This window comes from Pseudomonas sp. SA233 (assembly GCF_054792385.1).
Genome location: NZ_CP096449.1, coordinates 1372391 through 1487733, shown reverse-complemented (window position 1 = coordinate 1487733; position 115343 = coordinate 1372391). Strand labels below are relative to the sequence as shown.

Below are 115343 nucleotides of genomic sequence, written 5' to 3'. Positions count from 1 at the left end.
GCCGGCCTGACACTGCTGTTTGCCGCCGGCATCCTTGCCGAACGGCTGACCAGCCAACTGGTTGGCAATGTATTCACTCGCGCGACCATTGGTGTGGCCTTGGCCTATCTGGTGGTGCAGACCAACTTCCCGCGCGTGCAGATGTTCTTCCTCATCGAACTACTTGGGTTCATCGCAGGATTGTATCTGGCGCGCATCATTGTAAGTGGTCCAAGAACGGGGTCGGTTGCACTCACACCAGCGCTTTAGTTCATCGTTTCGGCTTCAGGGATAGAGGAAGTCGCCGGAGGTATCCGACGAACGTGCGAAAGATTATCGCACAGCTGCGCCTCGCTACTTGTCAAAGCGAGGTCAATCCTCCCAACCCTAAGCCGAGCACATGCCGATACTGCCTGTTGATCGGCCTGGCTCAGGTGTGATCAGGCAGATCCCCTCACTATGACTGTGGCTATCAGGACTTACAGCTCGAGCGCACCCATTGACGCCATGCTGGCGCCGCTATTTGCGCTATGCGCCTGGGTAACACTGAACCCGTATTTTCTCTGGAATTCATTGCGTCACATGGCAATTGCCGGGATGCTTTCGGGTTGCTTGGCCATCGGTGCCTTCCTGCTCGGCGACCGCCCGCGGCGGCGCGAGGTGCCAGGGTTCATCCTGATCTGCCTTTTCGTGCTCTACATCAGCATGTTGCCCAAGCTCGACGGCAGTACTACGCGCTGGTATTTCGTGCTACCAACCATCTTTGCCCTCGCGGTGTTCTCAGACCAGCGCCGCGGCAAGGTACTGCAATGGTTCGCCTGGTTCTTCGCGGTCAGCCTGATCCCGGGTATCGTCGTGTCCCTGTGCAAGATTGCCGGCCTGACGGTGCATATGGACCGCCTGCCTCTACTAAACCCTGCGATGGCTGAAGCCGGGGGTTTCTACTTGCACGCGCCGGGGGCGCTTCTTCTGTCCGGCAACCACGTGACGCTACCTTGGGGTGGCGAACTCTACCGGCTGTGCGCCATGTACGACGAGCCCGGCATGGTCGGCACAGTTTCGGCATTCCTGCTGGCGGGTAATCGCTTCAGGCTCAAGCCTTTCCCCTTTCTCATCATCTTTGTTGGTGGTGTGCTGTCGTTTTCCCTGGCATTCATAGTCATGGCGACCATCGGCTTCCTATTCCGTCTGATGCAGGCGCGCTCACCGCTGACCCTGCTTCCACTGGCCATCCTCGGGCTGTTCGGCCTGCTGGTATTGGGCATCATCAAGCCTGACGGCCCGGACCGGCAACCAACGACACCCACGCCAGCACGGACACACGCCCTCGCCACGAGCGCTCCGCCCCGACAAGCACTGGTCATCCCGTTGGATAAATACACCACATCATCAGCCAGCTCTGGCGCCCCAGTATCTGCAGCACCAGTTGCAGTGCAACCGCCAGAACCTGACCAACAATTGCGGCAGACCGAGTACATCAACAATCGCTCGTTACCGGAGATGGACAAACTCTTCGCCCGGTACCTGGATGCAGACACCCGTACTCTACTGTTCGGCATGGGGGCCGACTCCAGCGTGGTCAATGGCGGGGTGTCGCAGGTGGTGACACGCATACTTACAGATTTTGGCCTGATCGGTGCCGTGCTGTTCGCGTTGGCCATGATCAGCCTGACCCTGGCCATAACCCACAATGCCAAGCGCCGTTTGTGGGTGCTGCTGTTCTTCGGTCTGTTTGCGTTAAGCATCTACCAGCGCCCGATCGTTTGGATGCCCTATGCATTTACCATGTTCATTTGCAGTTCAACCCTGGCAGGACGCCGCAAATCGGCTAGCGAGGTGCAACCGGCAAGCTGAAACTTATCTTGCCACGGTAAGGCCGACACTGGTGCTTTGAGACACAGCTGGCGACGCGGCCAATTCGGCACCTGAGCTTCTGGCGATAGCCAGCGCAAATAGAGATGCCAGCAAAGTATCATAAGCCGGTGTCAGTAAAACTACCTCAAAGAGGCTCCAAAGCAGTGTAACGGCTGAGGCTATGAACACCGAGCGCCAAAACGTCGAGTTGCTTGCCAGTTGCGAAAACAGCCGCATGACGCAGTAGAGATAAAACAGGTAGACGGCAGTACCGCCCACCCCCAGCAACAGGAGCATGTTCAAGATCGAATTGTGCGGGTCCCATGCCAACCCATTGAATATGTAGAAATATTCGGAGCGTGGCGTACCGATCAGCGGATGGTCGGCAATGTGATACACCGCCGCGTGCCAAAGGCCCGCGCGAATGGACAAGGACTCCGGCAGCCCGTCCTTCAGGAAGAAAGCGGTCAGGAACACAATCAGGCTGCAGGTAATGAACGCAAAGGCGAAAAAACGGGGGTATCGGGTAAGCAGGGTGGTTCTGGTATCGAGTAACCAGATGGCGACAGCGAGCATCAACATCGCATACCCGGTACGGGAAAACGTGAACATGAATGCTCCAACCAGGGCAATGGCACATAGGTACTGCCTGGCATACAAAGCTACCAGAGTACCGACCAGCAAAAAGACGGCCAGGTAGTTGGAGCTTCCCAGAGGCGTCGCAACCAGATTCTTCAAAGTGTAGAAATCGAGCTCTTCCCGATAACCAAGCGCCGCATTCGCCAGCATGATGAACGCAATCAATACACAGCCGAAGAGGATGCAGTTCTGAACCAGCAATTCTTCGACCCTGCATCTACTCAGCACCAGGATGGATACGGCAGAGTAAAAGAAGCAAAAGTAGACGGATATATCATTCTTGATCGGTGGGTACGCACCGAAAAACTGAAACACTACCGGCAGGCAAGCCAGCGCGGGCATCACCGCCTGCCACTTGATCGTTCTGATCTTCAAGCGTAACGCCAGCATCGGCAAGATATATATCGCGAGCGGTAGCGTCACCCTTGCATAGATATTTCCATAAAATATCGCCAAGAAAAATAATGCGAACAGCACATGCTCCTGGGTAACGCCTTTATAACAACGCTCAAGCACCGACATTTCAAACCTGACCGCCATGAATCGTTGAAAGGACAGCTGCGCCTCGTCATCCTGCATCGCCGGGGAGCCAGCACAACTGCGATACCCCCCGGCGAAGCCGACAGGCACGCTCACTCGACCATCGAACCCGTACGCAACAGCCGGGTAAAACGCTGCAACATCACCTGCACTGTGGCCGACCAGGTGTAGTGCTCGATAATGTAGGCCTTGAGTCGCCCGCCCTTGGCCTTGAGCTCGGCAGAATCAGCCAGCATACGCTCAAGGCCTGAAGCGATACCTGCAGCACTGGCCGGGACCACCAGCCCACCCTGTACCTGCTCGACCTGATCGAAACCGCAAGTATCGGTGAGCAAAACCGGTAAACCGACAACCCCTGCTTCCAGGGCAACCAGCGACATGGCCTCCGAACGCGAAGGAATGACCAGCATCATTGCCTGGCGATACACCTGGGTACGCTGTGCTTCGTCAAGAAAACCGATGAAGTGAATGCGCCCGGCCAGGCCCGAGGCATCTACCTGAGCCTGAAGTTCCTGCTGCATGCCAAAGTCCGGACCAGCCATCACCAAGGGGTAACGCTGCGCCGTGGGCGATTCGAGATAGGCCTGAATGAGGAAGTCCGGCCCTTTGACCGGGGCAAGCCGGCCCATGAACAGAATGAAGGGCTCATCCGGCAGTGGCACAGCCCCTGCCCCCCGCGTCGGACCTGGCTCAGCCACGGCATTGCCGATAACCGGAATAGAAGCCGCCGGCATGCCTGCCACCTGAGCAATCAGCCCCTGCTCCAGGTCGGTGATGGCGATAAAGCCTGAAGCCCACTTGATCAGCCACCGGCCCAGTAGCAAGTGGAACACTTTCATGATCGGTCGTGGCGAACCAACTGAGGCAAATTCGCCCGCAGGGCACAGAATATAGGGACGCCGACCAATCACCGCCAGCAGGCCCATGGCGACGCTCAACAGATTCCAGTAGCCCATGATGTGCAATACATCGGCGTTGCGCACCGCGCGCCAAGCCCGCCAGGGGTTTAGCAACGGGATCGGAAAGCGCTGGCCGATGCGGCCAGTGATATAGCTTTTCACTCCCTGCTCGTCAAAATCCTGCTGCCACGAGTTACCGGTCATGGCCACGACTTCGCATGTGCTACCGGCCTTGGCTAGGTGCAGCGCCAGATGCCGAGTGCGCTCCGCTGTACCACCGCCGAGCTTGGCGTCCAGTGAAATATTCACCAGTAACACCCTCATGCCGACGCCCTCAGCAGTACGATGTAGCGCTGCAATTGCTGTTTGAAGTCGGCCGTAGTTGGCTGCTGCCACTCAGCAAGCCGCCGTTCGCTGAAGCGGCGCATCGGGTTGGCATTGCTGATGCGGCGCATACGTAACAGTAAGCCGAGCAAACCTTGCGGCAGGTGTGGCAAGTAGCTGATCGAGGGCCGGCCAAACGCCTGCATGAGGGCGTCCTGCAAATAACCAAAGTTGTTTTCCGGCGCCGCGTCATCCGTTACGAGGACGACTTCCCCTTGGCGCACCTGCGGCACCCGGGCAACGAATGCCAAGGTTTGTGCCACCTTTTCAACACTGACCAGGTGCATGCGGCGAGGCCCGTAAAGCATACGGCGTAATGCCAGCTTCCAGGCAGGCGCGGTGGACACTTCGCGTACGAACGACACGATGTTCAGCCCGCCATCACCAAACACCGCTCCCAGGCGCAGCACCACCACTTCGAAACGAGTAGCCGGTACCGCGCGTGCCAGCGCTTCAGCACCGGCGTGCTCACGCTCGTATGGCGTTCTTGGTTCGAGCCGCGTGGAGGCATCGACCACCGCGTCCGGCGCGGCACCGAACACATCGATACTCGACACGTGCACATAACGCTTGATGCGCGCTTGATCGCACGCAACGAGTACATTGGCGATCGCCTGTTCGAACCAGCCACTGCCATCGGGCCGCAAGAGATTGATCACAGTGCAGCCAGGTACAAGTATGGCTGCAAGGCTCGCGGGGTCATTCACGTCAAAGCGTGCAACATGCACCGTGGCGTTGGTCAACCAGTCGGGCTCGGTACGGTGGATCGCATAGATGACCTCGGTGTCATCCAGCGTGTTACATACATCCAGGAAATGCCGGCCAACGAAGCCGCTTCCCCCAATCACTACCAGCGTGTTCATAGGCCGTTCGCTTCTCCATCAGCCAAGGCGGGGTTTAGTAAGCGCTGATACCTGTCAGCTGGCTAAAAAGGGGCTGCTGCACAGTCCTTCGTCGACAAGCTTCCCACAGAAAACGCGCCATTCTTGAGCTCCGCTCAGTACTGACGCTGGCTTGCCGGCAATGGCCCGCAAGGCGGCCCCGATTAGCGTGATTGACGGGAACTAGCCTTGGACTGGTTACTTGGACCAGACCGTACGGTTAATGTAATCGGTATAGCTATACACGATCCGTACCACCTGCTTGGAGACCGGGCCGCCCAGGTAATCCTGTACCACCGGGATCACCCGCTGGTTACGGTCATGCTGGCTGATCACCACACGCACGGCATCCAGCACTCGGTCCGGGGTAAGGCCGCACATGATCAGGGTGCCTTCATCCATGCCTTCCGGGCGCTCGTGGGCGTTACGGATCGTGACCGCTGGCAAGTTCAGCAGCGAAGCCTCTTCGGTGATGGTGCCGCTGTCCGAGAGCACACACAACGCGCCCATCTGCAGACGGATATAGTCCAGCAGGCCATAAGGCTTGACGAAGCGGATCAGTGGATGCTCCAGGCTTTCGCCCAGGTCCTCGAGGCGCTTACGGGTACGCGGATGGGTGGAGACGATGATCGGGAAGCCATAGGTATCGGCCAGGGCGCGCAGCGAAGCCAGCAGATCGCGCAGATTCTGTGGCGTATCGACGTTTTCTTCACGGTGGGTGCTGACGATGAAGTACTTCCCCTCCTCCAGCCCCTCGCGCTCCAGTACCGTGGAAGCGTCGATACGAGGTCGGTAGTAGTCCAGCACCTCCTGCATGTGCGAACCGGTCTTGATGATGGTTTCCGGTCGGATACCTTCATCCAGCAGGTAGCGCCGGGCATGCTCGGTCAGCACCATATTGATGTCGCTGAGGTGGTCGAGCACCTTGCGGTTCAGCTCTTCCGGCACCCGCTGATCGAAGCAGCGGTTACCCGCCTCCATGTGGAACACAGGGATCTTCCGACGCTTGGCAGCGATCACGGCCAGGCACGTGTTGGTGTCGCCATACAGCAGCAGGGCGTCGGGTTTTTCCAGCTCGAAGATTTCATCGGACTTGGCGATGACTTCGGCGATAGTACCGGCTGCCGTGCTACCCACCGCCCCCAGGAAGTGATCCGGCTTGCGAATGCCCAGGTCATCGAAGAACACCTGGTTGAGCTCGTAATCGTAGTTCTGGCCGGAATGCACCAGTACATGGTTGGCCTGCTCGTCGAGCTCAGCGATGACGCGGCTCATCTTGATCAGTTCGGGCCGGGTGCCGACCAGGGTCATGACCTTAAGCATTGAGTTGTTCCTGGATATAGTCGAGTTTCAGCAGCAGGGCCTTGATGCCGTCGATGTCGAGCCGCTCGGTATTGTGGGAGGTATAGTCATCCAGCTCGGAGATATGCTGCTCGCCTTCAACAAAGTACTTCTTGTAGTTCAGGTCGCGGTTGTCGGCCGGAATGCGGTAGTAACGACCCATGTCGTCGGCCTTGGCCATTTCCTCGCGGGAAATAAGGGATTCGTAGAGCTTTTCGCCATGTCGGGTACCGATCACCTTGATCGGGTTTTCCCGCTTGAACAACTGGCGCAGCGCTTCTGCCAGCTCCTGCACGGTAGAGGCCGGCGCCTTCTGCACGAAAATGTCCCCCTGCTGGGCGTTCTCGAAGGCATGCAGCACCAGATCCACCGAGTCCTCCAGCGACATCAGGAAGCGCGTCATGTTCGGGTCGGTCACTGTCAGTTCGTTGCCGGCCTTGAGCTGATCGACGAACAGCGGAATCACCGACCCCCGCGAGGCCATGACGTTACCGTAACGAGTGGCGCAGATCACCGGGCCCTGCTGAGGAATCATCCGTGACTTGGCCACCATCAGTTTTTCCGCCATTGCCTTGGAAATGCCCATGGCGTTGATCGGGTACACTGCCTTGTCGGTGCTCAGCACTACCACGCGCTGCACTCCGTTGGCGATGGCCGCATTCAGCACGTTTTCGGTACCGATGACATTGGTCTTCACGGCTTCCATCGGATAGAACTCGCAGGACGGCACCTGCTTCAACGCAGCGGCATGGAAGATGTAATCCACCCCGACCATGGCCTCTGCCACGCTTTGATAGTCACGCACATCGCCGATATAAAACTTCACCTTGTCGTTGGACAAGGCAATACGCATGTCTTCCTGCTTTTTCTCGTCGCGGCTGAAAACGCGGATTTCCTTGACGTTGGTATTCAGAAAACGCTTGAGTACCGTATTGCCGAAAGAACCGGTACCACCGGTAATCATCAGAATCTTGTTATCGAACACCTGTGCGCTCCTTGTAAGTCGTTATTGACGCTGCTCGTGCATGAATTGAATGAGTGCAGGCCAGGAAGGTGGTTGGTAGCCCGCATCTGCACGGAAACGAGAAGAGTCCAGTGAACGATCGATCACCAGTTTGTCGTCCGGTACGATATTGATGTCCTTGCCGTAAACCTTCGCCACCTGCCTGAGCAGCTCATACTTGTCGATCGGCTCTGCAGAAACGTGGTAAAGCCCCTTCAGCGCAGGGTTGGGAATGACGTAGTCCAGCATCACCCGGGCCAGTTCGGCGGTCGGCAGCCCCGAGAAAACCGCCTTGGTGAAACCCTTCACACTACCCTGCTGGGACAGGAACCAGTCGACCAGCGATGCATTGCTTTGCAATTCATGACCAATGATGGATGTACGCAGCGTTACGGCATCGTCAAGGTCGTGCAATTCGCCAATGTATTTGGACTTGCCATACAAGTCGGTGCAGTCAGACTCGTCCTGCTCCCGGTACATGCCCTTGGCACCCGAAAATACGCAATCGGTACTGATATGGATCAGGCGCGCGCCAGCCACGCGGCAGAGCATAGCCAGGCGATGCGGGAGCATGGCGTTGATTGGCAGTGCAGTAAGCGGATCCTTGGCATCAGCCAGTTGCTTGATCAGGCCCACGCAATTGATTACCACCTCCGGCTTAGCCTTAGCGAAAGCCGCCATCAGCGCGTCAGCATCAAGTACATCTACACCACACAGGAGATGCTCAGCCTGATCAGGCGTGAAGAACCTGCGCCCGGACGACGAGCGCAGCGTGCCCACCACTCGGTGCTGCGAATTGGCCGAGAAATACCGGAAGACGGCGTTGCCCAGCATGCCCGAGACACCCAGTACCAATATGTTCATTGCGTCGCCTTGTCCTGTTCAATCCGTTGTTCGAACATGCGCACCAGTGCCTTGCACTGGGTCTTCAGTTCGAAGTGTTTCAAGAAGTAAGCCCTTGCCTGTGTGCCCATCTGTTCTCGCTGCGTCTGCGGCGTGGCCAGCATCGACCTTATGCAAGCTGCAAGCCCGGCCGCGTCTTCGGCAGGGCAGGTTATACCGGCAGCAGCGTCGTTGATGACGCGCGCGCCTTCACCATCCAGGCTGCCAATTATCGGCCTGCCCGCTGCCAAGTAGGCCTGCACCTTACTCGGAATGGTACAACTGAAAATCTCGTCTCGCTTGAGTGTAACCAGCAATGCGGCACTGAGTTCGAACAATTCGGCCATCGCCGTACGAGGGTAGGCGCCGGCAATGATCAGGTTGTCCAGGCCCCATTTGCATTTCTGCTCTGCCAGCCAGTCGGCTTTGCTGCCGGTGCCGACCATCACGATAAGGGCTTGCGATTGCTCGGCGTGCAGCACCCGCGCAGCTTCGACGATGGTGGCCAACCCTTGCGCGCTACCCAAATTGCCGGCGAACACTACGCAGAAGTGACTACGCAACACGGCAGTCAATGACTCAGGCAATTTGCAGATTTCGCCGGAATCATCCTGTTGCAGGTAAGAGTTGGGGTAGTAATTGATCTTGTCGGCACGCGCGTAGCGCTTGACCGGGTCAATGAACGCCCGTGACTGTACCAGCAATACATCCACGGCCCAATACAGGCCGCGCACCAGCAAACCGACGATCGACAATAGGAACTTGTTGCGAATGAACCCCGTGGCCGCAAGGCTTTCCGGCCACAAGTCCTGTACCCACAGAAACACAGGGGCACGGTGGGCGCGTTTCATGGCTAGTGCCGGAATTACAGAAATGACAGGCGATGGCGCAAACACGAAGTAGGCATCAAACTGGCCGCGCTTTGCATGGCGTGTGAAGTACCTGACGCCGTTAGCCACGAATGAAAAATAATTGAGGATCAGGTTTTTCGCCCCACCTTTCTTGCGCGGCCGCAGTGGCGCCCGATGAACAGCTATCGTTCCAGCAAAGCAGTCTTCAACCGCATCATGGGCAGTATAACCTGGGAAAACCTCACCACTTGGATAGTTAGGTTTGCCGGTAAAAACTTCAACGTGCACACCCAGCGCACTCAATTCCCGAACGATATCGTTGATGATAAAGTTTTCAGGGAAAAAATACTGGCTGACCACAGCAATTTTCAAAGGTGTTTGCGTCACACTGACTTATCCTTCTGGGCGTGGCGATATCGGCGCTGCATGAAGTGCCCTGAACTCTAATGGAGGCATGCATGATCGTTAACAAGTCGCAAACGCTGACCTGCTGGATACCGACTATGCGCCGCAGTGACTGACCTGCCGCAATCCCTGAAAATTCGGAATATCAGAAGCCAAGCCCCCCACGATCATTGCCCCAATCACGCTCCGATGCTGGCGCATCTTATTGTAGCCACCCGCCCTTAGCCATACTTTGGCCATCATTTATAATATGTAGCTTGCTATCGGTTATCGTTCCAATGCGAAATCACGACCATCAAGCTACTATCCTGAGCGGCTCGCTTCAACCCCGAGTCGGCACCTTGGCTAAGTCAACCGTTTGCTTCGGCAAGTTCCTCAAAACGCTGAAAAAAACCTGCCATCCATCGGATGCACCTACACACACCTTAAGAAGTGCTGCATTTGCAACAAAAAGATTGCCCTCTCTAGATTTGGCTGGCATAGCCCTCATGGGATGAAGACTTTGATCGAACGCCCCTGCTGCTTGGTTTTCTCTTCGATGGCCTTACCCAGAGCCATCTTGGCATTCTTATCACCGTGTACCAGCACCACGCGCCCGGCCCCGCCCCGTTCCGGCGATGCAAAAGCCACGAGCTCTGCCTGGTCGGCATGACCAGAGTAACCCGGCAAGGTTACAACTTTTGCGCGCACCTCATACATCCGCCCATCCAAATCAATCTGCACAAACCCTTCCGCCCCTTCACTCGCCTGTATCACCGCACCCGGCGTGCCCTTGGCCTGGTAACCGACAAACATCACCTCATGTCGCGGATCCCCCAGCATGGCCTTCAGGTAATTGACGATGCGCCCACCCGAGCACATGCCATTGCCGGCAATCACGATCGCCGGCCGCCCGGTGCTCTTCAGGTAATTGACCACCTGCTGGTGGCGGGCGTGGGTGTCCACGCTGATCAGCTGACTGAAACCCAACGGGTCGCGCCCTTCGGCAAGGCGCGCCCGGGCTTCGGCATTCCAGTAGTCGTGCAGCTCCCGGTATACACCGGTAATGCGCTGGGCCAGGGGCGAGTCGAGGATGATGGGCAATTGCGACCAGTCGAGGGGGTCGCCATCAGGGGCCGGGCCGGCCTTGTTCAGCAAGGCCTTGCGATGAAGAATGCTTTCGAGTTCGTACAGCAACTCCTGGGTGCGGCCGAGGCTGAAAGCCGGAATGAGCAGCGTGCCCTGGTCAGCCAGAGCGCGGTCGATGGCCGCTTCCAGTCGCTGCTGACGGTCACCTGCAGGCGGGTGCAGGCGGTCGCCGTAGGTGCTTTCCAGTACCAGTACATCTGCCCGTTCCGGGGGTTGCACTGGGCGCAGCAAGGGGTTGCCACAGGCGCCGAGGTCGCCGGAGAACACGTAGCGGGTGCTGGCTTGCGCGTACTGCACATCGCATTCGACATAGGCTGAACCCAGCAGATGCCCGGCGCGCTGCAGGCGAATGCGACAGGTGAGCCCTGGCTGCTCGACCAGGGTGTGCCACTGCTCGAAAGGCACGGGCTTGATCAGGTCGCGGATGAACTCCAGATACCTCGCCACATGGGCGGGCTCACTGCTGATACTAAGTTTGTAGGCATCTTCCAGCACCAGTGGCAGCAGCCGGGCGGACGGCTCGCTGCACAGGATCGGGCCACGGTAGCCGGCAGCCAGCAATGCCGGAATGCGACCTACATGGTCGAGATGCACATGGGTGATGACTAGGGCCTGGATACCCTGCACGTCGAAGCCCAACGGTGCCGATGCTGCGCCTGGCGCGGCCTCATCGCCCTGCTCCAGGCCGCAGTCGATCAGCAGGCTGCTGGACGGGGCGAGGTGCAGTTGATGGCAGGAGCCAGTGACGCCGCGGGTGCCACCATGATGGGAAAGGACGGGATATTCCATGCTGCGCACACTCGCCTGGGCCGAAAATGAAGTGCGTAATTACTCCATGACGGCCGGCGCAGGCATAGGTGGGACTTTCCCAAACGGATGTAGGAAATACCCTCAGTTACCGCTCAATGCTGCCTGGCGGGCCGAAGCCTTGATCTTGCGCTTGCTGCGCTGCACGCCGTAGGCACCCAGCAGCGGACCGACTGCCAGGCCAATGACCAGGGCGGCCAGAACCAGCACGGCGACCGGCATGGCCGGGGCAGCCCAACCGAACAGGACCAACGAGACGGTTTGCTGGTTCTCCAGCACGAAGAACAGCACCACAGCCGCCAACAGCAGCACGAACACCGCCGCCAGGGCGCGCTTGAGGTTACGCATCAGATTGCTCCTTGTGGAATCAGGTGTGGGCCTCATGCTCTTCTTCATTGACCCGGTCGCGCAACTCTTTGCCGGGCTTGAAGTGCGGCACGAACTTGCCTTCGAGGCTGACCGACTGGCCGGTCTTCGGGTTGCGGCCTACGCGAGGGGCGCGATAGTGCAGCGAGAAGCTGCCAAAACCGCGAATCTCGATGCGATCGCCGGTGGCAAGGCATTGTGACATCTGCTCAAGCATGGTCTTGATGGCAAGCTCCACGTCCTTGGACGAGAGCAGCCCCTGATGGGTGACAATACGTTCGATCAGCTCCGACTTCGTCATATTTTTCCCTTCGTTATCAAGCAGCTAGATCATTGCTTAACCAGTTTGTAGCACGCTGGGAGGAATTTGAACAGGGTGGTTCTTGACTTAATAAAAAAATTCAAGATTGAAGTTTTACTGGAATGGTCTAGCTGGCGGGGGCTGGAGGCGTGCGGCCAGGGGGTTGCGGTGACGCGGAGATCGAGCGCCGCCCGCGCGGCGCATCGCGAGCTGCGCTCGCTCCTACGTTTGTTTCGGCCAGTCGCGCGGGTGGCGCTCGATCTGCCAGACGCCACATAACCCACGACGAACAACACAAACCTGAATCCACGCCCAAAAAAAAGGGCGACCCGAGGGTCGCCCTTTTTTACCGATCAAACAGAACTCAGTTCTGCTTGGCCATTGCTTCGCGCAGCAGCGCAGCCATGGTGGTGTCGGCAGCCGCTTCCGGAGCGTTTTTCAGGCTCTGGATGGCTTCGCGCTCTTCAGCATCGTCCTTCGACTTGATGGACAGGCTGATAACGCGGGACTTGCGGTCAACGCTGATGATCTTGGCTTCGATCTCTTCGCCTTCCTTCAGGACGTTACGCGCGTCTTCAACGCGGTCACGGCTGATTTCGGAAGCTTTCAGAGTAGCTTCGATGTCGTCGGCCAGGGTGACGATGGCGCCTTTGGCGTCAACTTCTTTCACGATGCCCTTGACGATAGCGCCCTTGTCATTGACAGCAACGAAGTTGGAGAACGGATCGTCTTCCAGCTGCTTGATGCCCAGGGAGATGCGCTCGCGCTCTGGGTCGACCGACAGGATGACGGTTTCCAGCTCGTCGCCCTTCTTGAAACGACGTACGGCTTCTTCGCCGGTTTCGTTCCAGGAGATGTCGGACAGGTGAACCAGGCCGTCGATGCCGCCGTCCAGACCAATGAAGATACCGAAGTCGGTGATCGACTTGATGGTACCGGTGATCTTGTCACCCTTGTTGAACTGGCCGGAGAAGTCTTCCCATGGGTTGGACTTGCACTGCTTGATGCCCAGGGAGATACGACGACGCTCTTCGTCGATGTCCAGAACCATGACTTCCACTTCGTCGCCAACCTGAACGACTTTCGACGGGTGGATGTTCTTGTTGGTCCAGTCCATTTCGGAAACGTGTACCAGACCTTCAACGCCTTCTTCCAGCTCAGCGAAGCAGCCGTAGTCGGTCAGGTTGGTAACGCGAGCCTGTACGCGAGTACCTTCTGGGTAACGGGCAGTGATAGCTACCCACGGATCTTCGCCCATCTGCTTCAGACCCAGCGAAACGCGGTTGCGCTCACGGTCGAACTTCAGAACGCGTACGTCGACTTCGTCGCCAACGTTAACGATTTCCGATGGGTGCTTGATGCGCTTCCAGGCCATGTCGGTGATGTGCAGCAGGCCGTCGATACCGCCCAGGTCCACGAAGGCGCCGTAGTCGGTGAGGTTCTTGACGATACCTTTGACCTGTTGGCCTTCCTGCAGGGTTTCCAGCAGGGCTTCGCGCTCGGCGCTGTTCTCGGCTTCCAGCACGCTGCGACGGGAAACGACAACGTTGTTGCGCTTCTGGTCCAGCTTGATGACCTTGAATTCCAGCTCTTTGCCTTCCAGGTGGGTGGTGTCGCGCACAGGGCGGACATCAACCAGGGAGCCCGGCAGGAACGCACGGATGCCGTTAACGTCGACAGTGAAGCCGCCCTTAACCTTACCGTTGATAACGCCCTTGACCACTTCTTCGGCGGCGAAAGCTGCTTCCAGAACAATCCAGCACTCGGCGCGCTTGGCTTTTTCACGGGACAGCTTGGTTTCGCCAAAGCCGTCTTCGACCGCGTCCAGCGCAACGTGAACTTCGTCACCGACCTTGATGGTCAGCTCGCCAGCTTCGTTGTAGAACTGCTCGAGCGGGATGACGCCCTCGGACTTCAGGCCAGCGTGTACGGTAACCCAGTCGCCGTCGATGTCGACAACGATACCGGTGATGATGGCACCCGGCTGAAGATTGAGGGTTTTCAGGCTTTCTTCAAAGAGTTCTGCAAAGCTTTCGCTCATTTTAATTCCTGTAGATTCGGGCGAAACAGACGCCCATAGCCACATTCCAGACAATGTGGGTTTGTTTTAAGTAAAGGAAAGCCTGCAGGACGTTGACTGGTGCCCCTGCCTGCTTTCCTGGCTATCAGAGAAGGTCGCGCAGTGCGATCTCGCTCCTGATACGTTGCAACACCTGCTCGATGGACAACTCGGTAGAGTCCAACTGAATGGCATCGACCGCTGGCTTCAGCGGGGCCACTGCACGTTGGGTGTCGCGCTCATCACGCGCACGAATCTCATCCAGCAGACTCGACAGACTAACATCTTCACCCTTGCCCTTCAACTGCAGGTAGCGGCGACGCGCCCGCTCCTCCGCGCTGGCGGTGAGGAAGACTTTCAACGGCGCGTCCGGGAACACCACGGTGCCCATGTCGCGGCCGTCGGCGATCAGGCCAGGCGCCTCGCGGAATTCGCGCTGACGCACCAACAGCGCATCACGCACGGCCGGCAGCGAAGCAACCATCGAGGCACCGGCACCAACAGTCTCGGTGCGGATGACGTTGCTGACGTCCTCGCCCTCGAGGATGATCTGTTGCAGCTTACCGGGCTCGGCGGCGATGAACTGCACATCCAGATGGGCGGCAAGCTTGGTCAGCAGCTCTTCGTTGGTCAGGTCGACGCCGTGGTTGCTGGCGTTGAACGCCAGCAGACGGTACAGCGCGCCAGAGTCCAGCAACCTCCAGCCCAGTTCGCGGGCCAGCAGCCCGGCGACCGTGCCCTTGCCCGAACCGCTTGGCCCGTCGATGGTGATGACCGGCGCCAGGGCACTCACGACTTGCCCTCTTCGGCCACGCGGATGCCCACTTCGGCACACAGCGCCAGGAAGTTGGGGAACGATGTGGCAACGTTGGCGCAGTCATGGATGCGGATCGGCGCGCTGGCGCGCAGCGAGGCCACACTGAAGGCCATGGCGATACGGTGGTCACCGTGGCCATGCACTTCGCCGCCGCCCAACTGGCCGCCGTCGATGATGATGCCGTCCGGGGTCGGCTCGCACTTGATGCCCAGGGTGATCAGGCCGTCGGCCATGACCTGGATACGGTCGGATTCCTTCACCCGCAGCTCTTCGGCACCACGCAGCACGGTACGCCCTTCGGCGCAGGCAGCAGCGACGAACAGCACCGGGAACTCGTCGATGGCCAGTGGCACCAGCTCTTCAGGGATGTCGATACCCTTCAGCTTGGCACCGCGCACACGCAGGTCGGCCACCGGTTCGCCGCCGACTTCACGCTGGTTTTCCAGGGTGATGTCGCCGCCCATCAGGCGCAGGATGTCGATCACGCCGGTACGGGTCGGGTTGATGCCAACGTGCTCCAGCACCAGCTCGGAGCCTTCGGCGATGGACGCTGCCACCAGGAAGAACGCCGCCGAGGAAATGTCGGCCGGTACTTCGATACGGGTAGCAGTTAGCTTGCCGCCGGACTGCAGCGAGGCCACCGGGCCGTTGCTTTCGACGCTGTAGCCAAAGCCGCGCAGCATGCGCTCGGTATGGTCACGGGTTGGTGCAGGCTCGGTGACGGTGGTCTTGCCTTCGGCGTACAGGCCGGCCAGCAGCAGGCAGGATTTGACCTGGGCACTGGCCATCGGCAGCGTGTAGGTCAGCGCCTTGAGCTTGTGGCCACCACGGATGGTCAGCGGCGGACGGCCTTCAGGGCCAGTTTCGACCACGGCACCCATTTCGCGCAGCGGGTTGGCCACGCGGTTCATCGGGCGCTTGGACAGCGAAGCGTCGCCGGTCATGGTCACGTCGAACGGCTGGCCGGCCAGCAGGCCCGACAGCAGGCGCATCGAGGTACCCGAGTTGCCCACATACAGCGGCCCGGGTGGTGGCTTGAGGCCGTGCAGGCCGACACCGTGAATGGTCACGCGACCGTGGTTCGGGCCTTCGATGACCACACCCATGTCACGGAATGCCTGCAGGGTCGCCAGCGCGTCCTCACCTTCGAGGAAGCCTTCGACCTCGGTGGTGCCTTCGGCCAGCGAGCCGAGCATGATCGAGCGGTGGGAAATCGACTTGTCGCCCGGTACGCGGATTCGCCCGGACAGGCGGCCACCCGGTTGGGCCAGGAAAATCAGATCGTTGGCGTTCATAGCGTCCACATAGGCCCGGCGGGCCAGGATTTTACTGAAATGCTCGCGGGCAACGCGTGCGCGGGTGAATACACCCAGCAGCTGGTGCCCGTCCCCTTCAGCGATCGCGTCGCGCAAGGCGTCGAGATCGCTGCGATATGTATCAAGCGTGCGCAGGACAGCGTCGCGGTTGGCGAGAAAAATGTCGTGCCACATGGTCGGGTCGCTGCCGGCGATTCTCGTGAAATCGCGGAAGCCTCCCGCAGCGTACCGGAAGATCTCGAGGTTTTCATTGCGCTTGGCCAGTGAATCGACCAGGCCGAAGGCCAGCAGATGCGGCAGATGACTGGTGGCGGCAAGCACTTCGTCGTGGCGTTCGACCGACATGTGCTCCACATCGGCATCCAGCGCGCGCCACAGGCGGTCGACCAGGGCCAGGGCGGCCGGGTCGGTTTCGGCCAGCGGCGTGAGGATGACCTTGTGTCGGCGGAACAGGGTGGCGTTGGAGGCCTCTACCCCGCTCTGCTCGGAGCCAGCGATGGGGTGGCCGGGGACGAAGCGCGGCAAGCGCTCCCCAAAGACCGCCCGCGCCTCACGCACGACGTTGCCCTTGGCGCTGCCGACGTCGGTGATGACGGCAGCGCCAAGGTCGAGCTTGGCCAGGCGGGCCAGGACTTTTTCCATGGCCAGGATCGGCACGGCCAACTGGATGACATCGGCACCGACACAGGCGGCGGCAAGGTCTTCTTCGCAGCGATCGACCACGCCCAGGGCCACGGCCTGCTTGCGCGAGGGGGCGTCCAGGTCGACACCGACCACTTCGCGGCACAGGCCGCTTTCACGCAGGCCCTTGGCGAACGAGCCACCGATCAGGCCGAGGCCGACTACGACCAGGCGGTTGATGATTGGCGCGGGTTTGGTTGTTACTGCTTTTACCACTGGTGCGAACCCTGTTCAGAAATCTAGACAGCCTGTGAGGGCCATTGGGGCTGCCTTGCAGCCCATCGCGACACAAGGCCGCTCCTACAGGGGCCAGTACAGTTTCGAGGCCTGCACAATACCTGTAGGAGCGGCCTCGTGTCGCGATGGGCCGCACAGCGGCCCCGGCAATCTTCGATCAAAGCACCGCCTTCGGATACGACCCCAGCACCTTCAGCGCCACAGCCTCCTGGCTGATCTGCTCGAGCACCGCCTTGATCAGCGGGTCGCGGTGGTGGCCGACGAAGTCGATGAAGAACACGTAGGTCCACTTGCCGCTACGCGACGGGCGGGTCTCGATGCGAGTCAGGTCGATGCCGTTCTGGTGGAACGGTACCAGCAGCTCGTGCAAGGCACCCGGCTTGTTGCTCATCGAAACGATGATCGAGGTCTTGTCGTCGCCGGTCGGCGGTACTTCCTGGTTACCGATCATCAGGAAGCGCGTGGAGTTGTCCGGGCGGTCTTCGATCTTCTCGGCCAGGCGAGTCAACCCGTACAGGTTGGCCGCCATGTCGCCGGCGATCGCCGCCGAATTCCACTCGCCCTTGACCCGCTTGGCTGCCTCGGCATTGCTCGACACGGCCACGCGCTCCACGTTCGGGTAGTGCGCGTCCAGCCACTTGCGGCACTGGGCCAGCGACTGGGCGTGGGAGTAGATGCGGGTGATGCTGTCGGTCTTGGTGTTCTCGCCCACCAGCAGGTGGTGGTGAATGCGCAGCTCGACCTCGCCGCAAATCACCATGTCGTGCTCAAGGAAGCTGTCCAGGGTGTGGCTGACCGCGCCTTCGGTGGAGTTTTCCACCGGCACAACGCCGAAGTTGACGGCACCAGCCGCCACTTCGCGGAACACTTCGTCGATGGCCGCCATCGGCCGGCTGATCACCGCGTGGCCGAAGTGCTTCATGGCCGCAGCCTGGGTGAAGGTGCCTTCAGGGCCGAGGTAGGCGATTTTCAGCGGCTCTTCCAGGGCCAGGCACGACGACATGATTTCGCGGAACAGCCGCGCCATCTCTTCGTTGTCCAGCGGACCCTTGTTGCGCTCCATCACGCGCTTGAGCACGGCGGCTTCACGCTCGGGGCGGTAGAACACCGGCTTTTCGCCTTCCGCCAGCGAGGCGGTCTTGACCTTGGCCACTTCCTGGGCGCAACGGGCACGCTCGCTGATCAGCTCGAGGATCTTCTCGTCGAGGCTGTCGATGCGAACGCGCAACGCCTTCAGTTCGTGCTCGGACATCAGCCGTGCTCCTTCTCGAATTCGGCCATGTAGGCCACCAGGGCTTCGACTGCTTCAAGGCCCAGGGCGTTGTAGATGGAGGCGCGCATTCCGCCTACCGAACGGTGGCCCTTGAGGTTGAGCAGGCCACGGGCATCGGCGCCGGCGAGGAAGGCCTTGTCCAGGCGCTCGTCAGCCAGGCGGAACGGCACGTTCATCCACGAACGGGCGTTGTGGCTGATCGGGTTGGTGTAGAACTCGCTGCTGTCGATGAAGCCGTACAGGCGGTCTTTCTTGGCGCGGTTGCGCTGCTCCATGGCATCGATGCCACCCTGCTCTTTCAGCCACTCGAACACCAGGCCCGAGAGGTACCAGGAGTAGGTGGCCGGGGTGTTGTACATCGAGCCGTTGTCGGCCGAGACCTTGTAGTCGAGCATGGTCGGGCAGCTGCTGCGGGCGCGGCCCAGCAGGTCTTCGCGCACGATCACCACCACCAGGCCGCTCGGGCCGATGTTCTTCTGCGCGCCGGCGTAGATCAGGCCGTACTGCGACACATCGATCGGGCGCGAGAGGATGTCGGACGACATGTCGACCACCAGTGGCACGTCACCGGTTTCCGGCACCCAGTCGAACTGCAGGCCACCAATGGTCTCGTTGGACGCATAGTGCACGTAGGCAGCGTTCTTGGTCAGCTTCCACTCGTTCTGGCCCGGGATGGCCAGGTAGTCGTAGGGCTTGGCGCTGGCGGCGACGTTGACGTTGCCGAAGCGACGCGCTTCCTCGATGGCCTTTTTCGACCAGATGCCGGTCTCGATGTAATCGGCAGTGCCGTCTTCCGGCAGCAGGTTCAGCGGGATTTCGGCGAACTGCTGGCTGGCGCCGCCCTGCAGGAACAGCACCTTGTAGTTGGAGGGGACGGACAGCAGGTCACGCAAGTCCTGCTCGGCCTTTTCGGCGATGGCCACGTAATCGTCGCTACGATGGCTCATTTCCATCACCGACAAGCCCTTGCCACGCCAATCCATCATCTCGGCCTGGGCGCGCTGCAGAACAGCATCAGGAAGCGCGGCAGGGCCTGCGCAGAAGTTAAAGGCTCGTTTGCTCACATCCACTCTCGCTCTGCCAAATGGTACAAATTCGTTTCTTGCAGGCCTCGCATCGCTCTTGTAGGAGCAGCCTTGTGCTGCGAATGGGACGCGTAGCGGCCCCGGCTATCCATGCGTTGACGCTGAAATCCCGGGGCCGCTTCGCGTCCCATTCGCAGCACAAGGCTGCTCCTACAAAAAACAGCCTGCCCCTTCAGGGCCTGCCATTGCCTGCTGTAATCAGTCAAACGGGGCGACCTTGGTCGCCCCGTTCGGGTTTTACGCTTGCTTACTCCTGCGGGGCCTCTTCGGCACCAGCAGCTTCTTCGTTGTCTGGCGCTTCAGCCTCGACGCCCTCTTCGTCCGCCTCGATCACATCATCGAGTTCGTCCTCGGAAGGCTCCTGGATACGCTCCAGGCCCACCAGCGTCTCGTCGGTAGCCAGCTTGATCAAGGTCACACCCTGAGTGTTACGACCCAGGCTGGACACCTCGCCAACGCGGGTACGCACCAGCGTGCCCTGGTCGGAGATCAGCATGATCTCCTCGCCTTCCTGCACCTGGATGGCACCGATCAGCAGACCGTTGCGCCCCTTGGTGCCCATGGCGATCACACCCTGGCCACCACGGCCGCGACGCGGGAACTTGGACAGCGGAGTGCGCTTGCCGAAGCCACGCTCGGAGGCGGTGAGGATCTGCGCGCCAGATTCCGGGATCAGCATGGAGATGATCTGCTGGCCCTTGCCCAGCTTCATGCCGCGCACGCCACGGGCGTTACGGCCCATCTCGCGCACCACGCTTTCAGCGAAGCGGATCACCTTGCCGGCGTCGGAGAACATCATGACTTCCTTGGCGCCGTCGGTGATGGCCGCGGCGATCAGGGTGTCACCTTCCTTGAGCTTCAGGGCGATCAGGCCGTTGGAGCGCGGACGGGCGAACTGCACCAGCGGGGTCTTCTTCACAGTACCCGAAGCGGTGGCCATGAAGATGTAGGCGCCGGTCGGCTCGGCCACCCATTCAGGGGTGTCGCCGTCTTCCTCGTCCACTTCCTCGGCCTCGACCACTTCGCCTTCGAGCACGGTGTCTTCCGCGTCCTCCAGCTCTTCGTCGGCGTCAGCGTTCTGCTGCAGGGCCTCGAGGTCGATCTGCAGCATGGCGGTGATGCGCTCACCTTCCTCCAGCGGCAACAGGTTGACCAGCGGGCGGCCGCGAGCGGCGCGGGACGCTTCAGGGATGTCGTAGGTCTTCAGCCAGTACACCTTGCCCTTGCTGGAGAACAGCAGCAAGGTGGCATGGCTGTTGGCAACCAGCAGGTGCTCAACGTAGTCCTCGTCCTTCACCCCAGTAGCCGACTTGCCTTTGCCGCCACGGCGCTGGGCCTGGTAGGCGGACAGCGGCTGGGTCTTGGCGTAGCCGCCGTGGGAGATGGTCACCACGCGCTCTTCTTCCGGGATCATGTCGCCGTAGTTGAGGTCGTGGCGCGCATCGAGGATTTCGGTACGGCGGGCATCGCCATATTCGGCGCGAATGGCTTCCAGCTCTTCGCGGATTACTTCCATCAGGCGCTCGGCGCTGCTGAGGATGCGGATCAGTTCGCCGATCTGCTCGAGGATTTCCTGGTACTCGGCCAGCAGCTTCTCGTGCTCCAGGCCGGTCAGGCGGTGCAGGCGCAGGTCGAGAATGGCCTGGGCCTGTTCCGGCGACAGGTAGTACTTGCCTTCACGCAGGCCGTACTGCTCCGGCAGGTCCTCGGGGCGGCAGGAATCGGCGCCGGCGCGCTCGACCATGACCTGCACGGCACTGGATTCCCAGGCAGTGGAGATCAGGGCTTCCTTGGCCTCGGACGGGGTCGGCGAGGCCTTGATCAGGGCGATGACCGGGTCGATGTTGGACAGCGCCACCGCCTGGCCTTCGAGGATATGGCCGCGTTCGCGGGCCTTGCGCAGCTCGAACACGGTACGGCGGGTTACCACTTCACGGCGGTGACGCACGAACGCTTCGAGCAGGTCCTTGAGGTTGAGCAGACGCGGACGGCCGTCGACCAGGGCCACCACGTTGATACCGAATACGCTCTGCAGCTGGGTTTGCTGGTAGAGGTTGTTGAGCACCACTTCCGGCACCTCGCCGCGACGCAGCTCGATGACGATGCGCATGCCGTCCTTGTCGGACTCGTCGCGCAGCTCGGTGATGCCTTCGATCTTCTTCTCTTTGACCAGCTCGGCGATCTTTTCGATCAGACGAGCCTTGTTCAGCTGGTACGGCAGCTCGGTAACCACGATCTGCTGGCGACCACCGACCTTGTCGATATCTTCGATCTCGGAACGGGCGCGCATGTAGATGCGGCCACGGCCGGTGCGATAGGCCTCGATGATGCCCTGGCGACCATTGATCAGGCCGGCAGTCGGGAAGTCCGGGCCAGGGATGTGCTGCATCAGCTCATCGATGGTGACTTCGGGGTTGTCGATGAGTGCCAGGCAGCCATCGATGACCTCGCCGAGGTTGTGCGGCGGGATGTTGGTCGCCATGCCCACGGCGATACCGCTGGAACCGTTGACCAGCAGGTTGGGAATACGGGTCGGCATGACCGCCGGGATCTGCTCGGTGCCGTCGTAGTTGGGCACCCAGTCGACGGTCTCCTTGTGCAGGTCGGCCAGCAGCTCGTGGGCCAGCTTGGCCATGCGCACTTCGGTGTATCGCATGGCTGCGGCGTTGTCGCCGTCCACCGAACCGAAGTTGCCCTGGCCGTCGACCAGCAGGTAGCGCAGCGAGAACGGCTGGGCCATACGCACGATGGTGTCGTAGACCGCGGTGTCGCCGTGCGGGTGGTACTTACCGATCACGTCACCGACCACACGGGCGGATTTCTTGTACGGCTTGTTCCAGTCGTTGCCCAGTTCGCTCATCGCATAGAGAACGCGACGATGCACGGGCTTCAAGCCGTCACGCGCATCGGGCAGCGCTCGCCCGACAATCACGCTCATCGCGTAGTCGAGGTAAGACTGTCTCAGTTCGTCTTCGATATTGACCGGGAGGATTTCTTTGGCCAGTTCGCCCATGAGAAGCCTGATTCCTTTTTCTGGTGAAACTTCGCAGCTCCATCAAGGGCCGAACGAAGCTCGCCGCCGCAGCGCATAAGGGTGCGACGACTTACGACAAATCAATGAGTTGTGCCATGGATCTGCGCAATGAAGGCCGCCGTGGTGGGCGGTCTTGGAAACTGCCGGATGTTATCACAAAGGCAGGGGCGGTGGGGAGATGTGGCAGGTGGCCTCACACGAGGTTGAATCTGGATTTTTTATAGCCTGTGCCGGCCTCTTCGCGGGTAAACCCGCTCCCACAGGTACACCACCGCCCTCAGGCCTTGTGCTATCCCTGTGGGAGCGGGTTTACCCGCGAAGAGGCCGGCACAGGCACTACGAATATCAGTGCAGCCGCTTGCGGCAGATCAATTGCGCCAGCTTGGCGGCATCCGGCCGCTCGACGATGCCGCGCTCGGTCACGATCACGTCGATCAGGTCGGCGGGGGTCACGTCGAATACCGGGTTGAACACCTCGACATCCGGCGCCACGCGGGTGCCGCCAATGTCCAGCAACTCGTCGGCAGCGCGCTCTTCCAGCGGGATGTCCTCGCCCGTGGCCAGGTTCAGGTCGATGCTGGTGCTCGGCGCCACCACCATGAACCGTACGCCGTGATGCATGGCGCTGACCGCCAGCTGATAGGTGCCGATCTTGCTGGCCACATCGCCGTTGGCGGCGATGCAGTCCGCGCCCACCACCACCCAGGTGATGCCCTTGCTTTTCATCAGGTGGGCCAGCGCCGAGTCGGCGCACAGGGTCACCGGGATGCCTTCGTTGGCCAGTTCCCAGGCAGTCAGGCGCGAACCATGCAGCCAAGGGCGGGTCTCGCCGGCGTATACACGCTCGACCATGCCCTCCAGGTAACCGGCACGGATCACCCCCAGCGCGGTACCGAAACCACCACAGGCCAGAGCACCGGCGTTGCCATAGGTGAGCAGGATCTGGGCGTTGCCCTGGTGGCGACGAATCAGCTCGATACCGTACTGGGCCATGGTCAGGTTGGCCTCGCGATCGCTCTCGTGGATGGCCACCGCTTCGGCCTCCAGTGCCGCCAGCACGTCTTCGTCCGGACGCAGGCGCTGCACGCGCTCACGCATGCGGTTCAGCGCCCAGAACAGGTTGGCGGCGGTAGGGCGCGCTTCAGCCAGGACAAGGAAGTCTTCCTCCAGGTCCATTTCCCAGTCGCCGCCCTCGGCCAGCCGCTCTTCCAGGGCCAGCACCAGGCCATAGGCCGCGGCAATGCCGATGGCCGAGGCGCCGCGCACGGCCATGTCGCGGATCGCCGCTGCAACCTGCGCGACATTGTCGCAGGCCAGCCAGCGCTCTTCCGACGGCAGCAGGCGCTGGTCGAGCAGGTGCAGGACGCCGCCCTGCCAGCGGATCCCGGTCACCTTCTCCGCCGCCAAAAGTCGCTCGCGCATCGCCTCTCCCCGTCGTTCGGATATCAAAAGCCGGCGATTATAGCGACCCTCGGGGCCGAGCGCTCGGGTATACTCCGGCGCAATTTTGCGAAGTTTCAGAGGACTGTTCTAATGAGCAACGTCGACCGCGCCGAAATCGCCAAGTTCGAAGCGCTGGCCCACCGCTGGTGGGACCGCGAAAGCGAGTTCAAGCCGCTGCACGAAATCAACCCGCTACGCGTCAACTGGATCGACGAGCGCGTCAGCCTCGCCGGCAAGAAGGTGCTGGACGTGGGTTGCGGCGGCGGCATCCTCAGCGAGGCGATGGCCCTGCGCGGCGCCACGGTCACCGGCATCGACATGGGCGAGGCGCCACTGGCCGTGGCCCAGCTGCACCAGCTGGAGTCGGGCGTGCAGGTGGAATACCGGCAGATCACCGCCGAAGCCCTGGCCGAGGAAATGCCCGAACAGTTCGACGTGGTCACCTGCCTGGAAATGCTCGAGCACGTGCCCGACCCGTCTTCGGTCATCCGCGCCTGCTACCGCATGGTCAAGCCTGGCGGCCAGGTGTTCTTCTCCACCATCAACCGCAACCCCAAGGCCTACCTGCTGGCCATCGTCGGCGCCGAGTACATCCTGAAGATGCTGCCGCGCGGCACCCACGACTTCAAGAAGTTCATCCGCCCGTCCGAGCTGGGCGCCTGGAGCCGCGTTGCCGGCCTGCAGGTGAAAGACATCATCGGCCTGACCTACAACCCACTGACCAAGCACTACAAGCTCAGCAGCGACGTCGACGTCAACTACATGGTCCAGACCCTGCGCGAGGAATAAACATGAGTTTGCGAGCAGTACTCTTCGACATGGACGGCACCTTGCTCGACACGGCGCCGGACTTCATCGCCATCTGCCAGGCCATGCTCGCCGAGCGCGGCCTGCCGGCCGTCGATGACAAGATGATCCGCGACGTGATCTCCGGCGGTGCCCGCGCGATGGTCGCCGCGACCTTCGCCATCAGCCCGGAGGCCGAGGGCTTCGAAGCCCTGCGCCTGGAGTTCCTCGAGCGCTACCAGCGCGACTGCGCGGTGCACAGCAAGCTGTTCGACGGCATGGCCGAGCTGCTGGCCGACATCGAGAAAGGCAACCTGCTGTGGGGTGTGGTCACCAACAAACCGGTGCGCTTTGCCGAGCCGATCATGCAGCAACTGGGCCTGGCCGAGCGTTCGGCGCTGCTGATCTGCCCGGACCACGTCAAGAACAGCAAGCCCGACCCCGAGCCGCTGATCCTCGCCTGCAAGACCCTTGGCCTGGACCCTGCCAGCGTACTGTTCGTCGGCGACGACCTGCGCGACATCGAGTCTGGCCGCGACGCCGGTACTCGCACGGCGGCAGTGCGCTACGGCTATATTCATCCAGAGGACAACCCCAACAACTGGGGCGCCGATGTGGTGGTGGACCACCCGCTGGAACTGCGCAAGGTGATCGACAGCGCGCTGTGCGGCTGCTGAACCCCGTCTAGACCGCAGCACAGCCCCTGTGGGAGCGGGTTCACCCGCGAATGCGTCAGCGCCGGCGCCAGCGGTGCCTGATCGTACGCATTCGCGGGTAAACCCGCTCCCACAGGGGACGGTGCCGCGCCAACGAACTCGAAGGACCTACCATGTTCGACTACACCGCCCGCCCCGACCTGCTGCAAGGCCGGGTCATCCTGGTTACCGGTGCCGGCCGCGGCATTGGCGCCGCTGCCGCCAAGGCCTACGCTGCGCTGGGCGCTACTGTGCTGCTGCTGGGCAAGACCGAGGCCAATCTCAATGAGGTCTACGACCAGATCGAAGCCGCCGGGCACCCGCAACCCGTGGTGATCCCGTTCAACCTGGAAACCGCCCTGCCCCACCAGTACGACGAACTGGCAGTGATGATCGAAGACCAGTTCGGCCGCCTCGACGGCCTGCTGAACAATGCTTCGATCATCGGCCCGCGTACGCCGCTGGAGCAGCTGTCGGGTGACAACTTCATGCGCGTGATGCACATCAACGTCAATGCCACCTTCATGCTCACCAGCACCCTGCTGCCGCTGCTGAAGCTGTCGGAAGACGCTTCGGTGGTGTTCACCAGCAGCAGCGTCGGGCGCAAGGGCCGGGCCTACTGGGGCGCCTATGGCGTGTCCAAGTTCGCCACCGAGGGCCTGATGCAAACCCTGGCCGATGAACTGGAAGGCGTGGCACCGGTGCGCTCCAACAGCATCAACCCGGGTGCCACGCGCACGGCGATGCGGGCACAGGCCTACCCTAGCGAAAACCCGCAGAACAACCCGCTGCCGGAAGAGATCATGCCGGTGTACCTGTACCTGATGGGGCCGGACAGCAAAGGGGTGAATGGGCAGGCGTTCAACGCCCAGTAAGGCTTGGAATTGCCGGGGCTGCTTTGCAGCCCATCGCGGCACAAGGCCGCTCCTACAGGGGATCGCATACCCATGTAGGAGCGGCCTTGTGCCGCGATGGGCCGCATGGCGGCCCCCGGGCCTACCCCGCTGCCAACACCGGGCGCATGCGCCCTTGCTGGCGCCCTTCCAGCTGCATGCACCGTTCCAGGAACAGGTACATGCAGTCGTAGCTCTTGCAAATCGCCTTGCGCAGTTCATTGCGCAGCCCCAGGGTCGGGTTCTCGCCCGCCAGGGTGCAGATGATCTCCAGCGCCTCCCACGGGTGCGCGTCGTCATACTGGGCATGCATCTTCAGCCACTTCATCGCCCGCTTGCGCTGGTCCTCCGGGAAGCCCAGCGCATAGGTGTCGGTGGAGCACACCACCGCCGACCATTCACCGGTCGCACCTTCGATGGCGTAGTTGGTCGCCGCCATGGAAATGGCCAGGTTCTCGGTGGCGCACACGCGCCAGCACCAGTCGTTCAGGCCGTTCAGTTCAGGCGGCACTTCCTGGGCCTGCAGTTCGTGCAGGTGCACGCCATGCGCCTGGCACCAGTTCACCCAATAGTCGGCGTGGTTAAGCTCGACACGGATGTTGCGCATCAGCCAGCGCCGCGCCATGTCTTCGCCCTGGTGCCGGCCATAGCGGGTCTTGGTCAGGTTGTGGGCCATGTACAGCGAGAACTGCTCCACCACCGGCCAGCCACCAATCAGGTACTGGCGGATGGTCGATTGCTTCAACTGGCCATCGCGCAGGCGCGCGTAGAATTCATGCTCGACTACCCGGCGCTTGCTCTCGCGGCAGTCTTCAATCAGTTGCTGGGCCCATTGGGGGTAGCTGGCGGGATCCATCAAAGGCCCGATACGAACGAATGCGTCAATCACTTTCAGCTCCTTGATCCTTGTGATTTCTAGCTAGCGAAACGTGCCAGGTGCCCGCTGCAACAGAGGCCGGGCGGCGATCCGTTGGCGCTGCAGACTGTCACAGGTGAACACCTGGGGGCGTTCGATGAGGTAGCCCTGGGCATAATCCACGCCAATTTCCTGCAAGGCCTGCTCGATCAAGGGTGTTTCGACGAATTCGGCAATGGTGCGCTTGCCCATTACGTGACCGATGTGGTTGATGACCTCGACCATGGCCCGGTTGACCGGGTCGTCGAGCATGTCCTTGACGAAACTCCCGTCGATCTTCAGGTAATCCACGGGCAAATGCTTGAGATAGGCGAACGACGACATGCCGGCGCAGAAATCATCGAGCGAGAAGCGACAACCCAGCCCCTTCAGCTCGTTGATGAAACGGATGGCGCTGCCAAGGTTGGCTATGGCGCTGGTTTCGGTGATTTCGAAACAGATCATCCGCGGCGGAATGGCGTATTCGACGAACAGGCGTTGCAAGTATTCGAGGAACTTGTCGTCACCGATACTCGACCCCGACAGGTTGATCGCGCAGATCGAAAGCGGCCCCTCGCGCCCTTCGTCCAGGCACTGACGGATGACCAGGAACACATTGCGCACCACCCAGCGGTCCAGCGCGGTCATCAGGCCGTAGCGCTCGGCCGCCGGGATGAAGCTGCTGGGCAGGATGGTACGCCCGCTTTCGTCGTGCAGGCGCAGCAGGATCTCGATATGGCCGGGGCCTTCGAATGTTTTCAGCGGGGCGATTTCCTGGGCGTACAGGCAGAAGCGGTTTTCTTCCAGGGCCACGTGCAAGCGCTGGATCCAGGCCATTTCACCAAAGCGCATGGACAGCTCGCTGTCGTCGGCATGGTACACCTGCACGCGGTTGCGGCCCTTTTCCTTGGCCATGTAGCAAGCCATGTCGGCGGCGCGCAGCGAGGTTTCGAGGGTGCCGGGGGACTGGGCCATGTGCACAAGGCCGACACTGACGGTGGTGACGAACGGCCGCCCTTTCCACACGAAATGCAGGCTCTGCACCAGCTGGCGCAGCTGCTCGGCAATGCGCTCGGCCTGGTCGGGCGGGCAGTTTTCCAGCAACACGCCGAATTCGTCACCACCCAGCCGGGCCAGGGTATCGCCCTCGCGCAGGCCGGACTGCAGCACGGCGCAGATGTGCCGCAGCAGCTCGTCGCCGGCGGCATGCCCGCAGGTATCGTTGACCAGCTTGAACTGGTCGAGGTCCAGGAACATCAGCGAATGCCGCCCGGCCTGGCGCGCCAGGTCATTGAGCGCCTGCTCCAGGCGGTATTCGAACTCGCGGCGGTTGGCCAGGCCGGTCAGGGCGTCATGGGTCGCCTGCCAGGACAGGTTGGCGATGTACTGGCGCTCCTGGGTCATGTCGTGCAGCACCAGCACGATACCGCCGACCTGGCCGTCATTGACGATCGGCGAGCCGACCAGGTTGACCGACACAGTGCTGCCGTCCAGGCGCTGGATCAGCCGGGCATGCTCGGCGCCGCCCTTGAGGCTGCCACTGAGCACCTGCTCGACCAGGCTGCGGCCGTCTTCCTCTGCCTGCTCGTCCACCAGGCTGAACAGCGCCGACAACGGCAGGCCCTGGGCTTGGCCGGCCTGCCAGTGGGTCAGTTGCTCGGCGGCCGGGTTCATGTAGCCGATACTGCCCTCCACATCGGTGGTAATCACCGCATCGCCAATGGCCTGCAGGGTAATCTGCGCCCGCTCCTTTTCTTCTTGCAGGGCGCTGGCAAAGGCTTGGCGCTGGGCCAGCAGCTTGCTGGAGCGGCGCCAGGCAATGGCAATCAGGAACATTGCGGTCAGCAGGTTGGTGATCAGCAGCACCCGCAGCAGCATGCGCGAGCCTTCGCCCAAGGCATCGCTGAACGCCTTGGCGGCCGGGGTTACCCCTTCGTTGATGGTGACGATGCGCGCCTTCCAGTCGCTTACCGTGCGGGCGTCGACCGGGCCAGCGGCGAAGCTGCTGCGCATTTCCACGGCCAGCATATCCAGCTTGCCCAGGTAGTCGTCGCCGATGTCCCAGTAGTCGATGGCCGTCTGCATGTAGCTTACATTGCGAAAGTTACGGTAGAACCAGATGATCCGCTCGACATCGTCGGGGTGGTTACCGCCTTGCAGCACGGCCTGGCGCGCGGCATCCAGGTCGGGGCTGGGCTGGTCCATCACTTCGCGCAGTTGGTGGTCGCCCTGGGGCACGGTGATGGCCTGGCGATAGCGCTGATAGGTGCTGTCGTCGCGGGTCTCGGCGTACAGGTTGAGGTAGTAGATGGCGTCTTTCTGCGCCTTGGACCACAGGCTTTCGCCCGCGACGTAGGCACGCACGGCCGAGAGCGTATAAAGGCTCAGGCTGCCCAAGGCTACCTGGAAGACCACAACGGCGATGAAGGGCCAGGTGATGCCGAGCAACTTTGGCGCTTCTAGAGTGCGATGTCCCTTCATGGAGTCCCTGTCACAGAGCAGATAAGGCGCAAATCAACCCAGACAAAGCACAGCGTAGGCCATTTGCCATCCCGGCGGTTGGGTTTTTTATGCCAGGCTCAACGCCATTTTCGATTACGTCGACGCGCTTTTTGTAGGAGCGGCCTTGTGTCGCGATCGGGCCGCAAAGCGGCCCCAAGATATCAGCGGTAAAGCAAAAATCCAGGGGCCGCTTTGCGGCCCGATCGCGACACAAGGCCGCTCCTACATACACAGCGCGCTTGCTTGTGGGGATCAGCTCTGCTGCAGGTGCCCATACAACTTGGCATACAACCCACCCTCGGCAATCAGCTGCTGGTGGTCGCCATCCTCGGCCACATGCCCGCCGTCGAACACCAGCACCCGGTCGGCCTGTTTCACCGCCGACAGGCGGTGGGCGATGATCAGTGTGGTGCGGCCGCTGAGGAAGCGCGCCAGGGCTTGGTGCAGGTTGTACTCGGTGGCGGCATCCAGGGCCGAGGTGGCTTCGTCGAGGATCACCACCTTGGGTTCGGCCAGCACCATGCGGGCAATGGCCAGGCGCTGGCGCTGGCCACCGGACAAGCGCACGCCGGAGCGCCCCACCACACTGTCCAGGCCCTGCGGCAAGGCGGCGATGGTGGCATCCAGCTGGGCGATGCGCAGTGCCTGCCAGCAGGCCTCGTCGCTGCAGTCACGGCCCATGGTCAGATTGGCGCGCACGGTGTCGTTGAACAACGACGGGTGCTGCAACACCACCGCGACGTTTTCACGCAGGGTTTCCAGGCCGATTTCCTGCAGGCTGGCACCGCCAAAGCGGATGGTGCCGGCCTGGGCGCTGTAAAGCCCCAGCAACAGCTGCACCAGGGTGCTCTTGCCGCCACCGCTGGCGCCGACTATCGCCACCTTCTCGCCCGGGGCGATGGACAGGTCGAGGTGCTCGAGCACCGGCTCGTCGGCATAGGCAAAGCGCAGGTCGCGCACTTCGATGCCCACCGTCTCGCGGCCGGCGAACGGGTCGCTGGCAGCCGGGTACTGCGGCTCGTCGTCGCGTGCCAGCAGTTCGTTTAGGCGGCTCAGCGCACCACCGGCGGCGTAGTAGGCGTATTGCAGGTTGAGCAACTGCTCCACCGGGCCGATCATGAACCACAGGTAGCTGAATACCGCCAGCATCTGGCCGATCGACAGGTCGGAGAACAGCACGGTGAGCATGGCCGCGGCGCGGAAGATATCGATGCCGAACTGGAACAGCAGGCCACTGGCGCGGCCGCTGGCATCGCTCTTCCACTGCGAGTCCACGGCGTAGTCCCGCACTTCGCGGGCGCGCAGACCAAGGCGACCGAGGAAGTAGCCCTGGCGGTTACCGGCGCGGATTTCCTGAATGGCGTCGAGGGTTTCCGCCAGCGCCTGGGTAAAGCGTGCGGTGCTGTCGTTCTCGAGCTTTTTCAGGTGCTTGACGCGCTTGCCCAACTGTACGGTGAAATAGATCACCAGCGGGTTGAACAGCAATATCAGCATGGCCAGCTGCCAGTGCATCCAGATCAGGATGGCCGCCGTGCCGGTAAGGGTCAGCATGGCCACCAGGAAGCGGCTCAGGGTTTCGCCGACGAACTTGTCGAGGGTGTCCAGGTCGGTGACCAGATGGGTGGTTACCGTGCCGCTACCCAGGCTTTCGTATTCCTTCAGCGAGATGCGCTTGAGCCGCTCTATCAGGCGAATGCGCAGGCGATAGACGATGTCCTTGGCCAGGCCGGCGAACAGCTTGGCCTGGATCACGTTGAACGCCAGCGCGGCCAGGCGCAGGCACAGGGTCAGCAGCAACATCAGGCCGATGTAGCCCGCCGCCACCTGCCAGCTGGACGGCAGCAGGTGGTTCATCCACTTCAGCGCGGCATCGCCATGGCCCAGCAGCACTTCGTCCACCAGCAGCGGCAGCAACAGCGGGATGGGCACGCTGCAGCAGGCCGCCAATACGGCGATGAAGTTGGCGGACCAGAGGTTTTTCTTGTGATGCAGGGCCAGGCGGCGGATTTCCGCCCAGCTCAGTCGATCAGCCGCAGTGTGGGGCTTGCCCGGCACCGGGTCGGGTGACCCAGGCACATCAAGCACAGGCGGCCTGCTGCAGCCAGCGGCCGAGCAAGGGTTGCAGGCGCTCCAGCGGCTGATAGCCGTTGGTCAGCAGGGCCAGTTGGCCATTGCGTTCGGCCAGCAAGGTCGGGAAACCGGCGATACCCAGGTCCTGGGCCCAGCTGAAATCGGCTGCAGTGGCGGCGCGGGTGTCGGCACAGGCGAAGGCCTCGGCGAACACGGTGCGGTCGAAGCCTGCCTGTTCGGCCAGGTCGACCAGATGCGGCGCAATGGTGACGTCCACGCCCTGCTCGTAGAACGAACGCTGGATCAGCGCCAGCAGCGGCCAGACGCGCTCGGCGTCCAGCTCGCGGGCGGTGACCAGGGCACGGCAGGCCGGCTCGGTGTCGTAGACGAAACCGTCGGGCATGGCCCCCTCGAAGCGGAACGGCTGGCCAGTGGCGTCGGCCACCGCCTGCCAGTGTTCAAGGATGTACTTGCGGGTAGAGCTGTCCAGGGCACTGCCGCCGGTACGCAGCCCGCCCGGCACCAGGCGGGTAGGCACGCCTGCGTCACGCGCCTGGGCGATCAGGGCCGCTGCCACGGGTGCGAAACCCCAGCACCACGAGCACATCGGGTCCATCACATAGATCAGGCGTGCAGACATGCATCAAGCCTCGGCTTTGTAGTTGTAACCGATCGGGTGCGGCAGGTTGCGGGCCTTGGCCAGCTCGATCTGCTTCTGCCGGTCGATGGCGCTACGCCGGGTCTTCTCGCTCAGGGTGTCCCAGCAGTGCGGGCAGCTGACCCCAGGCGAATAGTGCTCGGACGCGCGCTCCTCTGCGTTGATCGGGTGGCGGCAGGCGTGGCACTGGTCGTACTCGCCTTCGCTCAGGTCATGGCGCACCGTGACGCGGTTGTCGAAGACGAAGCAGTCGCCGTCCCACAGGCTTTCTTCCTGAGGCACTTCCTCGAAGTATTTCAGGATGCCGCCCTTAAGATGATAGACCTCCTCGAAGCCTTCACCGAGCATGTAGCTGGAGGCTTTTTCGCAACGGATACCGCCGGTACAGAACATGGCAACCTTCTTGTGCTTGCTGGGGTCGAAGTTGGCCTTGATGTAGTCGGGGAACTCGCGGAAGGTTTCGGTCTTCGGGTCGATGGCGCCCTTGAAGGTACCGATGGCCACTTCGTAGTCGTTGCGGGTGTCGATCAGCAGCACTTCCGGGTCGCTGATCAGCGCGTTCCAGTCCTTGGGCTCGACGTAGGTGCCGACCGCCTGGTTCGGGTCCACGCCCGGTACGCCGAGGGTTACGATCTCTTTCTTGAGCTTGACCTTGGTGCGGTAGAACGGCTGTTCGTCGCAGTACGATTCCTTGTGGTCGACATCGGCCAAGCGTGGGTCGTTGCGCAGCCAGGCCAGCAGGCCGTCGATGCCTTCGCGGGTGGCCGACACGGTGCCGTTGATGCCCTCGTGGGCCAGCAGCAAGGTGCCCTTGACGTTGTTGTCGAGCATGGTCTTGAGCAGCGGCTCGCGCAGCTCGACGTAGTCTTCCAGGGTGACGAACTTGTACAGCGCCGCGACGACGATGGGTTGGGACATGAAGCAGGATCTCCAGTGGTTGCCCTCGTAAGGGGCGGACCGGGTTTGACAGTGTGACAAAAAAGCGGGGGCGCTTTGCGCCCCATTCGCGGCACAAGGCCGCTCCTACAGGGGAATGCACCAGCCGACGGGCTGCGCTATCCCTGTAGGAGCGGCCTTGTGCCGCGAATGGGCCGCAAAGCGGCCCCCGGATTTTGCAGGATTCTACCAGAACAACAACAAGGTTTCAGTGCCCGCCGCCCGCGCACACCGGCGAGGCCGGTGCAACGCCGACCTTGGCCCACTCTTCGGCGGTGTAGGTGTGGATGGCCAGGGCATGGATCTCGCCCATCAGCTCACCCATGGTGGCGTACACCTTCTGGTGGCGCTTGACGCTGTTCAACCCGGCAAACTGCTCGCTGACGATCACTGCCTTGTAGTGGGTCTCCTGACCACGACTGTGCATGTGGCTTTCATTGAGCACTTGCAGGTGTTGCGGCGCCAGGGCGGCCAGCTGCTGTTCGATACGCTGTTGCATGGTCATCGCGGCGTACTCACTTCTTCGCCGGGGCGGCGGCCTTGCCAGCGTTCGGGTCCAGTTCCTTGGTCATGTCGTCCAGCAGCTTGTTAACCACCGGTACCGCTGGCTCCAGGCTCTGCTGGGTCAGCTGGGCCGACTGCTGGGTGACCTTGGGCATTTCGCGCAGCACTTTCTTGCCCAGCGGCGATTCGTAGAACTTGACCAGGTCCTTGAGCTCCTGCTCGGTGAAGGTCTGGGTGTACAGGTCGACCATCTTCGGCTTCAGCTTGTTCCAGCCGATGGCGTTGTCCAGCGCGGCGTTGGCCTTGGCCTGGTAGCTTTCCAGCACCGGCTGCTTGGTGGCCGGGGCCTTGGTCTGGGCGAAACGCTGGGCGAACATCTGCTGGACCTGCATGTACACCGGGGTGCCCAGCTTGTCGGCGTTGGCCAGGGTCAGGAATTTCTCGGCAGCAGCGTTGTGGCTGGCGGTGGCAGCGAGTACCTGGCCGCTGGCGCAAGCCAGGGCAACGGCGGCACAAAGGACACGGAGACGGGTCATTGCATTTCCTTCAGAAGAGAGGGAGGCGGGTACCTCAGAGTAGAGCATTCTGCGCCGTGGTGGCGATGTGCTCAAGTGGCACGACGAGCGACGGAACCGCTCGGTCGAATCAGGGCCTAAACTGCGATTTCGAACTACAAGGGAGTGAGTACAGAATGAGCCGTATCGAGACAGACAGCCTGGGCCCGGTCGAAGTTCCTGAGGACGCCTACTGGGGTGCGCAGACCCAGCGTTCGCTGATCAACTTCGCCATTGGCAAGGAACGCATGCCCATCGCGGTGCTGCATGCCCTGGCGCTGATCAAGAAGGCCGCGGCACGCGTCAACGACCGCAACGGCGACTTGCCGGCCGACATCGCCCGGCTGATCGAACAGGCCGCCGACGAAGTGCTGGGCGGCGAGCATGACGACCAGTTCCCGCTGGTGGTCTGGCAGACCGGCAGCGGCACCCAGAGCAACATGAACGTCAACGAAGTGATCGCCGGGCGGGCCAATGAACTGGCCGGCAAAGGCCGTGGCGGCAAGGCGCCCGTGCACCCCAACGACCACGTCAATCGCTCGCAGAGCTCCAACGACTGCTTCCCCACCGCCATGCACATCGCTGCGGCGCAGGCGGTGCACGACAAGTTGCTGCCGGCCATCGCCGAGCTGTCCTCGGGGCTGGCCGAGCTGTCGGCACGCCACCACAAGCTGGTAAAGACCGGCCGCACGCATATGATGGACGCCACGCCGATCACCTTCGGCCAGGAGGTCTCGGCCTTCGTCGCGCAGCTCGACTACGCCCAGCGTGCCATCCGCGCCACCCTGCCGGCGGTGTGCGAACTGGCCCAGGGTGGCACTGCCGTGGGTACCGGGCTCAACGCCCCGCATGGTTTTGCCGAAGCCATCGCCGCCGAACTGGCGGCGCTGTCCGGCCTGCCGTTCGTCACCGCGCCGAACAAGTTCGCTGCCCTCGCCGGCCACGAGCCGCTGACCAGCCTGGCCGGCGCCCTGAAGACCCTGGCCGTGGCCCTGATGAAAATCGCCAATGACCTGCGCCTGCTGGGTTCCGGCCCGCGCGCCGGGTTGGCCGAGGTACGCCTGCCGGCCAACGAGCCGGGCAGCTCGATCATGCCAGGCAAGGTCAACCCTACCCAGTGCGAGGCGCTGTCGATGCTGGCCTGTCAGGTGCTGGGCAACGACGCGGCGATCGGCTTTGCCGCCAGCCAGGGGCATTTGCAACTGAACGTGTTCAAGCCGGTGATCATCCACAACCTGCTGCAGTCGATCGAATTGCTGGCTGACGGCTGCCGCAACTTCCAGCAGCACTGCGTGGCGGGCATCGAGCCGGATGCCGAGCAGATGGCGGCGCACCTGGAACGGGGGCTTATGCTGGTGACGGCGTTGAACCCGCATATTGGCTATGACAAGGCAGCGGAAATTGCCAAGAAGGCCTATGGCGAAGGCAAGACCTTGCGCGAGGCGGCACTGGAGTTGAAGTACCTGACCAATGAGCAGTTCGACCAGTGGGTGAGGCCGGAGAACATGCTGGCTCCGGGGGGCAAGGGCTGAGTCGTGCACTGCCTTTACCGGCCCTTTCGCGGGTGAACCCGCTCCCACAGGATTACCACAAGGCTGAATATTGTGGGATCCCTGTGGGAGCGGGTTCACCCGCGAAGAGGCCGGTACAGGCGATCATTGAGCCTGGGCCAACCGCGCCCTGCGGGCCCGCCACCCGGCCACCAGCGAAGGCCCCAGTGCCACCAGCGCCGAGCCTAGCACCACGGTCACCGCCCCCACATAGCCCAGCGCATTGATGTCCTCGGCGTGCACATAATCAGGCCAGACCAAGGCCGCCAGCGCCACCGCGACAAAGGTCACCAGCGGGGTCAGCGCCAGCGTGGCACTCACCCGCGACGCCTCCCAGTGCGCCAGCGCCTCGGCGAACGCGCCATAGGCCACCAGGGTGTTCAGGCAACAGGCCAGCAACAGCCAGCCTTGCACCGGGGACAGCTGCAACGCCTCCAACGGGTGGGCCCAGGGTGTCAGCAGCGCGGCGCAACTGAGGTAGATCACCATCATTACCTGCTGCGAATGCCACACCGTCAGCAACTGCTTCTGGCTGAGCGCATAGAACACCCAGACGCTGGTGGCCAGCAGGATGGTCAGCACGCCGGTGGTATAGGTGCCGAGCGAGGTCAGCAGCTCTTCCAGGCGCTGGTTGAAAAACAGCCCGAACCCCGCCAGCAGGATCAGCAGACCCACGCCCTGCCCCAGGCTGAAGCGCTCGCGAAACACGAACACGCTGGCCACCAGCAACAGCACCGGGCCGATCTGCACGACCAGTTGCGCGGTGCCCGGGCTGAGCAGGTTCAGGCCAATCAGGTACAGCACGTAGTTGCCCATCAGGCCGAGCACGGCCACTACCACCAGGCCTTTGCGCTTGGGCGTCAGCTTGCTGAAGGAAGGCAGCCTGCGCTTGGCGGCCAGCCAGGCGAACAGCAGGCCGCCGGAAACCAGCAGGCGGTACCAGGTGACGGTGACCGGGTCGACCACTTGCAGCACCTGCTTGAGCTTGATCGGCAGGATGCCCCAGAGCAACGCCGTCAAAAGTGCCAGGAAAAGGCCATAGCCCCAGCGGCCGGTAATGGTGTGCATAAAATCCTCGATCGAGCCCGTGGTGGGGGTGGTTGAATTCTACGGGCTTGGAGGGCGGGGACGGTGGTGGGTGCCGGGAAAAGAATTCATCAGGTCATTCTTCTGCGGCATGGCTTGGCAGTTGTGCTGTCTGTTCTGGCCTCTTCGCGGGTAAACCCGCTCCCACAAGGATCACACAAGATTCAGCCCTGTGGTATTTCTGTGGGAGCGGGTTCACCCGCGAAGAGGCCGGCACAGGCAAACAGGAACTTCGATTATTTCTTGTCCCTGGCAAACGCCGCCTCAAGCGCCTGGTTGATGGTGCGCAACACCTTCACCCGCGCCCAGCGCTTGTCGTTGGCCTCCACCAGCGTCCACGGCGCAATTTCGGTGCTGGTGCGGTCGACCATGTCGCCCACCGCCTGGACATAGTCGTCCCACTTGTCGCGGTTGCGCCAGTCATCCTCGGTGATCTTGTAACGCTTGAACGGGATCTGCTCGCGCTCTTCGAAACGCTCCAGCTGGGTTTGCTGGTCGATCGCCAACCAGAACTTGACCACCACCGTGCCGGCATTCACCAGCTGTTCCTCGAAATCGTTGATCTCGCTGTAGGCACGCATCCAGTCCGCCGGGCTGCAGAAGCCTTCCACACGTTCCACCAGCACCCGGCCATACCAGGAACGGTCGAAGATGGTGAACTTGCCACGCGCCGGAATGTGCCGCCAGAACCGCCACAGGTATGGCTGCGCGCGTTCTTCTTCAGTGGGTGCGGCAATGGGCACGATGCGGTACTGGCGCGGGTCCAGCGCGGCGGCCACGCGGCGGATGGCACCGCCCTTGCCGGCAGCGTCGTTGCCTTCGAACACCGCCACAAGGGCATGCCGGCGCATGTGCTTGTGGCGCAGCAGGCCGGCCAGGCGGGCCTGCTCGGTGACCAGTTGCTCCTGGTAGTCGGACTTGTCCAGGCGCAGGGTCATGTCCAGCGCGCCGAGCAGGCTGCGCTGGTCGATGCTGCGGCCCAGCGGGGCGACGTTGCCCCGGTGCTTGCCTTTGGGGTTGTTGTCCAGTGCCGCCTGCAGGCTTTCCAGCAGGATGCGCCCTACCGCCAGGCTGCGGTAGTTCGGGTCGACGCCCTCGATGACATGCCACGGCGCGTAGTCGCGGCTGGTGCGGCGCAGCACGCGCTCACCAAAGCGCACGAAACGGTCATAGGTTTCCGACTGCTGCCAGTCCAGCGGGCTGATCTTCCAGCTGTGCAGCGGGTCGTCCTTGAGCGATTTCAACCGCGCCTTCATCTGCTTCTTGGACAGGTGGAACCAGAACTTGATGATCAGCGCACCTTCGTCGCACAGCATCTCTTCCAGGCGTTCGGCGCCGGTGATGGCCTGGTCGAGCACGGCATCCTTGAACACCCCGTGCACCCGCCCCTGCAGCATCTGGCTGTACCAGTTGCCGAAGAACACGCCCATCCGCCCCTTGGGTGGCAGGGCCCGCCAGTAGCGCCAGGCCGGCGGGCGGGCCAGCTCTTCGTCGGTCTGCTGGTCGAAGGTGAGCACATCGATCATGCGCGGGTCCATCCACTCGTTCAGCAGTTTGACCGTCTCGCCCTTGCCGGCGCCTTCGATACCGTTGATCAGCACGATCACCGGGAAGCGCGCCTGCTGCTTGAGTTCGTACTGGGCTTCGAGCAGGGCCTCGCGCAAAGCGGGTACCTCGGCGTCGTAAGCCTCCTTGTCGATGCTGTGGCCGATTTCTGCGGATTCGAACATGCACTGGCTCCTTCAATGGATAAGCAAGACTAGCGGATTTGAAGGCTTGTGCAGTACCTGTGGGAGCGGGCGTGCCCGCGAAGAGGCCGGCACAGCCTGCGCAAACCTCCCGGATGGCATAAAATCCGCCCATCCGCTGCAACCGAGCCAACCATGTCCACCCTCCTCCAGCACGCCCAGATCGACTGGGACGACCAGGGCCGCCCCCATTCGCGGCAATACGACGACGTCTATTTCGCAGTCAACGAAGGCATCGAAGAAACCAGGCACGTGTTTCTCGGGCAAACCCGTCTGGCCGAGCGCTTTGCCAACCTCGCCCCGCACGCCTGCGTGGTGATCGGCGAAACCGGGTTCGGCACCGGCATGAATTTCTACTGCGCCTGGCAACTGTTCGAGCAGCACGCCCATGCCGAGGCCCGCCTGCATTTCGTCAGCGTCGAAAAATACCCCCTCGGTCGCGACGACCTGGCCCGTGCCATACGCCTGTGGCCGGAACTGGCGGCCTACAGCCAGCCCCTGCTGGAGCAGTACGTGGCAGTGCACCCTGGCTTCCAGCAGTTCACCTTCGACAACGGCCGGGTCACCCTCACCCTGCTGATAGGCGACGTACTGGAGCAGCTGCCGCAACTCGATGCGCAGATCGATGTGTGGTTCCTCGACGGCTTCGCGCCGGCCAAGAACCCCGACATGTGGACCCCGGAGCTGTTCGCGCAACTGGCACGGCTGTCACACCCGGGCACGGTGCTAGGCACCTTCACCACCACCGGCTGGGTACGCCGCAGCCTGGTCGATGCCGGCTTCGCCATGAAGAAGGTGCCGGGCATCGGCAAGAAATGGGAAGTGATGAGCGGCGCCTATGTCGGCCCTGTGCCCAGCCCCGGTGCGCCATGGTATGCGCGCCCGGCTGCCGTTGCGGGGCCGCGTGAAGCGCTGGTGATAGGCGCCGGGCTCGCCGGCAGCACCACCGCCGCCAGCCTGGCACGGCGTGGCTGGCAGGTTACCGTGCTGGAACGCCACGACACGCCGGCTCGGGAAGCTTCGGGTAACCCGCAAGGGGTCCTGTACCTCAAGCTGTCCGCCCATGGCACGGCGTTGTCGCAGATGATCCTCGCCGGTTTCGGCTACACCCGGCGCCAGCTGCAGCGCCTGCAACGTGGCCACGACTGGGATGCCTGCGGCGTGCTGCAACTGGCCTTCGACAGCAAGGAAGCCGAACGCCAGGGCAAACTGGCTGGGGCCTTCGAACATGGCCTGCTGCACTCGCTGGAGCGTGCAGAAGCCGAAGCCATTGCAGGTGTGGCCTTGCCGGCTGGCGGGCTGTTCTATCCCGAAGGTGGCTGGGTGCACCCGCCGGCGCTGTGCCAGCAGCAGTTGCAGCACCCGGGTATTCGCCTGCTGACGCACCAGGAGGTGCTCGAGCTGCGCAAGGTCGACGGGCAGTGGCAAGCCTGGGCTGGCGAACGTTTGCTGGCCAGCGCGCCGGTGGTGGTGCTGGCCGGTGCCGCCGACGTACTGCGCTTCGAACCATGCGCGCAGCTGCCGCTCAAGCGCATCCGCGGGCAGATCACCCGCTTGCCGGCCACCCCCAGCAGCCGCGCGCTGCGCACCGTGGTGTGTGCGGAAGGCTATGTAGCGCCGCCGCGCGGGGACGAACACACCTTGGGCGCGAGCTTCGACTTCCACAGCACAGACCTGGCGCCGACGGTGGCCGAGCACCAGGGCAACCTGGCATTGCTGGACGAGATTTCGGTCGATCTGGCCCAGCGCCTGGGCACCACCGAACTGGACCCCGGGCAATTGCAGGGGCGTGCAGCGTTCCGTTGCACCAGCCCGGATTACCTGCCGATCGTTGGGCCGGTGGCGGATGCGCAGGCGTTCGCCCAGGCCTATGCAGTACTGAGCCGGGATGCGCGGCAGGTGCCGGATGTGGCCTGCCCGTGGCTGGATGGGTTGTACGTGAACAGCGGGCATGGCTCGCGCGGGTTGATCACAGCGCCGTTGAGCGGCGAACTGGTGGCGGCGTGGGTGTGCGGGGAACCGCTGCCGTTGCCACGGGCGGTGGCGGAGGCGTGCCACCCGAATCGGTTTGGGTTGCGTAAATTGATCCGCGGGAAGTGATTGCATCGGGTGCATGCCGTTGAATTGGTTGCGCCTGTGAGATCGAGCGCCGCCCGCGCGGCGCTTCGCAGCACAAGGCTGCTCCTACATCTGTTTCGGGCCAGTCATTCCTGCGATACAAGCACGCGGCCCCTTTGCGCTCACCCCGATATCGTGTCGGACAAACAAGGCGGTCGCGCGCGCATTGGTACAGGCGTTACTGGCCCGAAACAGATGTAGGAGCAGCCTTGTGCTGCGAAGCGCCGCGCGGGCGGCGCTCGATGTCCGCAACACCACAACACCCAAGACAGGCACCTGCCAACGCCACCTCATATAACAGATCGATCTAAAACTCTCACAAACCACATAGGTCAGTTCCTTAAGGTGCCCTAATCCGGGGCACTCCCTCCCCAACGGAAAAACCGGTAAGGACCTATGTGCGGATTAGCAGGAGAGTTGCGTTTTACACCTATCGACCAAGCCCCTCGCCCAGCCGACCTGGCTGCGGTAGAGCGCATAACCCACCACCTGGCGCCCCGCGGCCCGGATGCCTGGGGCTTCCATAGCCAAGGCCCGATCGCCCTCGGCCACCGGCGCCTGAAAATCATGGACCTGTCCGACGGCTCTGCCCAGCCGATGGTGGACAACACCCTGGGCCTGTCGCTGGCCTTCAACGGCGCCATCTACAACTTCCCCGAACTGCGCCAGGAGCTGCAGGCCCTGGGCTATAGCTTCTGGTCCGACGGCGACACCGAGGTGTTGCTGAAGGGCTACCACGCCTGGGGCGCGGCCCTGCTGCCCAAGCTCAATGGCATGTTCGCCCTGGCCATCTGGGAACGCGACAACCAGCGCCTGTTCCTCGCCCGCGACCGCCTGGGTGTAAAGCCCTTGTACCTGTCGCGCAACGGCGAGCGCCTGCGCTTCGCCTCGACCCTGCCAGCGCTGCTCAAGGGTGGTGACATCGACCCGATGCTCGACCCGGTGGCACTCAACCACTACCTGAATTTCCACGCCGTGGTGCCGGCGCCACGTACCCTGCTGGCCAACGTGCAAAAGCTGGAACCCGGTACCTGGATGCGCATCGACCGCCATGGCGAAGTGGAACGCCAGACCTGGTGGCAGCTGCACTACGGCGCCAACCCCGACGAGCGTGAGCTGGACCTGGAAGGCTGGACCACCCGCGTGCTCGACGCCACCCGCGACGCCGTGGCCATTCGCCAACGGGCAGCAGTGGACGTGGGTGTACTGCTGTCTGGCGGGGTCGATTCCAGCCTGCTGGTCGGCCTGCTGCGCGAAGTCGGCGTGGATGACCTGTCGACCTTCTCCATCGGTTTCGAGGATGCCGGTGGCGAACGCGGCGACGAGTTCCAGTACTCCGACCTGATCGCCAAGCACTACGGCACCCGTCACCACCAGCTGCGCATTGCCGAGCACGAAATCATCGACCAGTTGCCAGCCGCCTTCCGCGCCATGAGCGAACCCATGGTCAGCCATGACTGCATCGCCTTTTACCTGCTGTCGCGGGAAGTGGCCAGGCACTGCAAGGGGGTGCAAAGCGGCCAAGGCGCCGACGAGCTGTTCGCCGGCTACCACTGGTACCCGCAGGTGGACGGCGCAGAGGATGCCTTTGCCGCCTACCGCGAAGCCTTCTTCGATCGCAGCCACGCCGAGTACCGCGACACCGTGCAGGCACCCTGGCTGCTGGAAAGCGACGCAGCGGGCGACTTTGTCCGTGAACACTTCGCCCGCCCTGGCGCCCCCGATGCGGTAGACAAGGCGCTGCGCCTGGACAGCACGGTGATGCTGGTCGACGACCCGGTCAAACGGGTCGATAACATGACCATGGCCTGGGGCCTGGAGGCGCGCACGCCATTCCTCGACTACCGGCTGGTGGAGCTTTCGGCACGCATTCCGGCACGCTTCAAGCTGCCCGACGGCGGCAAGCAGGTGCTCAAGCAGGCGGCGCGGCGGGTGATCCCGCACGAGGTGATCGACCGCAAGAAGGGCTACTTCCCGGTGCCGGGCCTGAAGCATCTGGAAGGCGCCACCCTCGGCTGGGTACGTGAACTGCTGACCGACCCCAGCCAGGACCGCGGGCTGTTCAACCCGGCCATGCTCGACCGCCTGCTGAGCAACCCGCACGGCCAGCTGACACCGCTACGCGGCTCCAAGCTGTGGCAGCTGGCGGCGCTGAACCTGTGGCTTAGCGAACAAGGAATCTGACCGATGAAAGCCCATGAAATCGCTTACGGTCAGCGCCTGCTGCGCGGCCAGGCGCCGTCCTACGAGCGCCTGCAGGCGCGCCTTGCCGGCGACGGCAGCCAGCCCCACGACCAGCCGCGCGCCGTACATTGCGGCTGGGGCCGGCTGCTGATCGGCCACACCTACCCCAACCCGGCCGACCTGGCCGCCGACCTGCTGGAAGAACGCCCCGGCGAGCGCGATATCGCCCTGTACGTGGCCGCGCCGCAGCAGCTGCTGGCCCAGGCCCCGCAACAACTGTTCCTCGACCCGTCCGACACCCTGCGCCTGTGGTTCACCGACTACCGCCCGGCGCAGCGAGTGTTCCGTGGCTTTCGTGTGCGCCGGGCGCAGAACCCGGGCGACTGGCAGGCGATAAACACCCTGTACCAGGCGCGCGGCATGTTGCCGGTCGACGCCGAGCTGCTTACGCCACTGCACCTGGGCGGCCCGGCGTACTGGCTGGCCGAGGACGAAGACAGCGGCGCGGTGATCGGCAGCGTCATGGGCCTGAACCACGCCAAGGCGTTCGACGACCCCGAGCACGGCAGCAGCCTCTGGTGCCTGGCGGTAGACCCGCACTGCACCCGCCCTGGCGTGGGCGAGGTGCTGGTGCGCCATCTGATCGAACACTTCATGAGCCGCGGCCTGGCCTACCTGGACCTGTCGGTGCTGCACGACAACCGCCAGGCCAAGCGCCTTTACCAGAAGCTGGGTTTTCGCAACCTGCCGACCTTCGCGGTCAAGCGCAAGAACGGCATCAACGAACAGCTGTTTCTGGGGCCGGGGCCTCAAGCCGACCTCAACCCCTACGCACGCATCATCGTCGACGAGGCGCTGCGCAGGGGCATCGAGGTACAAGTCGACGATGCCGCCGGCGGCCTGTTCACCCTCAGCCTGGGCGGGCGCCGCATTCGCTGCCGTGAGTCGCTCAGTGACCTGACCAGCGCCGTGACCATGACCCTGTGCCAGGACAAGCGCCTGACCCAACATGCCTTGCACAATGCCGGGCTGCAGGTGCCGGCGCAGCAGCTGGCCGGCAATGCCGACGACAACCTGGCGTTTCTCGAAGAGCATGGCGCGGTGGTGGTCAAGCCGGTCGATGGCGAGCAAGGCCAGGGCGTGGCGGTGAACCTCACCTGCATCGACGACATCACCCAAGCCGTGGCGCATGCCCGCCAGTTCGACAGCCGCGTGTTGCTGGAAAGCTTCCATGCCGGGCATGACCTGCGCGTCGTGGTGATCGGCTATGAAGTGGTGGCGGCAGCCATCCGCCACCCAGCGCAAGTGCTGGGCGATGGCAAGCACAGCATCCGCGAGCTGATCGATGCCCAGAGCCGTCGGCGCCAGGCCGCAACCGGTGGCGAAAGCCGCATTCCACTGGACGACGAAACCGAGCGCACCCTGCGCGCGGCGGGCTTTGGCTACGACGACGTGTTGCCCGCCGGCCAGCGCCTGGCCGTGCGACGCACCGCCAACCTGCACACCGGCGGCACCCTGGAAGACGTGACCGAACGCCTGCACCCGGTGCTGGCCGACGCCGCCGTGCGCGCTGCACGGGCGCTGGAGATCCCGGTGGTGGGGCTGGACTTCATGGTGCGTGATGCCGGGCAACCAGAGTACGTGATCATCGAGGCCAACGAGCGTGCCGGCTTGGCCAACCATGAACCGCAACCGACCGCCGAGCGTTTTATCGATCTGCTGTTTCCGCATAGCCGGCCTTTGGCGTAAAGGCTGATGGCCTCTTCGCGGGCTCGCCCGCTCCCACAGGTACGGTGCTGCACTCGGGCTCTGTGGGGGCCCTGTGGGAGCGGGTTTACCCGCGAAGAGGCCGGCACAGGAGTAAAGGAGTCCCCAACCATGTCCGACCGACATCCCGAACCTGATCTCGACTACCTCAAGCGCGTGCTGTTGGAGATGCTCGCCATCCCCAGCCCCACCGGTTTCACCGACACCATTGTGCGCTACGTGGCCGAACGCCTGGACGAACTGGGCATCCCTTTCGAGCTGACCCGCCGCGGCACCATCCGCGCCACACTCAAGGGCCGCCAGACCTCACCCGACCGCGCCGTGTCCGCTCACCTGGACACCATCGGCGCCAGCGTGCGCCAGTTGCAGGACAACGGCCGCCTGGCCCTGGCGCCAGTCGGTTGCTGGTCCAGCCGCTTCGCCGAAGGCAGCCGGGTCAGCGTATTCACCGACACCGGCGTATACCGGGGCAGCGTGCTGCCGCTGATGGCCAGCGGGCATGCCTTCAACACTGCCATCGACCAGATGCCGGTCAGCTGGGAGCACGTTGAGGTACGCCTGGACGCCTACTGCGCCACCCGCGCCGACTGCGAGGCGCTGGGTATAGGCATCGGTGATTTCGTTGCCTTCGACCCGCTGCCCGAATTCACCGAAAGCGGCCACATCAGCGCCCGCCACCTGGACGACAAGGCCGGCGTGGCAGCGCTGCTGGCGGCGCTGAAAGCCGTGGTGGAAAGCGGCCGCCAACCGTTGATCGACTGCCACCCGCTGTTCACCATCACCGAAGAGACCGGCTCGGGAGCGGCTGGCGCCCTGCCCTGGGACGTCAGCGAGTTCGTCGGCATCGACATCGCCCCGGTGGCACCAGGGCAGGCCTCCAGTGAGCATGCGGTGAGCGTGGCCATGCAGGACTCGTCGGGGCCTTACGACTACCACCTGTCCCGGCACCTGCTGAAACTGGCCGGCGACCACGACCTGCCGGTGCGGCGCGATCTGTTCCGCTACTACTTCAGCGATGCCCATTCGGCAGTGACGGCGGGGCACGATATTCGTACCGCGCTGGTAGCCTTTGGTTGCGATGCCACCCATGGCTACGAGCGAACACACATCGACAGCCTGGCGGCGTTGAGCCGCTTGTTGTCGGCGTACCTGCTGAGCCCGCCGGTGTTTGCCAGTGATTCGCAGCCGGCCAATGCGTCGTTGGAGCGCTTCAGCCACCAGCTGGAACATGATGCACAGATGGAGAGCGATACGCGGGTGCCGGCGGTGGATAGCCTGGTTGGCAACAAGGCTTGAGGCCCTGGGGGCTGCGTTGCAGCCCCAAAATCCCGAATGTTTCGCGTAGCATGCCCCCACCAACACCCTAGGCAACGCCCAACATGCTGATCCCCTACGACCAACTGCAAGCCGAAACCCTGACCCGCCTGATCGAGGACTTCGTCACCCGCGACGGTACCGACAACGGCGACGACACCCCGCTGGAAACCCGCGTGCTGCGGGTGCGCCAGGCATTGGCCAAGGGGCAGGCGTTCATCCTGTTCGACCCCGAAAGCCAGCAGTGCCAGTTGCTGGCCAAGCATGATGTGCCCCGCGAGCTGCTCGACTAACAGGTCTGACCTCTTCGCGGGCTCGCCCGCGAAGAGGCCGGCACAGGCAACATCAAACCCTGCGGGCTTTGGCCTGCTGCCCTTCCTTGATGCGCTTGTACACCTCGGCCCGATGCACCGGTACCTGCCGCGGTGCATCCACGCCAAAGCGCACCATCCCGTCCCGCGTTTCCACGACCATGATCCGAATGTCATCACCAATCACGATGATCTCTCCCACTTCGCGCCCTATTACCAGCATGCTCCGTTCCTCCAGCGAAAGGGAAAACCGGAGCCTGCCTTGACGGCATCGGGCTACTCAATAGTTCTGCCGTGATTCAGAAGCACCCTACATCTGCCGGTAACTTTCCTTACAGACGAATCATCGCGACCGAGCCTTGGCCCGCATTTTCACCGCCATCTCAGCCATCTCGTCATACAGCCGCTCAGGTGCCTGACGCTTCAGTTGCCAGGCCTGGCGCCCGGCCTCATGGGGCAGGATGAGGAACTCACCAGCGGCAACCTGCCGGTGGATGTATTCGGCGATGTCCGCCGCATTGATCGGCGAGCCTTCAAGCAGCTTGCCGACCTGGGCTTTCATCGCCGGGTTCGGCCCGCGGAACGAGTCCAGCAGGTTGGTCTGGAAGAAAGACGGGCACACCACGTGCACCGCCACTTCCAGTTCGCGTAGCTCGACCAGCAGGCTTTCCGACAGGGCCAGTACGCCGGCCTTGGCCACGTTGTAGTTGCTCATGCCCGGCCCCTGCATCAGCGCAGCCATCGAGGCGATGTTGATGATCCGCCCCTTGCTGCGCTCCAGCAGCGGCAGAAAGGCCTTGCAGCCCTTGACCACGCCCATCAGGTTGACTGCGATCTGCCAGTCCCAGTCCTCCAGCGACAGTTCGGCGAAGAACCCGCCCGAAGCAACGCCGGCGTTATTGACGATCACATCGATACCACCGAACTGCTCGGTGCAGGCCTGGGCCAGGGCGGTGAGCTGGCTGTAGTCGCGCACGTCGCAACGCTGGGCAAAGCCATCGCCACCGGCTGCGCGGGCCAGCTCCAGGGTTTCGCGCAGGCCGGCTTCGTTGACATCGGCCAGCGCCAGGCGCCAGCCCTCGCGCGCCCAGCGCAGGGCGATCTCGCGACCGAGGCCGGACCCGGCGCCGGTGATCATGATGCGGTTTTGCATGGTGGCTGGCCTTGTTCTGATGGGTTGTGCAACCAGTCTAATCAAGGCCTGATGGGCAGGCAGGGTTCATCAAGGTAGTGAATGGAGGGGCATGATTGTGTGGTTAGCCTGCACCGGCCTCTTCGCAGCACAAGGCTGCTCCTACAGGGACCGCACACAGCTGTAGGAGCAGCCTTGTGCTGCGAAGAGGCCGGTACAGGCACCACACAAATGGAATCTTTGACACTCACCACCAGTCCTTATTTACAAGAGGCCAGCAGTCCGAGGCCCTTGACCCTCAACCACGCAAGGACTCCGTCATGACCACGATTCTCATCATCATCCTGATCCTTCTGCTGATTGGTGGCTTACCGGTCTTCCCGCACTCGCGCAGTTGGGGCTATGGCCCGTCCGGCATCATCGGCGTGGTGCTGGTGATCCTGTTGGTGTTGTTGTTGCTCGGCATGATATGACCCCACCACGCCCTGCCCGGCCTGGCGCACCAGCTGCCGTTCGAGGCGCCGCATGGCGTCGCCCATGGCACGTACCGCCAGGCCGAGCGCAGCGCGCTCCAGCGGCTGGGCGTGGCAACACCGTTCGACCTGCTCGCACAGGGCAACCAGGGCACCGGCGCGGACAATGCGTGCGCCGCCCTTTACCCGATGGGCCAGCCCGGCGATGGCCTCAGGCGCATCGCCGAGGCTCTCCAGGCGCTGCAGGTCCTCACGATTGCTGGCGCGCAGATCGCCCAGCAGCGCCTTCAGCGCAGCTTCGTCGTTGCCCACCAGATGCCTCAGGTGCTGCAGGTCGAGCAGGCTGCTGCCGTCATCGGGTTCCGGCACTGGCCGTGCGCTGATCAGGGCCTGGGTCAGGCTGTCGAGGTCCAGGGGCTTGAACAGGCAATCATCCATCCCCGCCTCGCAGCTGCGCCTGCGATCGACCTCCTGGGCGCTGGCGGTCAGGCCGATCAACCGGCAACGCGGGCGCCCGCTGCGGCGCTCGTGCTCGCGGATGGCTCGGGCCAGTCCGTCGCCATCCAGCCTCGGCATGTTGCAGTCACTGATGACCACATCGAAATGCTCCTTCAGCCACAGGCGCAAGGCCTGTGCGCCATCTTCCGCCACCCGGGCCTGGTGGCCGAGATAATCCAGCTGCTGCGCCAACAGCAGCCGGTTGGCCGGATAGTCGTCCACCACCAATACCCGCAGCCGCGCGCCTGGTTCGACATCCGGCAAGGACGATGTGCCAGGTGGCGCTCCCGCGCTCGGCAACAACGGTAACTTGAGCTCCACCTGCACCTCGGTGCCCTCCCCTAGCGTGCTGCGCAGCTGTAACTTGCCGCCCATCAACTGGCACAAGCTGCGGCTGATGTTCAAACCCAGGCCCGTGCTGGCACGTGGCGACTGGCGCTGGTTGCTGGCCTGCCTGAACGGCTCGCCGAGTGCCGCCAGCTCGCTGGCGGCGATGCCCACGCCACTGTCCTTGACCCGCAGCACGATATCGAGCTGCCCGTCTACCGGAGCCGCCTGCAGGCTGACCACGATGCGCCCGCGCTGGGTGAACTTGATCGCGTTGCTCAGCAGATTGGCCAGCACCTGCTTGAAACGCAGGGGGTCGAGCATGACCTCGGCTCCCACTGCCCCACTCAGCTGCATCTGCAACTCCAGGCCTTTGCCACGGGCCAGTTGCTCGAACAGTTGCACCACCCGCCCGACCAGCTCGCTCACGCGTACCCGTTGTGGCGAAAGCTGCAGATGTCCCGTTTCGATGCGGGTGATGTCGAGTATGTCGCCAATCAGCTCTTTCAACCCGCGCGCCGCCTCGGTAGCCACCTCGATGGCCAGGCGATCGAGCACACCTTGCGCGGCCTTGCGCTGGGCCAGCTCGAGCATGCCCAGCACCGCATGCAACGGCGTGCGGATCTCGTGGCTGATGGTGGCGAGAAATTCGGTCTTGGCCTGGTTGGCCGCATCTGCCGCACGCTTGGCCCGCCGCAACCGTACCTGCAGCCGGCCCAGGTAGCGAATCCACAGCAAGGCCATCAGCAGCAGGCACAGGGCAATGCCAAAGCCGATCAGGATTTTGCCGCGCAAGCGCGGCCATGCGCCGTCGGGGACGATCATCGGGTTGCGCCAGCGGCGCACCAGCGCATTGGTCTCGTGCGGCGCAAGGCTGAGCAACGCGCTGTCGATGATGCCCAGCAGCTCGCTGGCACCCCGGGCCCCGGCCAGGGCGAAGTGCGCTGGCGGCAGGGCCAGGCTGGCACTGACCTGCAACTGCCCGGGGTACCAGCGGGCGACCAGTGGCCGGGCGTCGTCAAGGGTCAGCAGGGCCGCGTCCACCCGGCCATCGGCAACCGCGTGCAGGGCCTCCAGCGGGCCGTGCAGCAAGTGCTGGCGCACCTGCGGATATCGTTCCCGCAGCAGTTCGACCATTGCACTGCCCCAGACCAGCGCCACCTGCCGCCCGGCCAGTTGCTCGAGGCTGGCCGGCGCCTGGGCGCCCGTGCGGCTGACCAATACCCGCGAAGCACTGAGGTAGGCACGGCTGAAATCCAGTCGCTGCGTCAGGCTGTCGCTGTAGGGCAGCCCGGCAATCAGCTGCGCCTTGCCCTGGGTTACCTGGCCGATCATTTGCTCCACGCCCGCCCCTGACTGCACGTCGAACTCAAGGCCGGTACGCCGGGTGATCAGTTGCAGCACATCGAGGGTGAGGCCGTGCAACTGGCCCTTGCTGTCGCGATAGCTCAGCGGCAGCACTTGCTCGTCCACCAACACCCGCACCTTCGGGTTGGCAGCCAGCCAGCGCTGCTGAGCCTCGCTCAAGTGCACCGCCTGGCGCGAACGCGCGCCGCTCGCCAGCGGGTTCCAGCGCGCCTGTATGCGTGCACGCTGGTTCGCGCTGATACCCGCCAGCACCGTGTCCACCAGTCGCGGCAGGGGCGTACCGTTGTCGAGCATGGCAAAGCCGATGCCCTGGCGCGGCAGGTCCGCATGGCCGATTTCCTCCACACCGCTGAATGGGCTGCGCCCCTGTACGTAACGTGCGACCAGTGCATTACCCAGGTACAGGTCGGCCTGGCCGAGGGCCAGCGCGGCAAGGGCACTGAACGCGGTGGGGTGTACCTGAAGGTTGGCCTGCGGGTAGTACTGGCTGACCTGCTCCGCTGTTCGGTAGCCATCCACCATTACCAGCCGCAGCCGCTCGGTGCCCTCGATGTCGACCTTGCGCTCCTGGGCCAACAGCAAGGGGTGGTCCTCGGCGTAGGGTGACGACAGGTGCAAGCCGGCCTGCTGCGCCTGCTGAGTGGTGACCGAACCGAGCATGTCGACCCTGCCCTCGTGCAACGCTGCGACCGCCGCCTCGAACGAGTCGAACACCTGTACCTGCATGTCCAGGTGCAGATGTTCGGCCACCAGCCCCGCGTAGTCGGCCGTGATCCCCTCGTAGGCACGCCCGTTGCCGAGCACATCCAGCGGCGGCTGGTCGCTGCCCAGCACCCCAAGGCGCAACACCCGTTGCTGCCACAGCCAGCGCAGGTCACTGCCGGCCGGCTCCGCGCGTGGCCCCTCGAAGGTAGCGCGGCCATGGAATACGGGCACAGCCAGGCCCGGCAGGGGAAATACACAGCACAACAACAGCAGCCAGATTGCACGCACGGTTCAGATCAGCTGGTTGCGACGAGCGAAATCCGCCATGTCGATAAGCGAGTTCAGGCGCAATTTTTCCAGCAGGCGCCCCTTGTAGGTGCTGACGGTCTTGTTGCTCAGCAGCATGGCCTCGCCGACTGCCTTGTTGCTCAGGCCACGGGCCAGGTGCTGCAGGATCATCAGCTCGCGGTCGCTGAGGCTGGCGATGCGCTGGGCGTCGGTGGCATGCAGTTCGTGGCTGTGCACCGAACTCATGACCACGTCGGGGAAATAGGTAAACCCGGACAGCACCGCACGTACCGCCTTGTTCAGCTCGCCCAGGTCGTTGGTCTTGGAAACGAAACCGGCAGCCCCGGCCTGCATGCAACGCAGGGAATACGCCTCTGCCAGGTGCGAGGTCAGCACCAGGGTCTTGACCGGGCGTTCGAGGCGCTTGACCCGGGCGATCACCTCCATGCCGTCGAGCCCGGGCAGGCTGATGTCGAGGATGATGATATCGGGGGCCAGCTCGCGCGCCATGCGCACCGCATCGATGCCGTTGTCGGTCTGGCCGATGACCTGCAGGCGCTCCTGGCGCAACAGCATGCACACCGTGGAGCGGATGAAGGGGTGGTCGTCGACGACCAGTGCTCTATGCATCGCCCACCTCGCCTGGCTGATACGCTGCTGCAGCGGGGCTCATCCTTCCAGCACCATGGCCTTGCGCTCGCTCCCTTCCTGCAGCTCGAACTGGTGCACCTTGGCGGCCTGGCCTTCGAACTTGCGGGTGCGCCCGGGTAGCAGATGGTGCTTGGTGGCGGGCTCGCAAACCTGATCCTGGGCCTGGCATTGGCGGAAGTGGTCGAGCACCACGGTGGCGTTGCCCTGGTTGGTCACGGTCAACGCGCCAGCCTGACGACGGATCGGCGTTTCATAGCGGGTCTGGTCGGGGCGCACGAACAGCAGCGTGCCGTAGCCGGCCAGCAGGTTGACGCCGGCCTTGAGGCTGTCGCGGTACTGCTCGGCTTCGGCTTCGCTGACGGCAAAGCCGTCGCCCAGCTCCGGCAACACCGGGATGAAACGCAGGCGGTAGTAGCGCTCCTTGTCACGCTCGCCGCGGTACAACAGGCGTACTGCCTGCATACCACGCGCCGGCACGATCAGCCGTGCCGGGCTGACCACCAGGCCCCGCTGCTCCAGGGCCAGGCCGTCGAGGGGCACTTCGCGAGGGGCGGCGCTGCCGTCATACACCAGCTCGACCACGCTGACCTTGACGAAGGCAGTGGAATCACCGCCATTGCGTACGCGCTTGAGCAAGGTGCTCTTGCCTTCCTCCAGGTAATCGTAGAGCCCGCCGACGTTCAGCTCCGGCGCTGCATGGGCCATGCACGGCAACAGCGCCAAAGCCAGGCAGAAATAGCGAAGTGGTTTCACGACAGAGTCCTCATAGCAGAAAGCCCTTGATAGCCAATCAGCATCAATGGATCGATTGTGGTCTTTTGCTCGCACGCAAAATGCAGGAAATTTCCCTATCGCTTGAGGAAACTTCCTAAAGACAAGCTTCCGGTCATAGTTCCGCGTCAAACACCACCGTCACCAGGCCCTCATAGCGGCTGCCGGGGTGGCCCAGCATGGCCTTGACATCCTCTGGGCCCACCGTGAAATGCAACTGCCCGGGGCGGTTGAGTACCGGTGTCACCGATTCGAACGCCAATGCCGCGGCACGGCCGGTGGGCAGTTCCAGCCTCTGTACCGGCTTGCCCTGGTGCTGAATGCCCCCCGGCAGGCTCAAGGCAATGGCGACTGGCACGCTATGGTTGTCGCTACTGCGGATGGCGCATCCACTGCCCTGGTATTGCTGGCAAAGCTTGTAGACCTTGAACGGGCCTGTGGACCAGAGACGAAACGGAACATCCCGCTGCAACCGCTGGGGCGCGCCCCGGCCTCCCAGCCAGGCACTCCACCCACCTGGCGGCTCCAGCACGGCCCGGTCTGACCCAGGGGGAAACTCGAAGACGAAGGCATGCTGCACATCGAGTTCAAAGTTCAATGTGAGGCTATTGCCATTGATAGCGCTGACACCATTGCCGAAGTCGAAATCGCCACCTGGCCCGATGCTGTAGGTCAGGCTACCGGTATAAAAGCCGGGCTTCATTCGACTGGGTTCGGGCATGGTCAGCCGATACGCGATGCCCATGTTGCTGACCGAGGTCTTGACCGTATACCCAGTCGACATCGCATCATGAATGGAGTAGCAACCGGCAGGTGACTTCGGGTCGCGTACCAGCCACAGGTAATGCGTGGCATAAGGGCGGCTGGCATAGCCGAATGTCTGCCGATACGAACAGCCTCCCCTGACGTTGTAGGTCCACACAGGATTGACGCGTAATTCGGGCGTGCCCTGAACCTGTTGACTGACGCCAAGAAACTCGAAGTTCAGGCGATGGGACTCTCCGGTAGTACTGTTGAACACGTCCACCGTCCGGGCTGAAGGCAACTGAACGTAGAAATGGTCACGTACATCGCCGCTGTTCTTGATTGTCGTGCGGTCGTAGGTGATGGGAAGCTGCATGGCACGCATTTCCCGACAGTCTGCAGACCAGCGCTGGCAGTAGGCCGCCAGCGGGGTGGTGTTCTCGAAACGTCCCGAAGCATCCCCTAGGTACTCGGCGCTGACGAGCGCTTCCAGGGCGACCGCCTCTCGCCCGGCAACGGCCAGGCCAAGCAACAGCCATATTCCCCAGAACAGTCGGGACGCCCCTCTGTTGTTCAGGCACTCGCTCAACCCTTGTCCTCCATTTGCACTGACCCGATCCGAGCGATATTGCCCGGCTCACAGGCCAGGTCGCCTGCCAGCAATACATCGCCCTCGCGTTCGAGTTGCGTCAGCGCCAGTTCAAGCAGGCACAGCGCCTGCCCTCCCTTGCGCACCTCCAGGGTCGGCGTTGACTCACTCATTTCCACGGCAAAATGCCCTCCGGCTTCACTGACGCCACGACTGGCGTGATTGACCACCTGCGCGCCCTGCATCGGCTGGCCATGGCGGTCAAGCAGGCGCCCCAGCACAGTCACCGTGCGCATCACCCGCAACTTGCGATAACCCACGCCCCCGCGGTTGAGGTGGTAGTCGAAGCTGGTCGGCTGGATCACCGCCGCCGCTTCGTTGTCACCGTCGAGATCGAACTGCACGTAACCGGATTTGTAGGCGCCCACCGGGATCAGGTTGCGACCGGGGTGCAGCGTGGCGCTCAGCCCGTACTGGTCGTCGGCACGCAGGGTCAGGCCGTCGATGTCGCTCTCGACATCGACGATCAGCCCGGCATCGTGGGGCAGGTACTGGCCGGTCATGGCCAGCTTGCCCTCGCCCACTGCAACGATGCTCTGCAGGTTGAGGCCGGCGCTGATCTCACCGTTGTAGGACGAACTCTGCGCATAGGCATCGCCATACAGCACCTCGTTCTGGAACTGGGCATCGCCACCGAAACCGGCGCCATAACGGTCCGCCGTCACGGTACCGCCAAGGCTGCGCACAACACCCATGTCAACATCGCGCTGGTAGGACAACGAGGCATTCTGGTCACGCCCGCCATCATGGGAGGTGCGGCTGCCGATGCTGGCGGCAATGCGCTCGCCGGGGCCACCCAGGCTCATGCTCACGGTCAGGTTGACGCCACGGCTGCGCGTGTCGCCGCTGCTGCGGGTGCCGGGGCGGTCGAACAGGCTCAGGCGCCAGTTGGCGTCGGAACCCAGCAACTTGCCGTAGTACGACCAGCCCAGGTCGATGCCGACGCCGTCGGCTGCGCCCGAGCTGTGGGCCAGCCGAATGGTGGCAGTACTGCGGTTGTTCAGGCGGTGGGTCAACAACATCGAGGTCTGGCTCTGTTCCTCGTAGCGCACGAATTGGCTGTGGGTCGGGCGCCTGACGGTTTCCAGCCAGGAACGGCTGTGGCTGAACACCAGCGAGCCCAGATCATGGTTGTGGATCACCTGCAGGTCGTAGCCATTGCCCTGGTCTTCGGTGCGGTAGAGGTTGCCGTAGAACTTGAGCCGGTCGAGTACGTCCCAGTCCAGCGAGGTGCCGTACTGCATGGCTTCGTCTACCTGCTGCACGGACAGACCGAGGATTGCACGCGGGTGCAGCAGGTAGTTGGTAATGACACCGGCACTGAGGCTGTCGGCGTGGTCCTCGTCCCAGTTGCTGAGCAGGCTCGCTTGCTGGCCGAGGTACAGGTTATAGCGCCAGCGGCTGTCGGGGTTGCGCCAGCTGTTGGGTTTGTAGACGAACTCTTCGGTGCGTGCGGTTTCCTGGCCATCTTCCAGCAGGCGCACTTCCACCTGATAGATGCCGCCTGGCAACACCCGTGTATCCAGGGCCTGCAAGCCGGGCTGCACCGGCTGGCTGTTGATCAGCGAGCCATTGCGGTAGATCTCCACCACGCCGGGGCGGTTGGGGGTGACGTAGATTGGCGTCGAGCTGGGCTGGCCATTGTCGACAAGCAGGCTGTCGCTGCTACCGAACATCAGGCCAAGCGTGGTATCGGGGCTCTGCCCGAGCAGGCGCGGCTGTCGGGTCAGGCCCTGGACGCCCGGGGTGAAGTAGCCCAGGCGAAAGAAATGTTCATCGTGCAGACGCTCGGCATACAGCTGGCTGACCCGGTGGCGGGTCTGCTGATTGCTCGCGCTGCCACGGTCGAACTGGGCATCGCCCAGGGTAGTCCAGTTGCCCAGGCTGCCCTGGCCTGCCAGAGAAAACAGGCCACTGGTATCGCGGCCATCGCTGACCAGGTTCAGCTGATTGCGCAGCAGCAGCCCGCCACCCTGGTCGGGCAAGGCATGGTAGCGCGGCGTGTCACCGGCCAGCTCGGCGGCATGGGTAAGCAAGGAAAGCTGCGAGTTGACCAGGCTGTAGTGGATAGCGCGCAAGCCATCCGGACAGTCGCGCTTGCAGTCGCCCAGGGGGCGGCCCGATGCCAGGCGCTCCTGCCAGCGGCGGCGCAGGGTTTCTGGCTCGCGGCTGTCGAAATGGTCGGTGAACTCCAGCAGTTGCACGCGCTCGTCGCGGCTGAGTACCACCATGGCATCGCCCAGGTAGCGGCCATCCAGATCCACCCGCACCGCCAGCGGCACGTCGAAAAAGTGTTCTTCAAACTCCCGTGGCAGCCCCTGGGCCTGGCTGACCACGCCCATCGCATTCTCAGAAGCCTGGGCAGCGACCGGGAGCACGGCAAAGCATGCGGTCAGCAGCAAAGTCTTTGTAGTTGAGGAAAAGGCCATGACCCTGTCTGCAAGCAAGACGCCGCCTTCACCCCCGGCGCGACCCAAGGGGTGAAGATGAGCAACAACGGATGAAGGGATAAGAAACGTAAGGACGAATCAGGGCGCGGCGGTTTCGAACATCATGCTGACCAGGCCCTGGTAGTTGCCTGGCTTGTAGCCACCGGCCGGAACCTGCGCGGCAACTTCGAAGTCGACGATGGCACCCGGCGCAGCCTCGGTCTCGGTGAGGATTTCTGCAGCGCTGGTGGTGAGAATGGTGGTGCCGATCTTCACGTCCAGGTCGATGGCGTCGAGGCCACTGCTGACCACGGCCGGCGACAGCAGGTGGGCAGTGATCGGGCCGATGGTGCTCTTGGCCTGCAGCTGCTTGCGAACGGGGGTCAGGTTGCCTTGAAACGAGTTCCAGGCCATCTCTTGCGGATCGTTCATCCAGTTGCCGCCGACGGGTTCGACGTAGAAGTTGGCGGTGGGCACGGTGGCAGTGATGAGCACCTGTTTCTCGATCGGGTCACCGGCCATGGCCTGGCCAGCAACGAGTGCAACGAAGGGAAGTGCCAGCATGAATGCTTTCACGAATAGATCTCCTGGAAACCTGTAGACATAAGCTTTGATTGAGAGTCAATCAGGCAAAACGCCGTTGACAGGTTGGATTATTCGCACTTACCCACAAGGAAAATACGGGAACCCTCCGAGCGAATTGTTGAAATTTCCCAACGACATCCCGCCTGGTGTGCCGGACAGCAAAACGCCCCGGCAAGCGGGGCGTTTTGCTGAAGCGTCAGTGCCGGATCAGTGGGATACCGCCCCGCTGGCGCCCAGGCCAGTCTGCGAACGCACGAACTGCGGGAAGAACAGCGCACGTTCGTCTTCGGCAGCCTTGGACTTGTCGGTGACCGAGAAGAACCAGATACCGACGAAGGCGATCAGCATCGAGAACAGCGCCGGGTACTCGTACGGGTAGATCGGCTTCTCGTGGCCGAGGATCTGCACCCAGATGGTCGGGCCGAGGATCATCAGCGTCACCGCGCTCACCAGGCCCAGCCAGCCGCCGATCATGGCGCCGCGGGTGGTCAGCTTTTTCCAGTACATCGAGAGCAGCAGTACCGGGAAGTTGCAGCTGGCCGCGATGGAGAACGCCAGGCCGACCATGAAGGCGATGTTCTGCTTCTCGAACAGGATACCCAGGCCGATCGCCAGTACGCCCAGGGCGACGGTGGTGATCTTCGACACGCGGATCTCGTCCTTGTCGTTGGCCTTGCCCTTGCGCCATACACTGGCGTACAGGTCGTGGGACACCGCCGAGGCACCGGCCAGGGTCAGGCCGGCGACCACCGCCAGGATGGTGGCGAAGGCAACAGCCGAGATGAAGCCGAGGAACACGCTGCCACCCACGGCGTTGGCCAGGTGCACCGCTGCCATGTTGTTGCCACCCAGCAGGGCGCCAGCGGCGTCCTTGAAGTCCGGGTTGGTGCTGACCAGCAGGATGGCGCCAAAGCCGATAATGAAGGTGAGGATGTAGAAGTAGCCGATGAAGCCGGTGGCGTACAGCACGCTCTTGCGCGCTTCCTTGGCGTCACTGACGGTGAAGAAGCGCATCAGGATGTGCGGCAGGCCGGCGGTACCGAACATCAACGCCAGGCCCAGCGAGAATGCCGAGATCGGGTCCTTGACCAGGCCGCCCGGGCTCATGATCGCCTCGCCCTTGGCGTGCACCTTGATTGCCTCGGAGAACAGGGTATTGAAGTCGAAGCCTACGTGTTTCATCACCATCAGCGCCATGAAGCTGGCACCGGACAGCAGCAACACGGCCTTGATGATCTGTACCCAGGTAGTGGCCAGCATGCCGCCGAACAGTACATACAGGCACATCAGGATACCCACCAGGATCACCGCCACGTGGTAGTCCAGGCCGAACAGCAGCTCGATCAGCTTGCCGGCACCGACCATCTGCGCGATCAGGTAGAACGCCACCACCACCAGCGAACCGGAGGCCGACAGGGTGCGGATCTCCTTCTGCCCAAGGCGGTACGAGGCCACGTCGGCGAAGGTGTACTTGCCCAGGTTGCGCAGGCGTTCGGCGATCAGGAAGAGGATGATCGGCCAGCCGACCAGGAAGCCGATCGAATAGATCAAGCCATCGTAGCCAGAGGTGAACACAAGTGCAGAAATACCCAGGAACGAGGCGGCCGACATGTAGTCACCGGCAATCGCCAGGCCATTCTGGAAGCCGGTGATCTTGCCCCCGGCGGCGTAGTAGTCCGACGCCGACTTGTTGCGCTTGGAGGCCCAGTAGGTGATACCGAGGGTGAAGGCGACGAAGGCCACGAACATGGCGATCGCGGAGACGTTCAGCGGTTGCTTCTGCACCTCGCCGGTCAGGGCATCGGCGGCCCACACGGCGGGTGCGAAGGCTCCGCAGGCCAGTACGGCCAGGGCTTTGGCGTGGCGAATCATTGTTGCGCCTCCTTCAGGATGGCCTTGTTCAGCTCATCGAATTCGCCGTTGGCGCGGCGTACGTAGATGGCGGTCAGGACGAATGCCGAGACGATCAGGCCGACGCCCAGGGGGATGCCCCAGGTAATCGACGACTCAGGGCTGAGCTTGGTGCCCAGAATCTGAGGACCGTAAGCGATCAGGAGGATGAAGGCGCAGTACAGGCCGAGCATGATCGCCGAGAGAATCCAGGCGAACCGTTCGCGTTTGGTGACCAGCTCCTTGAAGCGGGGGCTGTTTTGTATCGAGAGGTAAATGCTGTCGTTCATTGTTTTTGTCCTAGCAGCACAGATAGGGGTGGAACCCACGACCCTTACTTTATGCGGCTATCGGACGCCAACCAGACGACCTTAGTCTTAGATGCAACGGTGTTTTACGGATCACGCAACAAAACAGCTTGCACATATCCCTGTAGGAGCAGCCTCGTGCTGCGAAGAGGCCGGTACAGGCTGCCCGAATCTTCGCAGCTTGCACCGGCCTCTTCGCAGCACAAGGCTGCTCCTACAACGGAACGGGTTGTTACTTGCCAGTCCACTCCTTCACGCGATCAGGGTGCTTGGCCACCCAGTCCTTGGCCGCCGCTTCAGGCTTGGCGCCTTCCTGGATAGCCAGCATCACTTCGCCGATCTCGTCCTTCGACTGCCAGTTGAACTTCTTCAGGAACTCCGCCACTTCCGGGGCCTTGGTCGCCAGTTCCTTGCTGCCGATGCTGTTCACGGTTTCCGCGGCGCCATACACGCCTTTCGGGTCTTCGAGGAACTTCAGTTTCCACTTGGCGAACATCCAGTGCGGTACCCAGCCGGTCACCGCAATCGACTGCTGCTTGGCATAGGCACGGCCCAGTTCTGCTGTCATCGCCGCGCCAGAGCTGGCCTGCAGCTTGTAACCGGTCAGGTCGTAGTCCTTGATGGCCTGGTCGGTCTTGAGCATTACGCCGGAGCCGGCGTCGATGCCGACGATCTTCTGCTTGAAGGTGTCATCGGTCTTGAGGTCGGCGATGCTCACCGCCTTGACGTACTCAGGGACGATCAGGCCAATCTTGGCGTCCTTGAAGTTCGGGCCGTAGTCGACCACGTTGTCCTTGTTCTTGGCCCAGTACTCGCCATGGGTCACCGGCAACCAGGCCGACAACATGGCATCGAGCTTGCCGGTGGCCACGCCCTGCCACATGATCCCGGTGGCCACGGCCTGCAACTTCACGTCGTAGCCGAGCTTCTGCTTGATCACTTCGGCAGCCACGTTGGTGGTCGCCACGCTGTCAGCCCAACCATCCACGTAACCAATGCTGACTTCTTTGGCCATTGCCTGTGCCGCACTCATGGCCAGTACCATGGCGGTGCCCACACCCAGGAAACGTCGCATTTTTGTATTAGCAGCCATCAAAGCATCCCCTCGTCAGGTCTCGGAATTTGCATCATCGTCCTGCAACAATAGTCGACCTGCTCCAGCTACGACCTATATCCGCCCCATATGCGACAGCACTATGCCATTAGCGCCATCGGCCTATGCCGCCCTGCGCGATCCTTGCATGCCAAAAGTTTGGCGCCGGGCTACTATCTACCCTTTTGCACCTGACGATGGACCGCCCGATGCCCAGTTCTACCCGCCTGCTGCTGCCGTTGTACCTGCTTGCCTGCCTGCTCGCCCTGCTCGGGCTCGGAGGGCTCTGGTACGGGCTTGGCAAGCCGGTGCAACTGCCGGATGCGGCCAGCCCGACGCACAAGCTGCAATGCGCCTCGTATACCCCGTTCGACAAGGACCAGTCGCCCTACGACCAGCCGTTGCGCCTGCGCCCGGCCCGCATGGATGCCGACCTGGCGTTGCTGGCCGAGCGTTTCCAGTGCATCCGTACCTATTCCCAGACCGGTCTTGAGGCAATTCCGGCGCTGGCACGCAAGCATGGCCTGAAAGTGATGCTGGGTGCCTGGGTCAACGCCCACCCGGCCGACACAGAGAAAGAAATCGAGCTACTGATCGCCGCCGCCAATGCCAACCCCGACGTGGTCAGCGCGGTGATCGTCGGCAACGAGACGCTGCTGCGCAAGGAAGTGACTGGCGCGCACCTGGCCACGCTGATCGCCCGGGTGAAAAGCCAGGTCAAGGTGCCGGTAACCTACGCCGATGTGTGGGAATTCTGGTTGCAGCACCCGCAGGTAGCGCCTGCGGTGGACTTCCTGACTATCCACTTGCTGCCTTACTGGGAAGACGACCCGCGGGGCATCGACGAAGCCCTGGCCCACGTCGCCGATGTGCGCCGGGTGTTCGGCACGCGCTTCGCGCCGAAGGACATTCTGATCGGTGAAACCGGCTGGCCCAGCGAAGGCCGCCAGCGCGAAACCGCACAGCCCAGCCGGGTCAACGAGGCGCGCTTCATTCGCGGGTTCGTGGCCATGGCCGAAAGCAACGGCTGGCACTACAACCTGATCGAGGCGTTCGACCAGCCATGGAAGCGCGCCAATGAGGGGGCGGTTGGCGGCTACTGGGGGCTTTACGATGCCGACCGGCAGGACAAGGGCGTACTCGAAGGGCCGGTGAGCAACCTGCCTTACTGGCCGCAGTGGTTGCTGGCCAGTGCTGTGCTAATGGTGCTGATGCTGATGCTTGCCGGGCGCCCGGCCACCCCGGCGGCGGCCATGCTGCTGCCGTTGCTGGCAGCGTTTGGGGCAGGCTGCCTGGGGCTTTGGGGCGAGCTGATGCGCACCCATGCGCGCTTTGCCGGGGAGTGGCTGTGGGCGGTGCTGCTGGCAGGGCTGAACCTGTTGGTGCTGGCCCATGCCGTGCTGGCCCTGGCACGGCGCGCGGGCTGGCGCGAGCGCCTGTACGCCTGGTTGCAGGCGCGGGCCGGCTGGCTGTTGCTGGCGGCGGGTTTTGCCGCGGCGGTGAGCATGCTGGCGATGGTGTTCGACCCACGCTACCGCAGCTTCCCCAGCGCAGCGTTGGCGTTGCCGGCGCTGGTGTTTGCAGTGTGGCCGGTGCGGGCGCGGCGTGCAGAGGTAGCGTTACTGGCGTTCATCGTCGGTGCCGGGGTGGCGCCGCAGTTGTTTGTGGAAGGGTTGGAGAACCAACAGGCCTGGGGGTGGGCCGGGGTGAGTGTGCTGATGACCGCGGCCTTGTGGCGGAGCTTGCGGCTGCGCCCGGCCTGATATCCTTGGGACCGCTTTGCGGCCCCTTTCAGCCTTGATCCGGCAACCTGACCAACCGCAACCCCGCCAGCACCAGCGCGAACACGGCAATGCTGGCGGTATACAGCACCAGTGCCGGCACCGCGAACACCAACGCCACCACCGCCAGCCACCAGCCGCCACGGCCGGCAACGACCTGCGCCAGTAGCGCCAGCCCCAGCCCGCTCCAGGCCATCACCTGATGATGAATGCCCAACCCCAGCAAAGACCGCACCTCACACTGCCAGTACGCCGCCGGCGCCGTGCACAGCCCCACCCACTGCCCGTCCTCCATCAGCCCATAGCGCACGCCATAACTGGCAGCAAGCCAGAGCCCCAGAAACAGCACAAGCAGCGCAGCCGGCAGCGAACGAGACATCCAGCTCTCCAATAGCGGTAATCGAAAGCATCCATGATCGCTTATGCCCAGTTGTAAGGCAAAATCACATCCCTGCAGCTATGTTGCAGATAACAAGCACACCAAAGACCACCGCACCTGGCAACTTTGCCCGGCCCGTTGTGGTCCTAGCCTCACACTGCTCGACCTTGCGTTCTTTTGGGGGATTACATGCTTCGATCTTTGCGCCTCGCTGCCTTGCTCGGTGGCCTGCTCATGGCTGTGGCCGCTTCGGCGCGGGATATCGACGCCGCGAGCTATGGTTTTCCCTTGACCAACCCGTTCGAGGCAACCATCGCCACCACGCCACCGGACCAGCGCCCCACCCTGCCCGAAGATGATGAAATCAACCAGTCCGACTACAGCCTCAACCTGCGCCCGGACCGTGAATTCACTCTGCCGGACAATTTCTGGGCGGTGAAAAAGCTCAAGTACCGTCTGGCCCGCCAGGACCGCGAGGCGCCGCTGATCTTCATCATCGCCGGCACCGGTGCGCCCTACACCAGCAGCATCAACGAATACCTGAAGAAGCTGTTCTACCAGGCCGGCTTCCACGTGGTGCAGCTGTCGTCGCCAACCAGTTACGACTTCATGAGCGCCGCCTCGCGCTTCGCCACCCCAGGCGTCAGCCAGGTGGATGCCGAAGACATGTACCGGGTGATGCAGGCCGTGCGTGCCCAGCACCCGCGCCTGCCGATCAGCGAGTTCTACCTCACCGGCTACAGCCTGGGCGCACTCGACGCTGCCTTTGTCAGCCACCTGGACGAAACCCGCCGCAGCTTCAACTTCAAGCGTGTACTGCTGCTGAACCCGCCGGTCAACCTGTACACCTCGATCAACAACCTGGACAAGCTGGTGCAGACCCAGGTCAAGGGCATCGACCGCAGCACCACGTTCTACGAGCTGATGTTGGCCAAGCTGACCCGCTACTTCCAGGAAAAGGGCTACATCGACCTCAATGAGGCCTTGCTGTACGACTTCCAGCAGTCGCGCCAGCACCTGTCCAACGAGCAGATGGCCATGCTGATCGGCACCTCGTTCCGCTTCTCGGCGGCCGATATTGCCTTCACCTCCGACCTGATCAACCGCCGCGGCCTGATCATTCCGCCGAAGTTCCCGATCACCGAGGGCAGCAGCCTCACGCCATTTTTCAAGCGTGCCCTGCAGTGCGACTTCGACTGCTACATGACCGAGCAGGTCATCCCCATGTGGCGCGCCCGTACCGACGGCAACAGCATCCTGCAACTGGTCAACCAGGTCAGCCTGTATGCGCTGGAAGACTACCTGAGCAGCAGCGACAAGATCGCCGTGATGCACAACGCCGACGACGTCATCCTCGGCCCTGGTGACATCGGCTTCCTGCGCAAGGTGTTCGGTGAGCGTCTGACCCTTTACCCCCATGGCGGCCATTGCGGCAACCTCAATTACCGCGTCAACAGTGACGCCATGCTGGAGTTCTTCCGTGGTTAACAAACTCCTCTTCGCCACTGCCCTGTTCGCCGCCGGCCACGCCCTGGCTGCCGAAACCGCCCCCCGCGCCAGCGTGGTCGAGGCCGACCCGCAAGTCACCGAAGCGCCACTGGCGCCGGAGACCGATGGTTTCCTTGACCCGCTGCGTGAGCTGAAATTCAACCCGGGGCTGGACCAGCGCGAGTTCGAGCGCTCCACCCTGCAAGCGCTGAACGTGTACGACCCGCTGGAGTCGATCAACCGGCGCGTCTATCACTTCAACTACCGTCTGGACCAATGGGTGCTGCTGCCGATGGTAAGCGGCTACCAGTACGTCACCCCGCGCTTCGTGCGCACCGGGGTGACCAACTTCTTCAACAACCTGGGCGACGTGCCAAACCTGTTCAACAGCGTGTTGCAGCTCAAGGCCAAGCGCTCGGCCGAGATCACCGCGCGGCTGATGTTCAACACCATCATCGGCGTGGGTGGGCTTTGGGACCCGGCAACCAAGATGGGCCTGCCGCGGCAAAGTGAAGACTTTGGCCAGACCTTGGGCTTCTATGGCGTACCGGACGGGCCGTACCTGATGCTGCCGGTGCTGGGGCCTTCGAACCTGCGCGATACCACCGGGCTGGTGGTGGACTATGCAGGCGAACAGGCGATCAACTACCTGAACGTGGCCGAAGCCAGCAGCGACCACCCGGAAATCTCCGTGCTGCGCGTGGTGGACAAGCGCTACAGCACCAAATTCCGCTATGGCCAGCTCAACTCGCCGTTCGAGTACGAGAAGGTGCGGTATGTGTATACCCAGGCGCGCAAGTTGCAGATAGCCGAGTAGGCAGGCCAGGCCTCTTCGCGGGTATCGTGCGATCCCTGTGGGAGCGGGTTTACCCGCGAAGAGGCCGGCACAAGCAACATCAAATCCCCAGGAACTGGCAAAGCTCCCGCTTCTTGGCCAAGGCATCCTTTCGCCCCAGCTCTATCAGCTCGCTGCAGTAACTGGCCTCGAACAGCAAATAGCTCAACACCCCCGCCCCGCTGGTACGCGTCGCCCCCGGCCCACGCAGGAACATGCGCAACGCCGCCGGCAACTCGCGCCGATGTCGCGCGGCAATCTCGTCCAGCGGTTGGCTGGGCGCCACCACCAGCACGTCGATCGGCGCCAGGCCCAGGCGCCGGGCGTCCAGGTGCGCCGGCAACAGGTGGCTCAGGTGGTTGAGGCGCTGCAGCAGCTCGATGTCGTCTTCCAGGCTGTCAATGAACGTACTGTTGAGCATGTGCCCGCCGATCTGCGCCAGGCTCGGCTGCTGCCCGCTGAACACCCGCTGGGTAGGCAGCGGTGGCGCCGGCCGCTGCGGGTTGCCGCTGACCCCGACCACCAGTACCCGGCTGGCGCCCAGGTGCAGGGCCGGGCTGATCGGTGCCGACTGGCGCACCGCACCATCGCCGAAATATTCATCACCCAGCCGCACCGGGGCGAACAGCAACGGGATGGCCGCGCTGGCCAGCAGATGATCGATGGTCAATGGCGTGGGCATGCCGATACGGCGATGGCGCAACCAGGCTTCGATGGTGCCGCGGCCCTGGTAGAAGGTCACCGCCTGGCCGGACTCGTAGCCAAACGCGGTCACCGCGACGGCGCGCAGTTGCTCGGCGGCCAGGGAGTGGGCGATGCCGTCCAGGTTCAGGTGCGCCTGCAGCAAGCCGCGCAATGGGCTGCTGTCCAGGAGCGCCACTGGCGCCGGGCCACCCACGCCCAGCAGGTTGTGGGCGACGAAGCGGCTGGCCTGGCGGACCACACCGGGCCAGTCGCTGCGGATGACCAGGTGGCTGCGGAAGTTCTGCCAGAAGGCGGTGAGCCGTTGTACGGCATCGCTGAAATGGGTGGCGCCGCTGGCCAGGGTGACGGCGTTGATGGCCCCGGCGGAGGTGCCGACGATGACCGGGAACGGGTTGTGCGCGCCAGCGGGCAGCAACTCGGCAATGCCGGCCAGCACGCCCACCTGGTAGGCGGCGCGGGCGCCGCCGCCAGAAAGGATAAGACCGGTTACCGGGGGTGGGGCCATTGGAGTCCTTCCTGGGGTTGATGTGCTGTCAGTGCTGGCCCTTTCGCGGGTAAACCCGCTCCTACAGGTTCTTCACCGGCCTTGAAGGCTGTGCAATACCTGTGGGAGCGGGTTCACCCGCGAATAGGCCGGCACAGGCAAAACAAAATTCAGCGCTTTTTCTTGTCATACAGCCGCGGCTCCCCTTCGGGTCGCGACTTGAACCGGCGGTGCGCCCACAGGTACTGCTCGGGGCATTCGCGCAACACGCTTTCCACCCACTGGTTGATTCGCAGGCAGTCAGCCTCTTCGCTCTCCCCGGGGAAATCCGCCAGCGGCGGGTGGATCACCAGGCGATAGCCGCTGCCGTCCTCCAGGCGCTTCTGGGTGAACGGAATCACCTGCGCCTTGCCCAACCGGGCAAACTTGGTGGTAGCGGTCACCGTCGCCGCCGGGATGCCGAACAGCGGCACGAACAGGCTCTGCTTGGCGCCGTAGTCCTGGTCGGGTGCGTACCAGATCGCCCGGCCCGAACGCAGCAGCTTGAGCATGCCGCGCACGTCCTCGCGCTCCACCGCCAGCGAGTCGAGGTTATGCCGCTCGCGGCCGCTGCGCTGGATGAAGTCGAACAGCGGGTTGCCGTGCTCGCGGTACATGCCGTCGATGGTGTGCTGCTGGCCCAGCAGTGCGGCGCCGATCTCCAGGGTGGTGAAGTGCACCGCCATCAGAATGGCCCCCTGCCCCGCCTGCTGGGCGGCCTGCAGGTGCTCCAGCCCCTCGACATGGGCCAGGCGCGCCAGCCGGGCCTTGGGCCACCACCAGCTCATGGCCATTTCGAAGAAGGCGATACCGGTGGAGGCGAAGTTGGCCTTGAGCAGGCGCTGCCGTTCGTCGACCGACAGCTCCGGGAAGCACAGCTCCAGGTTGCGCGCGGCAATGCGCCGCCGCTCACCGGCAAAGCGGTACATCACCGCTCCCAGCGCGGCACCGACTTTCAACAGGACCCGGTACGGCAACTGGACCACCAGCCACAGCAGGCCCAGGCCCAGCCACAGGCCCCAGAAACGTGGGTGAAGGAAATAGGGACGAAAACGCGGGCGTTCCATTGAAGCTTCCGGAAAGACAAAGGCCGCGCATTCTACAACGGATCAGCGCATGTTGCGGGCAACCGGTCTTATCGTTATAAGTCAGGGCACTTTTTTCGCAACAAGCCGTCTATGCAGACCATGAGCCCAAACCACACACCCGACACCGCCTCCGTGTTCCAGCTCAAGGGCAGCATGCTCGCCATTACAGTGCTGGAGCTGGCGCGCAATGACCTTGAAGCCCTCGACCGCCAACTGGCGGCCAAAGTCGCCCAGGCACCGAACTTCTTCAGCAACACGCCACTGGTGCTGGCGCTGGACAAGCTGCCGGCCGACGAGGGGGCAATCGACCTGCCCGGCTTGATGCGGATCTGCCGCCACCACGGCCTGCGTACCCTGGCCATCCGTGCCAACCGCATCGAGGACATCGCCGCCGCCATCGCCATCGACCTGCCGGTGCTGCCGCCATCCGGCGCGCGCGAACGGCCGCTGGAGCCCGAACCCGAGGTGAAGAAGCCCGAGCCAGCCCCTGTCCCGCCACCAATCCTCGAACCCGAGGTGCGCCCGACCCGCATCATCACTGCGCCAGTACGTGGCGGCCAGCAGATCTACGCCCAGGGCGGCGACCTGGTGGTGACCGCTTCGGTCAGCCCGGGGGCGGAACTTCTGGCCGATGGCAACATCCATGTGTACGGCGCCATGCGCGGCCGCGCCCTGGCCGGCATCAAAGGCAATACCAAGGCACGTATCTTCTGTCAGCAGATGACCGCCGAAATGGTCTCCATCGCCGGCCAGTACAAGGTCTGCGAGGACCTGCGCCGCGACCCGCTGTGGGGCACCGGCGTGCAAGTCAGCCTGTCTGGCGACGTGTTGAACATCACCCGTCTTTAACGGATACTTGCCAGCATTTTTAGTGCAACTTTTCTTACCGTTGCCATTTATTTGTATTTTTGCAGGGACGTGTGTCCCGATTATTTTAGGGGTGAAACACCTTGGCCAAGATTATCGTGGTTACTTCCGGCAAGGGGGGTGTGGGCAAGACCACCACCAGCGCCGCCATTGGTACCGGCCTCGCACTGCGTGGCCACAAGACCGTCATCGTCGACTTCGACGTGGGCCTGCGTAACCTCGACCTGATCATGGGCTGCGAACGCCGCGTGGTGTACGACTTCGTCAACGTGGTCAACGGCGAAGCCAACCTGCAACAGGCCCTGATCAAGGACAAGCGCCTCGAGAACCTGTACGTGCTGGCCGCCAGCCAGACCCGTGACAAGGACGCGCTGACCCAGGAAGGCGTGGAAAAGGTCCTGATGGAGCTGAAGAAAGACTTCGACTTCGTCATCTGCGACTCGCCGGCCGGTATCGAGAAAGGCGCACACCTGGCCATGTACTTTGCCGACGAAGCCGTCGTGGTCACCAACCCCGAGGTATCCTCGGTACGAGACTCCGACCGCATGCTGGGCATCCTGTCGAGCAAGTCGCGCCGCTCCGAGAACGGCGAAGAGCCGATCAAGGAACACCTGCTGATCACCCGCTACCATCCGGAGCGCGTGGAAAAGGGCGAAATGCTGAGCATCGCCGACGTCGAAGAGATCCTGGCGATCAAGCTCAAGGGTGTGATCCCCGAGAGCCAGGCAGTGCTCAAGGCTTCCAACCAGGGTATCCCGGTCATCCTCGACGACCAGAGCGATGCCGGCCAGGCCTATAGCGATACCGTCGACCGTCTGCTGGGCAAAGAAAAGCCCCTGCGGTTCATCGAAGTGCCGAAGCAAGGATTCTTCGCGCGCCTGTTTGGAGGCAAGTAAACCATGAACCTTTTTGACTTCTTTCGTGGCAGACAGAAACAGACCAGCGCGTCGGTAGCGAAAGAGCGTCTACAGATCATCGTGGCGCACGAGCGCGGCCAACGCAGCGAACCGGACTACCTGCCAGCGCTGCAGAAAGAACTGCTGGAAGTGATCCGCAAATATGTGAACATCGGCAACGATGATGTGCATATCGAGCTGGAAAACCAGGGTAGCTGCTCGATTCTGGAGCTGAACATCACCTTGCCGGATCGCTGATCCGCGCAATTGGCCATCGGGGCTGCCTTGCAGCCCATTCGCGGCACAAGGCCGCTCCTACAGGGGTACGCATTTCCTTGTAGGAGCGGCCTTGTGCCGCGAATGGGCCGCAAGGCGGCCCCGATGGTTTTCCCCGATATCACAGAGATACTGCAATGCCGCTGTCCAACATCCAGATCCTGCACGAAGACGCCGCCATCCTGGTGATCAACAAACCGACCCTGCTGCTGTCGGTACCCGGCCGCGCCGAGGACAACAAGGACTGCCTGATCACTCGCCTGCAGGAAAACGGCTACCCCGACGCGCTGATCGTGCACCGCCTGGACTGGGAAACTTCCGGCATCATCCTGCTGGCACGGGATGCCGACAGCCACCGTGAGCTGTCGCGCCAGTTCCACGACCGCGAAACCGAAAAGGCCTACACCGCGCTGTGCTGGGGCCAGCCGGCGCTGGACAGCGGCAGCATCGACCTGCCGCTGCGCTACGACCCGCCGACCAAGCCACGACATGTGGTGGACCACGAGCAGGGCAAGCATGCGCTGACCTTCTGGCGCATCGTCGAGCGCTGCGGTGATTACTGCCGGGTAGAGCTGACACCGATTACCGGGCGTTCGCACCAGTTGCGCGTGCACATGCTGTCGATCGGGCACCCGCTGCTGGGCGACCGGCTGTATGCCAACCCCGAGGCACTGGCTGCCCATGAGCGGTTGTGCCTGCATGCCTCGATGCTGAGCTTTACCCACCCGGTGTCCGGTGAGCGGTTGAAGTTCGAGTGCCCTGCGCCCTTCTGATTGTGTACAGCCTGTACTGGCCTCTTCGCGGCTAAAGCCGCTCCCACAGGGACCGCACCGCTTTCGACGGTTGTGCAGTACCTGTGGGAGCGGCTTCAGCCGCGAAGAGGCAGGCACAATTTGTCGACCTAATACGCTAAACTCGCGCCACTGCTGTCTGGAGTGAGCTATGCGCGACGCACTGAATTCTGGCCTTATCGACTTCCTCAAGGCCTCCCCCACGCCCTTCCATGCCACCGCCAGCCTGGCCCAGCGCCTGGAAGCTGCCGGCTACCAGCGCCTGGACGAGCGCGACAGCTGGGCCACGGTGCCTGGCGGTCGCTACTACGTCACCCGTAACGACTCGACGATCATCGCCATCAAGCTGGGCAAGCAGGCACCGTTGCTGAACGGCATCCGCATGGTCGGTGCCCACACCGACAGCCCGTGCCTGCGGGTCAAGCCGCAGCCCGAGCTGCAGCGCCAGGGCTTCCTGCAACTGGGCGTCGAAGTCTATGGCGGCGCCCTGCTGGCGCCATGGTTCGACCGCGACCTGTCGCTGGCCGGCCGGGTCACCTACCGCCGTGACGGCAAGGTCGAAAGCCAGCTGATCGACTTCAAGCTGCCGATCGCGATCATCCCCAACCTGGCCATCCATCTCAATCGCACCGCCAACGAAGGCTGGGCGATCAACCCGCAGAACGAGCTGCCGCCGATCCTGGCCCAGGTGGCGGGTGACGAGCGCATCGACTTCCGCGCCCTGCTCACCGAGCAACTGGCCCGCGAGCACGAGCTGATCGCCGACGTGGTGCTGGATTACGAGCTGAGCTTCTACGACACTCAGGACGCCGCACTGGTCGGCCTGAACGGTGATTTCATCGCCGGCGCGCGCCTGGACAACCTGTTGTCGTGCTATGCCGGCCTGCAGGCACTGCTGGCCGCCGACAGCGACGAGACCTGCGTACTGGTGTGCAACGACCATGAAGAAGTCGGCAGCTGCTCGGCCTGTGGCGCCGACGGGCCGATGCTGGAGCAGACCCTGCAACGCCTGCTGCCGGATGGCGACGCCTACGTGCGCACCATCCAGCGCTCGTTGATGGTGTCGGCCGACAACGCCCACGGCGTGCACCCCAACTACGCCGACAAGCACGACGGCAACCACGGGCCCAAGCTCAACGCCGGGCCGGTAATCAAGGTGAACAACAACCAGCGCTACGCTACCAACAGCGAAACCGCCGGGTTCTTCCGTCACCTGTGCATGGCCGAAGAAGTGCCGGTGCAGAGCTTCGTGGTACGCAGCGACATGGGCTGTGGTTCGACCATCGGGCCGATTGCCGCCAGCCACCTGGGCGTGCGTACGGTGGATATCGGCTTGCCGACTTTTGCCATGCATTCGATTCGCGAACTGTGCGGCAGCCATGACCTGGCGCACCTGGTGAAGGTGCTGAGCGCCTTCTACCGTTGCCGCGAGTTGCCTTGAGATCCTGAAGACCACCCCGCCCTTTGTAGGAGCAGCCTTGCGCTGCGAAGAGGCCGGTACAACCAGCAGGGATGCTTGGGGTGTACTGGCCTCTTCGCAGCGCAAGGCTGCTCCTACAGAGAGCGTCGTTGCCTGGTTCAGTGCTCAAGGTCAATCCCGCTTCGTCTGCCACCCGCTATGCTTGTTACATGGCCCCACTGCAAAAGGATTGCTGTCCATGTCCCCGTTCCTGTCCCTGTTCGTGCCGGTGTTTCTGTTCCTGTTGCTGCTGACCATCGGTTTCAGCCTGCGCGAGCGCAATATCGGCGTTGTGATGATGTGGGTCGGCACACTGGGTATCTTCGGCCTCACCTGCTGGAAAATCCTGGAGCAACTGCCGTCGTGAACCTCTACACTCGGTCAATCGTTTGACCTGAGGTAGTTTTGCCAGTGCCTGCTCTCCTGCGTTGCCTGTTCCTGCTGCTGTTCCTGTTTGTCACCCCGTTACAGGCTGCGGGCCTGCCAGGCCTGCTGGGTGGCAGCGCGCCCGCGCAGCCAGAAGCCAGCGAACCGCTGGGCAAGTCGCTGGACGAGGTGATCAAGAACCTGGAAAACGACCAGCAGCGGGCCAAGCTGCTGGCCGACCTGAAAAAGCTGCGCGACGCCACCAGGCAATCGCAACCCACCGTCGAACAGGGCGTGCTCGGCCTGATCGGCGGCGCCCTGCAGGACTTCGAAAAGCAGTTCAGCGGCGATGCCAGCCCGTTCCATCGCTGGGCCGCGGAAATCGAACAGGCCCAGGCCGAACTGACCGAGTTGATGGTGCCGGTGCACCAGTGGCCGGCCATTCTGTTCGGCTTTGCCGCCGTCATCGCCGTCTGGAGCGTGCTGGCCTACGCCTTCAACTGGGTAGGGCATCGGGTACGCCTGCGTTTTGGCCTGAGCGAGGAACTGCCGCAGCACCCACGCACCTGGGACCTGGTGCGCTTTGCCCTGCGCAAGCTGGGCCCATGGCTGGTGGCGCTGGTGTTCACCGTTTACCTGAGCTTCGTGCTGCCGCCGTCGCTGGGCAAGTCGCTGGCCATGGTGCTGGCCTACGCACTGGTGGTCGGCACCTGCTTCTCGGCCATCTGCGTGATCGCCTTCTCGCTGCTCGACGGCCCCCACCGCCACCGCGCCCTGTACATCCTGCGCCACCAGGCGTTCCGCCCGCTGTGGCTGATCGGCAGTTTCGCCGCGTTTGGCGAAGCGATGAGCGACCCGCGCCTGATGGTCGCCCTCGGCACCCACCTGGCCCACGCCCTGGCCACCCTGGCCAACGTGATCGCGGCGCTGTGCACCGGGCTGTTCATCCTGCGCTTCCGTCGCCCGATCGCCCACCTGATCCGCAACCAGCCGCTGTCACGGCGCCTGACCCGGCGCACCCTCAGCGACACCATCGAGATCCTCGGCAGCTTCTGGTTCGTGCCAGCACTGATCCTGGTGGCGATTTCGCTGTTCGCTACCTTTATCTCGGCCGGCGACACCAGCACCGCCCTGCGCCAGTCGCTGATGTGCACGGTGCTGGTGGTGGTGTGCATGGTGCTCAACGGCCTGGTGCGCCGCCACGCCGCCAACCCCAAGCGCGCCAGCAAGCGCCAGGCGGTGTACGCCGAACGCCTGCGCAACTTCGGCTACCTGCTGGTGCACCTGTTCATCTGGCTGGTGTTCATTGAACTGGGGCTGCGTGTGTGGGGCCTGTCGATGATCAGCTTCGCCGAAGGCGACGGTCACGACATAAGCGTGCGCCTGCTGGGCCTGGCCGGCACGCTGATCGTCGCCTGGCTGGTGTGGATCCTTGCCGACACCGCCGTGCACCACGCCCTGGTGCGTTCGCGCCGGGGCCTGGCCAACGCCCGCGCGCAAACCATGATGCCGTTGATCCGCAATGTGATGTTCGTGGTCATCTTCATCATCGCGGTGATCGTCGCCCTGGCCAACATGGGCATGAACGTCACCCCGCTGCTGGCGGGTGCCGGTGTGATCGGCCTGGCCATCGGCTTTGGTGCCCAGTCGCTGGTGGCCGACCTGATCACCGGCTTGTTCATCATCATCGAGGACTCGCTGGCCATCGACGACTATGTGGATGTGGGCGGCCACCTGGGCACGGTGGAGGGGCTGACCATCCGTACCGTACGCCTGCGTGACATCGACGGCATCGTGCATACCATCCCGTTCAGCGAGATCAAGAGCATCAAGAACTACTCGCGTGAGTTCGGCTACGCGATCTTCCGCGTGGCGATCCCGCACAGCATGAACATCGACCAGGCCATCACGCTGATTCGCGAAGTGGGGCAGAAGCTGCGCAACGACCCGCTGATGCGCCGCAACATCTGGTCGCCGCTGGAGCTGCAGGGGGTGGAGAGCTTCGAGTCGGGGTCGGCGATTTTGCGAGCGCGGTTCAAGACTGCGCCGATCAAGCAGTGGGAAGTGTCGCGGGCGTTCAACCTGGCGTTGAAGCGGCAGCTGGATGAGGCCGGGCTGGATTTGGCAACGCCACGGTTGTCAGTGCAGGTAGTGACTGCCGGTTCTTCCAGTTAAGGCCTATTCGCGGGTGAACCCGCTCCCACAAGTACTGTGCAAAGGCTGAAACCTGTGCGGCCCCTGTGGGAGCGGGCGAGCCCGCGAAGAAGCCAACACCTCAACCCGCCTGGGCGCGGATGCGGATGGCATCATGCCGCCAATACTCCAGGTCGCAGTCGATCAGGTGCCCATGCTGGTCACTGTTGACCCGGGTGATATGCAACCCTGGGCTTCCCGCCGACACCTTCAAGGCACTGGCCGCCTCCACCGGCAACGCCGTCGGCAAGATCTCGAAGCACACCTGCCCATACTGGATGCCATACACCCGCCCATAAATCTCGGTCAGCGACTGGGCAAGGTCCTGTTCGAGAATCTCCGGGAAGTACCTGGGGTTGAGGTAGTGCTCGGCATACAGCACCGCCCGCCCATCGATCCGCCGCAACCGGCAGATACGTACCACGCTGGACAACGCCGGCAGCTGCAAGCGCGCACAGATGGCCGCCGAGGCCGGCTGCAGCCGCGCCGACAACAGTTCGGTACTGGGCACCCGCCCCTGGTCGCGGACCATGGCATGGAAGTGGCTGCGCTCGATCAGGTCGTAGGTCAGCCGTTCGGGCGCGACGAACCAGCCGCGACGCTCTTCGCGGTAGATCAGCCCCTGGGCTTCCAGCTGCACCAGCGCCTCACGCAGGGTAATGCGCGTGGTATCGAACACCTCGCTGAGCTTGCGCTCGGCCGGCAGCTTGCCGCCCGGCGCCAGCAGGCCGTGCTCTATCTGTTCCTGCAGGGCGTGACAGATGGCTGTTACCGCACGCGGTGGCATCGGCTGCATCAAAGGTTACCTATCTGGACTAGTCCAGCCCCAGAACAGGGCACTTGGAGAATAGTGCAAGCCTAGGCAGGGCTGATGAACATCCTGTGACAAGGCTTTGGCCAAACACTGCCAGAAACGCGCCAAGCCAGCAGAACCGGGGCGGTTCCGTGGTCTACGCTGTAGCTTCAGGGCCTTCACCGGCCCTTCCCTACATCAAACTGTCACGCAAGCAGCCTACCTTGGCTCAAGGTTTGCTGACCTAGACCAACGGTCACCAGACAACGGCTTCACTCATAACAACCATCGCTAAAGGCACCCACCAAGGAGCTTCGGATGAAAAAGTTGTTCATGGCGTCACTGCTCGGTTCGGCCATCGCCCTGTGTACCACGGCAATGGCCGCCGATACCGACCTCAAGGCCCTGGAAGACGCCGCCCGCAAGGAAGGCAACGTCAACAGCGTGGGCATGCCCGATGCCTGGGCCAACTGGAAAGGCACCTGGGAAGACCTGGCCAGCAAGTACGGCCTCAAGCACAGCGACACCGACATGAGCTCGGCCCAGGAAATCGCCAAGTTCGAAGCCGAGAAGGACAACGCCAGCGCCGACATCGGCGACGTGGGTGCCGCCTTCGGCCCGATCGCCGTGAGCAAGGGCGTGAGCCAACCGTACAAGCCGAGCACCTGGGACCAGGTGCCGACCTGGGCCAAGGACAAGGACGGCCACTGGGCGCTGGCCTATACCGGCACCATCGCCTTCATCATCAACAAGGACCTGGTCAAGGAAGGCGAGCGGCCAACGACCTGGCACGACCTGGAAAAAGGCAAGTACAAGGTTGCCATCGGTGACGTCGGCACCGCAGCCCAGGCCGCCAACGGCGTGCTGGCAGCGGCTATCGCCTACAAGGGTGACGAGACCAACCTGGCACCGGGCCTGCAACTGTTCACCAAGCTGGCCCAGCAGAAGCGCCTGTCGCTGGCCAACCCGACCATCCAGACCCTGGAGAAGGGCGAGGTGGAAGTGGGCGTGGTGTGGGACTTCAACGGCCTGAGCTACCGTGAACAGATCGACCCCAAGCGTTTCGAAGTGCTGATCCCGTCGGATGGCTCGGTGATCTCCGGCTATACCACCATCATCAACAAGTACGCCAAGCACCCGAATGCGGCCAAGCTGACACGTGAATACATCTTCAGCGATGCCGGGCAGATCAACCTGGCCAAAGGGCATGCGCGGCCGATCCGTGCCGAGCACCTGAAGCTGCCGGACGATGTGCAGGCCAAGCTGCTGCCCAACGAGCAGTACAAGGCTGCACAGCCGATCAAGAATGCCGAGGCCTGGGAAGCGAGCTCGAAGAAACTGCCGCAGATGTGGCAAGAGCAGGTGATCATCGAGATGGAGTAAGGGGCTAGTTTCTCTAGCGCCTGGACGGGCCCTTTCGCGGGTAAACCCGCTCCCACAGGTACAGCGCACACCTCAAGGCCGGCGCATGACCCTGTAGGAGCGGGTTTACCCGCGAAGAAGCCAACGCGGTTTATGACTGGAGCCACCATGCAACACAACGTCATCCTGGTCCTGCTCGACGGCCTCAACTACCAGGTCGCGCATCACGCCATGGGCCACCTGCACGCCTACGTCGAGGCCGACCGTGCCGCGCTGTACCGCGTGGAATGCGAACTGCCGTCGCTTTCGCGGCCGCTGTACGAGTGCATCCTCACCGGTGTACCGCCGATCGACAGCGGCATCGTGCACAACAACGTCAACCGTCTGTCCAACCAGCGCAGCGTGTTCCACTACGCCCGCGAGGCCAACCTGGGCACTGCGGCTGCGGCCTATCACTGGATGAGCGAGCTGTACAACCGCTCGCCCTTCGACCCGCAGCGCGACCGCCATACCCACGCACCGAAGCTGCCGATCCAGCACGGGCTGTTCTACTGGGACGACCGTTACCCCGATTCGCACCTGCTGGCCGATGGCGAATACCTGCGCCGCCGCCACGCCCCCAATTTCCTGCTGGTGCACCCGATGAGCATCGACGATGTCGGCCACCACCACGGTCTGGACAGCAGCCAGTACCGCAACGCCGCGCGCAGCGCCGACATCCTGCTGGCCGACTACCTGCCAGGCTGGCTCGAAGAGGGCTACCAGGTGCTGGTCACCGCCGACCACGGCATGAACAACGACCGCTCGCACAATGGCCTGCTGACCGAGGAGCGCGAAGTGCCGCTGTTCGTCTTCGGCGATGCCTTCAGCCTCGATCCTGCGGCCAAACCGCTGCAGACCGAGTTGTGCGGGACCATCTGCGAGCTGCTCGGCGCGCCGCATGACAAGACCGTCTGCCGGGAGCTGCTGAAGTGACCACACCCAAGAGCAGCAACACCCGTGGCCGCTACCTGGCCCTGCTCTGCCTGCTACCGTTCGCCGTGTTCTTCGTCATCTTCCAGATCGCCCCGCTGGCCTGGGTGGCGATCAACAGCCTGCAATCGGAAGCGGGTTGGGGCGTGGACAACTTCAGCAAGGTATTCGCCTCGAAGTTCTACCTGCAGGCCCTGCAACGCAGCCTGGAGATCAGCTTCTGGTCGAGCCTGTTCGGCATCGTCATCGCCACCCTGGGCGCCTACTCGCTGCGCCAGGTGGACTCGAAGCTGCGCGACTTCGTCAGCGCCTTCGCCAACATGACCAGCAATTTCGCCGGGGTGCCGCTGGCCTTCGCCTTCATCATCCTGCTCGGTTTCAACGGCGCGCTGACCCTGCTGCTGAAGCAGGTCGGCCTGCTGGAGGACTTCAGCATCTATTCCAAGAGCGGGCTGATCCTGGTGTACACCTACTTCCAGATCCCGCTTGGCGTGTTGCTGCTGTACCCCGCGTTCGACGCACTGCGCGAAGACTGGCGCGAGTCGGCCGCACTGCTGGGGGCCAGCCACTGGCAATTCTGGCGACACATCGGCCTGCCGGTGCTGACCCCGGCACTGCTGGGCACTTTCGTCATCCTGTTGGCCAACGCCCTCGGTGCCTACGCCACCGTGTACGCGCTGACAACCGGCAACTTCAACGTACTGCCGATCCGCATCGCCGGCCTGGTGGCCGGTGACATCAGCCTCGATCCCAACCTGGCCAGCGCCCTGGCGATGGTACTGGTGGGGCTGATGACGCTGGTCACGGTGGTGCACCAATGGCTGCTGAAAAGGAGCTACCATGCGCGCTGACGCCCGTTCCGGCGGCTGGTACCACCGCGCCGTGGTCTACCTGCTGTTCCTCATCCTGCTGCTGCCGCTGGCCGGCACCCTGCTCTACTCGCTGGCCACCAGCTGGTCGGCCAGCCTGCTGCCCAGCGGCCTGACCTTCAAGTGGTACATCGCGCTGTGGAGCGAGCCGCGCTTCCTGGCCGCCTTCGGCCAGTCGCTGCTGGTGTGCGTGGGCGCGCTGCTGCTGTCGGTGGTACTGATCCTGCCGCTGCTGTTCGTGGTGCACTACCACTTCCCGAGGCTCGATGCGCTGATGAACATCCTCATCCTGCTGCCGTTCGCGGTGCCGCCGGTGGTGTCGTCGGTGGGGCTGCTGCAGCTATATGGCAGCGGGCCCATGGCCATGGTCGGTACACCGTGGATCCTGATCGGCTGCTATTTCACCATCGCCTTGCCGTTCATGTACCGGGCCATTACCAACAACCTGCAGGCGATCAACCTGCGCGACCTGATGGACGCCGCCCAGCTGCTGGGCGCCAGCACCTGGCAGGCGGCGCTGCTGGTGGTGCTGCCGAACCTGCGCAAGGGCCTGATGGTGGCACTGCTGCTGTCGTTCTCGTTCCTGTTCGGCGAGTTCGTGTTCGCCAACCTGCTGGTCGGCACCCGCTACGAGACCCTGCAGGTGTACCTGAACAACATGCGCAACAGCAGCGGCCACTTCAACAGCGCGCTGGTGATCTCGTACTTCGCCTTCGTGCTGGTGCTGACCTGGGTCGCCAACCGCCTGAACAAGGACAAGACCTGACATGAGCTTCGTCAGCGTACAGAAACTGCAAAAAAGCTACGCCGGCAGCCCGGTGTTCGAGAACATCGACTGCCATATCGAACGCGGTGAGTTCGTCACCCTGCTTGGCCCGTCCGGTTGCGGCAAGTCCACGCTGCTGCGCTGCATCGCCGGGCTGACCCCGGTGGACAGTGGGCAGATCCTGCTCGACGGCCATGACATCGTACCGCTGAGCCCGCAAAAGCGTGGCATCGGCATGGTGTTCCAGAGCTATGCGCTGTTCCCCAACATGACCGTGGAGCAGAACGTCGCCTTCGGCCTGCGCATGCAGAAGGTCAAGGCCGACGAAAGCCAGGCCCGGGTACGCGAGGCGCTGGAGCTGGTGGAGCTGGGCAACTTCGCCGGGCGCTACCCGCACCAGTTGTCCGGCGGCCAGTGCCAGCGCGTTGCCCTGGCCCGCTCGCTGGTCACCCGCCCGCGCTTGCTGCTGCTCGACGAGCCGTTGTCAGCGCTGGATGCGCGCATCCGCAAGCACCTGCGCGAGCAGATCCGCGCCATCCAGCGCGAGCTGGGGCTGACCACCATCTTCGTCACCCACGACCAGGAGGAGGCGCTGACCATGTCCGACCGCATCTTCCTGATGAACCAGGGGCGCATCGTCCAGAGCGGCGATGCCGAAACCCTCTACACCGCGCCGGTGGACCTGTTTGCCGCCGGCTTCATCGGCAACTACAACCTGCTCGACGCCGACAGCGCCAGCCGCCTGCTGCAGCGCCCGGTAGCCAGCCGCCTGGCAATCCGCCCCGAGTCGATCACCCTGGGCGTCAACGGCGAACTGGACGCCGAAGTGCGCAGCCACAGCCTGCTGGGCAACGTGATCCGCTACCGGGTGCGGGTGCGCGAGGTGGAACTGGTGGTCGACGTGCTCAACCGCTCACCGTCCGACCTGCACGCGGACGGGCAACGGGTAAGCTTGTCGATCGACCCCACGGCGCTACGGGAAGTGGCCTAAGGAGAATCAACACCATGGCACTGGCAATTTTCGATCTGGACGAAACCCTGATCCACGGCGACTGCGCCTCACTGTGGAGCGAGCAGATGGCCCGGCTGGGCTGGGTCGACGGCAAAACCTTCCTGCGCCGCGACCATGAGTTGATGGAAGCCTATGGCAAGGGCCACCTGCGGATGGAGGACTACATGGCCTTCAGCCTGGAGCCGATTGCCGGGCGCACCCTGGAAGAGGTCGAGCACCTGGTAGCACCGTGGGTCGAAGAGGTGATCGAGCCAATCATCTACGGCGACGCCTGCCGCTGCATTGCCGAGCACCGCAAGCGCGGGGATCGCATCCTGATCATTTCGGCGTCGGGTACGCACCTGGTCGGGCCGATTGCGGCGCGGCTGGGGGTGGACGAATACCTGGCGATCGAACTGGAGGCGGTGAACGGGGTTTATACCGGCAAGACCCACGGGGTGCTGACCTACCGCGAAGGGAAGATCACGCGGTTGCTGGAATGGCTGGACCAGGAGCAGGAGAACCTGGAAGGCGCGACTTTCTATTCCGACTCGCGCAACGATTTGCCGCTGTTGCTGAAGGTGGATCATCCGCATGTGGTGAACCCGGATGCGGTGTTGCGGGAGCATGCCGAGATCAATGGCTGGCCGGTTCTGAGCTGGACTTGAGGGCCATGGGGGCGCTTTGCGCCCCTTTCGCGACACAAGGCCGCTCCTACAGGAGATCGCATTCCCTTGTAGGAGCGGCCTTGTGTCGCGATGGGCTGCAAAGCAGCCCCGGCAATCTCAAGCCAGGCCTGGGTCGATCACCATCACCAGCTTGCCCGACACCTGGTTGGTCTCAAGCTCGGCATACGCCGCCTGGGCAAACTCCACCGGGTAGGTATCCACCAGCTGCGGCGACAGGCGCCCTTCGGCAAACAGCGGCCAAACCTGCTGCTGCAAATCGCGCAGCAACTCGGCCTTGAAGCCGTCATCGCGGTTACGCAGCGTGGAACCGGTAATCTCCAGGCGCTTGCCCAGTACCTGTGCCAGGTCCAGCTCGAACTTGCGCCCGCCCATCAGACCGATGATCACCCAGCGCCCGTCACGCGCCAGCAGCTTGAGGTTGAGCTCGCCGTAGCTGGCGCCCACCGGGTCGAGAATCACGTCGAACGGGCCAAAACCTTCCAGCGCTTCCAGGTTTTCGTTACGTACCACACCACCGGCGGCGCCCAGCGCCTCGCAGTAGGCCAGGCGGTCCTGGGAACCGACGCTGACCCACACCGGGCTGCCGAACGCCTTGCACAGCTGGATGGCGGCCGAGCCAACGCCGCTGGCGCCAGCGTGCACCAGCACCTTCTCGCCAGCTTTCACGCCACCCAGCTGGAAGATGTTCAGCCAGGCAGTGGCATATACCTCCGGCAACGCCGCCGCTTCGTGCAGGCTCAGGCCTTCGGGCACCGGCAGCACGTGGCGGGCATCCACCACCACTTCCTCGGCCATGGCGCCGCTGGCCAGCAGTGCGCACACCCGGTCACCCACCCGCCAGTCGGCACCGGCCCCCACTTCCTCGATCACCCCGGAGCACTCCAGGCCCATGTACGGGCTGGCGCCTGGCGGTGGTGGGTACAAACCTTTCATCTGCAGCAGATCGGCGCGGTTCAGCCCCGCAGCAGCCACGCGAATGCGCACTTGACCCGCGTCGCAGGCCGGGCGCTCGGCCTCGACCCAAGCCACATGTCCGTCAACGCCTTGCAATGCCTTCACAGTGCCTCCATAGTTGAATCATATGACCGAGCCTGGGAACGCCAAGTCCCCAGGCTTTTTGCAGTATGCATCCGGTTTTTTGCAACCGGTGAACAGAAAAGACGGCCTACTATGCGTGATCAATTGTCTCCACGTCGAATCAGCATGAAGCATTTCCTCCCAAGCACCGCCCTGGCGCTGATGATCGGCCTGGGCAGCCTCACGCTCGGCGGCAATGCGGCGGCCGCCAACAAATGGGACAGCCTGCAGCCGGACCGCGACGAGATCGTCGCCAGCCTCAACGTGGTGGAATTGCTCAAGCGCCACCACTACAGCAAGCCGCCGCTGGACGACGCCCGTTCGGTCATCATCTATGACAGCTACATCAAGCTGCTGGACCCGGCGCGCAGCTACTTCACCGCTGCCGACATCGCCGAATTCGACAAATGGAAAACGCAATTCGACGATTTCCTCAAGAGCGGTAACCTGGACCCGGGCTTCACCATCTACAAACGCTATCTGGACCGCGTCAAGCAACGTCTGGACTTCGCCCTGGCCGAGCTGAACAAGGGCGTGGACAAGATCGACTTCAACGCCAAGGAAACCTTGCTGATCGACCGCAAGGACGCCCCGTGGATGAAGGACCAGGCCGAGCTCGACGATTTGTGGCGCAAACGCGTCAAGGACGAAGTGCTGCGCCAGAAGATCGCCGGCAAGGAACCCAAGCAGATCCAGGAAACCTTGACCAAGCGCTACAAGAACCAACTGTCGCGCCTGGACCAGACCCGTGCCGAGGACATCTTCCAGGCCTACATCAATACCTTCGCCCAGTCCTACGACCCGCACACCAACTACCTGTCGCCGGACAACGCAGAAAACTTCGACATCAACATGAGCCTGTCGCTGGAAGGCATCGGCGCAGTGCTGCAAAGCGACAACGACCAGGTCAAGATCGTGCGCCTGGTGCCGGCAGGCCCGGCGGCCAAGACCAAGCAGGTGGCACCGGCCGACAAGATCATCGGCGTGGCCCAGGGCAACAAGGAAATGGTCGACGTGGTCGGCTGGCGCCTGGACGAAGTGGTCAAGCTGATCCGCGGCCCGAAAGGCTCGGTGGTGCGCCTGGAGATCATCCCGGCCAGCAACGCGCCTAGCGACCAGACCAGCAAGATCGTGTCGATCACCCGCGAGGCGGTGAAGCTCGAGGAGCAGGCAGCGAAGAAGTCGGTGCTCAAGCTCAAGCAGGACGGGCGTGACTACAAGCTGGGCATCATCGAGATCCCGGCCTTCTACCTCGACTTCAAGGCCTATCGCGCCGGTGACCCGGAGTACAAGAGCACCACGCGTGACGTGAAGAAGCTGCTGACCGAGTTGCAGAAAGAAAAAGTCGACGGCGTGGTCATCGACCTGCGCAACAACGGCGGCGGCTCGCTGCAGGAAGCCACCGAGCTGACCAGCCTGTTCATCGAGAAAGGCCCGACCGTGCTGGTGCGCAACAGCGACGGCCGTGTCGACGTGCTGGAAGACGAAAACCCCGGCGCCTTCTACAAGGGCCCACTGGCACTGCTGGTCAACCGCCTGTCGGCATCGGCTTCGGAGATCTTCGCCGGTGCCATGCAGGACTACCACCGTGCGCTGATCATCGGCGGCCAGACCTTCGGCAAAGGCACCGTGCAGACCATCCAGCCACTCAACCATGGCGAGCTGAAGCTTACCCTGGCCAAGTTCTACCGGGTTTCCGGGCAGAGCACCCAGCATCAGGGGGTGCTGCCGGACATCGACTACCCGTCGATCATCGATACCAAGGAGATCGGCGAGAGCGCCCTGCCCGAGGCCATGCCGTGGGACACCATTCGCCCGGTGGTCAAGCCGGCGGCCGACCCGTTCAAGCCGTTCCTGGCCCAACTCAAGGCACAGCATGAAGCGCGCAGCGACAAGGATGCAGAGTTCACCTACATCCGCGACCGCCTGGCCCTGACCCAGAAGCTGATGAACGAAAAGACCGTCAGCCTCAACGAGCAGGACCGTCGTGCACGCCACGATGCAATCGAGGCCAAGCAGCTGGCACTGGAGAACATCCGCCGCAAGGCCAAGGGTGAAGAGCCGCTGAAGGAGCTGAAGAAAGAGGACGAGGACGCGCTGCCGACCGAGGATGAAAACACCAAGCCGGAAGACGATGCCTACCTGTCGGAAACCGGCCGCATCCTTATCGACTACCTGAGTGCAAGCACCAAGGTGGCCAAGAAGTAAGACTGTAGCAATGATGGCAAATTAGCTCTACTTGTCATCAAACAGTCATCGCGCTGTCGTGAAATAGAGGGGCCGGGCGTGGAATCGCCCGGCCCTTTCATTTTCAGGAATACGCCATGACCGTCGCCGAACAGCTCAGTGCCTTGAGTGCCATCCTGGCTCAACGCAGCATCCACAGTCTGTTCCAGCCGATCATGTGCCTGAGCGAGCAACGGGTTTTCGGCCATGAGGCGTTGAGCCGCGGGCCGTCCAACAGCCCGCTGCACGCACCGCTGAACCTGTTTACCATCGCCCGCCAGGCCGGCCGCCTGACCGAACTGGAGGCTGCCTGCCGGGAAAGCGCCTGCCGGCGTTTCAGCGAACAGCAGTTGCAGGGCAAACTGTTTCTCAACATCTCGCCAGAATCGCTGCTCGAGCCGCACTACCCGTCCGGGCAGACCCTGAAACTGCTCGGACAGGTCGGCCTGCCGCCTAGCCGGGTGGTAATCGAGCTGACCGAACACACCCCGACCGACGACTTCCAGCTGCTGTCCAACGCCCTGCACCACTATCGGGACATGGGCTTCTCGATTGCCATCGACGATCTGGGAGCGGGTTATTCGAGCCTGCGCCTGTGGTCGGAGCTGCGCCCCGAATATGTGAAAGTCGATCGCCACTTCATCGACGGCATCCACCGCGACCCGCTCAAGCGTGAATTTGTCGGTTCGATATTGCAGATTGCCCGAGCGTCGAAGGCGCAGGTAATTGCCGAAGGCATCGAAATGGCGGAGGAGCTGGCGGTGCTGGTGGAGATGGGGGTGGACCTGGTGCAGGGCTACCTGCTGGGGCGGCCGCAGGAGCTGGGGGCGCGCGAAAGCCGGCCACTACCGGCGCTGATGAACGTTCCGCAGGCCGAACAGCCGACGGTGCGGCTCAATGCCACGATTGGGCAGTTGCTGGAGTTGTTTGGCCGACACCGGCACCTGGAGGTATTGGAGGTGGTGGATGCCGATGGCAGGGCTTGTGGGCTGATCCACAGGGATGCGCTGCCTGTTCCGGCCTCTTCGCGGGTAAACCCGCTCCCACAGGTTCACCACAGGTCTTGAGCCTTGTGTTGTACCTGTGGGAGCGGGTTTACCCGCGAAGAGGCCGGGACAGGCAACGAATCAGGCCGTTTCGGGGTAGCTGTACTCGAACACCCTGACCACCTCGGAGGCATGCCATGAGGCCGCTTCCATGCCGTCGACCGGCCCGGAAAATCGGCCCAATCGTTCAACGCACTCAAAAAAACCGGTACGCGGCAAACGGCTGGCACCCTGGCTGATCACCAGCGAGCTGCGCAATGGCTGCTCGGCGCGGGCATCCAGCACCGCCAGGTACTCCAGCGCGGCTGTCAGCGTCTGCATGGCCGGGCTGGGCAACTGCAAACGCTCGATCAGCGCTCGATAGGTCAGCAAGTGACGTTGACGACGGGCCAGGTCAAGCTCGCCCAGCAGGTTATCCCAGTGCTGACGGCTGATCCTGACCTGGCTCATGATGGTTCGCTCCAGCCAGCCACCCCCAGATGCCAGGCCAGAGCACGGCGGATAGCAGCATCCGGCTGGCGTTCACCTGATTCGATCATGGCCAGGTATGCCGGGCTTACCCCGACATTGCGCGCCAGTTGCTCAGGGGCAATGCCCTTGGCCTGGCGAATCTGTGCCACTTCGCTGAAGGCCGGCAATGGCGCACTGGCCACATCGCCCTGCGCTTCACTGGCAAGCACCTCGGCTGGTGCCTGCCCAGCGGCCTTGAGCAGTGCCTGGTACTGTTCCCAGGGAACGACGGCGTACTCGGGTTGACCGTCCCGGCTGATGACCTGAATACCCATTACAAACCCCTTTAAAAAGGATTACAGCATGTAATCCGTAGGCATAACCCTTATGCCAATTATATTACCAACTCTGGGGTCTGTGCAGTTGCGCTGCGGTTGCGGCCAGTTTCACTGCGTGTTGCGTTCCAACCGCAGCGCTTCGGGGGTGGCCGGCAGGCGCTCGACCACGCGCAGCCGTTCGGGCGCCTGGTTGTCGCGCCAGGCCTTGAAGCGCGCCAGTTCGTCAGCCACGGTCTTCAGTATCCAGCCCAGCACCGCGATGTCATCGAGGAAACCCACGCCCAGCAGCCAGTCGGGAATGGCGTCGATGGGGCTGACGAAATACAGCAGCCCGGCGACGATGGTTACCAGCGCCTTGGGGCTGATGGCACGGTACTCGCCGCGCCACCAGGCCAGGCACAGCGACTGCAGCAGCTTCACGTCTTCACGCAGCTGGCCGATGCGCGGGCCTTTGCGAGCTACCGCGAACAGCAAGGCGGGCAACCGGCCGCGGCTGAGCAGGCGCTCGGCCAACGGCAGGAAACGGGCAAAATTCCAGGGTGCGCTCATGGAGCCTCCAGAGGAAAAGGTTATCCACATTTATTGTGGATAACCTTGTGAACAGGGCGACGTTTCTGACCCCAGGTGCCTGCCAGGCAAGGGCCTCGGTCAGATCGGGCGTTTTTTACACAGTCGTTTCACACCTTGGGTACGTACGCCGCAAACGGTTTGCGTCAGAAGCATTCTGCTTCTTCACGCTGCATTTCCTCGGACAGTATCAGCAGTTGCAGGTTCGTCCAACTACCCGGCACAAACGAAAACGCCCCGTCGGGACGGGGCGTTTTGCGTGGGCCAGCCAGTGTTACTTGGCAGGCGCTTCGGCCGGGGCCTCGGCAGGAGCTTCCGCTTCCGGCTCGGCGCCTTGCAGCTGGGCCGGATCCTTGATGGCGATCAGTTCCAGGTCGAATACCAGTACCGAGTTGGCCGGGATCAGCGGGCTTGGGCTTTGCGCGCCGTAAGCCAGTTCAGCCGGGATGAACAGCTTGTACTTCTCGCCGACGTGCATCAGCTGCAGGCCTTCGACCCAACCCGGGATCACGCCGCTGACCGGCAGGTCGATCGGGCTGCCGCGCTCGACGGAGCTGTCGAACACCTTGCCATCGATCAGCTTGCCTTCGTAGTGGACGGTGACCACGTCGGTCGCCTTGGGCTGCGGGCCGTCGGCCTTCTTGACCACTTCGTACTGCAGGCCCGAGGCAGTGGTGACCACGCCTGGCTTCTTGGCGTTTTCCTCGAGGAATTTCTTGCCGGCGGAGGCGGCTTCTTCGCTGGCCTTGGCCAGGCGCTCTTCGGCACGCTTCTGCAGCGCAGTGAAGGCCTCTACCAGCTCTTCGTCCTTGATGCGCTGTTCCTTCTTGCCAACGGCGTCTTCGATGCCGAGGGCTACTGCTTTCGAATCAAGGTCTTCCATGCCTTCCTGAGCCAGGCTCTTGCCCATGTTCAGGCCGATACCGTAGGAGGCTTTCTGTGCCGGAGTCTTCAGCTCGGGGCTGCTGGTCTGTTGATCACAGCCAGCCAGTACCAGGCCTACCAGGGCAACCGCAGCCGCCAAACGATGCTGTTTCATGCTATTTCCTTGTTCATGCGCCAAAAGGGCAATCAGGGTAAAGCCGCGAGCTTAGCAGGCGGCCATGACCAATGGCTACCGGCATAGGAGCGGGTTTTGGTAAGGAAGTTCAGTAGTTAAACGCTTATTCATCAAAGGATGTGCAGCCACTGGCCAGTATTGATCGGTTGCGGCGCCTTTGCCCGGTTTTGCGGCGGATTTATTTAGCTGAATGCTGAAAAGCCTGCACTGGCCCTATCGCCGGCAAGCCAGCTCCCACAGGTTCACCACAGGCCCGGAAGCAGTTGCTATCCCTGTGTGTGGCTTGCCGGCGAAAGGGCCAAAAAAACCTGCGTTCAGGGGTAGCTGCCCTCTCGGTACTGCCCCGCTACCTCGCGCAACACCTCGCATACCCACTGCCCAGGCAGGCTCTGCGGCAAGGCGGCATTGCGACAGATGCCGACCGAGCCGCCCGGCTCGCGCACACCCAGGTCGAGCTCGATCAGCTCGCCCCGGCGCAGGTCGAGCAGCACCGCATCGCGCGGTGCCACCCACACGGCATCGCTGCCCAGCAGGTAGCGCCGGCTCAGCGCCAGCGACAGGGTTTCCAGGCGCTGGGCGGGCATCTGGATGCCACATTGCACGAACAGGCTGTCGGCATGCTGGCGGATGGTGGTGCCGGCTGGCGGCAGCACCAGCGGGTAATGTCCAACCTCCCCGCGCTCTACTGGCTTGCTGGCCAGTAGCGGGTGGCCTGGCCGCACCACCAGGCTCATCGACTCGCTGTACAGGTGCTCGAACGACAGGCCCTGGATCTGCGGGCTGTCGGTCATGCGCCCGACCACCAGTTCCAGTTCGCCGAGGCGCAACTGGCCGAGCAGCTGCGCGCTGACCCCGGTGACCACACTGATCACCAGCGCCTCATGCCGCTGGTGCAGGCGGCACAGCACTTCGGGCATGAGCAGGCCTTCGACCGTGGACAGCACACCGATGCGCACCTGCGACGGCGCCCGCGCCTCGCCACGCAGGCTGCTGACGCCATCGCGCAGGGCCTGCACGCTGGGCCCGGCGTAGCGCATGAAACGCGTGCCGGCCGGGGTCAGCTCGACGCCCTGACGGCTGCGCGCGAACAGGCGCGTTTCCAGCAGGTCTTCGAGTTCCTTGAGGGTCTTGGAGATGGCTGGCTGGCTGATTGCCAGGATGTCGGCAGCCCTGGCCAGGCTGCCCTGCCGGGCAATCTCCAGGAAGCACAGCAGGTGGCGGTACTTGATGCGGGTGTCGAGGTTCATGGGCTCAAGCTTACCGCATGCAGATAGCCTGTACCGGCCCTTTCGCGGGTGAACCCGCTCTCATAGAACAACACATGACTCATTGGTTCGGCGAGGTTCTGTAGGAGCAGCCTTGTGCTGCGAAGAGGCCGGTACTGACAAAGCCTGTCTGTCGCTTGTACCGGCCTCTTCGCAGCACAAGGCTGCTCCTACAAAGGACGCGTCAGACGAGCGATATTTGTTCTCTGCGCGACAGCGCAGCCCAAAAGGGCTGGGTAATCTCCCACAAGGATCTCCGCAGTTCTCCAGACCTGTGCAGGGCCTGTGGGAGCAGGCGTGCCCGCGAAGAGGCCGGTGCAGGCGGCAGATGAATATCAGGCCACAGCCAACTCCACCGCCTCCCCGTTCAACCGCACCGGCCACACCCGCAAGCGCTGCCCGCTATCCTCCAGGCACTCCCCGCTCTCCAGGCTGAAGTGCTGCTTGTACAACGGCGCCGCCACCACCAACTCCCCCTGCAAGCTACCGACCAGCCCGCGCCCGATGATGTTGGCCCCGGACCGCGGATCGCGATTGCCCACCGCATACAGGCTCTGCTCCAGCCCAGGCAGGTAGAACAACGCCACCTGCACACCGTCAAGCCACACCACCACGCCAGAGTCGGCCACCAGGTCATCGGCCTGGCACACCACCTGCCAGTTCTCGTGGGTTTTCACAGCAGCATTGGACAAGTTCATCAGACAGCCTCCTCGACGGTTGGGATCAGGTGCAGTGGCGCAGCAGGCCGGCGCTGTTCGCGTTCGCGCACGAAGTGCACGTCCGGGTCGGCGCGGCGGTCGTTGACGAAAGTACGGAAGCGCTTGAGCTTCTCGGGGTCGTTGAGGGCGTTGGCCCATTCGCATTCATACTGGTCGACCACATGCTGCATCTGCGCCTCCAGCTCGCTGGCCAGGCCCAGGCTGTCGTCGAGGATCACCTGCTTCAGGTAGTCCAGCCCACCTTCCAGGTTCTCGCGCCACACCGAGGTGCGCTGCAGTTTGTCGGCGGTGCGGATGTAGAACATCAGCACGCGGTCGATCAGGCGCACCAGGGTTTCGTCGTCGAGGTCGGTGGCGAACAGTTCGGCGTGCCGCGGGCGCATGCCGCCGTTGCCGCATACGTACAGGTTCCAGCCCTTGTCGGTAGCGATCACGCCGATGTCCTTGCTCTGTGCTTCGGCGCATTCGCGGGTGCAGCCGGACACCGCGAACTTGAGCTTGTGCGGGCTGCGCAGGCCTTTGTAGCGGTCTTCCAGGCGCAGGGCCATGCCGACGCTATCCTGCACGCCATAACGGCACCAGGTGCTGCCGACGCACGACTTTACCGTGCGGGTCGACTTGCCGTAGGCGTGGCCGGTTTCGAAGCCGGCCTCGATCAGCTCGCCCCAGATCAGCGGCAGCTCGTGCAACTGGGCGCCGAACAGGTCGATGCGCTGGCCGCCGGTGATCTTGGTGTACAGGTCGTACTTTTTCGCCACCTGGCCGATCACGATGAGCTTGTCGGGGGTGATTTCACCACCGGGGATGCGCGGCACCACCGAGTAGGTGCCGTTCTTCTGCATGTTGGCCATGAAGGTGTCGTTGGTGTCCTGCAGCGGCACCAGCGCCGGGTCCATGATCGGCTGGTTCCAGCACGAGGCGAGGATACTGCCCACCGCCGGCTTGCAGATGTCGCAGCCAACGTGGCCCTTGCCGTGGCGTTCGAGCAGTTCGTTGAAGGTGCGGATACCCTCTACCCGCACCAGCCCGTACAGCTCCTGACGGGTGTAGGCGAAGTGCTCGCACAGGCTCTTGTCCACCGCCACGCCGCGAGCGGTCAGCTCGTGCTCGAATACCTGCTTGAGCAGTGCCGCGCAACCACCACAACCGGTGGCGGCCTTGGTGCAGCCCTTGACTGCGGCAAGGTCGCCGCAGCCGCTGTCGATGGCGGCGCAGACCGCGCCCTTGCTGACGTTGTGGCACGAGCAGATGGTCGCGCTGTCGGGCAGCGCATCGGCGCCCAGGGCCGGTGCGCCGCCGCCTTGCGGCAGTATCAGTGCCGCCGGGTCGGCTGGCAGGGCGATGCCGTTCTGGGCGTATTGCAGAAGGGTGTCGTAGTAGCTGTTGTCGCCCACCAGCACCGCACCGAGCACGTGCTTGCCGCTGGCATCCACCACCAGCCGGCGATAGGCGCTGTTGGCTTCGTCGATGAAGCGGTAGCTGCGTGCGCCCGGAGTGGCGCCATGGGCATCGCCGATGGAGCCGACATCCACGCCCAGCAACTTGAGCTTGGTCGACATGTCGGCACCGGTGAATTCGCCAGCGGCTTCACCCATCAGCAATGCCGCCAGGTTGCGCGCCATGCTGTAGCCCGGGGCGACCAGGCCGAACACGCTGCCGTTCCACGAGGCGCACTCGCCGATGGCAAAGATGCGTGGGTCGCTGCTGCGGCAGTGGTTGTCGATCACCACGCCACCACGCGCGGCGATGTCCAGGCCACAGGCACGGCCCAGGGCATCCTGCGGGCGGATACCTGCGGAGAACACGATCAGATCGGTTTCCAGATGCTCGCCGCCATCGAAGTTCATGCGGTAGCGGTAGTCTTCACCCGCACTGATCGACTGGGTGGCCCGCGACAGATGCACGCCAACACCCAGCGCTTCGATCTGTGCCTTGAGCGCGGCACCGCCCTCGCCGTCCAGCTGCACCGGCATCAGCCGTGGGGCGAATTCCACCACGTGGGCTTCCAGGCCCAGCGACTTGAGAGCGTTGGCTGCTTCCAGGCCAAGCAAGCCACCGCCCACTACCACGCCACGTCGGGCACTGGCTGCGGCAGCGCGGATGCCGTCGAGGTCGTCAAGGGTGCGGTAGACCAGGCGGGCATTGCCGCTGGAACCTTCGATCGGTGGCACGAAGGGATAGGAACCCGTGGCCAGCACCAATTGGTCGTAGCCGTAACGGCCCTCGGCGGTAACCACTTCGGCGTGCTCACGGTCGATTTCCAGCACCGCTTCACCGAGGTGCAGGTGCACACCGTTGGCGCCGTAGAAGTCCTGCCCGCACAGAGCCAGGGTTTCGGCACAGCTGCCGCCGAAGTACTCGGACAGGTGCACGCGGTCGTAGGCACGCTGGCGCTCTTCGCCGAACACATGCACTTCGAAGCGCTGCAAGGCGCCGCGGCTGACCAGTTGTTCGACGCAATGGTGGCCGACCATGCCGTTGCCGACGATGACCAGTCGCTCTCGTTGCCCGCTGCTCGCTGTTGCCTTCATAAGCCGATCCTCGATCAAAAAAAAAAGCGCCTGGAGCCGAAGCTCCAGGCGCCTTTGCCTGTATTCATCACGGTAGGGGGCCCGGGTTGATCGCCGTTGATCAGTGGGCTTTGTTGTATCCAGGGTAAAGCAGGGAGTGTGCCAACTGGGTTGCCTGTGCCGGCCTCTTCGCAGCACAAGGCTGCTCCTACAGGTTTCGCGCCCCCTTGCAGGAGCAGCCTTGTGCTGCGAAGAGGCCGGCACAAGCGATCAAACTGCACAACCGGGGTGCACCACACCCCATCCCGGTGCACTCAGTACACGTCGCGCCGATAGCGCTTGGCTTTGCTCAAATCCTCAACATAAGCCGCAGCCGCCGCGGCATCCATGCCGCCATGCTCGGCGACGATGACCCGCAACGCCGCATCCACATCCTTGGCCATGCGCTGCGCATCGCCACACACATAGAAGTACGCGCCCGCCTCCAGCCACTGCCACAACTGCGCGCCCTGTTCCAGCATGCGCTGCTGCACATAGACCTTCTCGGCCTGGTCGCGTGAAAACGCCGTGTCCAGGCGCAAGTGCCCTGCAGCCTGCCAGGCCTGTAGCTGCTCCTGGTAATAGAAATCGGTTGCTGCGTACTGCTCGCCAAAGAACAGCCAGTTAGCCCCTTTCGCCCCACGTGCCTCTCGTTCTTCGAGAAAGGCCCTGAACGGCGCAATGCCGGTGCCGGGACCGACCATGATCACCGGCACGCTGTCGTCCTCGGGCAGGCGAAAGTGCTTCGACACCTGCGGGAAGATGGCAACCTTCAGCGCCTGCGCACGGTCGGCGAGGAAGCTTGAACACACCCCTTTGCGCGCGCCATAGCGCACCGTGGAAACGGTCAGATGCACCTGCTGCGGGTGCGCCAGCGGGCTGGAGCTGATGGAGTACAGACGCGGCTGCAAGGGCTTGAGCAACTCCAGCCAAATGGCCAACGGCAGTTGCTGAGGAAAGGCGCGCAGAACATCGACCAGTTGCCGCCCCCACAACCAGTCCTGCAGCTCGGCCTTGCAATCGGGCTGCAGCAGGCGCTGCAGGTCCGGGGCATTGCCGGCGAAGGCCTGCAACTGCTGCGTGGTGACCTTGGCGATTTCCAGGTGCGCTTGCAGGGCTTCGGTCAGCGGCATGGCGGGCTGGCCTTTCAGCTCGACCATGGTCTGGCCATCGAGCTGTATCAGCGCCAGCAGCTCGTCGACCAGGGCGGGACAGTTGCGCGGCCACACGCCCAGGGCATCACCGGCGGCATAGGTGAAGCCGCTGCCGCTCAGGTCGAACACCAGTTGACGGGTTTCCTTGGTAGCACCCGGGCCGTTGAGCAGGCGGTTTTCCAGCAAGGTGGCAGCCCAGGGTTGCTGCTTGCCATAGGCCGCCACGGGCGCAGGCTCGGTGACCGGTTGCGGTGCAGCAGCGCGGCCTAGCGTGGGCAGCAGCGCATCCAGCCAGGCGGCGAAGGCGTCGTCGAAGTCCGGCTCGCAGTCCACCCGCTGCAGCAGGCGCCGCCCGCCCAGCTCGGCCAGGCGTTGGTCGAGTTTGCGGCCAAAGCCGCAGAACTGGTCGTAACTGGAGTCGCCCAGGGCCAGCACGGCAAAAGGCAGTTCGGCGCAGTGGGCGCCCTCCTCGCCCTGCAAGGCTTGCCAGAATGCCGCTGCGCTGTCGGGCGCGTCACCATCGCCAAAGGTGCTGGCGATCAGCACCACGCTGGCGGCGCCCTGCAGCTGGCGCGGGCTGACCGCTTCCATGCAGCTGAGCTGCACGTCGAGGCCGGCACCGCGCAGGCGCTCGGCACAGCGTTCGGCCAACAGCTCGCCGTTGCCGGTTTGCGAAGCCCACAGCACCTGGTGCCGTGGTGCCACCAACGCCGCATCGGGCAGCACCGCCGGCTGGGCGAACAGCCCGGCCAGCAAGCCATCGACGAACAACCGGCGGTTGGCGGCCAGCGGCGCACTGGCCGGCAGACAGGGCACGCCCTCGGCGCGGGCCTGGTCCAGGCCCAGCAGAAAGCCTTGCAGGTAATGGCGCTCTTCCTCGGCCAGCACCGGAGCTGGCAGGGTGTCCAGGCCAAGCAGACGGGACAGGGTGGCGGTCGGCATGCGGGCAGGCTCCGGATTGGCAGTGTTCAGATCAAGGGCTTCGATGCGCTCACCGGCAACCCGCTCCAGGGTCACGGCACAATGCTTGAACGCCGGCTGCAGCGACAGCGGGTCGACCGCATCGCAGGTCACGGCGTTGATCGCCAGTTGCTCGCCGATCAGGTCATTCCAGTGAAACGGGGCAAAGCAGTTGCCAGGCATGACCCGGTCGCTGATTCGCGCGGGCAGCACGGCTTGCCCGCGGCGCGAGCGAATGGCCACCTGGTCCTTTTCGGCGATGCCCAGCCGGGCAGCATCGTCGCGGTGGATTTCCACGAAGGGGCCGGGCTCCAGCTTGTTCAGCGCCGGGACCTTGCCGGTCTTGGTCAGGGTGTGCCACTGGTGCTGCACGCGGCCGGTATTCAGCACCATGGGGTAATCGGCATCCGGCAGCTCCGCCGCCGGCAACCAGGGCCGGGCGAAGAAGCGGGCCTTGCCGCTGGCGGTCGGGAAGGCCAACACCGGGCGCTCGCCCTGGGCATCGCGCAACAGCGTCTGGCTATTGCCGTCGTTGCGATAGCGCAGCGGGCTGCGCGGGTTGTCGCGGCCCGGAGCGCAGGGCCACTGGTGTGGCTGCTCGCGCAGTTCGGCATAGCCGATGCCCCGCAGGTCGTAGCCGGTGACCGGGTTGTGGAAGCGGCGGATTTCCTCGTACACAGCTTCCGCATCGGGGTAGTCGAAGGCGTCGGCATAGCCCATGGCACAGGCGACTTGAGCGATGATCTGCCAGTCTGGCAGGCTCTGCCCGGGCGGTTCGACGGCACGTGGCATGAGGGTGAGGTTACGCTCGCTGTTGATCATCACGCCCTCGCCTTCGGCCCAAAGTGCAGCCGGTAGCAGGATGTCGGCGTAGCGGTTGGTCTCGGTGTCGAGGAAGGCATCCTGGGTAATTACCAGTTCGGCCTGGCGCAGGCCGTCGATCACCTGCTGGCGGTTGGCGACACTGGCCACCGGGTTGCTGCAGATGACCCAGCAGGCTTTTACCACGCCGCTTTTCATCTGCTCGAACAGCGCCACCGTGCCCTCGCCGCCTTCGCTGCGCAGGCTGCCCGGGGCCAGTTGCCACTGCTGCTCGACGAAGGCACGGTCTTGCGCTACCAGCGCCGAGCGCTGGCCTGGCAGGCCGGGGCCCATGTAGCCCATCTCGCGGCCGCCCATGGCATTGGGTTGGCCGGTCAACGAGAACGGGCCGCTGCCCGGGCGGCAGATCGCGCCCGTGGCCAGGTGCAGGTTGCAGATCGCATTGGTGTGCCAGGTCCCATGGATGCTCTGGTTAAGGCCCATGGTCCAGCAACTCATCCAGTTGCGGGCACTGCCGATCCATTCGGCGGCCTTGATGATGTCGGCCTCGGCCAACCCGGTGATGGCGGCCACGTGGTCAGGGGTGTAGTCATCGAGAAAGGCCGGCAGTTCATCCCAGCCTTCGGTATGGCGGGCGATGAAATCAGGGTCGGTGTGGCCGTTACGCAGCAGCAGGTGCAACAGGCCGTTGAGCAAGGCCATGTCGCTGCCGGGGCGCACCTGCAGGAACAGGTCAGCCTTGTCGGCGGTGGCACTGCGCCGCGGGTCGACGACGATCAGCTTGGCCCCCGCCTTGACCCGGTCGAGCAGGCGCAGGAACAGGATCGGGTGACAGTCGGCCATGTTGGCGCCGATCACCAGGAATACGTCGGCGTGCTCGAAGTCCTGATAGCTGCCGGGCGGGCCATCGGCACCGAGCGACAGCTTGTAGCCGCTGCCGGCACTGGCCATGCACAGGCGCGAGTTGGACTCGATGTGGCGGGTGCGGATAAAGCCCTTGGCCAGCTTGTTGGCCAGGTACTGGGCCTCCAGCGACATCTGCCCGGACACGTACAGCGCCACGGCGTCGGGGCCGTGCTGGTCGATGATGCCGCGCAAACGCCCGGCGGCTGCGGCGATGGCCTGGTCGATGCCGGTACGCGCTGGCTGCTGGCTGCGCTGCTGGCGCACATAGGCATCCTCCATGCGCCCGGCAGCAGTCAGCGGCAGGTGTGCGGTGAGACCTTTGGTGCACAGGCGGCCGAAGTTGCTGGGGTGCTGCTTGTCGCCGCTGATCTTGCCGACCTTGCCATCGGCGACGCTCATGACGATGCCGCAACCGACGCCGCAGTAGGGGCAGACGCTGCGTACTTCGCTGTTGGCCATGGGCGGGCTCCTGTAGGGAACGCAAAAAGGCGCCGGCTGCCCCTGCTTGCTGGGCAAGCGGGGCAACACGGCGCCTTTGTCGTGAAGTTTTGTGGGCTGTCGACGTTGATAGCCCTGGGTAGCGGTAGATCAGCAATTAATGGGCCAGCTGTGCCGGCCCATTCGCGGGTAAACCCGCTCCCACAGAGGTATCGCAAGGCCTGAGGGCAGTGATGTACCTGTAGGAGCGGGTTTACCCGCGAAGGGGCCGGCACAGGAGTGCACCATGCGATGGCAACCCCGCACCCCATGGCGCTATGCTGGGGCACATTCCAGCATGAGCCACTGCCCTCCCCCCATGTCCCAGGTGATTATCAAGACCCCCGCCCAACTCGACCTGATGCGCCGCGCCGGCCAGCTGCTTGCCCAGGTGTTCGCCGACCTCGACAGCTTCATCCGCCCCGGCGTGACCACCATGCAGATCAACGACCGCGCCGAGGCGTTCATCGTCGGCACGCTCAAGGCCCGCCCGGCGAGCAAGGGCCAGTATGGTTTCCCCTATTCGCTCAACACCTCGGTGGACCATGTGGTGTGCCATGGCATGCCCAAGGTCGATGAAGTACTGAAGGAAGGCTCGATCATCAACGTCGACATCACCCTGGAACAAGGCGGCTATATCGCCGACTCGTCGAAGATGTACAGCATCGGACCGATCAGCGATGAGGCGCAGCGCCTGGTCGACACCACCTATGACGCGCTATGGAAAGGCATCGAACAGGTACGCCCCGGGGCTACGCTAGGTGATATTGGCCATGCCATCCAGACCCATGCCGAAGCGGCGGGCTACAGCGTCGTACGTGAGTATTGCGGGCATGGCATTGGCCAACAGATGCATGAAGGGCCCGAGGTGCTGCACATTGGCCAGCGCGGGATGGGCCTGAAGTTGAAGCCGGGGATGGTGTTTACCATCGAACCGATGATCAACCAGGGCGGACGCGGGACGCGCACGCTGAAGGACGGCTGGACAGTGATTACCCGCGACCACAGCTTGTCGGCGCAGTGGGAGCATACCGTGGCGGTGACCGAGGATGGGGTCGAGGTGCTGACCTTACGGGAAGAAGAGCGTCGCCGCTGAGATTGCTACAGATCCTCTGTGGGAGCGGGTTCACCCGCGAACACCGGCAAAGCCGGTGCCATGCACCGTGTCGCATTCTTCGCGGGTAAACCCGCTCCCACAGGGGCCAGGCAGCGCCTGATGGTTTTTTGCAGAAACAAAAAAAGCGACCCTAAGGTCGCTTTCTCTGTTACTTCCGGGTGTTCAGTAGGCCCTGGAAGTGGAATATGGCGCAGCGGACGGGACTCGAACCCGCGACCCCCGGCGTGACAGGCCGGTATTCTAACCGACTGAACTACCGCTGCGCTAAACATCGAGTGGTGGGTGATGACGGGATCGAACCGCCGACCCTCTGCTTGTAAGGCAGATGCTCTCCCGGCTGAGCTAATCACCCATGTCTCTCGGTGTGGCGCGCATTCTACGGGCGACTTGGCGCTCTGGCAAGCACTTATCAAACTTTTTGCAAAATTCGCGAAACACCAAATCGCAGGCACAAAAAAAGCGACCCTGAGGTCGCTTTCTCTGTTACTTCCGGGTGTTCAGTAGGTCCTGGAAGTGAAATATGGCGCAGCGGACGGGACTCGAACCCGCGACCCCCGGCGTGACAGGCCGGTATTCTAACCGACTGAACTACCGCTGCGCTAAACATCGAGTGGTGGGTGATGACGGGATCGAACCGCCGACCCTCTGCTTGTAAGGCAGATGCTCTCCCGGCTGAGCTAATCACCCTTCGTCTCGGTGTGGCGCGCATTCTACGGACGACCCCGTACCCTGGCAAGCACTTTTTTAACTTTTTTCAAAAAAAACCTCAGGCCTTTCAAAGACCTAGAGCTGCCACGTGCATCTTTACATTCAGCTACAGCTACTGGCACTCCGACAGGGTTGGCCTGAGAGCACCGCTCGGAGAATAATGCCCGCCTTATGCATTAAGGAGAGATTGCCCCTCATGTGGTTCAAGAACCTGCTGACCTACCGTCTGACCCAGGAAGTCCCGTTCGAGCCTGAAGCGCTGGAAGCGGCCCTGGCCAGCAAGCCGGCCCGCCCCTGCGCCAGCCAGGAGCTGACCACCTATGGTTTCGTCGCGCCATTCGGCAAGGGCGAAGACGCTCCCCTGGTGCATGTCAGCGGCGAGTACCTGCTGATTGCCGCGCGCAAGGAAGAACGCATCCTGCCCAGCAGCGTGGTCAACGACGCGGTGAAGGAAAAGGTCGAAGAGATCGAGACCGAGCAGATGCGCAAGGTCTATAAAAAGGAACGCGACCAGATCAAGGACGAGATCATCCAGGCCTTCCTGCCGCGCGCGTTCATTCGCCGCTCGATGATCTTCGCCGCCATCGCACCGCGCCTGGGCGTGATTCTGGTCAACTCGGCCAGCGCCAAGCGTGCCGAAGACCTGCTGTCGACTTTGCGTGAAGTGATGGGCTCGCTGCCGGTGCGTCCGGCCACCGTGAAAATCGCACCGGTTGCCACCATGACCGAGTGGGTCAAGTCGCAGGAAGCAGCTGAAGGCTTCTATGTGCTGGACGAGTGCGAACTGCGCGACACCGCCGAAGATGGCGGTATCGTGCGCTGCAAGCGCCAGGACCTGACCGGCGAGGAAATCCAGCTGCACCTGAGCACTGGCAAGGTGGTTACCCAGCTGGCCCTGGCCTGGCAGGACAAGCTGTCGTTCATTCTGGATGACAAGATGGTGATCAAGCGCCTGAAGTTCGAAGAGCTGCTGCAGGAGCAGGCCGAACAGGATGGTGGCGATGAGGCTGCGCAACAGTTCGATGCCAGCTTCCAGCTGATGATGATGACCTTTGCCGAATTCCTGCCGGTGCTGTTCGAGGCGCTGGGTGGGGAAGAGATTCCGCAAGGGGTCTGACTGGTTTTGAAATGCCGGTGCTGGCCTGGGAGATATCCTCAGACCGTACTGGCCCTTTCGCGGGCTTGCCCGCGAAGAGGCCAGTGAAATTCTTGAAGCGATAAAACAAAAAGGAATTGCCCCCCCATGCGTGCCCTCGCCACCCTCAGCCGCTTCGTCGGCAATACCTTCGCCCTGTGGGTGCTGGTGTTCGCCGTACTGGCCTTCCTGCAACCGCAATGGTTCATCGCTCTGAAGGTGGCCATCGTGCCGCTGCTGGGCCTGGTGATGTTCGGCATGGGCCTCACCCTCAAGCTCGATGACTTCGCCGCCCTCGCCCGCCAGCCCTGGCGGGTGATGCTGGGGGTGGTCGCGCACTTCGTGATCATGCCGGGCATGGCCTGGCTGCTGTGCCAGCTGTTCCACCTGCCGCCGGAAATCGCCGTGGGCGTGATCCTGGTTGGCTGCTGCCCGAGCGGCACGGCATCGAACGTGATGGTCTGGCTGTCACGCGGCGACCTGGCGCTGGCGGTGGCCATCGCTGCGGTCACCACCCTGCTCGCCCCGCTGCTGACTCCGGCGCTGATCTGGTTCCTGGCCTCGGCCTGGCTGCCGGTGTCCTTCATGGACATGTTCTGGTCGATCCTGCAGCTGGTGATGCTGCCGATCGTGCTCGGCGTACTGACCCAGCGGCTGCTTGGCGCGCGGGTGCAGGCGGCGGTGCAGGTACTGCCGCTGGTGTCGGTGGTGAGTATCGTGATGATCGTGTGCGCGGTGGTGGCGGCCAGCCAGGCGAAGATCGCCGAGTCAGGGCTGCTGATCATGGCGGTGGTGATATTGCACAACAGCTTCGGCTACTTGCTGGGGTACCTGACCGGCAGGCTGTGCAAGCTGCCGCTGGCACAGCGCAAGTCGCTGGCGCTGGAGGTGGGCATGCAGAACTCCGGGCTGGGCGCGGCACTGGCGGCGGCGCATTTTTCGCCGCTGGCTGCGGTGCCGAGTGCGTTGTTCAGCGTTTGGCACAATATTTCCGGGGCGCTGCTGTCTACCTGGTTCCGGCGCATGGGGGAACCTGTGGCAGAAGCCGAAGGTGGGGAGCCGGCCAGGCATTGATGTTGCCTGCACTGGCCCCTTCGCGGGTAAACCCGCTCCCACAGGTACTGCACAGGTCTGAAAATTGTGGAGATCCCTGTAGGAGCGGGGTTACCCGCGAAGAGGCCCGCGCAGGCTTGCCCAGAGGGCTGCATATATGCACCATGGCACCCACTGTGAGGACGACCTCACGACGCACCGCGTGACCATTCCGGGGACGGCCCCATCATTCACAACGATGGAGACGCACCATGTCCTGGATCATCCTGTTCTTCGCCGGCCTGTTCGAGGTCGGCTGGGCCGTCGGCCTGAAATACACCGACGGCTTCAGCAAGCCACTGCCCACCGTCCTCACCGTCGCCGCCATGGCCATCAGCCTGGGCCTGCTGGGCCTGGCCATGAAAGAGCTGCCGCTGGGTACCGCCTATGCCATCTGGACCGGCGTCGGCGCCGTCGGCACGGTGATCGCCGGTATCATCCTGTTCGGCGAGTCCATGGCCCTGGTACGCCTGGTCAGCGTGGCGCTGATCATTACCGGCCTGGTCGGCCTGAAAGTCAGCGCCAGTTGACGCCCTCCCCTAGCGCAGGTTGCCGCGCAGGCGGCTGACCTGCTCACGCAAGGCTTCTGGCTGCGCCGCCTCCACCGGGATGGCGGCGCCTGCCACGATGGTCACCCGCGACCACAGGCGCTTGAAAAAGCCCTTGGCCGGGTCACGGCTGAAGAAGCTGCCCCACAGCCCCTGCAAGGCCAACGGAATGACCGGCACCGGGGTTTCTTCGAGGATGCGGTTGACGCCGCCCTTGAACACGTCGATTTCGCCATCCCCGGTCAGCTTGCCTTCAGGGAAGATGCATACCAGCTCGCCATCGGCCAGGTACTCGGCAATGCGCGCGAAAGCACGTTCGTAGATGGCCAGGTCTTCGTTGCGCCCGGCAATCGGGATGGCGCCTGCGGTGCGGAACACGAAGTTGAGTACCGGCAGGTTGTAGATCTTGTAGTACATGACGAAGCGGATCGGCCGACGGATCGCCCCGCCCAGCAGCAGCGCATCGACGAACGACACGTGGTTGCAAACCAGCAGCGCCGCGCCTTCGTCGGGGATGCGTTCGAGGTCGCGGTGCTGCACGCGGTACATCGAATGGCTGAGCAGCCAGATCAGGAAGCGCATGGTGAACTCGGGCACGATCCTGAAGATATAGGCGTTGACCGCGATGTTGAGCAGCGACACCACCAGGAACAGTTGCGGGATGGTCAGCTCGGCCAGGCCCAGCAGTATGATGGTGAGCACTGCCGACACCACCATGAACAGGGCATTGAGGATGTTGTTGGCCGCGATCACCCGGGCGCGCTGGTCTTCGGCGGTGCGGGCCTGGATCAGTGCATACAGCGGTACGATGTAGAAGCCGCCGAACACCCCAAGGCCGACGATAGACAGCAGGATCCACCAGGCCTGGCCCATGCCCAACAGCGCCAACCAGTCGTGCGGTGCCGCCGCAGCCGGCACATCGCCGGAGTGCCACCACCAAAGCAGGCCGAACAGGCTCAGCCCGAACGAGCCGAACGGCACCAGGCCGATTTCCACCTTGCGCCCGCTGAGCCGCTCGCACAGCAGCGAACCCAAGGCAATCCCCACCGAGAACAGGGTCAGCACCAGGGTCACCACCGTGCCGTCACCGTGCAGCCAGTCCTTGGCGTAGGCCGGGATCTGCGTGAGGTAGATGGCACCGACGAACCAGAACCACGAGTTGCCGACGATCGAGCGCGACACCGCCGGCGGCTGCCCCAGGCCCATGCGCAGGATCGCCCACGACTGCCTGAAGATGTTCCAGTCCAGCGGCATTTGCGGTGAAGCGGCAGCGGCCCGCGGGATCCAGCGGCTGGCCAGGTAACCGAGCACGGCGGTGCCGACCACGCCACCAGCCACCACGGTGGCATAGCTGTCGGCCGACATCATCACCCCGGCGCCGATCGTGCCGGCGAGGATGGCCAGGAAGGTACCGGTTTCCACCAGCCCGTTGCCGCCGACCAGCTCTTCTTCGCGCAGGGCCTGCGGCAGGATCGAGTACTTCACCGGGCCGAACAGCGCCGAGTGGGTTCCCATGCCGAACAGCGCCACCAGCATCAGCGCCAGGTGATTGGTGATGAAACCGAGCGCGCCTACCGCCATGATCGCGATCTCGGCCAGCTTGATGGCCCGGATCAGCGCATCCTTGGCGAACTTCTCGCCAAACTGCCCGCCCAGCGCAGAGAACAGGAAGAACGGCAGGATGAACAGCAGGGCGCACAGGTTGACCCAGATCGAACGGTCACCGTCGCCCAGGCTGAGCTTGAACAGGATCGCCAAGATCAGCGACTGCTTGAACAGGTTGTCGTTGAAGGCACCCAGCGACTGGGTGATGAAAAACGGCAGGAAACGCCGCTTGCCGAGCAAGGTGAATTGCGAGGAGTGACTCATCGTCCTTGGTCCTGAGGGCTTTTCAATTGGAGGCGCGCAGGGCGCGACAAGCCACAAATCTGCATGGGAAATGCACTGACTGGCAAGCGCTCAAGGATTTTGGAGGGCTGTACCGGCCCTTTCGCGGGCACGCCCGCTCCCACAGGGATATCACATGCCTTGAGGGCATGTGAGAGCGGGCGTGCCCGCGAAAGGCCTGCGCAGCAGGCCTCTGTTGGCATATGCTGGCCCCCGGCAAAACAGAACAACAAGGATGTGTAATGCTCGCCGCCATAAAACGCTACCCGCACAGTGTGCGCCTGCTGCTCGGCACCACCTTCACCCTCACCGTCGCCCGTGCCCTTACCCTGCCCTACCTGGTGGTGTACCTGGCCGACAACTTCCAGCTGCCGATCAGCCAGATCGGCCTGCTGATCGGTGGTGCACTGATCATCGCCTCGCTGCTGAGCCTGTATGGCGGCCACCTTGTGGACACCTTGCGCAACCACACCCTGGTCAGCGCCAGCACCCTGCTGTTTGCCCTGGCTTTCGTCGGCGCGGTCGCCAGCAACTCGGCGCTGCTGTTCTTTATCTGCCTGGTACTGATCAACCTGGCCCTGGCAGTGGTCGACATCGCTGCCAAGGCGGGCTTCTGCGCATTGCTGCCGGTGGAGGCACGGGCCGAAGTCTTCGCCATCAAGTACACCCTCAGCAACGTCGGCTACGCCGCCGGCCCTCTGCTGGGCGTGGCCATGCTGGAGCTGAACGACCATATGCCGTTCATTGCCTCCGCCCTGCTCGGCCTGGGTATGTGCCTGACCTACTGGCGCTTGGGGGACCGCGGCCTGCAGGCCAGTGTGCCGGACAAACCCGGGGTCGGCTTTGGCCAGGTGGCGCTGGGTCTGGCCCGTGACCGACGGCTGATATGCTTCACCCTGGGCGGGGTGCTGAGCGCGGTAGTATTCGGCCAGTTCACTGCCTACCTGTCGCAGTACCTGGTGATAACCAGCAGCCCGGCCGAGGCGGCGCGCCTGATCGGTTACCTGGTGACCACCAACGCGGTGACGGTGATTGCCCTGCAGTACCTGATCGGCCGCCGCATCAGCCGCCAGCGCCTGATGCCCTGGCTGCTGGCCGGCATGGGCCTGTTCATCGCCGGGCTGCTGGGCTTTGCCCTGGCCGGTTCGGCGCTGGCGTGGTGCCTGGCGATGCTGGTGTTCACCCTGGGCGAGATCATCGTGATCCCGGCCGAGTACATGTTCATCGACCTGATCGCGCCGGAGCACTTGCGTGGGGTGTATTACGGCGCGCAGAACCTGTCCAACCTCGGTGCGGCGCTGGGGCCGGTGATGGTGGGGTTTGCCCTGGTACATCTGTGGCCGGGGGCGATCTTCTACCTGCTGGTGTTGTCGGTGATACTGGCGGGGGTGTTTTATTGGCTGGGTACCCGCAAAGGATGATGTCTGCTCTGCTGGCCTCTTCGCGGGTGAACCCGCTCCCACAGGGACAGCGCCCCTTTCAAAGCCTGTGCAGTAACTGTGGGAGCGGGTTCACCCGCGAAAGGGCCGGCACAGGTTAAAGAGAACCCTGCGACCACCTGCCACTGCGACCATCGTCTGCGCTGACGAAGCGGCACCTGCGTGCCAGACTGATTGATCGGGACCGCGTTATCTTTTTGCTTCGGAGTCTTCATGTCGTTGTCCAGCGGGCTGATCGCCGTGGTCGCCCTGGTCTATATGGCCATCATGTTCGCCATCGCCTTCTACGGCGACCGCCGCAGCACACCGTTGCCGCCGAAGCTGCGTGCCTGGGTGTACAGCCTGTCGCTGGCCGTTTACTGCACCAGCTGGACCTTCTTCGGCGCGGTCGGCCAGGCCGCCGAACAGCTCTGGGCATTCCTGCCGATTTACCTGGGCCCGGTGCTGCTGCTGATCTTCGCGCCCTGGGTGCTGCAGAAGATGGTGCTGATCAGCAAGCAACAGAACATCACCTCGATTGCCGACTTCATCGCCGCGCGCTATGGCAAGTCGCAGTCCCTGGCGGTGGTCGTGGCGCTCATCTGCCTGGTAGGCGTGCTGCCGTACATCGCCTTGCAACTCAAGGGCATCGTGCTGGGCGTGAACCTGCTGATCGGCGCCAACGCCGACGCCACCGGCACCCGCGTACAGGACACCGCACTGGTTGTATCCCTGGTACTGGCACTGTTCGCCATCGTCTTCGGTACCCGCAGCCTGGACGTGACCGAACACCACCGTGGCATGGTCCTGGCGATTGCCTTCGAATCACTGATCAAGCTGCTGGCCTTCCTCGCCGTGGGCATCTTCGTCGTCTTCAACCTGTATGACGGCTTCGACGACCTGTTCAGCCAGGCGCGCCAGTCGATCCACCTTCAGGACTATTGGCAGGAGACCATCAATTGGCCGTCGATGGTGGTGCAGACCGCCGTGGCGATGATGGCGATCATCTGCCTGCCACGGCAATTCCACGTTACCGTGGTGGAGAACATCGAACCCCAGGACATGCGCCTGGCGCGCTGGGTATTCCCGATGTACCTGGCGCTCGCCGCATTGTTCGTGGTGCCGATCGCCCTGGCCGGGCAGATGCTGCTGCCGGGCACGGTGATCTCCGATTCGTTCGTCATCAGCCTTCCTCTGGCCGAGGCACACCCGAGCCTGGCCCTGCTGGCATTCATCGGTGGTGCATCGGCGGCCACGGGCATGGTCATCGTCGAGGCCGTGGCGCTGTCGACCATGGTCTCCAACGACATGCTGCTGCCCTGGCTGCTGCGCCGTACCAACGCCGAGCGGCCGTTCGAGGCATTCCGCCACTGGATGCTCTCGGTACGCCGGGTGACCATCGTGGTGATCCTGCTGCTGGCGTATGTCAGCTACCGCCTGCTGGGTTCCACCGCCAGCCTGGCGACCATCGGCCAGATCGCCTTTGCCGCCGTGACCCAGCTGACCCCGGCCATGCTCGGTGCGCTGTACTGGAAGCAGGCCAACCGCCGCGGCGTATTCGCGGGCCTGGCTGCAGGTATCTTCCTTTGGTTCTACACCCTCGTCCTGCCGATCGCGGCGCACAGCCTGGGATGGTCGCTGCAGCTGTTTCCGGGGTTGGCGTGGCTGCACGGCAATCCGCTAAACCTGCCGATCAGCCCGCTGACCCAAGGCGTGGTGCTGTCGCTGGCGGGTAACTTCACGCTGTTCGCCTGGGTCTCGGTGCTTTCGCGCACGCGGGTTTCCGAGCATTGGCAGGCCGGCCGCTTCATCGGCCAGCAGACTAGCGCCAGGCCCAGCAGCAAGCCGCTGCTGGCGGTGCAGATCGACGACCTGCTGACCCTGGCCTCGCGCTTCGTTGGTGAAGAACGCGCCCGGCAGAGCTTCATCCGCTTCGCCTACCGCCAGGGCAAGGGCTTCAACCCCAACCAGAACGCCGACGGCGACTGGATCGAACATACCGAACGCCTGCTGGCCGGCGTACTCGGCACGTCGTCGACCCGCGCCGTGGTCAAGGCCGCCATCGAAGGCCGCGACATGCAGCTGGAAGACGTGGTGCGTATCGCCGACGAAGCCAGCGAGGTGCTGCAGTTCAACCGCGCCCTGCTGCAAGGGGCCATCGAGAACATCAACCAGGGCATCAGCGTGGTCGACCAGAACCTGCACCTGGTGGCCTGGAACCGCCGTTACCTGGAACTGTTCAACTACCCCGACGGGCTGATCAGCGTGGGCCGGCCGATCGCCGACATCATCCGCTACAACGCCGAGCGTGGCCTGTGCGGACCGGGCGAGGCGCAGGTGCACGTGGCGCGTCGCCTGCACTGGATGCGTCAGGGCCGTGCGCACTCCTCCGAGCGCTTGTTCCCCAATGGCCGGGTGATCGAGCTGATCGGCAACCCGATGCCGGGCGGCGGTTTCGTCATGAGCTTCACCGACATCACCCCGTTCCGTGAGGCCGAGCAGGCCCTGCGCGATGCCAACGAACGCCTGGAGCAAAGGGTGGCGGAACGCACCCAGGAGCTGTCGCAACTGAACCAGGCGTTGTCCGAAGCCAAGAGCCGTGCCGAAGCGGTGAGCCAGTCCAAGACCCGTTTCCTGGCCGCGGTCAGCCATGACCTGATGCAGCCGCTGAACGCGGCCCGGCTGTTCTCCGCCGCCTTGTCGCAACAGGCCGAGGGCATGAATGAAGAGGCCCGGCAGCTGGTGCAGCACATGGACAGTTCGCTGCGCTCGGCCGAAGAGCTGATCAGCGACCTGCTGGACATCTCACGCCTTGAAAACGGCAAGATTACCCCGGATGCCAAACCCTTTGCCCTCAACGAGCTGTTCGACACCCTGGGTGCCGAATTCAAGGTGCTGGCCGCCGAGAAGGGCCTGGAATTCCGCCTGCGCGGCAGCCGCCTGCGGGTGGACAGTGACATGAAGCTGCTGCGCCGGGTGCTGCAGAACTTCCTGACCAACGCCCTGCGCTACGGCAAGAGCCCGATCCTGCTGGGCACACGGCGCCAGGGTGAACAGTTGTGGCTTGAAGTGTGGGACCGCGGCCCCGGCATCGCCGACGACAAGCTGCAGGTGATCTTCCAGGAGTTCAAGCGCCTGGACAGCCACCAGACCCGCGCCGAGAAGGGCCTGGGCCTGGGCCTGGCGATCGCCGACGGCCTGTGCCGGGTACTGGGGCACAAGCTGGAAGTGCGCTCGTGGCCGGGCAAGGGCACGGTGTTCCGCGTCAGCGTACCAATTGCCCACCAGGCCGCACCGGCGCCCGCCGCCCCGGTGGAACAGGGCGGCCAGCCACTGGCCGGGCTGCAGGTACTGTGCGTAGATAACGAAGACAGCATCCTGATCGGCATGAACAGCCTGCTCAGCCGCTGGGGTTGCCAGGTGTGGACCGCGCGCAACCGCGCCGAATGCGAAGCTCTGCTGGCCAAGGGCATGCGCCCGCACCTGGCGCTGGTGGACTACCACCTGGACGACGGCGAAACTGGTACTGGGCTGATGGGCTGGCTACGCGCGCGCCTTGGCGAGCCGGTGCCGGGCGTGGTGATCAGCGCTGACGGCAGCAAGGAAACCATCGCCATGGTGCATGCCTCTGGCCTGGACTACCTGGCCAAGCCGGTCAAGCCGGCGGCCCTGCGTGCCATGCTCAATCGCCATCTGAGCCTGGTTCAGTAAGCGCTTCGTCCGGCAACGCCTCATCGGACAGCGCCCGCTCCAGCAGGTCGGCCGGCAGGCTCTTGCTGGCGCGGGCGCCCAGCAGCTTCAGCTGTTCGCTGCGGCTGACCAGGTTGCCGCGCCCTTCGCAGAGCTTGTTACGCGCGGCAGCATAGGCCTTGTCCACCTGCTGCAGGCGGCTGCCCAACTCGTCCAGATCCTGGATGAACAGCACGAACTTGTCGTACAGCCAGCCGGCGCGTTCGGCGATCTCGCGGGCGTTCTGGCCCTGGCGTTCCTGCTTCCACAGGCTGTCGATCACCCGCAAGGTGGCCAGCAAGGTGGTCGGGCTGACGATCACGATCTGCCGGTCGAAGGCTTCCTGGAACAGATTCGGCTCGGCCTGCAGGGCTGCCGAGAAGGCGGCCTCGATCGGCACGAACAGCAGCACGAAATCCAGGCTGTGCAGGCCTTCGAGGCGGTTGTAGTCCTTGCTCGACAGGCCTTTGACGTGGCTGCGCAGCGACTGCACATGCTGCTTGAGCGCAGCCTCGTCGTTGCCGGCGACGAACTGCTGGTAGGCGGTGAGGCTGACCTTGGCATCCACCACTACCTGCTTGTCGCCGGGCAGCATGATCAGAACGTCAGGCTGGAAGCGCTCGCCATCGGCGCTCTTCAAGCTGACCTGGGTCTGGTATTCGCGGCCCTTTTCCAGGCCGGCATGCTCCAATACCCGTTCGAGGATCAACTCACCCCAGTTGCCCTGGGTTTTCTGGCCCTTCAGCGCCTGGGTCAGGTTGGTGGCTTCGTCGGACAGGCGCAGGTTGAGTTGCTGCAGGCGCTCCAGCTCCTTGCCCAGCGAGAAGCGCTCGCGGGCTTCCTGCTGGTAGCTCTCTTCCACGCGTTTTTCGAAAGCCTGGATGCGCTCCTTGAGCGGGTCGAGCAACTGGCCGAGATGCTGCTGGCTGGTCTGGGCGAAGCGCTGTTCGCGCTCGTCGAAGATCTTGGTAGCCATGTCGGCGAACTGGGCGCGCAGGGTGTCGCGGGCTTCCTGCAGGTCTTCCAGGCGCTGCTGGTGGCTTTCCTGCTGCTCGCGCAGCTCGGCGTCCAGGCGTGCGGTCTGGGCCTCCAGGCGACGCAGTTCGGCTTCGCGGTTGGCACGTTCGAGGTTCCAGGCGTGAGCGGCATCACGGGCATTGTCACGGTCGATCTGCAGCAGTTCCAGCTCACGGCCCTGGGCGGCCAGCTGGGTCTGCTTGACGGTGTTGGCTTCGCTGAGATCGCTGATTTCATCGCGGCAGGCGTCCAGTTGCGCCTGCAGGCCGGCCAGGGCCAGCTGGGCAGCACTGAGGCGCTCTTCGAGCAAAGCCTGCTCGCCTTGCCGCGTGCCCTGGCGACGCTGCAACTGCATGGCCCAACCCAGGCAAGGTAATGCACCTGCCACCAAGCCCAGCAGAATGCTGGCCAGATCCACTGTCATGCTTACCCCGAATGATCCTGGATGAATGCATCGCAGCTTATCAGCCTGAGCGGTGTGTTGCCTGTTCAGCCCTCTTCGCGGGTAAACCCGCTCCTACAGGGATTGCACAGTATCCGAGGTATAGCTATTCCTGTGGGAGCGGGTTTACCCGCGAAAAGGCCAGTGCTGGCAACACACCTCAGGCATGGAACCACTGCCGCAAAAGCCGCCGCGCTTCCTGCGACCCCTGCCCCGCCGCCAGTTCCAGCCAGTACCGCGCCTGCTCCGGCTCGTTGTGCTGGCACAGCCGCGCATACTCCAGCTGCGCCCGCCGATCACCGGCGCGGGCCGCCTGGCGCAGCAGTTCATGGCCAATACGCCGGTCACGGGCATTGCCGCAATCACGGCACAACATCTGTCCCAGGCGGCTTTGCGCCACTACCACACCCTGACGCGCCGGCTGTTTCAACAGGCGCCCGGCCAAGTGCTTGACCTGCGGCTTGTCACCCAGGCGCGGGTTGTCGAGCAACCACAAGGCCACTTTGAGGGAGAAACGTTTGGGGGGAGGCGCAGGCGTCGATGCAGCAGGGCTGGCGAGGTGTTTACCGCGAAACTTCATGAGCAACAGGATTGGCAACTCGAAAGGCGCGCCACTCTACCCTTTTTTTTGCGACATGGCCTTCCGATTTCTGCAGGATTGAAAAAATTTTCAATGATCTTTTCTTGACGTTTTCAAGTGGATGACCAACTGGGTTCCTGAAGCATGTCGATTGTCGGACAGTTCACTGTATTGCTGGCACGCCCGTCCTAGAGCAAGCGCCAGGGACAATCCACAGTTCCTGTGGATAACTCGGTGGACAACCCCCTGGCATCCCTCGCAAACCCCTATGAATTGGGGCTTTCGCTCAAACTGACGATTTTTTCACCAGCTAAAAATAGTGTTTTTTTTCATTGACTTAACCGGCCAGTCAAGGCATTGGCGAGGCTGTGATGGCATGCTGCAAGGCAGTTGCAAGCGCTGCTCCGAATGTGAACAAGTGCACCAAAAACCTTCAATTGAATGCACGAAATCGGTACATCAGGCCGGATACGGGCCTTTTGCAGCCCCTTCCCATCAGGGGAAATACGCGCCATACTGCGCGGCTAACCTGTATTAACACGAAGTCCTTGCCAAGCACCTGTATTTTCGTTAAGGTGCGCATCGTTAGTACCAAGCTGAAAGTCAATTCTGGCCTCAAGCGTCCTTGCAGACACACTCCTCCCAAGGGTGACGCTGCTGAAACCAGGACCGGCCCATTCGATGATTCACTCGCCAGCCCAGCGCTGTTCAAGCACGAATCACGTGACAGATTGATCAGGATCCCACCCCGACGGCCTAGAACCTTGGCCCCGGCGTGCTGCCTGCCCTCTGAAGTACCTACCAGTCAGCCCACGCGCCCACCTTTGATTGCGCTCCCTCTGGCTGCCCTGTTCCAGTCAGGTTCGTTCGTCCCTTAATAAAGGCGTCACTGGAACGTTTCTATCATGCACGGATCATAACCCCGTGTTTAAAGCAGGAACCTCCAACAATATGCAAACTCATCATCAGATTCAGGCTGCCATTGGCACCCTCTCCCAGGCCTTCTCGCCGTTGAAGTGCCTTATCGTTGCCCCTCGCAAAGGCAGCTTCAGCTTCACCCTGGTAGACGAACACGGCGTCGCCTGCCACACCGAACGCCTGTACCCCGAACAGTACAGCCGCAGTGAACCGCTGCAGGCGGTCATCGCCCGAACCCGCCAGTCGCTCACCGCGTGAGCGGCGAATGCTGCGGTATTCAAGCGCTGAATCATGCCATCGCAAGCCTGCCTGAACGTTCGTGGCGTAATTGCCTTAAGGCATATAGCCAAGTACGTCAGGCAGCAATCGATTTAAAAACAGCCCTTTACACCACGATTATCACACTACACTTCAACTCGAGCGGTGCTTGCCGCTTCCGGCGGGCCTGATCACTCACCAGCTGCCAAGCTCCAGCGCCCGTCCGGCCCTTAACTGCTCGAGGGCATCATGGGTATCGCGGCGAATGAATTGTGTCAGTATGTGATCCGACCCACCCTGGTCTACCTGAACCGTCACTGCGCCAGCGCCGAAGCCTTGTTGCTTGGCATCGCCGCCAGCCAGTCGGCCCTGGGGTCGGCCTTGCACGACCGTCGTGGGCACGGTCTGTACCGTATCGGCGAACACCGTCACCAGGCTATCTGGGACGACTATCTTGCCCGTGACCCCGACCTGGCCAGCCTGGTCCGCGGCCTGGCCAGCCAGCACGCCTTCCTCGGCGGCCCGCACCTGGAACTCACCGTCAACCTGCGTTATTCAACCGCGATTGCCTGGATGCTCATCGAAGAGCAGGCCACGCCACTGCCTGCCGCCGATGACCTTCTCGCGCTTGCGCGAATCTGGCGACAGATTTTCAACCCCCAAGGTCGACTGCGCGACTTCACACAGGCCTGGCATACCTGCATAGATCAGAGATTGCCGCAGGCATCTTAAGACGCGTCCTACAACGTGCCCGGAAAAAAGGGAATTTTGGTCGGATTGTCCTACAAAACCGCTCTATCTCCTGCGATTGAGGCTATAGCGCGGCGCGTGATTTGTTGGTAGCTTTTCGCCCCGGAGATCCCAAGGAGTTTTCTAATAATGAAAAAAGTAATGCTCAAAGCCTCCCTCGGCGTAGCCGTTGCACTTGCTTCCAGCCAACTGCTCGCCGCAGGTTTCGCGCTGAACGAACAAAGCATCAGCGGCATGGGAACCGGGTTTGCGGGACGTTCGTCTTCTGCCGAAGATGCCAGCACGGTGTATGGCAACCCTGCGGGCATGTCTCGCCTCAAGCGCGAACAGGTCACCGTGGGTGGCGCGGCTGTCATTGCCAAAACTGATATTTCGGGTCGTGGTAGCAATTTCGGGGGGGAAACCGATGGCGACATGGTCCCGGTCGTGGGTGTACCCATGGGCTATTACGTCAAACCTATCGATGATCACTGGAGCGTCGGTTTCGGCGTTTACGTGCCATACGGCCTGATCACGGACTACGGCAGCGACGACGCGGCACGCTACTGGGGCAAGAAGAGCAAGGTCGAGGTTGTCACCTTCCAGCCAACCATCAGCTATGCCTTCAACGACAAGGTGTCGATCGGTTTCGGTCCGACCATCAACCGTATCAAGGGTGAACTGGGCTCGAATCTGTCCAGCAAGGCGCTGCTGGGCCCGAACGGGCCGGATGGCGAAATCAAGATCAAGGGCGACGACACCGCGATCGGTTACAACATTGGCGTCCTCGTGCAAGCCACAGACCGTACCCGCCTGGGCCTGACCTATCACTCCATGGTCGACTACAAGCTTGAAGGCGACACGCGAGTGTCGTACCCGATTGCAGCCCTCGGCCTGAACGGCAAATTCGACGCCAGCCTGAAAATAAAGACGCCAGAATCGGTGGACTTCTCGATCACCCATGAACTGGATGACCAGTGGACACTCTATGCGGGTAGTACCTGGACTCGCTGGAGCCGCCTGGAGAGCATCGTTGTCAAGAACGAAGCACCGACGGGCTACCCACTGCAGACCATCACCGAAGAGCAAAACTGGCATGACACCTGGGCACACGCCATTGGTGCTGCCTACAAGGTGAACAAGGAGTGGACCCTGCGTGCAGGCTTCTCCGTCGACCAGTCGCCCACCAACAACCATGATCGCTCGCCGCGCATTCCTACCGGAGACCGCAAGGCTGTCAGCTTTGGTGCCGGTTGGAGCCCGAACGACGACATGACCATCGATGTTGCCTACTCGTATCTGTGGGAAGAGGATACCAAGGTGAACAATGTGTCCGGCTCGCCGACACAACAGGCGCTGAAAGGCACCTATCAGGCCAAGTATGAGAACAGTGCTCACGGTATTGGTGCATCCCTTACCTACCGCTTCTGATTCATACGCGTGACATGAAAACCGCCCTCGTGGCGGTTTTTTTACACCTTCACCTGCCAGTCATCGCCCAGGCATTCGCGCAGGTAGTCCATGAACACCTGTACTTTTGCGGTCATGGCAAAGCGGTCGGCCAGGCACAGATAGATATCCATCGGTTCGGTCTGGGCATAGGCCTGGCCGCTATCGCTGTATTCGAACAACGGCACCAGCGCCCCGTTATCCAGATGCGGCCTTACGATGAACTCGGCAAGGCGGGTGATGCCGCCATCGTGCAGCGCCATCTGGGTCAGGGCATCGATGTCGTCGCTGATCAGGACACTACCGAACTCTGCCTCGAACCGCAGCCCGTCGCGCATGAACCCCCAACGCAGGAAGCGTCCATCCACCGGGTAGCGGAACACCAGGCAGCGGTGCTCACGCAACGCCTCGGGCGTGGCCGGCACGCCGGCGCTTTGCAGGTAACCGGGCGAGGCACAGCAAACGAACGGGATGCGGGCGATATGCCTGGCCAGCAACTGGTCTTCTAGCTGCGGGGTAATGCGCAGGCTTACATCCACATCCTCCCGCGCGTGGTTGACCCGGCGATCAGTCGTTACCAACTCTATCGAAAGCAGTGGGTAGCGGGCACTGAACGCAGGTATCAATGGCGCCAGCACGTGGCGACCGAAGGCGGACGTCGAGGCAATGCACAGCCGCCCTTGGGGGTTACTGTCGGGGGTGGTGACGGCCTGTTCGGCCAAGGCCAGATCGCGCTCGATGTGCCTGACGCGTTCGTAATACTGGGTACCAGCGGGTGTCAGCGCCATGCTGCGGGTGGTGCGGCTGAGAAGGCGAACCTGCAAGTGACCTTCCAGGCGTGCCAGGTTCTGGCTGACCGCAGCCGGGCTCAGGCCCAGGTTGCGGGCACCGGCGGCGATACTGCCGGCTTCGACCACCTTGATGAAGCTGCGAATGGCGTTGAGCAGGTCCATGCTGAGCCCTTGGATTCGTAAGAATCTCTTTATAAAGAACTCAATGCGGCTGGTCTACAGCTGCTGCCGGGGGCGTTGCTAACCTGCGTCTCTACTTACTTTTCAGGAGTTCGCATGAGCAACTTGTCCCAGGCACGCAGCCGACGCAAATTGCATCCCGCCGCCACGCCTTACGTTTTTGCCTTTTACATGTCGTCGATCATGGCGCTATTGATGTGTTTCGTGATCACGGCAGCGAATGCGGGGGTCAACCCTGAGTACCTTGGCAACGTGCTGAAGGCTTACCAGTTGGCGATGCCTGTGGCGTTCGTTTGTGTATTGATGGTCAGGCCGGTGGTTGTGCGGTTGGTGGCGATTACTGTGCATGCAAAGTGAAGTAACCTGAAACCCAGACAAGTCCCCGGCTCTTGCTCTTGCTCTTGCTCTTGCTCTTGCTCTTGCTCTTGCTCTTGCTCTTGCTCTTGCTCTTGCTCTTGCTCTTGCTCTTGCTCTTGCTCTTGCTCTTGCTCTTGCTCTTGATCTTGATCTTGATCTTGATCTTGATCTTGATCTTCGCGACTTCAGGAGGCCGAGCAGAGGTCTTGCGGAGGGAGGTGACGGGCATGGATGCCCGTCAAGCGCTGAGGCCCCATGGATGGGGCCTGCAGCGCGTACTCCCGGGAGCAAGACCGGCGCGAGGGAACCCCGGAGCGCAGCGCAGGGGCCGGATGATGGGAGCGCAGCGTTTTTTTGGTTACTTTTTGCCGCGTTTGGCAAAAAGTGACTCGCCGTAAGGGCGAAAAGGTGAGTAAGCGTCGCCATCGTAAATGGACTATGCGCGATATCAAGACCAGTACTTTTCCGCTCTTCGCTCTTCGCTCTTCGCTCTTCGCTCTTCGCTCTTCGCTCTTCGCTTTCAAGCGTGGGCACCAACAACAAGGTCAACATTCATTTTCGAAGGTGGCGCTTAATCACCTTTCCGCCCTTACGGC

94 protein-coding genes, 4 tRNA genes and 1 pseudogene (1 of these 99 cut by a window edge) are annotated in these 115343 nt (G+C 63.1%); 40 read left to right on the top strand and 59 right to left on the bottom strand.

Features of this window, described 5'->3' with window-relative positions; all coding sequences use genetic code 11:
- Positions 1 to 249 carry the final stretch of a hypothetical protein gene (locus M1D87_RS06890; protein WP_421091867.1) on the top strand. Its footprint begins 1317 nt before the window's first position, so the window shows 249 of its 1566 coding nt (coding positions 1318-1566); the start codon falls outside the window, past its left edge; its stop codon occupies positions 247 to 249.
- Between the two features lie 189 nt (positions 250 to 438).
- Positions 439 to 1833 carry a hypothetical protein gene (locus M1D87_RS06885; protein WP_421091868.1) on the top strand — a complete coding sequence of 465 codons (1395 nt, stop codon included), beginning with the start codon at positions 439 to 441 and terminating at the stop codon, positions 1831 to 1833.
- A 3-nt stretch (positions 1834 to 1836) separates the two neighbouring features.
- Here M1D87_RS06885 and M1D87_RS06880 read toward each other — a convergent pair whose 3' ends face one another.
- The 17 genes from M1D87_RS06880 to mtnA all read right to left on the bottom strand — a co-directional run bounded on the left by M1D87_RS06880 (position 1837) and on the right by mtnA (position 24184).
- Positions 1837 to 3108, bottom strand: coding sequence for an O-antigen ligase family protein (locus M1D87_RS06880; protein WP_421091869.1), 1272 nt, complete (start codon positions 3106 to 3108; stop codon positions 1837 to 1839).
- Complete coding sequence (locus M1D87_RS06875) at positions 3105 to 4307, bottom strand: glycosyltransferase family 4 protein (RefSeq protein WP_421091870.1); 1203 nt, start codon at positions 4305 to 4307, stop codon at positions 3105 to 3107. The genes M1D87_RS06880 and M1D87_RS06875 overlap by 4 nt, the downstream gene beginning before the upstream one ends.
- Positions 4232 to 5158: an NAD-dependent epimerase/dehydratase family protein gene (locus M1D87_RS06870; protein WP_421091871.1), complete on the bottom strand. Its 927-nt coding sequence runs from the start codon at positions 5156 to 5158 to the stop codon at positions 4232 to 4234. The genes M1D87_RS06875 and M1D87_RS06870 overlap by 76 nt, the downstream gene beginning before the upstream one ends.
- 216 nt (positions 5159 to 5374) lie before the next feature.
- Positions 5375 to 6499: a non-hydrolyzing UDP-N-acetylglucosamine 2-epimerase gene (gene wecB, locus M1D87_RS06865; RefSeq protein WP_139657540.1), complete on the bottom strand. Its 1125-nt coding sequence runs from the start codon at positions 6497 to 6499 to the stop codon at positions 5375 to 5377.
- Positions 6492 to 7502, bottom strand: a complete 1011-nt coding sequence (locus tag M1D87_RS06860) for a polysaccharide biosynthesis protein (protein ID WP_133978601.1) — start codon at positions 7500 to 7502, stop codon at positions 6492 to 6494. The genes wecB and M1D87_RS06860 overlap by 8 nt, the downstream gene beginning before the upstream one ends.
- A gap of 21 nt (positions 7503 to 7523) precedes the next feature.
- Positions 7524 to 8384 (bottom strand): dTDP-4-dehydrorhamnose reductase family protein, encoded by an 861-nt coding sequence (locus M1D87_RS06855; RefSeq protein WP_461241465.1) that lies wholly within the window; start codon positions 8382 to 8384, stop codon positions 7524 to 7526.
- Positions 8381 to 9640 (bottom strand): glycosyltransferase family 4 protein, encoded by a 1260-nt coding sequence (locus M1D87_RS06850; RefSeq protein WP_421091822.1) that lies wholly within the window; start codon positions 9638 to 9640, stop codon positions 8381 to 8383. Before M1D87_RS06850 ends, M1D87_RS06855 begins: the two co-directional genes overlap by 4 nt.
- A gap of 504 nt (positions 9641 to 10144) precedes the next feature.
- The gene (locus tag M1D87_RS06845) at positions 10145 to 11575 is read right to left on the bottom strand and encodes an MBL fold metallo-hydrolase RNA specificity domain-containing protein (protein ID WP_421091821.1); all 1431 of its coding nucleotides are present in this window, start codon (positions 11573 to 11575) and stop codon (positions 10145 to 10147) included.
- Between the two features lie 102 nt (positions 11576 to 11677).
- Entirely contained in the window at positions 11678 to 11941 is a 264-nt protein-coding gene (locus M1D87_RS06840) for a lipopolysaccharide assembly protein LapA domain-containing protein (protein WP_046615541.1), read from the bottom strand.
- A gap of 19 nt (positions 11942 to 11960) precedes the next feature.
- Entirely contained in the window at positions 11961 to 12260 is a 300-nt protein-coding gene (gene ihfB, locus M1D87_RS06835) for an integration host factor subunit beta (RefSeq protein WP_013971456.1), read from the bottom strand.
- Between the two features lie 364 nt (positions 12261 to 12624).
- Positions 12625 to 14301, bottom strand: coding sequence for a 30S ribosomal protein S1 (rpsA, locus tag M1D87_RS06830; protein ID WP_003252673.1), 1677 nt, complete (start codon positions 14299 to 14301; stop codon positions 12625 to 12627).
- A gap of 124 nt (positions 14302 to 14425) precedes the next feature.
- Positions 14426 to 15112: a (d)CMP kinase gene (gene cmk, locus M1D87_RS06825; protein ID WP_003260862.1), complete on the bottom strand. Its 687-nt coding sequence runs from the start codon at positions 15110 to 15112 to the stop codon at positions 14426 to 14428.
- Positions 15109 to 17316 (bottom strand): bifunctional prephenate dehydrogenase/3-phosphoshikimate 1-carboxyvinyltransferase, encoded by a 2208-nt coding sequence (locus M1D87_RS06820; protein ID WP_061550862.1) that lies wholly within the window; start codon positions 17314 to 17316, stop codon positions 15109 to 15111. The genes cmk and M1D87_RS06820 overlap by 4 nt, the downstream gene beginning before the upstream one ends.
- A gap of 211 nt (positions 17317 to 17527) precedes the next feature.
- Positions 17528 to 18622 carry a prephenate dehydratase gene (gene pheA / locus M1D87_RS06815; protein WP_013971453.1) on the bottom strand — a complete coding sequence of 365 codons (1095 nt, stop codon included), beginning with the start codon at positions 18620 to 18622 and terminating at the stop codon, positions 17528 to 17530.
- A complete protein-coding gene (gene serC, locus M1D87_RS06810; RefSeq protein WP_421091820.1) occupies positions 18622 to 19707 on the bottom strand; it encodes a 3-phosphoserine/phosphohydroxythreonine transaminase in 1086 nt (361 codons plus the stop codon). The genes pheA and serC overlap by 1 nt, the downstream gene beginning before the upstream one ends.
- A 268-nt stretch (positions 19708 to 19975) precedes the next feature.
- On the bottom strand, positions 19976 to 22741 hold the full coding sequence (gene gyrA / locus M1D87_RS06805) for a DNA gyrase subunit A (protein ID WP_013971451.1): 2766 nt from the start codon (positions 22739 to 22741) through the stop codon (positions 19976 to 19978).
- A gap of 366 nt (positions 22742 to 23107) precedes the next feature.
- Complete coding sequence (gene mtnA / locus M1D87_RS06800; protein ID WP_421091819.1) at positions 23108 to 24184, bottom strand: S-methyl-5-thioribose-1-phosphate isomerase; 1077 nt, start codon at positions 24182 to 24184, stop codon at positions 23108 to 23110.
- A gap of 111 nt (positions 24185 to 24295) precedes the next feature.
- On the opposite strand from mtnA, the gene ubiG reads away from it, so the two are divergent.
- The 3 genes from ubiG to M1D87_RS06785 all read left to right on the top strand — a co-directional run bounded on the left by ubiG (position 24296) and on the right by M1D87_RS06785 (position 26561).
- Positions 24296 to 24994: a bifunctional 2-polyprenyl-6-hydroxyphenol methylase/3-demethylubiquinol 3-O-methyltransferase UbiG gene (ubiG, locus tag M1D87_RS06795; protein ID WP_003260863.1), complete on the top strand. Its 699-nt coding sequence runs from the start codon at positions 24296 to 24298 to the stop codon at positions 24992 to 24994.
- A 2-nt stretch (positions 24995 to 24996) separates the two neighbouring features.
- On the top strand, positions 24997 to 25668 hold the full coding sequence (mupP, locus tag M1D87_RS06790; RefSeq protein ID WP_421091818.1) for an N-acetylmuramic acid 6-phosphate phosphatase MupP: 672 nt from the start codon (positions 24997 to 24999) through the stop codon (positions 25666 to 25668).
- Between the two features lie 152 nt (positions 25669 to 25820).
- Positions 25821 to 26561 carry a YciK family oxidoreductase gene (locus M1D87_RS06785; RefSeq protein ID WP_015269300.1) on the top strand — a complete coding sequence of 247 codons (741 nt, stop codon included), beginning with the start codon at positions 25821 to 25823 and terminating at the stop codon, positions 26559 to 26561.
- Positions 26562 to 26682: 121 nt separating this feature from the next.
- Here the strand turns inward: M1D87_RS06785 and M1D87_RS06780 are convergent, their stop codons facing one another.
- The 7 genes from M1D87_RS06780 to M1D87_RS06750 form a co-directional block, all read right to left on the bottom strand.
- Entirely contained in the window at positions 26683 to 27468 is a 786-nt protein-coding gene (locus M1D87_RS06780; protein WP_015269299.1) for a TenA family transcriptional regulator, read from the bottom strand.
- Positions 27469 to 27498: 30 nt separating this feature from the next.
- Positions 27499 to 29955, bottom strand: coding sequence for an EAL domain-containing protein (locus M1D87_RS06775; protein WP_421091817.1), 2457 nt, complete (start codon positions 29953 to 29955; stop codon positions 27499 to 27501).
- A 273-nt stretch (positions 29956 to 30228) separates the two neighbouring features.
- Positions 30229 to 32061 carry an ABC transporter ATP-binding protein gene (locus M1D87_RS06770; RefSeq protein ID WP_039614565.1) on the bottom strand — a complete coding sequence of 611 codons (1833 nt, stop codon included), beginning with the start codon at positions 32059 to 32061 and terminating at the stop codon, positions 30229 to 30231.
- Positions 32054 to 32686, bottom strand: coding sequence for a DsbA family protein (locus tag M1D87_RS06765; protein ID WP_015269296.1), 633 nt, complete (start codon positions 32684 to 32686; stop codon positions 32054 to 32056). The genes M1D87_RS06770 and M1D87_RS06765 overlap by 8 nt, the downstream gene beginning before the upstream one ends.
- A gap of 3 nt (positions 32687 to 32689) precedes the next feature.
- Positions 32690 to 33622, bottom strand: coding sequence for an oxygen-dependent tRNA uridine(34) hydroxylase TrhO (trhO, locus tag M1D87_RS06760; protein WP_013971443.1), 933 nt, complete (start codon positions 33620 to 33622; stop codon positions 32690 to 32692).
- A gap of 226 nt (positions 33623 to 33848) precedes the next feature.
- Entirely contained in the window at positions 33849 to 34145 is a 297-nt protein-coding gene (locus M1D87_RS06755) for a BolA family protein (RefSeq protein ID WP_003252644.1), read from the bottom strand.
- A 10-nt stretch (positions 34146 to 34155) separates the two neighbouring features.
- On the bottom strand, positions 34156 to 34680 hold the full coding sequence (locus tag M1D87_RS06750) for a DUF2059 domain-containing protein (protein ID WP_003259051.1): 525 nt from the start codon (positions 34678 to 34680) through the stop codon (positions 34156 to 34158).
- A 155-nt stretch (positions 34681 to 34835) separates the two neighbouring features.
- On the opposite strand from M1D87_RS06750, the gene M1D87_RS06745 reads away from it, so the two are divergent.
- Complete coding sequence (locus M1D87_RS06745; RefSeq protein ID WP_054573483.1) at positions 34836 to 36230, top strand: class II fumarate hydratase; 1395 nt, start codon at positions 34836 to 34838, stop codon at positions 36228 to 36230.
- Between the two features lie 123 nt (positions 36231 to 36353).
- On the opposite strand, the gene M1D87_RS06740 is transcribed toward M1D87_RS06745, so the two are convergent.
- Together M1D87_RS06740 and pap are read right to left on the bottom strand one after the other, a co-directional pair.
- Positions 36354 to 37316, bottom strand: a complete 963-nt coding sequence (locus M1D87_RS06740) for a DMT family transporter (RefSeq protein WP_421091816.1) — start codon at positions 37314 to 37316, stop codon at positions 36354 to 36356.
- 254 nt (positions 37317 to 37570) lie between these two features.
- The gene (pap, locus tag M1D87_RS06735) at positions 37571 to 39064 is read right to left on the bottom strand and encodes a polyphosphate:AMP phosphotransferase (RefSeq protein WP_025338088.1); all 1494 of its coding nucleotides are present in this window, start codon (positions 39062 to 39064) and stop codon (positions 37571 to 37573) included.
- A gap of 153 nt (positions 39065 to 39217) precedes the next feature.
- Here pap and mnmC point away from each other — a divergent pair, with 153 nt between their 5' ends.
- The 5 genes from mnmC (at position 39218) to M1D87_RS06710 (ending at position 46758) form a co-directional block, all read left to right on the top strand.
- Positions 39218 to 41182: a bifunctional tRNA (5-methylaminomethyl-2-thiouridine)(34)-methyltransferase MnmC2/FAD-dependent 5-carboxymethylaminomethyl-2-thiouridine(34) oxidoreductase MnmC1 gene (gene mnmC, locus M1D87_RS06730; RefSeq protein ID WP_421091815.1), complete on the top strand. Its 1965-nt coding sequence runs from the start codon at positions 39218 to 39220 to the stop codon at positions 41180 to 41182.
- Positions 41183 to 41596: 414 nt separating this feature from the next.
- The gene (locus tag M1D87_RS06725) at positions 41597 to 43384 is read left to right on the top strand and encodes an N-acetylglutaminylglutamine amidotransferase (RefSeq protein WP_013971438.1); all 1788 of its coding nucleotides are present in this window, start codon (positions 41597 to 41599) and stop codon (positions 43382 to 43384) included.
- 3 nt (positions 43385 to 43387) lie between these two features.
- On the top strand, positions 43388 to 45133 hold the full coding sequence (ngg, locus tag M1D87_RS06720) for an N-acetylglutaminylglutamine synthetase (RefSeq protein WP_182328604.1): 1746 nt from the start codon (positions 43388 to 43390) through the stop codon (positions 45131 to 45133).
- 129 nt (positions 45134 to 45262) lie between these two features.
- Positions 45263 to 46447, top strand: a complete 1185-nt coding sequence (locus M1D87_RS06715; protein WP_061550822.1) for an osmoprotectant NAGGN system M42 family peptidase — start codon at positions 45263 to 45265, stop codon at positions 46445 to 46447.
- A gap of 83 nt (positions 46448 to 46530) precedes the next feature.
- Positions 46531 to 46758: a YheU family protein gene (locus M1D87_RS06710; RefSeq protein ID WP_013971435.1), complete on the top strand. Its 228-nt coding sequence runs from the start codon at positions 46531 to 46533 to the stop codon at positions 46756 to 46758.
- A 52-nt stretch (positions 46759 to 46810) separates the two neighbouring features.
- On the opposite strand, the gene csrA is transcribed toward M1D87_RS06710, so the two are convergent.
- Together csrA and M1D87_RS06700 are read right to left on the bottom strand one after the other, a co-directional pair.
- The gene (gene csrA / locus M1D87_RS06705) at positions 46811 to 46999 is read right to left on the bottom strand and encodes a carbon storage regulator CsrA (RefSeq protein WP_003259056.1); all 189 of its coding nucleotides are present in this window, start codon (positions 46997 to 46999) and stop codon (positions 46811 to 46813) included.
- 120 nt (positions 47000 to 47119) lie between these two features.
- Positions 47120 to 47929, bottom strand: a complete 810-nt coding sequence (locus tag M1D87_RS06700) for an SDR family oxidoreductase (RefSeq protein WP_038409024.1) — start codon at positions 47927 to 47929, stop codon at positions 47120 to 47122.
- A 299-nt stretch (positions 47930 to 48228) separates the two neighbouring features.
- Between M1D87_RS06700 and M1D87_RS06695 the strand changes: the two genes are divergently transcribed.
- Positions 48229 to 48381, top strand: coding sequence for a DUF3309 family protein (locus M1D87_RS06695; protein WP_003252624.1), 153 nt, complete (start codon positions 48229 to 48231; stop codon positions 48379 to 48381).
- Between the two features lie 108 nt (positions 48382 to 48489).
- Here M1D87_RS06695 and M1D87_RS06690 read toward each other — a convergent pair.
- The 9 genes and pseudogenes from M1D87_RS06690 to M1D87_RS06650 all read right to left on the bottom strand — a co-directional run.
- Positions 48490 to 51378: pseudogene (locus tag M1D87_RS06690) on the bottom strand (ATP-binding protein); the annotation flags it as partial.
- A 192-nt stretch (positions 51379 to 51570) separates the two neighbouring features.
- Complete coding sequence (locus M1D87_RS06685) at positions 51571 to 52197, bottom strand: response regulator transcription factor (protein ID WP_096010053.1); 627 nt, start codon at positions 52195 to 52197, stop codon at positions 51571 to 51573.
- Positions 52198 to 52236: 39 nt separating this feature from the next.
- Positions 52237 to 52923, bottom strand: a complete 687-nt coding sequence (locus tag M1D87_RS06680; RefSeq protein ID WP_096010084.1) for a pilus assembly protein — start codon at positions 52921 to 52923, stop codon at positions 52237 to 52239.
- 181 nt (positions 52924 to 53104) lie between these two features.
- Entirely contained in the window at positions 53105 to 54322 is a 1218-nt protein-coding gene (locus tag M1D87_RS06675; protein ID WP_322491312.1) for a hypothetical protein, read from the bottom strand.
- A complete protein-coding gene (locus M1D87_RS06670; RefSeq protein ID WP_123084057.1) occupies positions 54319 to 56811 on the bottom strand; it encodes a TcfC E-set like domain-containing protein in 2493 nt (830 codons plus the stop codon). The genes M1D87_RS06675 and M1D87_RS06670 overlap by 4 nt, the downstream gene beginning before the upstream one ends.
- Before the next feature lie 99 nt (positions 56812 to 56910).
- The gene (locus M1D87_RS06665; RefSeq protein ID WP_096010055.1) at positions 56911 to 57387 is read right to left on the bottom strand and encodes a CS1 type fimbrial major subunit; all 477 of its coding nucleotides are present in this window, start codon (positions 57385 to 57387) and stop codon (positions 56911 to 56913) included.
- A 216-nt stretch (positions 57388 to 57603) separates the two neighbouring features.
- On the bottom strand, positions 57604 to 59268 hold the full coding sequence (locus M1D87_RS06660; RefSeq protein ID WP_013971432.1) for a cation acetate symporter: 1665 nt from the start codon (positions 59266 to 59268) through the stop codon (positions 57604 to 57606).
- Positions 59265 to 59576, bottom strand: a complete 312-nt coding sequence (locus tag M1D87_RS06655; RefSeq protein ID WP_003260090.1) for a DUF485 domain-containing protein — start codon at positions 59574 to 59576, stop codon at positions 59265 to 59267. The genes M1D87_RS06660 and M1D87_RS06655 overlap by 4 nt, the downstream gene beginning before the upstream one ends.
- Positions 59577 to 59826: 250 nt before the next feature.
- Positions 59827 to 60687, bottom strand: a complete 861-nt coding sequence (locus M1D87_RS06650; protein WP_013971431.1) for a glycine betaine ABC transporter substrate-binding protein — start codon at positions 60685 to 60687, stop codon at positions 59827 to 59829.
- A gap of 197 nt (positions 60688 to 60884) precedes the next feature.
- Between M1D87_RS06650 and M1D87_RS06645 the strand changes: the two genes are divergently transcribed.
- Positions 60885 to 62450: a glycoside hydrolase family 17 protein gene (locus M1D87_RS06645; protein ID WP_096010056.1), complete on the top strand. Its 1566-nt coding sequence runs from the start codon at positions 60885 to 60887 to the stop codon at positions 62448 to 62450.
- 28 nt (positions 62451 to 62478) lie between these two features.
- Here the strand turns inward: M1D87_RS06645 and M1D87_RS06640 are convergent, their stop codons facing one another.
- Positions 62479 to 62847, bottom strand: a complete 369-nt coding sequence (locus tag M1D87_RS06640) for a hypothetical protein (RefSeq protein WP_061550819.1) — start codon at positions 62845 to 62847, stop codon at positions 62479 to 62481.
- Positions 62848 to 63036: 189 nt separating this feature from the next.
- Between M1D87_RS06640 and M1D87_RS06635 the strand changes: the two genes are divergently transcribed.
- Both M1D87_RS06635 and M1D87_RS06630 read left to right on the top strand, forming a co-directional pair.
- Positions 63037 to 64335 carry a serine/threonine protein kinase gene (locus M1D87_RS06635; protein WP_421091814.1) on the top strand — a complete coding sequence of 433 codons (1299 nt, stop codon included), beginning with the start codon at positions 63037 to 63039 and terminating at the stop codon, positions 64333 to 64335.
- Between the two features lie 73 nt (positions 64336 to 64408).
- Positions 64409 to 65152 (top strand): MlaA family lipoprotein, encoded by a 744-nt coding sequence (locus M1D87_RS06630; RefSeq protein ID WP_043936071.1) that lies wholly within the window; start codon positions 64409 to 64411, stop codon positions 65150 to 65152.
- A gap of 79 nt (positions 65153 to 65231) precedes the next feature.
- On the opposite strand, the gene M1D87_RS06625 is transcribed toward M1D87_RS06630, so the two are convergent.
- Together M1D87_RS06625 and M1D87_RS06620 are read right to left on the bottom strand one after the other, a co-directional pair.
- Positions 65232 to 66380 carry a patatin-like phospholipase family protein gene (locus M1D87_RS06625; protein WP_013971426.1) on the bottom strand — a complete coding sequence of 383 codons (1149 nt, stop codon included), beginning with the start codon at positions 66378 to 66380 and terminating at the stop codon, positions 65232 to 65234.
- 149 nt (positions 66381 to 66529) lie between these two features.
- Positions 66530 to 67465, bottom strand: coding sequence for a lipid A biosynthesis lauroyl acyltransferase (locus tag M1D87_RS06620; RefSeq protein ID WP_024086430.1), 936 nt, complete (start codon positions 67463 to 67465; stop codon positions 66530 to 66532).
- Between the two features lie 111 nt (positions 67466 to 67576).
- Between M1D87_RS06620 and minC the strand changes: the two genes are divergently transcribed.
- The 7 genes from minC to M1D87_RS06585 all read left to right on the top strand — a co-directional run bounded on the left by minC (position 67577) and on the right by M1D87_RS06585 (position 74316).
- A complete protein-coding gene (minC, locus tag M1D87_RS06615) occupies positions 67577 to 68335 on the top strand; it encodes a septum site-determining protein MinC (RefSeq protein WP_023660587.1) in 759 nt (252 codons plus the stop codon).
- A 101-nt stretch (positions 68336 to 68436) separates the two neighbouring features.
- Positions 68437 to 69249 carry a septum site-determining protein MinD gene (gene minD / locus M1D87_RS06610; RefSeq protein ID WP_013971423.1) on the top strand — a complete coding sequence of 271 codons (813 nt, stop codon included), beginning with the start codon at positions 68437 to 68439 and terminating at the stop codon, positions 69247 to 69249.
- A gap of 3 nt (positions 69250 to 69252) precedes the next feature.
- Complete coding sequence (gene minE / locus M1D87_RS06605; RefSeq protein ID WP_003252572.1) at positions 69253 to 69507, top strand: cell division topological specificity factor MinE; 255 nt, start codon at positions 69253 to 69255, stop codon at positions 69505 to 69507.
- A 155-nt stretch (positions 69508 to 69662) separates the two neighbouring features.
- On the top strand, positions 69663 to 70298 hold the full coding sequence (locus M1D87_RS06600) for an RluA family pseudouridine synthase (protein ID WP_011532730.1): 636 nt from the start codon (positions 69663 to 69665) through the stop codon (positions 70296 to 70298).
- A 169-nt stretch (positions 70299 to 70467) separates the two neighbouring features.
- Positions 70468 to 71757, top strand: coding sequence for a M18 family aminopeptidase (locus M1D87_RS06595; RefSeq protein ID WP_123084058.1), 1290 nt, complete (start codon positions 70468 to 70470; stop codon positions 71755 to 71757).
- Between the two features lie 217 nt (positions 71758 to 71974).
- Positions 71975 to 72142: a hypothetical protein gene (locus M1D87_RS06590; protein WP_003260099.1), complete on the top strand. Its 168-nt coding sequence runs from the start codon at positions 71975 to 71977 to the stop codon at positions 72140 to 72142.
- Between the two features lie 44 nt (positions 72143 to 72186).
- On the top strand, positions 72187 to 74316 hold the full coding sequence (locus M1D87_RS06585; protein ID WP_013971419.1) for a mechanosensitive ion channel family protein: 2130 nt from the start codon (positions 72187 to 72189) through the stop codon (positions 74314 to 74316).
- 100 nt (positions 74317 to 74416) lie between these two features.
- On the opposite strand, the gene phnR is transcribed toward M1D87_RS06585, so the two are convergent.
- Positions 74417 to 75130 (bottom strand): phosphonate utilization transcriptional regulator PhnR, encoded by a 714-nt coding sequence (phnR, locus tag M1D87_RS06580; protein ID WP_054573875.1) that lies wholly within the window; start codon positions 75128 to 75130, stop codon positions 74417 to 74419.
- Between the two features lie 315 nt (positions 75131 to 75445).
- On the opposite strand from phnR, the gene M1D87_RS06575 reads away from it, so the two are divergent.
- From M1D87_RS06575 to M1D87_RS06550, 6 genes are all read left to right on the top strand, one after another.
- On the top strand, positions 75446 to 76510 hold the full coding sequence (locus tag M1D87_RS06575) for an ABC transporter substrate-binding protein (protein WP_024086428.1): 1065 nt from the start codon (positions 75446 to 75448) through the stop codon (positions 76508 to 76510).
- 147 nt (positions 76511 to 76657) lie between these two features.
- Positions 76658 to 77464: an alkaline phosphatase family protein gene (locus M1D87_RS06570; protein ID WP_013971416.1), complete on the top strand. Its 807-nt coding sequence runs from the start codon at positions 76658 to 76660 to the stop codon at positions 77462 to 77464.
- Positions 77461 to 78312, top strand: coding sequence for an ABC transporter permease (locus tag M1D87_RS06565; RefSeq protein WP_039614575.1), 852 nt, complete (start codon positions 77461 to 77463; stop codon positions 78310 to 78312). The genes M1D87_RS06570 and M1D87_RS06565 overlap by 4 nt, the downstream gene beginning before the upstream one ends.
- Positions 78302 to 79096: an ABC transporter permease gene (locus tag M1D87_RS06560; protein ID WP_013971414.1), complete on the top strand. Its 795-nt coding sequence runs from the start codon at positions 78302 to 78304 to the stop codon at positions 79094 to 79096. The genes M1D87_RS06565 and M1D87_RS06560 overlap by 11 nt, the downstream gene beginning before the upstream one ends.
- Position 79097: 1 nt before the next feature.
- Entirely contained in the window at positions 79098 to 80087 is a 990-nt protein-coding gene (locus M1D87_RS06555) for an ABC transporter ATP-binding protein (protein WP_123084059.1), read from the top strand.
- Between the two features lie 14 nt (positions 80088 to 80101).
- Positions 80102 to 80755 carry an HAD family hydrolase gene (locus M1D87_RS06550; RefSeq protein WP_409280188.1) on the top strand — a complete coding sequence of 218 codons (654 nt, stop codon included), beginning with the start codon at positions 80102 to 80104 and terminating at the stop codon, positions 80753 to 80755.
- A 117-nt stretch (positions 80756 to 80872) separates the two neighbouring features.
- Here M1D87_RS06550 and M1D87_RS06545 read toward each other — a convergent pair whose 3' ends face one another.
- Positions 80873 to 81835: an NAD(P)H-quinone oxidoreductase gene (locus tag M1D87_RS06545; protein WP_123084060.1), complete on the bottom strand. Its 963-nt coding sequence runs from the start codon at positions 81833 to 81835 to the stop codon at positions 80873 to 80875.
- A gap of 144 nt (positions 81836 to 81979) precedes the next feature.
- Here M1D87_RS06545 and M1D87_RS06540 point away from each other — a divergent pair, with 144 nt between their 5' ends.
- Together M1D87_RS06540 and M1D87_RS06535 are read left to right on the top strand one after the other, a co-directional pair.
- Positions 81980 to 84061 (top strand): carboxy terminal-processing peptidase, encoded by a 2082-nt coding sequence (locus tag M1D87_RS06540; protein WP_013971410.1) that lies wholly within the window; start codon positions 81980 to 81982, stop codon positions 84059 to 84061.
- A gap of 116 nt (positions 84062 to 84177) precedes the next feature.
- On the top strand, positions 84178 to 85146 hold the full coding sequence (locus M1D87_RS06535) for an EAL domain-containing protein (RefSeq protein WP_409280187.1): 969 nt from the start codon (positions 84178 to 84180) through the stop codon (positions 85144 to 85146).
- A 60-nt stretch (positions 85147 to 85206) separates the two neighbouring features.
- Here the strand turns inward: M1D87_RS06535 and M1D87_RS06530 are convergent, their stop codons facing one another.
- The 8 genes from M1D87_RS06530 to M1D87_RS06495 form a co-directional block, all read right to left on the bottom strand.
- Positions 85207 to 85575: a hypothetical protein gene (locus tag M1D87_RS06530; protein ID WP_013971408.1), complete on the bottom strand. Its 369-nt coding sequence runs from the start codon at positions 85573 to 85575 to the stop codon at positions 85207 to 85209.
- Positions 85572 to 85910, bottom strand: coding sequence for a helix-turn-helix domain-containing protein (locus M1D87_RS06525; RefSeq protein ID WP_003257349.1), 339 nt, complete (start codon positions 85908 to 85910; stop codon positions 85572 to 85574). Before M1D87_RS06525 ends, M1D87_RS06530 begins: the two co-directional genes overlap by 4 nt.
- A gap of 111 nt (positions 85911 to 86021) precedes the next feature.
- Positions 86022 to 86462, bottom strand: coding sequence for a YkvA family protein (locus tag M1D87_RS06520; protein WP_096010061.1), 441 nt, complete (start codon positions 86460 to 86462; stop codon positions 86022 to 86024).
- A 292-nt stretch (positions 86463 to 86754) separates the two neighbouring features.
- Entirely contained in the window at positions 86755 to 87519 is a 765-nt protein-coding gene (locus M1D87_RS06515; RefSeq protein ID WP_003257347.1) for an FKBP-type peptidyl-prolyl cis-trans isomerase, read from the bottom strand.
- Positions 87520 to 87854: 335 nt separating this feature from the next.
- On the bottom strand, positions 87855 to 88787 hold the full coding sequence (gene pcaQ, locus M1D87_RS06510) for a pca operon transcription factor PcaQ (protein WP_096010062.1): 933 nt from the start codon (positions 88785 to 88787) through the stop codon (positions 87855 to 87857).
- Positions 88788 to 89140: 353 nt separating this feature from the next.
- A complete protein-coding gene (gene nirD / locus M1D87_RS06505) occupies positions 89141 to 89503 on the bottom strand; it encodes a nitrite reductase small subunit NirD (protein WP_096010063.1) in 363 nt (120 codons plus the stop codon).
- Positions 89503 to 92055: a nitrite reductase large subunit NirB gene (nirB, locus tag M1D87_RS06500; protein ID WP_024086425.1), complete on the bottom strand. Its 2553-nt coding sequence runs from the start codon at positions 92053 to 92055 to the stop codon at positions 89503 to 89505. Before nirB ends, nirD begins: the two co-directional genes overlap by 1 nt.
- Before the next feature lie 293 nt (positions 92056 to 92348).
- On the bottom strand, positions 92349 to 96374 hold the full coding sequence (locus M1D87_RS06495) for a bifunctional nitrate reductase/sulfite reductase flavoprotein subunit alpha (RefSeq protein WP_123084062.1): 4026 nt from the start codon (positions 96372 to 96374) through the stop codon (positions 92349 to 92351).
- Between the two features lie 265 nt (positions 96375 to 96639).
- Between M1D87_RS06495 and map the strand changes: the two genes are divergently transcribed.
- A complete protein-coding gene (gene map / locus M1D87_RS06490) occupies positions 96640 to 97488 on the top strand; it encodes a type I methionyl aminopeptidase (protein ID WP_080676024.1) in 849 nt (282 codons plus the stop codon).
- Positions 97489 to 97695: 207 nt separating this feature from the next.
- Here map and M1D87_RS06485 read toward each other — a convergent pair.
- From M1D87_RS06485 to M1D87_RS06470, 4 genes are all read right to left on the bottom strand, one after another.
- Positions 97696 to 97772, bottom strand: a tRNA-Asp gene (locus M1D87_RS06485).
- A 13-nt stretch (positions 97773 to 97785) separates the two neighbouring features.
- Positions 97786 to 97861, bottom strand: a tRNA-Val gene (locus M1D87_RS06480).
- Positions 97862 to 98030: 169 nt separating this feature from the next.
- Positions 98031 to 98107 (bottom strand) — tRNA-Asp (locus M1D87_RS06475).
- 13 nt (positions 98108 to 98120) lie between these two features.
- Positions 98121 to 98196 (bottom strand) — tRNA-Val (locus M1D87_RS06470).
- A gap of 217 nt (positions 98197 to 98413) precedes the next feature.
- On the opposite strand from M1D87_RS06470, the gene rdgC reads away from it, so the two are divergent.
- The 3 genes from rdgC to sugE all read left to right on the top strand — a co-directional run bounded on the left by rdgC (position 98414) and on the right by sugE (position 100974).
- The gene (gene rdgC / locus M1D87_RS06465) at positions 98414 to 99334 is read left to right on the top strand and encodes a recombination-associated protein RdgC (RefSeq protein WP_013971401.1); all 921 of its coding nucleotides are present in this window, start codon (positions 98414 to 98416) and stop codon (positions 99332 to 99334) included.
- Between the two features lie 126 nt (positions 99335 to 99460).
- Positions 99461 to 100426 carry a bile acid:sodium symporter family protein gene (locus M1D87_RS06460; protein WP_039614584.1) on the top strand — a complete coding sequence of 322 codons (966 nt, stop codon included), beginning with the start codon at positions 99461 to 99463 and terminating at the stop codon, positions 100424 to 100426.
- Positions 100427 to 100656: 230 nt separating this feature from the next.
- Complete coding sequence (gene sugE, locus M1D87_RS06455) at positions 100657 to 100974, top strand: quaternary ammonium compound efflux SMR transporter SugE (protein ID WP_009686221.1); 318 nt, start codon at positions 100657 to 100659, stop codon at positions 100972 to 100974.
- A gap of 9 nt (positions 100975 to 100983) precedes the next feature.
- Here sugE and M1D87_RS06450 read toward each other — a convergent pair whose 3' ends face one another.
- Entirely contained in the window at positions 100984 to 102861 is a 1878-nt protein-coding gene (locus M1D87_RS06450; RefSeq protein ID WP_015269262.1) for an MFS transporter, read from the bottom strand.
- A 260-nt stretch (positions 102862 to 103121) separates the two neighbouring features.
- Between M1D87_RS06450 and M1D87_RS06445 the strand changes: the two genes are divergently transcribed.
- Both M1D87_RS06445 and M1D87_RS06440 read left to right on the top strand, forming a co-directional pair.
- Entirely contained in the window at positions 103122 to 104300 is a 1179-nt protein-coding gene (locus M1D87_RS06445) for an MFS transporter (protein ID WP_421091875.1), read from the top strand.
- A gap of 231 nt (positions 104301 to 104531) precedes the next feature.
- On the top strand, positions 104532 to 108008 hold the full coding sequence (locus M1D87_RS06440; RefSeq protein WP_409280185.1) for a hybrid sensor histidine kinase/response regulator: 3477 nt from the start codon (positions 104532 to 104534) through the stop codon (positions 108006 to 108008).
- Here the strand turns inward: M1D87_RS06440 and M1D87_RS06435 are convergent.
- Both M1D87_RS06435 and M1D87_RS06430 read right to left on the bottom strand, forming a co-directional pair.
- Positions 107980 to 109353, bottom strand: a complete 1374-nt coding sequence (locus M1D87_RS06435; RefSeq protein WP_176483534.1) for a DNA recombination protein RmuC — start codon at positions 109351 to 109353, stop codon at positions 107980 to 107982. The genes M1D87_RS06440 and M1D87_RS06435 overlap by 29 nt on opposite strands.
- A 292-nt stretch (positions 109354 to 109645) precedes the next feature.
- A complete protein-coding gene (locus tag M1D87_RS06430) occupies positions 109646 to 110065 on the bottom strand; it encodes a tetratricopeptide repeat protein (protein WP_024086418.1) in 420 nt (139 codons plus the stop codon).
- A 951-nt stretch (positions 110066 to 111016) separates the two neighbouring features.
- Here M1D87_RS06430 and M1D87_RS06425 point away from each other — a divergent pair.
- The 3 genes from M1D87_RS06425 to M1D87_RS06415 all read left to right on the top strand — a co-directional run bounded on the left by M1D87_RS06425 (position 111017) and on the right by M1D87_RS06415 (position 113401).
- The gene (locus M1D87_RS06425; protein WP_003257337.1) at positions 111017 to 111241 is read left to right on the top strand and encodes a hypothetical protein; all 225 of its coding nucleotides are present in this window, start codon (positions 111017 to 111019) and stop codon (positions 111239 to 111241) included.
- A gap of 249 nt (positions 111242 to 111490) precedes the next feature.
- Positions 111491 to 111973, top strand: a complete 483-nt coding sequence (locus M1D87_RS06420) for a hypothetical protein (RefSeq protein ID WP_367245485.1) — start codon at positions 111491 to 111493, stop codon at positions 111971 to 111973.
- A gap of 147 nt (positions 111974 to 112120) precedes the next feature.
- Positions 112121 to 113401, top strand: coding sequence for an OmpP1/FadL family transporter (locus tag M1D87_RS06415; RefSeq protein ID WP_039614588.1), 1281 nt, complete (start codon positions 112121 to 112123; stop codon positions 113399 to 113401).
- Positions 113402 to 113442: 41 nt separating this feature from the next.
- Here the strand turns inward: M1D87_RS06415 and M1D87_RS06410 are convergent, their stop codons facing one another.
- The gene (locus M1D87_RS06410) at positions 113443 to 114372 is read right to left on the bottom strand and encodes a LysR family transcriptional regulator (protein WP_421091874.1); all 930 of its coding nucleotides are present in this window, start codon (positions 114370 to 114372) and stop codon (positions 113443 to 113445) included.
- A gap of 114 nt (positions 114373 to 114486) precedes the next feature.
- On the opposite strand from M1D87_RS06410, the gene M1D87_RS06405 reads away from it, so the two are divergent.
- Entirely contained in the window at positions 114487 to 114747 is a 261-nt protein-coding gene (locus M1D87_RS06405; protein WP_061303109.1) for a DUF2798 domain-containing protein, read from the top strand.
- Here M1D87_RS06405 and M1D87_RS06400 read toward each other — a convergent pair.
- The gene (locus M1D87_RS06400; RefSeq protein ID WP_421091873.1) at positions 114728 to 114976 is read right to left on the bottom strand and encodes a hypothetical protein; all 249 of its coding nucleotides are present in this window, start codon (positions 114974 to 114976) and stop codon (positions 114728 to 114730) included. The genes M1D87_RS06405 and M1D87_RS06400 overlap by 20 nt on opposite strands.
- Between the last annotated feature and the right edge of the window lie 367 nt (positions 114977 to 115343).

Excerpts from the sequence above, each read along its gene's own strand:
- ngg (WP_182328604.1), top strand. The coding sequence starts at position 43,388 with ATGAAAGCCCATGAAATCGCTTACGGTCAGCGCCTGCTGCGCGGCCAG.
- M1D87_RS06710 (WP_013971435.1), top strand. The coding sequence starts at position 46,531 with ATGCTGATCCCCTACGACCAACTGCAAGCCGAAACCCTGACCCGCCTG.
- M1D87_RS06515 (WP_003257347.1), bottom strand. The coding sequence starts at position 87,519 with ATGAAACAGCATCGTTTGGCGGCTGCGGTTGCCCTGGTAGGCCTGGTA.
- M1D87_RS06870 (WP_421091871.1), bottom strand. The coding sequence starts at position 5,158 with ATGAACACGCTGGTAGTGATTGGGGGAAGCGGCTTCGTTGGCCGGCAT.
- M1D87_RS06885 (WP_421091868.1), top strand. The coding sequence starts at position 439 with ATGACTGTGGCTATCAGGACTTACAGCTCGAGCGCACCCATTGACGCC.
- M1D87_RS06575 (WP_024086428.1), top strand. The coding sequence starts at position 75,446 with ATGAAAAAGTTGTTCATGGCGTCACTGCTCGGTTCGGCCATCGCCCTG.
- M1D87_RS06450 (WP_015269262.1), bottom strand. The coding sequence starts at position 102,861 with ATGAGTCACTCCTCGCAATTCACCTTGCTCGGCAAGCGGCGTTTCCTG.
- M1D87_RS06635 (WP_421091814.1), top strand. The coding sequence starts at position 63,037 with ATGCTTCGATCTTTGCGCCTCGCTGCCTTGCTCGGTGGCCTGCTCATG.
- M1D87_RS06430 (WP_024086418.1), bottom strand. The coding sequence starts at position 110,065 with ATGAAGTTTCGCGGTAAACACCTCGCCAGCCCTGCTGCATCGACGCCT.
- M1D87_RS06445 (WP_421091875.1), top strand. The coding sequence starts at position 103,122 with ATGCTCGCCGCCATAAAACGCTACCCGCACAGTGTGCGCCTGCTGCTC.
- M1D87_RS06520 (WP_096010061.1), bottom strand. The coding sequence starts at position 86,462 with ATGAGCGCACCCTGGAATTTTGCCCGTTTCCTGCCGTTGGCCGAGCGC.
- M1D87_RS06765 (WP_015269296.1), bottom strand. The coding sequence starts at position 32,686 with ATGTCTGCACGCCTGATCTATGTGATGGACCCGATGTGCTCGTGGTGC.
- nirB (WP_024086425.1), bottom strand. The coding sequence starts at position 92,055 with ATGAAGGCAACAGCGAGCAGCGGGCAACGAGAGCGACTGGTCATCGTC.
- M1D87_RS06405 (WP_061303109.1), top strand. The coding sequence starts at position 114,487 with ATGAGCAACTTGTCCCAGGCACGCAGCCGACGCAAATTGCATCCCGCC.
- M1D87_RS06695 (WP_003252624.1), top strand. The coding sequence starts at position 48,229 with ATGACCACGATTCTCATCATCATCCTGATCCTTCTGCTGATTGGTGGC.
- M1D87_RS06410 (WP_421091874.1), bottom strand. The coding sequence starts at position 114,372 with ATGGACCTGCTCAACGCCATTCGCAGCTTCATCAAGGTGGTCGAAGCC.
- M1D87_RS06755 (WP_003252644.1), bottom strand. The coding sequence starts at position 34,145 with ATGACCATGCAACAGCGTATCGAACAGCAGCTGGCCGCCCTGGCGCCG.
- M1D87_RS06525 (WP_003257349.1), bottom strand. The coding sequence starts at position 85,910 with ATGGGTATTCAGGTCATCAGCCGGGACGGTCAACCCGAGTACGCCGTC.
- M1D87_RS06660 (WP_013971432.1), bottom strand. The coding sequence starts at position 59,268 with ATGATTCGCCACGCCAAAGCCCTGGCCGTACTGGCCTGCGGAGCCTTC.
- M1D87_RS06650 (WP_013971431.1), bottom strand. The coding sequence starts at position 60,687 with ATGGCTGCTAATACAAAAATGCGACGTTTCCTGGGTGTGGGCACCGCC.
- M1D87_RS06600 (WP_011532730.1), top strand. The coding sequence starts at position 69,663 with ATGCCGCTGTCCAACATCCAGATCCTGCACGAAGACGCCGCCATCCTG.
- M1D87_RS06680 (WP_096010084.1), bottom strand. The coding sequence starts at position 52,923 with ATGGCCCATGCAGCGCCGGAGCTGAACGTCGGCGGGCTCTACGATTAC.
- M1D87_RS06460 (WP_039614584.1), top strand. The coding sequence starts at position 99,461 with ATGCGTGCCCTCGCCACCCTCAGCCGCTTCGTCGGCAATACCTTCGCC.
- trhO (WP_013971443.1), bottom strand. The coding sequence starts at position 33,622 with ATGTCCCAACCCATCGTCGTCGCGGCGCTGTACAAGTTCGTCACCCTG.
- M1D87_RS06550 (WP_409280188.1), top strand. The coding sequence starts at position 80,102 with ATGGCACTGGCAATTTTCGATCTGGACGAAACCCTGATCCACGGCGAC.
- gyrA (WP_013971451.1), bottom strand. The coding sequence starts at position 22,741 with ATGGGCGAACTGGCCAAAGAAATCCTCCCGGTCAATATCGAAGACGAA.
- minC (WP_023660587.1), top strand. The coding sequence starts at position 67,577 with ATGCAGACCATGAGCCCAAACCACACACCCGACACCGCCTCCGTGTTC.
- M1D87_RS06725 (WP_013971438.1), top strand. The coding sequence starts at position 41,597 with ATGTGCGGATTAGCAGGAGAGTTGCGTTTTACACCTATCGACCAAGCC.
- M1D87_RS06440 (WP_409280185.1), top strand. The coding sequence starts at position 104,532 with ATGTCGTTGTCCAGCGGGCTGATCGCCGTGGTCGCCCTGGTCTATATG.
- mupP (WP_421091818.1), top strand. The coding sequence starts at position 24,997 with ATGAGTTTGCGAGCAGTACTCTTCGACATGGACGGCACCTTGCTCGAC.
- M1D87_RS06400 (WP_421091873.1), bottom strand. The coding sequence starts at position 114,976 with ATGCCCGTCACCTCCCTCCGCAAGACCTCTGCTCGGCCTCCTGAAGTC.
- M1D87_RS06590 (WP_003260099.1), top strand. The coding sequence starts at position 71,975 with ATGTCCCCGTTCCTGTCCCTGTTCGTGCCGGTGTTTCTGTTCCTGTTG.
- M1D87_RS06645 (WP_096010056.1), top strand. The coding sequence starts at position 60,885 with ATGGACCGCCCGATGCCCAGTTCTACCCGCCTGCTGCTGCCGTTGTAC.
- ihfB (WP_013971456.1), bottom strand. The coding sequence starts at position 12,260 with ATGACGAAGTCGGAGCTGATCGAACGTATTGTCACCCATCAGGGGCTG.
- csrA (WP_003259056.1), bottom strand. The coding sequence starts at position 46,999 with ATGCTGGTAATAGGGCGCGAAGTGGGAGAGATCATCGTGATTGGTGAT.
- M1D87_RS06555 (WP_123084059.1), top strand. The coding sequence starts at position 79,098 with ATGAGCTTCGTCAGCGTACAGAAACTGCAAAAAAGCTACGCCGGCAGC.
- nirD (WP_096010063.1), bottom strand. The coding sequence starts at position 89,503 with ATGAACTTGTCCAATGCTGCTGTGAAAACCCACGAGAACTGGCAGGTG.
- M1D87_RS06670 (WP_123084057.1), bottom strand. The coding sequence starts at position 56,811 with ATGGCCTTTTCCTCAACTACAAAGACTTTGCTGCTGACCGCATGCTTT.
- pheA (WP_013971453.1), bottom strand. The coding sequence starts at position 18,622 with ATGTCCGAGCACGAACTGAAGGCGTTGCGCGTTCGCATCGACAGCCTC.
- M1D87_RS06570 (WP_013971416.1), top strand. The coding sequence starts at position 76,658 with ATGCAACACAACGTCATCCTGGTCCTGCTCGACGGCCTCAACTACCAG.
- M1D87_RS06845 (WP_421091821.1), bottom strand. The coding sequence starts at position 11,575 with ATGGAATATCCCGTCCTTTCCCATCATGGTGGCACCCGCGGCGTCACT.
- M1D87_RS06740 (WP_421091816.1), bottom strand. The coding sequence starts at position 37,316 with ATGCACACCATTACCGGCCGCTGGGGCTATGGCCTTTTCCTGGCACTT.
- minE (WP_003252572.1), top strand. The coding sequence starts at position 69,253 with ATGAACCTTTTTGACTTCTTTCGTGGCAGACAGAAACAGACCAGCGCG.
- M1D87_RS06540 (WP_013971410.1), top strand. The coding sequence starts at position 81,980 with ATGAAGCATTTCCTCCCAAGCACCGCCCTGGCGCTGATGATCGGCCTG.
- M1D87_RS06640 (WP_061550819.1), bottom strand. The coding sequence starts at position 62,847 with ATGTCTCGTTCGCTGCCGGCTGCGCTGCTTGTGCTGTTTCTGGGGCTC.
- M1D87_RS06530 (WP_013971408.1), bottom strand. The coding sequence starts at position 85,575 with ATGAGCCAGGTCAGGATCAGCCGTCAGCACTGGGATAACCTGCTGGGC.
- rpsA (WP_003252673.1), bottom strand. The coding sequence starts at position 14,301 with ATGAGCGAAAGCTTTGCAGAACTCTTTGAAGAAAGCCTGAAAACCCTC.
- M1D87_RS06685 (WP_096010053.1), bottom strand. The coding sequence starts at position 52,197 with ATGCATAGAGCACTGGTCGTCGACGACCACCCCTTCATCCGCTCCACG.
- pap (WP_025338088.1), bottom strand. The coding sequence starts at position 39,064 with ATGTTCGAATCCGCAGAAATCGGCCACAGCATCGACAAGGAGGCTTAC.
- M1D87_RS06560 (WP_013971414.1), top strand. The coding sequence starts at position 78,302 with ATGCGCGCTGACGCCCGTTCCGGCGGCTGGTACCACCGCGCCGTGGTC.
- M1D87_RS06620 (WP_024086430.1), bottom strand. The coding sequence starts at position 67,465 with ATGGAACGCCCGCGTTTTCGTCCCTATTTCCTTCACCCACGTTTCTGG.
- M1D87_RS06775 (WP_421091817.1), bottom strand. The coding sequence starts at position 29,955 with ATGAAGGGACATCGCACTCTAGAAGCGCCAAAGTTGCTCGGCATCACC.
- M1D87_RS06625 (WP_013971426.1), bottom strand. The coding sequence starts at position 66,380 with ATGGCCCCACCCCCGGTAACCGGTCTTATCCTTTCTGGCGGCGGCGCC.
- M1D87_RS06855 (WP_461241465.1), bottom strand. The coding sequence starts at position 8,384 with ATGAACATATTGGTACTGGGTGTCTCGGGCATGCTGGGCAACGCCGTC.
- map (WP_080676024.1), top strand. The coding sequence starts at position 96,640 with ATGCGATGGCAACCCCGCACCCCATGGCGCTATGCTGGGGCACATTCC.
- mnmC (WP_421091815.1), top strand. The coding sequence starts at position 39,218 with ATGTCCACCCTCCTCCAGCACGCCCAGATCGACTGGGACGACCAGGGC.
- wecB (WP_139657540.1), bottom strand. The coding sequence starts at position 6,499 with ATGCTTAAGGTCATGACCCTGGTCGGCACCCGGCCCGAACTGATCAAG.
- M1D87_RS06715 (WP_061550822.1), top strand. The coding sequence starts at position 45,263 with ATGTCCGACCGACATCCCGAACCTGATCTCGACTACCTCAAGCGCGTG.
- M1D87_RS06745 (WP_054573483.1), top strand. The coding sequence starts at position 34,836 with ATGAGCCGTATCGAGACAGACAGCCTGGGCCCGGTCGAAGTTCCTGAG.
- sugE (WP_009686221.1), top strand. The coding sequence starts at position 100,657 with ATGTCCTGGATCATCCTGTTCTTCGCCGGCCTGTTCGAGGTCGGCTGG.
- M1D87_RS06425 (WP_003257337.1), top strand. The coding sequence starts at position 111,017 with ATGCAAACTCATCATCAGATTCAGGCTGCCATTGGCACCCTCTCCCAG.
- M1D87_RS06655 (WP_003260090.1), bottom strand. The coding sequence starts at position 59,576 with ATGAACGACAGCATTTACCTCTCGATACAAAACAGCCCCCGCTTCAAG.
- M1D87_RS06700 (WP_038409024.1), bottom strand. The coding sequence starts at position 47,929 with ATGCAAAACCGCATCATGATCACCGGCGCCGGGTCCGGCCTCGGTCGC.
- phnR (WP_054573875.1), bottom strand. The coding sequence starts at position 75,130 with ATGCAGCCGATGCCACCGCGTGCGGTAACAGCCATCTGTCACGCCCTG.
- M1D87_RS06840 (WP_046615541.1), bottom strand. The coding sequence starts at position 11,941 with ATGCGTAACCTCAAGCGCGCCCTGGCGGCGGTGTTCGTGCTGCTGTTG.
- M1D87_RS06420 (WP_367245485.1), top strand. The coding sequence starts at position 111,491 with ATGGGTATCGCGGCGAATGAATTGTGTCAGTATGTGATCCGACCCACC.
- M1D87_RS06750 (WP_003259051.1), bottom strand. The coding sequence starts at position 34,680 with ATGACCCGTCTCCGTGTCCTTTGTGCCGCCGTTGCCCTGGCTTGCGCC.
- mtnA (WP_421091819.1), bottom strand. The coding sequence starts at position 24,184 with ATGCGCGAGCGACTTTTGGCGGCGGAGAAGGTGACCGGGATCCGCTGG.
- M1D87_RS06495 (WP_123084062.1), bottom strand. The coding sequence starts at position 96,374 with ATGGCCAACAGCGAAGTACGCAGCGTCTGCCCCTACTGCGGCGTCGGT.
- pcaQ (WP_096010062.1), bottom strand. The coding sequence starts at position 88,787 with ATGAACCTCGACACCCGCATCAAGTACCGCCACCTGCTGTGCTTCCTG.
- M1D87_RS06535 (WP_409280187.1), top strand. The coding sequence starts at position 84,178 with ATGACCGTCGCCGAACAGCTCAGTGCCTTGAGTGCCATCCTGGCTCAA.
- M1D87_RS06595 (WP_123084058.1), top strand. The coding sequence starts at position 70,468 with ATGCGCGACGCACTGAATTCTGGCCTTATCGACTTCCTCAAGGCCTCC.
- M1D87_RS06785 (WP_015269300.1), top strand. The coding sequence starts at position 25,821 with ATGTTCGACTACACCGCCCGCCCCGACCTGCTGCAAGGCCGGGTCATC.
- M1D87_RS06415 (WP_039614588.1), top strand. The coding sequence starts at position 112,121 with ATGAAAAAAGTAATGCTCAAAGCCTCCCTCGGCGTAGCCGTTGCACTT.
- rdgC (WP_013971401.1), top strand. The coding sequence starts at position 98,414 with ATGTGGTTCAAGAACCTGCTGACCTACCGTCTGACCCAGGAAGTCCCG.
- ubiG (WP_003260863.1), top strand. The coding sequence starts at position 24,296 with ATGAGCAACGTCGACCGCGCCGAAATCGCCAAGTTCGAAGCGCTGGCC.